The organism is Flavobacterium sp. XGLA_31, assembly GCF_051547105.1.
GTDB lineage: Bacteria > Bacteroidota > Bacteroidia > Flavobacteriales > Flavobacteriaceae > Flavobacterium.
Genome location: NZ_JBPTTM010000008.1, coordinates 1 through 115343 on the forward strand (window position 1 = coordinate 1; position 115343 = coordinate 115343).

The 115343-nt window shown below is 40.6% G+C and carries 104 protein-coding genes, 1 tRNA gene and 1 riboswitch (1 of these 106 running past the window's edge); of the genes, 38 read left to right on the forward strand and 67 right to left on the reverse strand.

Features of this window, described 5'->3' with window-relative positions:
- Positions 1 to 569: 569 nt before the first annotated feature.
- The 5 genes from ACSVH6_RS12140 to ACSVH6_RS12160 all read right to left on the reverse strand — a co-directional run bounded on the left by ACSVH6_RS12140 (position 570) and on the right by ACSVH6_RS12160 (position 7953).
- Positions 570 to 1463: a helix-turn-helix domain-containing protein gene (locus ACSVH6_RS12140; RefSeq protein WP_438078864.1), complete on the reverse strand. Its 894-nt coding sequence runs from the start codon at positions 1461 to 1463 to the stop codon at positions 570 to 572.
- Positions 1460 to 1873 carry a DUF1348 family protein gene (locus tag ACSVH6_RS12145; protein ID WP_438078866.1) on the reverse strand — a complete coding sequence of 138 codons (414 nt, stop codon included), beginning with the start codon at positions 1871 to 1873 and terminating at the stop codon, positions 1460 to 1462. The genes ACSVH6_RS12140 and ACSVH6_RS12145 overlap by 4 nt, the downstream gene beginning before the upstream one ends.
- A 68-nt stretch (positions 1874 to 1941) precedes the next feature.
- On the reverse strand, positions 1942 to 2481 hold the full coding sequence (locus ACSVH6_RS12150) for a carboxymuconolactone decarboxylase family protein (RefSeq protein WP_438078868.1): 540 nt from the start codon (positions 2479 to 2481) through the stop codon (positions 1942 to 1944).
- A 174-nt stretch (positions 2482 to 2655) separates the two neighbouring features.
- Positions 2656 to 6339, reverse strand: coding sequence for a phosphoribosylformylglycinamidine synthase (gene purL / locus ACSVH6_RS12155; RefSeq protein WP_438078870.1), 3684 nt, complete (start codon positions 6337 to 6339; stop codon positions 2656 to 2658).
- Between the two features lie 72 nt (positions 6340 to 6411).
- Positions 6412 to 7953 carry a hypothetical protein gene (locus tag ACSVH6_RS12160; protein WP_438078872.1) on the reverse strand — a complete coding sequence of 514 codons (1542 nt, stop codon included), beginning with the start codon at positions 7951 to 7953 and terminating at the stop codon, positions 6412 to 6414.
- A 254-nt stretch (positions 7954 to 8207) separates the two neighbouring features.
- Here ACSVH6_RS12160 and ACSVH6_RS12165 point away from each other — a divergent pair, with 254 nt between their 5' ends.
- From ACSVH6_RS12165 to ACSVH6_RS12180, 4 genes are all read left to right on the forward strand, one after another.
- On the forward strand, positions 8208 to 8630 hold the full coding sequence (locus tag ACSVH6_RS12165; RefSeq protein WP_438078874.1) for a PaaI family thioesterase: 423 nt from the start codon (positions 8208 to 8210) through the stop codon (positions 8628 to 8630).
- Positions 8631 to 9692, forward strand: coding sequence for a chorismate-binding protein (locus ACSVH6_RS12170; RefSeq protein ID WP_438078876.1), 1062 nt, complete (start codon positions 8631 to 8633; stop codon positions 9690 to 9692).
- Positions 9693 to 9726: 34 nt separating this feature from the next.
- Complete coding sequence (bshB1, locus tag ACSVH6_RS12175) at positions 9727 to 10443, forward strand: bacillithiol biosynthesis deacetylase BshB1 (protein WP_438078878.1); 717 nt, start codon at positions 9727 to 9729, stop codon at positions 10441 to 10443.
- 86 nt (positions 10444 to 10529) lie between these two features.
- Positions 10530 to 10605: transfer RNA gene (locus tag ACSVH6_RS12180), tRNA-His, on the forward strand.
- Positions 10606 to 10647: 42 nt separating this feature from the next.
- Here ACSVH6_RS12180 and ACSVH6_RS12185 read toward each other — a convergent pair.
- On the reverse strand, positions 10648 to 11682 hold the full coding sequence (locus ACSVH6_RS12185; protein WP_438078880.1) for a M28 family peptidase: 1035 nt from the start codon (positions 11680 to 11682) through the stop codon (positions 10648 to 10650).
- A gap of 2 nt (positions 11683 to 11684) precedes the next feature.
- A complete protein-coding gene (locus tag ACSVH6_RS12190; protein WP_438078882.1) occupies positions 11685 to 12743 on the reverse strand; it encodes a DUF3667 domain-containing protein in 1059 nt (352 codons plus the stop codon).
- Between the two features lie 72 nt (positions 12744 to 12815).
- Between ACSVH6_RS12190 and ACSVH6_RS12195 the strand changes: the two genes are divergently transcribed.
- The 3 genes from ACSVH6_RS12195 to ACSVH6_RS12205 are packed head-to-tail and all read left to right on the forward strand — an operon-like array spanning position 12816 to position 14731.
- A complete protein-coding gene (locus ACSVH6_RS12195; RefSeq protein ID WP_438078884.1) occupies positions 12816 to 13274 on the forward strand; it encodes a DUF1801 domain-containing protein in 459 nt (152 codons plus the stop codon).
- Positions 13271 to 13765, forward strand: coding sequence for a GNAT family N-acetyltransferase (locus ACSVH6_RS12200; RefSeq protein WP_438078886.1), 495 nt, complete (start codon positions 13271 to 13273; stop codon positions 13763 to 13765). Before ACSVH6_RS12195 ends, ACSVH6_RS12200 begins: the two co-directional genes overlap by 4 nt.
- A gap of 15 nt (positions 13766 to 13780) precedes the next feature.
- Entirely contained in the window at positions 13781 to 14731 is a 951-nt protein-coding gene (locus ACSVH6_RS12205; RefSeq protein WP_438079093.1) for an ion channel, read from the forward strand.
- A gap of 51 nt (positions 14732 to 14782) precedes the next feature.
- Here ACSVH6_RS12205 and ACSVH6_RS12210 read toward each other — a convergent pair whose 3' ends face one another.
- The 4 genes from ACSVH6_RS12210 to rmuC all read right to left on the reverse strand — a co-directional run bounded on the left by ACSVH6_RS12210 (position 14783) and on the right by rmuC (position 20497).
- On the reverse strand, positions 14783 to 16831 hold the full coding sequence (locus ACSVH6_RS12210; protein ID WP_438078888.1) for an FG-GAP-like repeat-containing protein: 2049 nt from the start codon (positions 16829 to 16831) through the stop codon (positions 14783 to 14785).
- 33 nt (positions 16832 to 16864) lie between these two features.
- Positions 16865 to 18331: an Ig-like domain-containing protein gene (locus tag ACSVH6_RS12215; RefSeq protein ID WP_438078890.1), complete on the reverse strand. Its 1467-nt coding sequence runs from the start codon at positions 18329 to 18331 to the stop codon at positions 16865 to 16867.
- Between the two features lie 305 nt (positions 18332 to 18636).
- Positions 18637 to 19182: an acyl-CoA thioesterase gene (locus ACSVH6_RS12220; RefSeq protein WP_438078892.1), complete on the reverse strand. Its 546-nt coding sequence runs from the start codon at positions 19180 to 19182 to the stop codon at positions 18637 to 18639.
- Positions 19175 to 20497, reverse strand: coding sequence for a DNA recombination protein RmuC (gene rmuC, locus ACSVH6_RS12225; RefSeq protein WP_438078894.1), 1323 nt, complete (start codon positions 20495 to 20497; stop codon positions 19175 to 19177). The genes ACSVH6_RS12220 and rmuC overlap by 8 nt, the downstream gene beginning before the upstream one ends.
- Before the next feature lie 141 nt (positions 20498 to 20638).
- Here rmuC and ACSVH6_RS12230 point away from each other — a divergent pair, with 141 nt between their 5' ends.
- The 4 genes from ACSVH6_RS12230 (at position 20639) to ACSVH6_RS12245 (ending at position 23543) form a co-directional block, all read left to right on the forward strand.
- Positions 20639 to 21583, forward strand: a complete 945-nt coding sequence (locus tag ACSVH6_RS12230) for a DUF4476 domain-containing protein (protein WP_438078896.1) — start codon at positions 20639 to 20641, stop codon at positions 21581 to 21583.
- Between the two features lie 65 nt (positions 21584 to 21648).
- The gene (locus ACSVH6_RS12235; RefSeq protein ID WP_438078898.1) at positions 21649 to 22224 is read left to right on the forward strand and encodes a pseudouridine synthase; all 576 of its coding nucleotides are present in this window, start codon (positions 21649 to 21651) and stop codon (positions 22222 to 22224) included.
- 22 nt (positions 22225 to 22246) lie between these two features.
- Positions 22247 to 22705: a tRNA (cytidine(34)-2'-O)-methyltransferase gene (locus tag ACSVH6_RS12240; protein ID WP_438078900.1), complete on the forward strand. Its 459-nt coding sequence runs from the start codon at positions 22247 to 22249 to the stop codon at positions 22703 to 22705.
- A 1-nt stretch (position 22706) separates the two neighbouring features.
- The gene (locus ACSVH6_RS12245; protein WP_438078902.1) at positions 22707 to 23543 is read left to right on the forward strand and encodes a hypothetical protein; all 837 of its coding nucleotides are present in this window, start codon (positions 22707 to 22709) and stop codon (positions 23541 to 23543) included.
- Here ACSVH6_RS12245 and ACSVH6_RS12250 read toward each other — a convergent pair.
- From ACSVH6_RS12250 to ACSVH6_RS12260, 3 genes are read right to left on the reverse strand one after another with little or no spacing between them, the layout of a single operon-like run.
- Positions 23540 to 24325 carry an ABC transporter ATP-binding protein gene (locus ACSVH6_RS12250; protein WP_438078904.1) on the reverse strand — a complete coding sequence of 262 codons (786 nt, stop codon included), beginning with the start codon at positions 24323 to 24325 and terminating at the stop codon, positions 23540 to 23542. The two genes, ACSVH6_RS12245 and ACSVH6_RS12250, sit on opposite strands and share 4 nt — an antisense overlap.
- 3 nt (positions 24326 to 24328) lie before the next feature.
- Positions 24329 to 25357, reverse strand: a complete 1029-nt coding sequence (locus tag ACSVH6_RS12255; protein WP_438078906.1) for an iron chelate uptake ABC transporter family permease subunit — start codon at positions 25355 to 25357, stop codon at positions 24329 to 24331.
- Positions 25358 to 26494, reverse strand: coding sequence for an ABC transporter substrate-binding protein (locus ACSVH6_RS12260; RefSeq protein WP_438078908.1), 1137 nt, complete (start codon positions 26492 to 26494; stop codon positions 25358 to 25360).
- A gap of 258 nt (positions 26495 to 26752) precedes the next feature.
- Positions 26753 to 26955, forward strand: a riboswitch (cobalamin riboswitch).
- A gap of 81 nt (positions 26956 to 27036) precedes the next feature.
- Between ACSVH6_RS12260 and ACSVH6_RS12265 the strand changes: the two genes are divergently transcribed.
- On the forward strand, positions 27037 to 28977 hold the full coding sequence (locus tag ACSVH6_RS12265; protein WP_438078910.1) for a TonB-dependent receptor plug domain-containing protein: 1941 nt from the start codon (positions 27037 to 27039) through the stop codon (positions 28975 to 28977).
- Between the two features lie 45 nt (positions 28978 to 29022).
- On the opposite strand, the gene ACSVH6_RS12270 is transcribed toward ACSVH6_RS12265, so the two are convergent.
- The 11 genes from ACSVH6_RS12270 to ACSVH6_RS12320 form a co-directional block, all read right to left on the reverse strand.
- On the reverse strand, positions 29023 to 29787 hold the full coding sequence (locus ACSVH6_RS12270; protein ID WP_438078912.1) for an alpha/beta fold hydrolase: 765 nt from the start codon (positions 29785 to 29787) through the stop codon (positions 29023 to 29025).
- 307 nt (positions 29788 to 30094) lie between these two features.
- Entirely contained in the window at positions 30095 to 30712 is a 618-nt protein-coding gene (locus ACSVH6_RS12275; protein ID WP_438078914.1) for a hypothetical protein, read from the reverse strand.
- A gap of 54 nt (positions 30713 to 30766) precedes the next feature.
- Positions 30767 to 31117, reverse strand: coding sequence for a hypothetical protein (locus ACSVH6_RS12280; RefSeq protein WP_438078916.1), 351 nt, complete (start codon positions 31115 to 31117; stop codon positions 30767 to 30769).
- 103 nt (positions 31118 to 31220) lie between these two features.
- A complete protein-coding gene (locus ACSVH6_RS12285) occupies positions 31221 to 32810 on the reverse strand; it encodes an MDR family MFS transporter (RefSeq protein ID WP_438078918.1) in 1590 nt (529 codons plus the stop codon).
- 33 nt (positions 32811 to 32843) lie between these two features.
- The gene (locus ACSVH6_RS12290) at positions 32844 to 33923 is read right to left on the reverse strand and encodes an HlyD family secretion protein (protein ID WP_438078920.1); all 1080 of its coding nucleotides are present in this window, start codon (positions 33921 to 33923) and stop codon (positions 32844 to 32846) included.
- 12 nt (positions 33924 to 33935) lie between these two features.
- Positions 33936 to 35270 (reverse strand): TolC family protein, encoded by a 1335-nt coding sequence (locus ACSVH6_RS12295; protein WP_438078922.1) that lies wholly within the window; start codon positions 35268 to 35270, stop codon positions 33936 to 33938.
- Between the two features lie 73 nt (positions 35271 to 35343).
- Positions 35344 to 35973 carry a TetR/AcrR family transcriptional regulator gene (locus tag ACSVH6_RS12300; RefSeq protein WP_438078924.1) on the reverse strand — a complete coding sequence of 210 codons (630 nt, stop codon included), beginning with the start codon at positions 35971 to 35973 and terminating at the stop codon, positions 35344 to 35346.
- Between the two features lie 181 nt (positions 35974 to 36154).
- Entirely contained in the window at positions 36155 to 36724 is a 570-nt protein-coding gene (locus ACSVH6_RS12305; RefSeq protein WP_438078926.1) for an anthranilate synthase component II, read from the reverse strand.
- A 105-nt stretch (positions 36725 to 36829) separates the two neighbouring features.
- Positions 36830 to 37399: a YceI family protein gene (locus tag ACSVH6_RS12310; protein WP_438078928.1), complete on the reverse strand. Its 570-nt coding sequence runs from the start codon at positions 37397 to 37399 to the stop codon at positions 36830 to 36832.
- A 25-nt stretch (positions 37400 to 37424) separates the two neighbouring features.
- A complete protein-coding gene (locus ACSVH6_RS12315; protein WP_438078930.1) occupies positions 37425 to 38057 on the reverse strand; it encodes an NAD(P)H-dependent oxidoreductase in 633 nt (210 codons plus the stop codon).
- Positions 38058 to 38072: 15 nt separating this feature from the next.
- Complete coding sequence (locus tag ACSVH6_RS12320) at positions 38073 to 38531, reverse strand: MarR family winged helix-turn-helix transcriptional regulator (RefSeq protein ID WP_438078932.1); 459 nt, start codon at positions 38529 to 38531, stop codon at positions 38073 to 38075.
- Positions 38532 to 38730: 199 nt separating this feature from the next.
- On the opposite strand from ACSVH6_RS12320, the gene ACSVH6_RS12325 reads away from it, so the two are divergent.
- Genes ACSVH6_RS12325 through ACSVH6_RS12335 form a run of 3 tightly spaced genes read left to right on the forward strand, consistent with a single transcriptional unit; the run spans position 38731 to position 41069 of the window.
- Entirely contained in the window at positions 38731 to 39048 is a 318-nt protein-coding gene (locus ACSVH6_RS12325; RefSeq protein WP_438078934.1) for a rhodanese-like domain-containing protein, read from the forward strand.
- A gap of 52 nt (positions 39049 to 39100) precedes the next feature.
- Entirely contained in the window at positions 39101 to 40405 is a 1305-nt protein-coding gene (locus ACSVH6_RS12330) for an NAD(P)/FAD-dependent oxidoreductase (RefSeq protein ID WP_438078936.1), read from the forward strand.
- A gap of 4 nt (positions 40406 to 40409) precedes the next feature.
- Positions 40410 to 41069 carry a M15 family metallopeptidase gene (locus ACSVH6_RS12335; protein WP_438078938.1) on the forward strand — a complete coding sequence of 220 codons (660 nt, stop codon included), beginning with the start codon at positions 40410 to 40412 and terminating at the stop codon, positions 41067 to 41069.
- Here the strand turns inward: ACSVH6_RS12335 and ACSVH6_RS12340 are convergent.
- From ACSVH6_RS12340 to tsaD, 6 genes are all read right to left on the reverse strand, one after another.
- Positions 41066 to 41635, reverse strand: coding sequence for a hypothetical protein (locus ACSVH6_RS12340; RefSeq protein WP_438078940.1), 570 nt, complete (start codon positions 41633 to 41635; stop codon positions 41066 to 41068). The two genes, ACSVH6_RS12335 and ACSVH6_RS12340, sit on opposite strands and share 4 nt — an antisense overlap.
- A 3-nt stretch (positions 41636 to 41638) precedes the next feature.
- Positions 41639 to 42820 (reverse strand): THUMP-like domain-containing protein, encoded by a 1182-nt coding sequence (locus tag ACSVH6_RS12345; RefSeq protein ID WP_438078942.1) that lies wholly within the window; start codon positions 42818 to 42820, stop codon positions 41639 to 41641.
- A gap of 82 nt (positions 42821 to 42902) precedes the next feature.
- Positions 42903 to 43859, reverse strand: coding sequence for a zinc metalloprotease (locus ACSVH6_RS12350; RefSeq protein WP_438078944.1), 957 nt, complete (start codon positions 43857 to 43859; stop codon positions 42903 to 42905).
- Positions 43860 to 44023: 164 nt separating this feature from the next.
- Positions 44024 to 44662 (reverse strand): DUF4159 domain-containing protein, encoded by a 639-nt coding sequence (locus tag ACSVH6_RS12355; protein ID WP_438078946.1) that lies wholly within the window; start codon positions 44660 to 44662, stop codon positions 44024 to 44026.
- A 12-nt stretch (positions 44663 to 44674) separates the two neighbouring features.
- Positions 44675 to 45382: a 16S rRNA (uracil(1498)-N(3))-methyltransferase gene (locus ACSVH6_RS12360; RefSeq protein WP_438078947.1), complete on the reverse strand. Its 708-nt coding sequence runs from the start codon at positions 45380 to 45382 to the stop codon at positions 44675 to 44677.
- A gap of 3 nt (positions 45383 to 45385) precedes the next feature.
- Positions 45386 to 46408 carry a tRNA (adenosine(37)-N6)-threonylcarbamoyltransferase complex transferase subunit TsaD gene (gene tsaD, locus ACSVH6_RS12365; protein WP_438078949.1) on the reverse strand — a complete coding sequence of 341 codons (1023 nt, stop codon included), beginning with the start codon at positions 46406 to 46408 and terminating at the stop codon, positions 45386 to 45388.
- 100 nt (positions 46409 to 46508) lie between these two features.
- Between tsaD and ACSVH6_RS12370 the strand changes: the two genes are divergently transcribed.
- The 5 genes from ACSVH6_RS12370 (at position 46509) to ACSVH6_RS12390 (ending at position 55171) form a co-directional block, all read left to right on the forward strand.
- Entirely contained in the window at positions 46509 to 51050 is a 4542-nt protein-coding gene (locus ACSVH6_RS12370; protein WP_438078951.1) for a translocation/assembly module TamB domain-containing protein, read from the forward strand.
- Between the two features lie 143 nt (positions 51051 to 51193).
- A complete protein-coding gene (gene pfkA, locus ACSVH6_RS12375) occupies positions 51194 to 52180 on the forward strand; it encodes a 6-phosphofructokinase (protein WP_438078952.1) in 987 nt (328 codons plus the stop codon).
- A 66-nt stretch (positions 52181 to 52246) separates the two neighbouring features.
- Positions 52247 to 53257 carry a type I glyceraldehyde-3-phosphate dehydrogenase gene (gene gap / locus ACSVH6_RS12380; RefSeq protein WP_438078954.1) on the forward strand — a complete coding sequence of 337 codons (1011 nt, stop codon included), beginning with the start codon at positions 52247 to 52249 and terminating at the stop codon, positions 53255 to 53257.
- Positions 53258 to 53368: 111 nt separating this feature from the next.
- The gene (locus ACSVH6_RS12385; protein WP_438078956.1) at positions 53369 to 54220 is read left to right on the forward strand and encodes an N-acetylglucosamine kinase; all 852 of its coding nucleotides are present in this window, start codon (positions 53369 to 53371) and stop codon (positions 54218 to 54220) included.
- 576 nt (positions 54221 to 54796) lie between these two features.
- Complete coding sequence (locus tag ACSVH6_RS12390; protein WP_438078958.1) at positions 54797 to 55171, forward strand: methylglyoxal synthase; 375 nt, start codon at positions 54797 to 54799, stop codon at positions 55169 to 55171.
- Positions 55172 to 55738: 567 nt separating this feature from the next.
- On the opposite strand, the gene ACSVH6_RS12395 is transcribed toward ACSVH6_RS12390, so the two are convergent.
- The 12 genes from ACSVH6_RS12395 to ACSVH6_RS12450 form a co-directional block, all read right to left on the reverse strand.
- Positions 55739 to 56518, reverse strand: a complete 780-nt coding sequence (locus tag ACSVH6_RS12395) for a hypothetical protein (RefSeq protein ID WP_438078960.1) — start codon at positions 56516 to 56518, stop codon at positions 55739 to 55741.
- A gap of 54 nt (positions 56519 to 56572) precedes the next feature.
- A complete protein-coding gene (locus ACSVH6_RS12400) occupies positions 56573 to 58063 on the reverse strand; it encodes an N-6 DNA methylase (RefSeq protein WP_438078962.1) in 1491 nt (496 codons plus the stop codon).
- Between the two features lie 2 nt (positions 58064 to 58065).
- A complete protein-coding gene (locus tag ACSVH6_RS12405) occupies positions 58066 to 58749 on the reverse strand; it encodes a hypothetical protein (protein ID WP_438078964.1) in 684 nt (227 codons plus the stop codon).
- The gene (locus ACSVH6_RS12410) at positions 58727 to 60268 is read right to left on the reverse strand and encodes an AAA family ATPase (protein ID WP_438078966.1); all 1542 of its coding nucleotides are present in this window, start codon (positions 60266 to 60268) and stop codon (positions 58727 to 58729) included. Before ACSVH6_RS12410 ends, ACSVH6_RS12405 begins: the two co-directional genes overlap by 23 nt.
- A 34-nt stretch (positions 60269 to 60302) precedes the next feature.
- The gene (locus ACSVH6_RS12415) at positions 60303 to 60803 is read right to left on the reverse strand and encodes a hypothetical protein (RefSeq protein WP_438078968.1); all 501 of its coding nucleotides are present in this window, start codon (positions 60801 to 60803) and stop codon (positions 60303 to 60305) included.
- A gap of 3 nt (positions 60804 to 60806) precedes the next feature.
- Positions 60807 to 61568 (reverse strand): DUF6946 family protein, encoded by a 762-nt coding sequence (locus ACSVH6_RS12420; protein WP_438078969.1) that lies wholly within the window; start codon positions 61566 to 61568, stop codon positions 60807 to 60809.
- 12 nt (positions 61569 to 61580) lie between these two features.
- Positions 61581 to 62840 (reverse strand): restriction endonuclease subunit S, encoded by a 1260-nt coding sequence (locus ACSVH6_RS12425; RefSeq protein ID WP_438078971.1) that lies wholly within the window; start codon positions 62838 to 62840, stop codon positions 61581 to 61583.
- Between the two features lie 60 nt (positions 62841 to 62900).
- A complete protein-coding gene (locus tag ACSVH6_RS12430) occupies positions 62901 to 63326 on the reverse strand; it encodes a hypothetical protein (protein WP_438078974.1) in 426 nt (141 codons plus the stop codon).
- Positions 63326 to 63997 carry a DUF433 domain-containing protein gene (locus tag ACSVH6_RS12435; protein ID WP_438078976.1) on the reverse strand — a complete coding sequence of 224 codons (672 nt, stop codon included), beginning with the start codon at positions 63995 to 63997 and terminating at the stop codon, positions 63326 to 63328. The genes ACSVH6_RS12430 and ACSVH6_RS12435 overlap by 1 nt, the downstream gene beginning before the upstream one ends.
- A gap of 35 nt (positions 63998 to 64032) precedes the next feature.
- Positions 64033 to 66855, reverse strand: a complete 2823-nt coding sequence (locus ACSVH6_RS12440; RefSeq protein ID WP_438078977.1) for a type I restriction endonuclease subunit R — start codon at positions 66853 to 66855, stop codon at positions 64033 to 64035.
- Positions 66856 to 66917: 62 nt separating this feature from the next.
- Positions 66918 to 68432, reverse strand: coding sequence for a hypothetical protein (locus ACSVH6_RS12445; protein WP_438078979.1), 1515 nt, complete (start codon positions 68430 to 68432; stop codon positions 66918 to 66920).
- Between the two features lie 427 nt (positions 68433 to 68859).
- Entirely contained in the window at positions 68860 to 69243 is a 384-nt protein-coding gene (locus tag ACSVH6_RS12450; protein WP_438078982.1) for an HU family DNA-binding protein, read from the reverse strand.
- Between the two features lie 494 nt (positions 69244 to 69737).
- Between ACSVH6_RS12450 and ACSVH6_RS12455 the strand changes: the two genes are divergently transcribed.
- Positions 69738 to 69926 carry a hypothetical protein gene (locus tag ACSVH6_RS12455; protein ID WP_438078984.1) on the forward strand — a complete coding sequence of 63 codons (189 nt, stop codon included), beginning with the start codon at positions 69738 to 69740 and terminating at the stop codon, positions 69924 to 69926.
- A gap of 147 nt (positions 69927 to 70073) precedes the next feature.
- A complete protein-coding gene (locus tag ACSVH6_RS12460) occupies positions 70074 to 70880 on the forward strand; it encodes a hypothetical protein (RefSeq protein ID WP_438078986.1) in 807 nt (268 codons plus the stop codon).
- Between the two features lie 97 nt (positions 70881 to 70977).
- Here the strand turns inward: ACSVH6_RS12460 and ACSVH6_RS12465 are convergent, their stop codons facing one another.
- On the reverse strand, positions 70978 to 71364 hold the full coding sequence (locus ACSVH6_RS12465) for a RidA family protein (RefSeq protein WP_438078987.1): 387 nt from the start codon (positions 71362 to 71364) through the stop codon (positions 70978 to 70980).
- Positions 71365 to 71430: 66 nt separating this feature from the next.
- Positions 71431 to 74097, reverse strand: coding sequence for a putative LPS assembly protein LptD (locus ACSVH6_RS12470; RefSeq protein ID WP_438078988.1), 2667 nt, complete (start codon positions 74095 to 74097; stop codon positions 71431 to 71433).
- Between the two features lie 133 nt (positions 74098 to 74230).
- On the opposite strand from ACSVH6_RS12470, the gene ACSVH6_RS12475 reads away from it, so the two are divergent.
- The 10 genes from ACSVH6_RS12475 to ACSVH6_RS12520 all read left to right on the forward strand — a co-directional run bounded on the left by ACSVH6_RS12475 (position 74231) and on the right by ACSVH6_RS12520 (position 86031).
- Complete coding sequence (locus tag ACSVH6_RS12475; RefSeq protein WP_438078990.1) at positions 74231 to 75421, forward strand: N-acetylmuramoyl-L-alanine amidase; 1191 nt, start codon at positions 74231 to 74233, stop codon at positions 75419 to 75421.
- 46 nt (positions 75422 to 75467) lie between these two features.
- Positions 75468 to 76661 (forward strand): N-acetylmuramoyl-L-alanine amidase, encoded by a 1194-nt coding sequence (locus ACSVH6_RS12480; protein WP_438079095.1) that lies wholly within the window; start codon positions 75468 to 75470, stop codon positions 76659 to 76661.
- 51 nt (positions 76662 to 76712) lie between these two features.
- Positions 76713 to 77684 (forward strand): MlaD family protein, encoded by a 972-nt coding sequence (locus tag ACSVH6_RS12485; protein WP_438078992.1) that lies wholly within the window; start codon positions 76713 to 76715, stop codon positions 77682 to 77684.
- 10 nt (positions 77685 to 77694) lie between these two features.
- Positions 77695 to 79002: a 4Fe-4S dicluster domain-containing protein gene (locus ACSVH6_RS12490; protein WP_438078994.1), complete on the forward strand. Its 1308-nt coding sequence runs from the start codon at positions 77695 to 77697 to the stop codon at positions 79000 to 79002.
- An 81-nt stretch (positions 79003 to 79083) separates the two neighbouring features.
- Positions 79084 to 79530, forward strand: coding sequence for an LNS2 domain-containing protein (locus tag ACSVH6_RS12495; RefSeq protein ID WP_438078995.1), 447 nt, complete (start codon positions 79084 to 79086; stop codon positions 79528 to 79530).
- Positions 79531 to 79616: 86 nt separating this feature from the next.
- Positions 79617 to 80408: a (Fe-S)-binding protein gene (locus ACSVH6_RS12500; RefSeq protein WP_438078997.1), complete on the forward strand. Its 792-nt coding sequence runs from the start codon at positions 79617 to 79619 to the stop codon at positions 80406 to 80408.
- A gap of 31 nt (positions 80409 to 80439) precedes the next feature.
- Entirely contained in the window at positions 80440 to 80922 is a 483-nt protein-coding gene (locus tag ACSVH6_RS12505; RefSeq protein ID WP_438078999.1) for an ABC transporter ATPase, read from the forward strand.
- A gap of 9 nt (positions 80923 to 80931) precedes the next feature.
- Positions 80932 to 83943 carry a glycoside hydrolase family 3 N-terminal domain-containing protein gene (locus tag ACSVH6_RS12510; protein WP_438079001.1) on the forward strand — a complete coding sequence of 1004 codons (3012 nt, stop codon included), beginning with the start codon at positions 80932 to 80934 and terminating at the stop codon, positions 83941 to 83943.
- Positions 83944 to 84451: 508 nt separating this feature from the next.
- Entirely contained in the window at positions 84452 to 85603 is a 1152-nt protein-coding gene (gene bshA / locus ACSVH6_RS12515; protein ID WP_438079003.1) for an N-acetyl-alpha-D-glucosaminyl L-malate synthase BshA, read from the forward strand.
- Positions 85600 to 86031 (forward strand): protease complex subunit PrcB family protein, encoded by a 432-nt coding sequence (locus ACSVH6_RS12520; protein WP_438079005.1) that lies wholly within the window; start codon positions 85600 to 85602, stop codon positions 86029 to 86031. Before bshA ends, ACSVH6_RS12520 begins: the two co-directional genes overlap by 4 nt.
- A gap of 50 nt (positions 86032 to 86081) precedes the next feature.
- Here the strand turns inward: ACSVH6_RS12520 and ACSVH6_RS12525 are convergent, their stop codons facing one another.
- Positions 86082 to 86582: a hypothetical protein gene (locus tag ACSVH6_RS12525; protein WP_438079006.1), complete on the reverse strand. Its 501-nt coding sequence runs from the start codon at positions 86580 to 86582 to the stop codon at positions 86082 to 86084.
- A 209-nt stretch (positions 86583 to 86791) separates the two neighbouring features.
- On the opposite strand from ACSVH6_RS12525, the gene aroC reads away from it, so the two are divergent.
- The 3 genes from aroC to ACSVH6_RS12540 all read left to right on the forward strand — a co-directional run bounded on the left by aroC (position 86792) and on the right by ACSVH6_RS12540 (position 90714).
- On the forward strand, positions 86792 to 87856 hold the full coding sequence (aroC, locus tag ACSVH6_RS12530) for a chorismate synthase (RefSeq protein ID WP_438079008.1): 1065 nt from the start codon (positions 86792 to 86794) through the stop codon (positions 87854 to 87856).
- On the forward strand, positions 87857 to 89116 hold the full coding sequence (locus ACSVH6_RS12535) for a dicarboxylate/amino acid:cation symporter (protein WP_438079010.1): 1260 nt from the start codon (positions 87857 to 87859) through the stop codon (positions 89114 to 89116).
- 65 nt (positions 89117 to 89181) lie between these two features.
- Complete coding sequence (locus tag ACSVH6_RS12540; RefSeq protein ID WP_438079012.1) at positions 89182 to 90714, forward strand: T9SS type A sorting domain-containing protein; 1533 nt, start codon at positions 89182 to 89184, stop codon at positions 90712 to 90714.
- Positions 90715 to 90754: 40 nt separating this feature from the next.
- Here ACSVH6_RS12540 and ACSVH6_RS12545 read toward each other — a convergent pair whose 3' ends face one another.
- The 3 genes from ACSVH6_RS12545 to ACSVH6_RS12555 form a co-directional block, all read right to left on the reverse strand.
- Positions 90755 to 90892 (reverse strand): hypothetical protein, encoded by a 138-nt coding sequence (locus tag ACSVH6_RS12545; protein WP_438079014.1) that lies wholly within the window; start codon positions 90890 to 90892, stop codon positions 90755 to 90757.
- Between the two features lie 62 nt (positions 90893 to 90954).
- The gene (locus tag ACSVH6_RS12550; RefSeq protein ID WP_438079016.1) at positions 90955 to 91377 is read right to left on the reverse strand and encodes a thiol-disulfide oxidoreductase DCC family protein; all 423 of its coding nucleotides are present in this window, start codon (positions 91375 to 91377) and stop codon (positions 90955 to 90957) included.
- Positions 91378 to 91382: 5 nt separating this feature from the next.
- A complete protein-coding gene (locus tag ACSVH6_RS12555) occupies positions 91383 to 93551 on the reverse strand; it encodes an endonuclease MutS2 (RefSeq protein ID WP_438079017.1) in 2169 nt (722 codons plus the stop codon).
- A gap of 84 nt (positions 93552 to 93635) precedes the next feature.
- On the opposite strand from ACSVH6_RS12555, the gene ACSVH6_RS12560 reads away from it, so the two are divergent.
- A complete protein-coding gene (locus ACSVH6_RS12560) occupies positions 93636 to 94301 on the forward strand; it encodes a uracil-DNA glycosylase (protein ID WP_438079019.1) in 666 nt (221 codons plus the stop codon).
- Between the two features lie 55 nt (positions 94302 to 94356).
- Here the strand turns inward: ACSVH6_RS12560 and ACSVH6_RS12565 are convergent, their stop codons facing one another.
- From ACSVH6_RS12565 to ACSVH6_RS12600, 8 genes are all read right to left on the reverse strand, one after another.
- Positions 94357 to 94947: a hypothetical protein gene (locus tag ACSVH6_RS12565; RefSeq protein WP_438079021.1), complete on the reverse strand. Its 591-nt coding sequence runs from the start codon at positions 94945 to 94947 to the stop codon at positions 94357 to 94359.
- Between the two features lie 10 nt (positions 94948 to 94957).
- Positions 94958 to 95527, reverse strand: a complete 570-nt coding sequence (locus tag ACSVH6_RS12570; RefSeq protein ID WP_438079023.1) for a hypothetical protein — start codon at positions 95525 to 95527, stop codon at positions 94958 to 94960.
- A 71-nt stretch (positions 95528 to 95598) separates the two neighbouring features.
- Positions 95599 to 96531 carry a transglutaminase gene (locus tag ACSVH6_RS12575; protein ID WP_438079025.1) on the reverse strand — a complete coding sequence of 311 codons (933 nt, stop codon included), beginning with the start codon at positions 96529 to 96531 and terminating at the stop codon, positions 95599 to 95601.
- Positions 96532 to 96548: 17 nt separating this feature from the next.
- Positions 96549 to 97400 carry a substrate-binding domain-containing protein gene (locus ACSVH6_RS12580; RefSeq protein WP_438079027.1) on the reverse strand — a complete coding sequence of 284 codons (852 nt, stop codon included), beginning with the start codon at positions 97398 to 97400 and terminating at the stop codon, positions 96549 to 96551.
- 6 nt (positions 97401 to 97406) lie between these two features.
- A complete protein-coding gene (locus ACSVH6_RS12585; RefSeq protein ID WP_438079029.1) occupies positions 97407 to 97940 on the reverse strand; it encodes a GNAT family N-acetyltransferase in 534 nt (177 codons plus the stop codon).
- A gap of 78 nt (positions 97941 to 98018) precedes the next feature.
- On the reverse strand, positions 98019 to 98885 hold the full coding sequence (locus tag ACSVH6_RS12590; protein ID WP_438079031.1) for a nucleoside phosphorylase: 867 nt from the start codon (positions 98883 to 98885) through the stop codon (positions 98019 to 98021).
- 67 nt (positions 98886 to 98952) lie between these two features.
- Complete coding sequence (locus ACSVH6_RS12595) at positions 98953 to 99285, reverse strand: translation initiation factor (RefSeq protein WP_438079033.1); 333 nt, start codon at positions 99283 to 99285, stop codon at positions 98953 to 98955.
- A 74-nt stretch (positions 99286 to 99359) separates the two neighbouring features.
- The gene (locus tag ACSVH6_RS12600) at positions 99360 to 100310 is read right to left on the reverse strand and encodes an isopenicillin N synthase family dioxygenase (RefSeq protein WP_438079035.1); all 951 of its coding nucleotides are present in this window, start codon (positions 100308 to 100310) and stop codon (positions 99360 to 99362) included.
- Positions 100311 to 101099: 789 nt separating this feature from the next.
- On the opposite strand from ACSVH6_RS12600, the gene ACSVH6_RS12605 reads away from it, so the two are divergent.
- Positions 101100 to 101825, forward strand: a complete 726-nt coding sequence (locus ACSVH6_RS12605) for a T9SS type A sorting domain-containing protein (protein ID WP_438079037.1) — start codon at positions 101100 to 101102, stop codon at positions 101823 to 101825.
- 162 nt (positions 101826 to 101987) lie between these two features.
- Positions 101988 to 103964: an alpha-ketoacid dehydrogenase subunit alpha/beta gene (locus ACSVH6_RS12610; protein WP_438079039.1), complete on the forward strand. Its 1977-nt coding sequence runs from the start codon at positions 101988 to 101990 to the stop codon at positions 103962 to 103964.
- 160 nt (positions 103965 to 104124) lie between these two features.
- Here the strand turns inward: ACSVH6_RS12610 and ACSVH6_RS12615 are convergent, their stop codons facing one another.
- From ACSVH6_RS12615 to ACSVH6_RS12660, 10 genes are all read right to left on the reverse strand, one after another.
- Positions 104125 to 104646, reverse strand: a complete 522-nt coding sequence (locus tag ACSVH6_RS12615) for a toxin-antitoxin system YwqK family antitoxin (protein WP_438079041.1) — start codon at positions 104644 to 104646, stop codon at positions 104125 to 104127.
- Between the two features lie 238 nt (positions 104647 to 104884).
- Positions 104885 to 105283 carry a response regulator gene (locus tag ACSVH6_RS12620; RefSeq protein WP_438079043.1) on the reverse strand — a complete coding sequence of 133 codons (399 nt, stop codon included), beginning with the start codon at positions 105281 to 105283 and terminating at the stop codon, positions 104885 to 104887.
- A complete protein-coding gene (locus ACSVH6_RS12625; RefSeq protein ID WP_438079045.1) occupies positions 105280 to 106785 on the reverse strand; it encodes a PAS domain-containing sensor histidine kinase in 1506 nt (501 codons plus the stop codon). Before ACSVH6_RS12625 ends, ACSVH6_RS12620 begins: the two co-directional genes overlap by 4 nt.
- A gap of 235 nt (positions 106786 to 107020) precedes the next feature.
- Positions 107021 to 108808, reverse strand: coding sequence for an acyl-CoA dehydrogenase family protein (locus ACSVH6_RS12630; RefSeq protein WP_438079048.1), 1788 nt, complete (start codon positions 108806 to 108808; stop codon positions 107021 to 107023).
- Positions 108809 to 108833: 25 nt separating this feature from the next.
- Positions 108834 to 110015 carry an acetyl-CoA C-acyltransferase gene (locus ACSVH6_RS12635; protein ID WP_438079050.1) on the reverse strand — a complete coding sequence of 394 codons (1182 nt, stop codon included), beginning with the start codon at positions 110013 to 110015 and terminating at the stop codon, positions 108834 to 108836.
- A 3-nt stretch (positions 110016 to 110018) separates the two neighbouring features.
- Positions 110019 to 112409 (reverse strand): 3-hydroxyacyl-CoA dehydrogenase NAD-binding domain-containing protein, encoded by a 2391-nt coding sequence (locus ACSVH6_RS12640; RefSeq protein WP_438079052.1) that lies wholly within the window; start codon positions 112407 to 112409, stop codon positions 110019 to 110021.
- 63 nt (positions 112410 to 112472) lie between these two features.
- Entirely contained in the window at positions 112473 to 112904 is a 432-nt protein-coding gene (locus ACSVH6_RS12645) for a MarR family winged helix-turn-helix transcriptional regulator (protein ID WP_438079054.1), read from the reverse strand.
- Between the two features lie 506 nt (positions 112905 to 113410).
- Positions 113411 to 113833 (reverse strand): hypothetical protein, encoded by a 423-nt coding sequence (locus ACSVH6_RS12650; RefSeq protein WP_438079056.1) that lies wholly within the window; start codon positions 113831 to 113833, stop codon positions 113411 to 113413.
- Between the two features lie 383 nt (positions 113834 to 114216).
- Positions 114217 to 114984 (reverse strand): DUF4382 domain-containing protein, encoded by a 768-nt coding sequence (locus tag ACSVH6_RS12655; RefSeq protein WP_438079058.1) that lies wholly within the window; start codon positions 114982 to 114984, stop codon positions 114217 to 114219.
- Between the two features lie 102 nt (positions 114985 to 115086).
- A protein-coding gene (locus ACSVH6_RS12660; RefSeq protein WP_438079060.1) for a hypothetical protein crosses the window boundary here: on the reverse strand, positions 115087 to 115343 show its 3' portion. 73 nt of this gene lie beyond the right edge of the window; 257 of the gene's 330 nt are visible here — the last part of the coding sequence; the start codon falls outside the window, past its right edge; its stop codon occupies positions 115087 to 115089.

The window sequence follows — 115343 nt, forward strand, 5'->3', positions numbered from 1 at the left end:
TAAAACCCTTCATCTAACGATGAGGGGTTTTTTGTTTATGTTTATTTGCGAGCTGAAGCTCGCGTACCTGCCAGCCGGCAGGAAGGCCTGAAGCCCACCGGGCTTTTATTCCGCTGTACTCCATACCGTTCTACCTTCGGTCTCGGGTCTCCTCCTACTATCAAATCCGAAGCACATTGGCGGCATACTTAAGGAATGTTTTGGGACGTATCAGCAAATTCAATAAAATGTTGGTTTTTTTTATCCGCTTGATCAAGATGGAATGGAAATCCCGTCAGGACCGGTTGTCTAAATTACCGCGGTGAAATAATAAAGTTACCGCGGTAATTTAACTGTTTTACCGCGGTAAATTGATTTACGCATCAGGAAAGGAGAAAAAATTAATAGGGAAGACTTTTAGTTTTGCTAGGGTGAATCTAAGTTTGGATGCAGGTTGGTTTTATGGAACAGCCATGCTCTTTAAGGTTAATTGCGTGAGGGATGGGAGAGGTTACCCTGCCTGCCGGCAGGCGTGTAGCCCGGACAGTCCGGCCTCGTTTTTTGGAACGAGGGCACGCCCAAAATATAAATTATATTCCGGTAAGCGGGGTTTGTTTGGCGAAACCTACCGTTTCCCGATACAATTGCGGAGAAACATCGGCATTGGTTTTGAAAAAACGACTGAAGTAATGTTCGTCATCATAGCCCAATTCATAAGCAATTTCTTTAACGGCCTTGTTGGTCAGGTATAATTCCCTTTTGGCCTCAATGATAATGCGCTCTGCAATTAAATCAGTCAGTGTTTTGTTGAAGTGGGTTTTGGTCAGCTTGGCCAGAGCCTTAGCCGAAATATTCAAGTGTTCGGCATAATGGCTGGGAGAATGCTTGGTTTTAAAATGTTCTTCTATTGCTTCTTTCAGGTTTTGCAAAATGATGGGTTCTTTGGTATTAGGTATAGCGGAAGTCTGCTCTTGTAATTGCTCTGTTTTAAGTCGGGAAGCCGTTATCAGTATGACTTTAAGATAGGAAACCAACAGTTCGTACTGAGCCAGCTCGTGGCGTTGCATCTCGTTTTTGATTTGGGTTATGATTAAATCAAAGGTTGCTGAGGCCGTTTCATCGATATGAGTGTAGGGAGGCTGATAGATGTTGTTAAACAAAACCCCGTTGCAGGACACTTCTTTTTGATGCATGTGAATGCAATAAAAATCAGGATGAAAATGAATGGCTATTCCTTCAAGCGGTTGGGCAGCGCAAATCATAAAAGGCTGATAAGGCGAAAAAGCCAACAATACATTTTCGTCAAAGTCATACTCTGAAAAATCAGCTTTTATTTTTCCCGTTCCTTTGGTTACCCAAATGAGAGAATAATAATTATTACGCTGCAAATGGTCAAAATGATTGTTGTCTTCAAAACTGAAAACCTTGAAGGCAAGGTTTCCGTTTTGAGGATTAGTTAGTGTCAGGGCTTGCGTGGAGCTCATAGTCTTCTGTCTTTTTCTTCTATTTCCAAATCGTTGATGCTGGCATACCGTTTTTGCATATAGCCGTTGGCATCAAATTCCCAGAGTTCATTGCCGTAACTTCGGTACCATTGCCCGGCGGCATCATGCCATTCGTATTCAAAACGAACCGCCATGCGATTTTCCCGAAATCCCCAAAGTTCTTTTTTGAGTTTGTACGCGAGTTCTTTTTTCCATTTTTGTGTAAGGAATTGTTTGACGGCTTCGCGGCCATTGATAAATTCGGTGCGGTTGCGCCATTCGGTATCGACGGTGTAGGCTAGGGCTACTTTTTCAGGGTCTTTGGTATTCCAAGCGTCTTCGGCAGCTTGTACTTTTTGCAGTGCCGTCTCCATAGTAAACGGAGGAAGCGGATGTCTTTGTGGTTCCATAAATCAAATGTACTAAAAAAGGCAGTTAGGAAGCGTTCGTAACTGCCCTTGATTGGTTTTACTAAGGCTTATAAAGTTGCAACAGCCGGAAAATCAACTTCTGTATTGGCCGTATTGTTGAAGTAGTTGGTCAAAATATTCAATGCCACGTGAGCCACCACTTCGGCAATTTCTCCATCAGTGATTCCGGCATTTTTAGCAGTAGTAACATCTTCGTCATTTACCTGACCATTTTTTGAGACCAAGGTTTTAGCCAATTTTAAAATGGCTTTTGTTTTGCTGTCTGCCGATTCACCGGCACGGGCCGCTTCTAAAACGGACAAGTCAGTTTTTAATAAATTTTCTCCGATAAACGTGTGGGCTGCTGTACAATACAAACAGTTGTTGCTTTCTGCCACAGCTAAAGCAATCAGCTCACCAGTGCGGTTGTTTAATTTTCCTTTGGACAAAGCACCGCTTAAATTCAGGTAGCCTTCGAGTACGGCATCTGAATTTCCCATGGTACGCATCATGTTAGGCACAATACCTAGTTTGCTTTGTACAGCGTTGAATAATTCTTTGGTTTTTCCTGTAGTGGTTTCCGGGTTTAAAGCTTGTAAACGTGTCATTTTTTTGTATTTTAAAGTTATGTCTTATTGACGGTACAAAGTTGGGCTGTTTTGTTTTGTCAAAAAATGGACGATTTACGCTTTGTAATGGACAATTTTTCTTTGCGTGAGGGACGGGATACGGGAGACGAGACGCTCACCAATAAAAAACTCCTCAAAAGAGGAGCTTCTTACTTATTTTGCTTGGTTTTCTATCCATTCCCGGGCATTGACAAAGGCTTCTATCCATGGGGATACTTCGTCTTTTTGTCCTCTGTCCGGGTAATGTGCCCAGTTCCAAGGAAAAGTAGAACGCTCAATGTGCGGCATCATAACTAAATGGCGTCCGGTTTTGTCACAAAGCATGGCGGTATTGTAATCAGAACCATTTGGATTGGCCGGATAGCCTTCGTAGGCATATTTGGCGACGATGTTATAGTGATGTTCTTCATAAGGCAATTTGAACTTGCCTTCACCATGCGAAACCCATACACCAAGTGTGGCTCCGGCTAAGGTTTTCAGCATGACCGAATGATTTTCTTGAACGGTTACCGAAGTGAATATACTTTCGTGTTTGTGGCTGTCGTTGTGATGCATTTTACCATGCACTTCGTGTTCCGGATTGATGACTTCTAATTCCATGAACAATTGACAACCGTTGCAAATTCCGACCGACAAAGTATCTTCTCTCAGGAAGAAATTCTTTAGGGCTTGGTTGGCTTTTTCATTGTATTTGAAAGCGCCGGCCCAACCTTTAGCAGAACCCAATACATCTGAATTAGAGAAACCACCCACGGCTCCGATGAACTGGATGTCTTCTAAGGTTTCGCGACCTGAAATCAAATCGGTCATGTGTACGTCTTTGACATCAAAACCGGCCAAGTACATGGCGTTGGCCATTTCACGTTCGGAATTACTTCCCTTTTCACGAATGATGGCTGCCTTCGGACGCGGTAGACTATGGTCGATAATTGGTTTTACACCGGTAAAATGGTTAGGAAATTGATACTGTAATGCCTGATGGCTGTAATTGTTAAAACGCTCTCGGGCTTTATCGTTTTTGGTTTGTTTTTGATCTAATAAGAACGAAGTTTCAAACCAGTCGTCTCTTAATGTTGGGATATCCAGAACTACATCCTGAATGCTTACTGTTGCTGAATTGACTACTTTTCCAATTTTGAAATATTCAATACCGGCTAAGGCTTTTTCAAATGTTGCATCGTCTTTTGCCTGAAGCACCAGTCCAATGTTCTCCGCAAATAAAATCTTTACTAAATCTTTTTCCGGCAAGGCATGAAAATTGATTTCTGCTCCCAAGTGGTTGTCGGCAAAACACATCTCCAATAGGGTAGTAATCAAACCACCGCTTCCGATGTCATGTCCGGCCAGGATTTGACGATTCTTGATTAAATCCTGAACAGCATTGAACGCTTTTTTAAAGAAAGTGGCATCTTTAATGGTTGGTGTGTCATTTCCGATTTTGTTCAACACTTGGGCAAACGAGCTCCCGCCCAGTTTGAAATCGTCTTGTGACAAATTGATATAATAAATAGAACCACCATTTTTTTGCAGCACCGGTTCGACCACTTTAGTAATATTGGAACAATTTCCGGCTGCTGATATAATTACCGTTCCGGGAGCAATGACTTCCTCATTCGGGTATTTTTGCTTCATCGAAAGGGAATCTTTTCCGGTCGGAATGTTGATGCCTAATTCGATAGCAAAATCAGAACAAGCCTGAACGGCTTCGTACAAACGCGCATCTTCGCCTTCATTTTTACAAGGCCACATCCAGTTGGCTGATAAAGAAACACTTTTCAGATTGTCTTTTAACGGTGCAAAAACAATATTGGATAAGGCTTCGGCAATGGCATTTCGACTACCGGCTTTCGGGTCGATTAAAGCGGAAATCGGCGCGTGACCTATAGAGGTGGCAATACCTTCTTTTCCATTATAATCCAACGCCATAACTCCCACATTGTTTAGCGGTAATTGTAGCGGACCAACGCATTGCTGCTTGGCGACTCTTCCACCCACACAACGGTCGACTTTATTGGTTAACCAGTCTTTGCAGGCTACAGCTTCCAGTTTTAAGACGTCTTTTAAATAGTCTTGTATGTATATAGCGGAATACTCTAAATCAGCATAATTTATATCAATGGTTTTATCCGCCATAATGGTTTTGGGCGAACTGCCGAACATATCTTCCAAAGCGAAATCCATAGGCTTAGCACCGGTAGTTTGGCTTTCAAAAGTAAACCGTTTGTTGGCGGTTACATCTCCTACTTGATACATCGGAGAACGCTCTCTGTCTGCAATACGTTGTAAGGTGTCAATATCATTTTGACCGATGACCAATCCCATTCGTTCTTGTGATTCGTTACCGATGATTTCCTTAGCCGAAAGGGTAGGGTCGCCCACAGGTAATTTGTCTAAATCAATCAAACCGCCGGTTTCTTCTACCAATTCGGAAAGACAGTTCAAATGCCCGCCTGCGCCGTGGTCGTGTATGGAAACTATTGGATTAGTATCACTTTCCACCAAACCGCGAATGGCATTAGCAGCTCTTTTTTGCATTTCGGGGTTGGAACGTTGTATGGCGTTTAGCTCTATTCCGGAACCAAAAGCACCGGTGTCGGCTGAAGAAACTGCAGCACCGCCCATTCCGATTCTATAATTTTCACCACCAAGGATAACGATTTTATCTCCGGCTGTCGGTTTCTTTTTGATCGATTGGTCAAGCTTGCCATAACCGATTCCACCGGCTTGCATGATGACTTTGTCGTAACCTAGCTTTCTATTAGTATTGGGCTCATTCTCAAATTCTGATTCTTCTTGGTGTTCAAAGGTAAGAACTGAACCGGTGATTAGCGGTTGGCCAAATTTGTTTCCGAAATCGGAAGCCCCATTTGAGGCTTTGATTAAAATATCCATCGGCGTTTGGTACAGCCATTTACGTTCGGCCACCCCTTTTTCCCAGTTTCTGTTTTGATTCAGACGGGAATAGGCCGTCATGTAAACGGCAGTTCCGGCCAGAGGCAAGGAACCTTGTCCGCCGGCCAGCCTATCTCGAATTTCACCACCCGAACCGGTTGCAGCACCATTAAAAGGCTCTACCGTAGTGGGGAAATTGTGGGTTTCGGCTTTTAGTGAAATAACCGAATCAAATTCTTGGGTTTCGTAAAAATCGGGTTTGTCGGCGCTTTTTGGGGCAAATTGCGTCACACGAGGCCCTTTTATAAAGGCCACATTATCTTTATACGCCGAAACGATATCGTTTGGGTTTTCGGCGGATGTTTTTTTGATGAGTTTGAATAGGGAAGTAGGTTTCTCTTCACCATCAATCACAAACGTACCGTTGAAGATTTTATGGCGGCAGTGTTCTGAGTTGACTTGGGAGAAACCAAATACTTCTGAATCGGTAAGTTTTCGGCCTATTTTCAGCGCCACACCATTCAAGTAATCAACTTCTTCTGCGCTGAGTGCCAAACCTTCCTGTTGATTGTAAGCGGCAATATCTTCGATTTCCAGTATCGGTTCGGGTTGGATATGAATAGCGTAAATATCTTGATTTAACTCCGTGTACTTTTGCGAAAGCATAGGGTCAAAATCGGTAAAGTCAGCTGGAACTTTCTGAAATTCCTCTATTCTGACGATGCCTTCTATCCCCATGTTTTGGGTGATTTCTACAGCATTAGTACTCCAAGGGGTAATCATAGCGGCGCGTGGACCAATAAAAAAATCCGTCAGGACGGATTTTTCTATTTTATGTGCGTTGCCAAAAAGCCAGTTTAATTTTGAGATGGTTTCTGCCGAAAGTTCGCTTTGCGCTTGTACGGCAAAAACAGTGGAACTTTCGTTTCCGAAGAAATGAATCATTGTGTTATTTTTAGTTGTTGTTGTAGTTGCAAATTTAGGCTAAAAAAACGAAAACAAAAATCCCTTTTCAAATTAATTAGCCGGTGGGAAAATAATATGTTGGTAAGCCCCGATATCGACTTTGCCATTGCCGTCAACCGTGCGGTCGGCATTGATGATGTCTTTGGTGATTCCCAAATCATTTCCAAACCCTTTGGCTACCGAATCATCACCAATCATTAATTTATTGTTGTAAATGTCCTTATAATCTAAATTTCCGGTTTTTATAATTTCCCCACTGGTTGTATCATATAAGAAAGCATATTGTGTCAAATCAGTGAAACTATTCGAATTAAACTTGATGTAGCATTTTGAGAACGAAGTGTTGAATGCAGCTCCGGTATCTCTGTTGAGGCGGAGCTCAATTTGGTTGGATCCCGAAATAATACAGTTTTTAAAATCGGCCTGTGTCAGAGGAAAAGGAACGGGATTACCGGCATCATCCTTGTAATAATTATCAACTAATACCGCTAATTGTGTGGAGCTCGACCAATTGTTATTAAAAGTACATTGTCTGAAGTCATAGGCACCTCCTAAAGTACAAGCCAAACTGAACTGGCCGGCTGAGTTAATAACCAAGTTTTCTCCTTTAATCATAGCGGTTTTAGCATAAATTCCCATATTGGCCGCATTATAAATTTGGGTGTTATTAATGGTCATATAATTGCCGTCGTTGTGGTCAATCAACAAACCTACAGTAGCGTTTTTGATGGTACAGTTGGTAATGCTATTATTGGTACTGCCATCAGTGAGCCAAATGGTGCCCCATTGTCCCGGGACGTCAGAGAAATCAGGTTCCAAACGATCACCTTCAATAATTACCTCGTGTTCCAAAGCCGCTGTTGTGGAAGGAGCTCCGTTTATTCTCAAGCTACCACCGGTGCCGACAATCAAACCGGAATCAGCGTGAAAATGGATACGTGCTCCGGCATGTATGTTGAGCGTCTTGCCGTTGGGGACAGCCGCATAACCGTATATGACATAAGGTTTGGTATTATTCCATTCGTATTCGTTCCCGTTTATGGGGTCGTTTTCATCCAGATAAAAACCGTAAATATTCTGGTCGCCTATCGGCAGTGTTTCGGTAGTTCCATCGTCAAATTTTTTAGGGAATAAGAAATAAGCATCCTGAATCAGGGTAACTAATTCCACTTTTTGATAATCCGTTTCGGTCCCAAATTTAATTTGATCGGTATATAAAAAATCGGTTGGATTGGCATCGGCCACATCGCTGGTTACTTCTATAAAAATAAACAAACTGTCTTTGGCCAAAAGCTCCACATCGTGGAAAATACGATTGTTGTCTCCCATCATACCGTCCACAGTCATACGGTATTTGGAGTTAGCCCCTTTACCCAATTGTATCGTTGGAATTTTAATATCGGTATCGGTTTTATTATACACTTTCAATGTGTAAGTACTGGAACCTATATTGGTAAACACGGTATCCAGATACACTGTGTCTTTGGAAAAAGACAAATCGCCTTTCTGACTGTTCACAAACACAAAATCCTGACGGCAAGAACTTACGGTGAGGGCTAAACCAACCAGAAAAAGAATAATAAAATTTCGCATCGATGTTATGATTTTTTACGTTGTACAGTTCGACCTAAAGGTCTTGGGTGGTAAATGTAGGTATTAATTTGAAAATTTGGAAATACGTTGTTTTGAAAATGATCTTTATCTATAACGTAAAAAAGTTGGTTTTAGTATCCACTATTTCGGGTAAGGACTGCTGTTTTGTTTTTAGTACTTCCAAATAAGTGCTATTTTTACATCCGAGTTTCGTCCTGTAGAGCAGGCAAACAGTATGAAGTAAAAAAAAAGCTATGTCATTTGATAAAGAAAAAATGCTCCAACTCTGTAACGACTGGAGTAAAAATACCTTAATGGAAACCTTGGAAATTGAATATATTGATGCGGGAGAAGACTTTCTAAAAGCCAAAATGCCGGTCAATCCCCGGGTCCATCAGCCAATGGGCTTGTTACACGGTGGTGCATCGGTGGCGTTGGCGGAGAGTGTGGGAAGTGCGGCTTCGCTGATGTTTATCAATCCCGAAAAACAGGAAGTACGGGGAATTGAAATTTCAGCCAACCATTTGAGGAGTAAGCGTGAAGGTTTTGTGTATTGCACGGCTAAAATTATTCACCAGGGGAGAAGTATCCACCTTTGGGAAATCAGGATTACCGACGAGAATGATAAGCTCGTTTCTCTTTGTAAAATGTCTAATATGGTTTTACCACGACGTTAAATGACTGATTTATTTCTAAAAGTTAGAACCCACCGCGAACAGGATTTACCCTTTGTTTTGTTCTGTAAACCCGATTCGGATCGGGTTGTCGGTCAGTTTCAAAAGAACGACCATTTGTATTTTCTGGAAAGCTTCGAAGAGAAAGGTTTTGTTTTTGCTCCTTTTGAAGCCGATACGATTCCGTTTCTTCCGGTGGAATTTTCGGATGTGTTGGTCGAAAAAACACATTTCCGGGATTTTGTTTTAGAGGAGAAAAAAATAAAGGATGTATTGGTAGGCAATGATTTCTTTGAAACTTTGGTAGAGAAAGGGGTAGAAGCAATACAGCAAGGCAACTTCTCCAAGGTGGTTCTTTCACGTAAGGAAGAAGTTGAGATGACTCTTTTTGATATTGAATTCATTTTTAAAAGAATGATTTCCAATTATCCTTCCGCCTTTAAATATTGTTTTTACCATCCTAAGATTGGACTTTGGCTGGGCGCTACACCCGAACAGTTTTTGCAAATCAACGGGAACGATATTAAAACGGTGGCATTAGCCGGTACGCAAGTTGCTGCACATGTCAATACGGTAGTCTGGGAGAACAAAGAAAAAGAGGAACAGCAATTTGTAACCGATTTTATAATGGAAAGCCTTTCTGATTTGGTAAAGGAAATTACCATCAGCAGCCCTTATACTGTAAAAGCCGGCAATTTGGTACACATAAAAACGGATATTTCGGCTAAATTGAAGTCAAAAAAACTGTTGAAAAACATCATTGAAACACTGCATCCCACTCCGGCTGTGTGTGGTTTGCCCAAACAGAAGGCCAAAGAGTTTATTCTGCAAAACGAAGGATATAAGCGGGAATATTATTCCGGTTTTTTAGGCGAACTGAATATTGATTTGGCCTCATTCCGAACACAGCAATCCGATTTGTTTGTGAATTTACGCTGCATGAAAATCAAATCAGCTACGGCTGAAATCTTTGTAGGTGGCGGCATTACCAAAGATAGTAATCCCAGAGCTGAATATATTGAGACCGTCAACAAATCGATGACGATGAAAAAGATAATTCAGTAAATAAGCGTATTTTTGCACCTTTAAAATGAAGAATATGAAACTGGATATATTAGCCTTTGGCGCCCATCCCGATGATGTGGAATTGGGTTGCAGCGGTACCATTGCCAAAGAAATTTCTTTAGGCAAAAAAGTAGGGATTATTGATTTGACCCGTGGAGAATTGGGAACCCGAGGTTCGGCGGAAATTCGCGATTCAGAAGCTGCACTTGCAGCGGCAGTTTTAGGCATCAGCGTGCGTGAAAACCTGAACATGCGCGATGGTTTTTTTGTAAATGATGAGGCACACCAAATGAAAGTAATACAAATGGTGCGTAAATACCGTCCGGAAATTGTATTGTGTAATGCCATTGACGACCGTCACATTGACCATGGTAAGGGCAGCAAACTGGTTTCGGATGCCTGTTTCCTTTCGGGATTACGACGCATTGAAACTTCTTTGGATGGGGAAGCCCAAGAAGCCTGGAGACCTAAAGTGGTATATCATTATTTGCAGTGGAAAAACATAGAACCTGATTTTGTGGTAGATATTTCGGCATTCATTGACAAGAAAAAGGAATCGATTTTGGCCTATGGCTCACAGTTTTATTCTGAAAACTCCAAAGAACCAATGACTCCAATTGCTACCAAAAACTTTTTGGACAGCATTCATTACCGTACGCAGGACTTTGGAAGATTAGTAGGAGTGGAATATGCCGAAGGCTTTACGGTAGAGAGATACGTGGCCGTCAGGAGCTTAGGAGATTTGATTTAAAAAAAGAAAAAAATCTTTGCAAAAGATAACTTTTGCATTATATTTGCACTCGCAAATGAAGCTGCGGCTTCACTTGTACAACAAATGGTGATTGTAGCTCAGTTGGTTAGAGCGTCGGATTGTGGTTCCGAAGGTCGGGGGTTCGAGACCCCTCATTCACCCAGAAAGCAAAAGCCTCCATTTCCGGAGGCTTTTTTTGTTTTATTAATCACTCTTATCAACCACTAATTTGTTTTCCCGATTGGCAATCTCCCAGGCAATGGCAAAACCGTATTGGGTTCGTTTGGTTAAGGCATCAAATTCTATTTTGCTGACTTCGTCTGTTGCTTTGTGGTAATCAGCGTGGGTTCCGTTAAACAAAAATACGGCAGGGATACCGTTTTTTCCGAAATTGTAATGGTCGGAACGGTAGTAAAAGCGATTGGGGTCTTTCTTGTCGTTGTATTTGTAATCCAGAGTGAGGTGAGTGTACTTTTGATTTACGTTTTCACAAATGGTGTACAAATCGGTTGACAGATAATCGGAGCCAATGACATATACATAATTGTTATTGTCATTGTGGAAATTGTCGCGTCGTCCAATCATGTCAATATTCACATCAGCCACAGTATTTTTCAATGGGAACAACGGGTTTTCCGAATAGAAGCGTGAGCCGTGTAGGCCGTGTTCTTCTCCGGTCATGTGCAGAATGAGAATCGAGCGTCTCGGCCCGTGTCCTTCGTTTTTTGCTTTTTGGAAGGCTTTGGCAATTTCCAGTATGGCTACTGTGCCTGAACCGTCGTCATCAGCACCGTTATAAACTTCTCCTTTTTTAATGCCTACATGATCGTAATGGGCAGAGATGACCACGATTTCATCCTTCTTATCTGTTCCTTCAATAAAGGCCCAGATATTTTCAGAATCGGCCAAATTTTCATTGTATTTGGCATTCAGATAGGCCGCCGGGATGTGCTGGTAATAATCTGTTGCTCCTGTAGGATAGCTGATGCCATATTTTTTATATTGCTCAATCAGGTAGCGTCCCGCTTTTTTCTGTCCGGGGCTTCCGGTATCTCGTCCTTCCATTTCATCGGAAGCGATAACCGTTAAGTTGGCTTTTAGACTTTCCTGTGAAATTGCTCCGATGTAATTGTTGATGTCAACCGGCTGTACTGTGGGTTTCGATTTTGGAGGCGCACAATGAATGGTTAGTAAAGATACCAGTAAGAGCGTTGTTATTTTGATATTGTTTGACTTCATAATTAGTGTAAGTTGATGAAGGTGTAAAACATAAAAACTAAAAGTAATACAAGCATAAGCACACTGTTGATAGTAAACAAAGCAATACTTTTTAAGAAAGATATAAAACGGGTTTCTCCGTAAAAACGATGGTGCGCCGGAAAAAAATAATACAGCATCCATCCCCAAACAGCTCCATTACCGATATAGGAAATAGCAGTGGTTAAGCTATTGTCTGGTAAACAGTTCATTAGCTTTGTAAAGAAAAAGAGCAGTAGAGAGGATAGCAGTAAGAACGAAAAATAATGCAGGGTAAAAATGCCATGGTCAAAATAATACCAGCGTTTTTTGCCGTGAAAGAGCCACAGCATAAAAGCAAAGAGTGGCATGTAAATGAACAAGGCTTTGGGGAAGTCATGCAATAGCTGCTCTACGAATTTTTCCATTAATTCCCGTCGGGAGTATTTGGCTTTTACAATCAGTGTCTTTTTAATAAGGCGGTATTCCCAATCGTCAAGTTTTTCATTGGCCGAGCCATACTTTTGAATGGAATCTAAAGCTCTCACATTTTTATAACCAAAATTCAGCAATCCTTCATTGGTTTCGGCATTGGTGAGATGCTTTTGTTTTTGTTGCTGCTCTTGGACTTTCATGAGGTCATCCAGTCTCCTCTTTTTGTTGGCGATAAGGCTGTCTTTGAGTATGCCGTTTTTGTCTTTTACCGGCATAACAACTGTTTCTTTCTCGTTGATAAACCCCTCTTCCTTATTTGGTACAGTTGTTATTAAAAAGAAGGTGACAAAACTGATAAAAATGTACAGTCGTACCGGAGCCAAATAGGAAAGACGTTTTCCTGACAGGTATTCTTTGGTAAGGGAAGCCGGTTTTAAATACAGGTTTTTAATCGTTTTCCAAAAGGCATTTTCATAATGCGTTAAGTCTTCAAAAAAATGGATGAAAAGATGGTGAAAGGTTTTGCGGGTATCGGTATTTTCCTGACCGCAGTGAGGGCAAAACCGTTCCTGCACCACATGCCTGCAATTCAGACAGGTTTTATCTTCTCTTAAAGGACTTTTGGACATAAGCTTGTAATAAAATTCGACATGTAAATCTATAAAATTATTTCTACTTTTGAAGAACAAATAATATACACTATGCAATCTAAAGCTTCAACGCCCGAAAATTACTTAGCCGAATTACCCGAAGACCGAAAAAAAGCGATGCACCAATTGCGGGATACGATTTTGTCCAATTTGCCCGAAGGTTTCAAAGAAGGGATGGGATATGGTATGCTGTGTTTTTCGGTACCCCATAGTATTTATCCCAACGGATACCACTGTGATCCGAAACTGCCGCTGCCTTTTATGAGTTTGGCATCGCAAAAAAACTTTTTGGCTTTGCACCATATGGGGATTTATGCCAGTAAAGAGTTGCTCGATTGGTTTGTAGCCGAGTATCCGAAGCATGCGAAATACAAATTAGATATGGGTAAGGGATGTATTCGTTTCAAAAAATTAGACGATATCCCGTATGACTTGATTGCGGAACTGACCCGAAAAATTACGGTTCAGGATTGGATTACCTTATATGAAAAAGCTTTTCAACGCAAATGATTTCGATTACACCCAATACCGACACTCAGTTTATTGCTGTTCGAAAAATTGCTCAGGAAGTTTGGCCGGTAGCCTACGGAGCTATTTTGAGTAAGGCACAATTGGAGTACATGATGGAAATGATGTACAGTATTACTTCGTTGCAACAGCAAGCCGCCAATCAGAAACATTTTATTTTGGCTCAGGAAGAGGAGGAAGTGCTTGGTTTTGCCTCTTATGAATTGAATTGTGAAGGAACAGTCAAAACAAAGATTCATAAGTTGTATGTTTTAACAACGACCCAAGGAAAAGGAATAGGAAAAATGCTCATGGATTACATTGAAAAAGAGGCCCGGTTGCAACATCAGGAAGCCTTATTTTTGAATGTCAACAAATACAATAAGGCTCAGGATTTCTATCGGAAAATTGGTTTTACAATAGCTTATGAAGAAGTAATCAACATTGGGCAGGGATACGTGATGGACGATTTTGTCATGGAAAAACCAATTTAAAACCACCAAATGCAGATGCAATTTCTCAAAAAAATAAACAGTAGAGCCAAGGCAGATGCCAATACAGGTTTTGGAACCAATGCAACCAGTTATGGCGGACGGTTTATCACCAAAAGTGGTAACGGAAATGTAAAAACAACCGGTATCGGACTGCTGGACAGCATCAGCTGGTACCATACCATGCTCAATATTCCGCGCTGGAAGTTCATGGTCATCATTATTGGATTTTATTTTTTGGTCAATTTTATCTTTGCCACCATTTATTTTGGTATCGGAGTTGAAAATCTCAACGGAGTTGTGGCCCAAACCGCAATGGATAAGTTCGGACAGGCTTTCTTTTTCAGTATTCAAACATTTACAACTGTTGGATACGGACATGTGAGTCCGAGCGGATTTTTGACCAGCTTTGTAGCAGCGGTAGAAGCTTTGTTCGGTTTGTTGAGTTTTGCTATTGCAACCGGTTTGTTTTACGGAAGATTCAGCAAACCAAAAGCCTTTATTCGTTTTTCGGAAAATGCGCTCATAGCTCCTTATGGTAAAGGTACTGCCCTGATGTTGCGGCTCACCCCATATAAAAACACCAATCTTACTGATGCGGAAGCCAAAATGACACTGGGGATGGTATTGGAAGAAAACGGGAAGCTGGTCAACAAGTTTTACAGTTTGGATTTGGAATTGGCCAAAGTCAATGCTTTAACACTCAGTTGGACCTTGGTGCACCCGATTACAGAAAACAGTCCGTTGTATAATTTTACCAGGGAAGATTTTGAAAATATTGACGGTGAGATTTTGGTGTTCCTCAAGGTATTTGATGATATGTTTAGTACTACGGTCGCTAAGCGTACATCCTATGCGTTTTCTGAAGTGGTTTACGGGGCCAAATTCGTTCCGATGTTTTCGCGGAGTAATAATAAAACCCTGCTTCATATTGATAAGCTGAACACCTTTGATAAGGTTAGTCTATAAAAAAAAAGTCCCGAAGAAATCGAGACTTTTTTATTAAGATAAAATAAGGTATTATTCTTTTATGAATTTTTGACTGTATCCTTTGTTTGAGGCATCTCTCAATACTAGGATGTAGCTTCCGGTAGCCAAATGATCCACCGCTACTGTATTGTTTACAATTTTAGATTCCGATACTCTTCTGCCGTTCAAATCGAATATCTCAGCAGTAAGTAATTCAGCACTACTATTCATAGTAAGGTTGATAGTGTTTTTAACCGGATTCGGATAAATGGTAAATGCAGTCGTGTTGTAAGAGTTGGTGCCCAAAGTGGAGCCTTCTATTACAGCAAGCATTTGATTCGGAGAAACATTGTGCAGAGTATCAACCACTCCCGAAGGCCATTTAATCACTACTTCGTCAATTGTAGTTGCCTGACCCAAACCAAAATGTGCGTTTAGTGATCCCATATATTTAAATCCTTCTCCGCTTCGGATATCACGGATTTGTTTACCCCAGCTACCATAAATCTCAATGCGGGCACCAATTCCGTTGCTGTTGCTTTGGATTCCGGTAAGAGCAACAGTTAACCAATGATTTCCATTGGGAACCGCATAACGAACCACATTGTTGTTTTGAATGTCTAAAAATCCGTCATTGTTTAAATCGGCTACGGCTCCAATGCTCATACCCGAATATACAATCGGAGCAAAAGTATTGTTCCCCTGGTTAAACATAATTTTTGACCCACCGCCAAGTACGTCAACCAGACCATCGTTATCAAAGTCATAAGCTACATTGTCAATATTGGTGGATGAATTCGTGTCCCAGCCTGATCCTGAAGTGATGTTTGTAAAGGCTAGGGTATTGCTGGTGTCAAAATTGTTTCTGAAGAATTTATGAGTACCCGCGCTGGCAGTAATGATAATATCCATGTCGCCATCGTTGTCGAAATCAGCAATAGCTGAAGACCATGTTTGAACCGGAGTAACGTCAATTCCTGCAGTGGCAGAAACATTGGTGTATACATTACCCCCGTCGTATCTGAATAATTGACAAGGAGGTCCTGAACATTTTGAAATGAAAACGTCTGTATCTCCGTCATTGTCAAAATCTGTAAACAAGGTTGAGTAGTTTCCTCCCTTATTGGCAACAGAACTTAAATTCATTGCTCCGGGAGTCGTGTTTGATTGGTAATACGTTAAATTACCGGCACCGTCGTTCAAATAGTATACGTTAGCATCAATATCGTGGCAAGAGAAAACGTCTAAATTACCATCCTTATTCAAGTCGGCAAAGTTGGTTCTTTGGCAAAAAATATAATCTGTTGGTGAAAAATTGGAATAAGCTGTTCCGCCGGCATTAGATGACCAAACCGAAAGACCGGAACCACTTCCTAAAACCAAATCGTTATAACCGTCTCTGTTATAATCTCCGGCTGCCATACTCCATCCGGGCATTTTGCTTGTCCCGGCTATTGCGTAATCGGCTACGGTAAAAGTACCTCCTGCACCCTGATAATGAATTCTTAAATTATTGCCGCTAACTCCTACAATATCATCAAGATGGTCACCATTCATGTCAACAGAACAAATGTTGTAAGTGCTGTTGATGGTCGAAATCGTCTGAGTAGTATAGTTGATAGGGGTTACCGGTGGAACCACTACAGCATTTTCAATTAATTGAAAAGTAAAGCCGTCTGAAGACCATTTGTTATCAAAAGCAATAATGTAGGTCATATTAGCCTGCACGTCAAAAGTAGCCACAGAAGAAAAATTCGATCCGGAATCATCATCTCCGGCCAAACAAGCCAACACATCGCAGGCACCGGTATACACATGAAAACGAGTGTCTACTCTCGGGGTATTCTGTGAAATATCAGTAGTAATGGTCACCGTGTGGTTGGCTGTTGGGGTATAGGCATACCATTCTCCTGCAGCTGGGTCCCCGGTATTGGTTCCTGAACCGTTGGGAGCACACATAACACCGGGCTCGGCACCGTTAATGGGACCAACAACATACAAACCTGCTGTAGTTATTGGCACAGCAGCAGCACAACTGTCTTGTGCTTTTGCCAATTGCATTACCAGGAGCAATGCAATAATCATAGTAATTTTTTTCATTTTTTATAGTTTATTGGTTTGATATTAAAATGGTTACGGACAACTTTGTAACGAGTTAATCCATTGTGCTATTAAGGCCACTCCTTCTTCATGAATCACAGTTCTGCCGTGCAGCGGCATTCGGTAAGCTTCATTCGTGGTATTAATACGATAGTACAGCATAGAACGGTTGATGTTTCCAGGTTTCACTATCGTACTCAGGGCAGGCGGAAAATCCTGCATATCGGCAGTACTGACACAAACCCCCATATTGGTTAATCCCTGACCGTTCGGAAGACCGGTTTCACTGAAAGCAAAACGCATAGGTCTGTAATCACAATGCCCGTTGGCGGCGTGACAATGAGAACAGTTAATGTCTAAATAGGAACGAACTCTTTTTTCTAAAGGTTTGGCGGCATCATTGTAATTTACGGTACTGTTGTCTTCACTAGGCAGACTGAAATTGTTTTCCAAATACCCTTTTTCAATCCATTTCAGAATCTGGTTTTTAGTTTCTGTACTACTGTAGGTATAATCAAAATTAAGGTTTTGCGGTTTGATACCGATAGGGATGTAGGTATCAACTTCTGTCCCTGATGAGACATCTTTGCTTTTGTGACAAATGGCACATTGTACTTCGGTTGGAATGCGGTATGTAGTGCTTTTAATGACATTGTTTTCATCTCTCCAGCTAATGTCTGTATAACTTCCGGCCAAGTCAAAGAAGGCTTCTGTCTGATCGGTATTCCATACATAATCGGCAAAAATCCAACGGTCAGCTCTTCGAATCATGATTCGGGTTTCAATAATACGGGTGGTATTGTTGGGCTGTACATTGTCGTAATAAAAAGTTTTAATCAGGGCAGCTCCCACCGGTAAATCAAATATCTTTCCATCAGCTGTATAAGTGCCTTTTGTTCCGGGTGGCATCCAGACAAATCTTTTTTTGTGGGCATAGTCCGTAAACAACGCCGAGGCCGGTGCATAAGGCAAAACGTTTAAAGATGGAATTTGATTTTTGAGATCTCCCACAAAAAAGTGATAATCGGATAATTTTGGATAAGGTACTTGTGTTAAATCCACTGTAGCTATGGGATCAGCATTGATGGTTACATGGGCTTCATTTGAAGTGTTTCCTTCAGCATCTTTCACGGTATAGGTAATTTGCGAAGGGTTGCCCACGAAATTAACTTCCGGAGTGAACGTCACGACTCCGGTAGTGGCATTTACGGTCCAGCTTCCTTCACCTGCTACGATTAATTGGTCCAATGTTCCGTTGCCATCGGTGTCTGTGGCATTTGCAGTAGTAATACTTACGGTAGTGGCTACTACGGCATCACCCGCAGTATCATTGTCTAAAACAGCGATAGTTACAGGAGCTGTTAAGGTACTGTTCACGGTGTCATCAGTCGCTACCGGTAAATTGTCAATGGGTACATAGTCATCATCGTTGTCGGAACAAGCTATGATGAAACTTAAAAAAAGAGCGGAAGCTGTAAGCAGTAGGTAATGTTTTTTCATAGTTTTATTAATCGCAACCAAAAATAATAAAATTTTTATAATATCCTATTAATTATAATGTTACTATTGGTTTTTGTTGATAAAAAATGTGAATTATCAGGTTGAATTCCCAAATTTATTGCGGATTTGCTAAGTCTCATAAAAAGAGGATGCTAGAAATTAATCAAAAAAATCTTAAATACCAAGCGACCTATAAATTCGGCTATAATTCGGTTTCAGGATATGTAGCATAACTGCTCTGAGACAACTGAAAATCAGTTGACCCTACTTCAAATAAAATCCTGTTTTGAAGACCTGAAAAAGTATCAGTCCGCCAATCGAATGCGGTAGGTTTTCAGTTTTGCAATGGCTTCTTTTGATTTGTAATCAAAAATTTCTTCGTGTTGGTTGCGTTCTTTCTTTAAACTGATTTGTTTGATGCCGTTACAAAAACGTCTGATTTCCTCATCGTCTGATAAGATCAATCCCGGAACCTCAATGTTATTTCCTTGATCATCTTTTGCAACCATCGTAAAATAGCTGGAATTGCAGTGTTTTATCTTACCGGTTTGAATATTCTCAGATTCCACACGAATACCAACAATCATTGAACTTTTGCCCACATAGTTTACACTGGCTTTCATGGTAACGAGTTCACCAACTTCTATGGGATTCAAAAAATCAACAGTATCCACTGAGGCGGTCACACAGTAATGTCCCGAGAATTTAGAAGCACAGGCAAAAGCAATTTGGTCCAGCAGTGACAAGATATAACCACCGTGAATTTTACCGCTGAAATTGGTGTGTGAGGGCAACATCAACTGCGAAATCGTAATTTGGGAAGAGTTTACGGGTTTAAACAAATCACTCATCTTTCTCGGCTCGGGTTAAGATATTATCAGGCAAAGCTTTCTTGGCTTTAGCGCCCATTTTTTTCAATTTTTCCACACTGGTGATGAGGTTGCCTTTTCCGTCAATCAACTTGTTCATAGCACCTTGGTACTCTGTTTTAGCCTCATCCATTTTTTTGCCGATTTTGACTAAATCTGATACAAAACCTTCAAATTTGTCATAAAGCGCTCCGGCCTGACGGGCAATTTCCAAAGCATTCTCCTGCTGTTTTTGATTGGTCCACATGCTGTCTATCGTTCTCAGTGTGGCCAAAAGGGTAGAAGGTGTCACAATTACAATATTTTTTTCAAAGGCTTTGTTATAAAGTGAGGTGTCTTCATTCAGGGCCAAGGCAAAAGCCGATTCAATTGGCACAAACAACAAGACAAAATCAGGGCTTTCCATTTGATACAAGTCGTGATAATTCTTTTCGCTCAACTGGTCCACATGACGCTTCAAAGCCATTACATGTTCTTTCAGATGCTGAGCCTTGATCTCATCGTCCTCTTCATTGATGTAGCGTTCATAGGCGGTTAGTGTTACTTTGGAATCGACAATCATTTTCTTGCCGTCGGGCAGATTAATCACCACATCGGGAAACACGCGGTTGCCTTCTTCAGTCACAAAACTCTGTTGCACTTCGTATTCGCGGCCTTTTTCCAAACCGGATTTTTCCAATACCCGTTCCAAAACCAATTCGCCCCAATTGCCTTGCATTTTACTGTCGCCTTTTAATGCTTTGGTCAGGTTCAGGGTTTCTTTACTCATTTGCTCGTTCATCTCCCGTAAGCCTAATATTTGCTGGCGTAAGGCAGCGTGGTAATCAATACTTTCCTTGTGTGTGTCTTCAACTTTCTTTTCAAAAAGCTGAATCTTATCCTGTAAAGGAGTCAGGATGTTTTTTAGATTTTCTTTGTTTTGCTCGGTAAACTTGGTGGTTTTTTCTTCAAGGATTTTGTTCGCCAGATTTTCAAATTCCTTAGTGAACTTTTCCTGAAGTTGTTCCACTTCTGCTTTTTGTTCTTTATTGCGCTCCCACAAATTCTCAAAATCAGTCTCTTTTTTGGACAATTGAATCGCCAAAGCTTCCTTCTCGGCACGAATCGTTTCGCGTTCCTGTACCGTTTGACTGATTTGAAGTTTGAGTTGCTCAATTTGTTGCAGCAAACCGTTTATTTTTTCTTCCAGTGAGGCTTTATCCGATTTGGAATTTGCTGCCAATAGGGTTTTACCAATATAAATTCCAATGGGTAAAGCGATAATAAAGGCAAGTATAATGAGTAAATTATCGTTCATAAATTTTTAAATATGCAGAGTCTAAATATACACAGATTTGTCCTAAAATGAATGGTCATGTCAAAATGTTTTTTAATTTGGCATCGTTTTTGAAAACACAGCAGAGTAAACTTGCTGTTAAACTATTTAATACCATTAATTATGATTAAAAAAATTACCCTTTCAGCTTTCCTATTTATAGCTGCTTTTTCTTTCGCACAAATTGGCCCGGTGGGACATTTAACCATTTTTTCGGAAGACGGAGATAAATTCACCTTGATTTTGAATGGTGAAGTAATCAACGATACACCTCAGACCAATCTGAGAGTAGAAGATTTAAACCAACCGTATTACAATGCCAAAATCAAATTTGCAGACCAATCCTTACAGGACATTTCTAAAAACAATTTGATGTTAACCGATGTCGATGGGGTGTTTTCAGATGTAACGTATAAGATTAAAAGAGACAAGAATAATAAAACTAAAATGAAACTGAATTATTATTCGTCGATACCGGTACAGCCTAATTTTATCCCGGCTTCTAATGTTCACGTGATTCATTACGGCCAGCCGGCACCGCCACCGGTGTCTGGTGGAGTTTCGCAAACTACTACAACGACAACCACACAAATGAATGGGGTAAACGTTGGGGTTGGCGTAAATGTCGGAGGGGTGAATATGGGTGTAACCATCAATGACAATATGGGAGGCGTAGGAGCCGTTACGCAAACGACCACCACTACAACCACCCATTCTTCTTCCTCTTCTTCAGGTCATCATCATGAGGAAGAACCGGTAAGAGGTTGTGGAGGGAAATACTGCATGTCTCCCGGGAATTTCAGCGCAGCCTTGGCGACCATTAAAAAACAAAGTTTTGAAGAAACTCAACTCAAAACAGCCATGCAAGTGGTAACAGCCAATTGCTTGAATGTAGATCAAATCATGCAGATTGCCAATACGTTCAGTTTTGAAGACAACAAATTGGAGTTTGCCAAGTTTGCCTATGATTACTGTACGGAACCAAGAAATTATTTTAAATTGAACGGTATTTTTTCATTCAGCAGCAATGTGGATGCGTTGTCTGATTACGTACAAAGCCGTCAGTAAAAAAACACTCAAATAATAAAAACAAAAGACTGTCCTAATCGGATGGTCTTTTTTATTTTTGCCCAATGACAGATTCACACAGCCATTTCATGATTCATAAACCGCATGGCTATTTAAGCCAATTCATTTATGAAAAAAAGCGACACAAAAAGTTGCTTGGAGAACTGTATGCCTTTCCCGAAGGAACGATGGCTATAGGTCGCTTGGATGAGGATTCGGAAGGCTTACTCTTACTGACTACCGACGGTATGATGAGCGAAATGGTGCGAAGTCAAACCGTCGAAAAAGAGTACTACGCCCAGGTTGACGGCATCATTACTCAGGAAGCGGTAGAACAAGTAAAACAAGGTGTCGAAATCGGGTTCAAAGGCATACGCTATACCACCAAACCCTGCGAAGCCCACATCATAACCGAACTTCCTGAATGCATAGGCGAGGGCAGAAGAATCCGCGATGAACGCCACGGACCCACCAGTTGGATTTCCATTACTTTAACCGAAGGCAAATTTCGTCAAGTGCGAAAAATGACGGCAGCTGTTGGATTCCCCACGCTGAGATTAATCAGAATCAGGGTAGGTACACTATCTTTGCAGCTTAAAGCCGGCGAAGTGGCAGAAGTCGAAAGCTTTTTTAACAAATAAAATCACAATTCCTAAATCCAACATGCTTAACATCGTTTTAGTAGAGCCCGAAATCCCCAATAATACCGGCAATATTGGTCGCTTATGTGTAGGAACCGAGAACAGATTGCATCTCATCAAACCCTATGGATTTGAAATTACCGACAAAAATCTCAAGCGTTCCGGACTCGATTATTGGGTACACCTCGACTGGAAAGAATACGACAATGTAGCACAATGGATAGCTCAACTCAGCGATAAGTCAAGAGTATTTCTGATGAGCTCTCATGCAGAAAAATCAATTTATGAAGCGGATTTTCAAGACGAAGATTGGCTGGTTTTTGGCAAAGAAAGCGTAGGATTGAACAAAGAAGTGTTAGACCAATTTGAAAATCACCTCACGATTCCCATGTCCAACTTAATCCGCAGTTATAATATTGCGAATTCGGTTGCGTTTGTGGTAGGTGAAGCTAAGCGACAGTTGTACTATAAAAAGAGCTGATATGAGAATGATGGTTACCGTAGAGGAAGCTATTTCAAAAGCAAGAAGAACCATTTTCTATCCAATGCTGCTGATTTTTTTGGGAGCTATTGTTGGGGCTATCATTTTGGTGGCTCAATATCATATTACTACATGGATTATTGCCATCGGCTTTGTTGTAGGTTTTGTGACCTCATGGGTGTATTGGAGTTTTGCTATTACGCACTGGCGCATTTGGGCTTTTGAAAATGTGAGGAATGTGCAAGAACTGAAACGCAAAGCTATTTTATACAACATAATCAAAGAAGACGGAACCTTTTCAAATCGAACTGAAATTCGCAGTCGGGCACAAAAACAAAAACTTCAGGATCTCGAAAGAAAATTTTCGGTTAAAGATATCTATCGCGATGATTTTAATATACCTAAAGAAACTCGGATCAAATCAGGTTATATAGGCAATGGTATAGTAGCCGGTACAGGCTTTTTAATGTTTGTGATGATTACTCGTCTTTTACTGGCAAGCGCCAATAAAATGGACTATAGGCTTTTGGTTCCATTACTGCTGGGAGGTTTGCTGTCGTTTTTTGGAGTAAAAGAATTACTCAGTAAAGAGCCTCGCCTTGTATTGAATGCTGAGGGCATAAAGTTGGCCAAAAAGAACTTGATGGAATGGCACCATATCACTAACGATTTTGTAGTGCCCCGACTAAAAATGGATACTATAAAGCATTATTTGATTTTTGATTACAAAGATAAACCGGTAGAATTGCTCATTTCCGGTTTGGAACTTCAGCCGAATGAGATTGAAAATCTATTGCGGGTGTATCGGATACGCTTCGAAAGGAACCATCCTGTTTAGCGGATGATAAACTTCCCTTTCTCTCCGTCAAAAACGATTGAGGCATCTTTGAAAAGAGTAGAAAAAATACCCTTCGAAATTAAATTGCAAGGTTGGTCCTGAACAACTTCTGTTTCGGTCATCACAATCATTTCGTCAGAGAGTTGTATTGCCAAATCGATATCGTGTGTTGAAAATAAAATGCATTTTCCCGTTTCCATGGATAGCTTTTTCAGGAGCTTAAACACCGAAACCTTGTGTAATAAGTCCAAATGCGTTGTGGGTTCATCCAATATAATCAAGGGGGTGTCTTGAGCCAAAGCTCTTGCTATCAGTACAATTTGAAGCTGTCCGTCGCTTATTTCGTGGTGTTTTTTGTTGAGCAAATGCTCAATATGGGTTAGTTCAACGGCTTGTGTGATTTTTTCATAATCAATTCCCGAGAGTTTTCCCAGCCAATTGGTGTAGGGTTGTCTGCCCAGAGCAATCAGTTCAAAAACAGTCAAGTTACTCGGAGGCAGTTTTTCGGTTAAAACCAAACTTAAATGCTGCGCCAAAGCAGTGCCTTCATACGAATGTATTTCTTTTTCGTTCAGCATGACCTTGCCGGCCAGGGGTTTCTGTATGCCGGTTAAGGTGCGAAGCAAAGTCGACTTTCCAATGCCGTTTCCGCCCACCAATGAAATTAATTGTCCTTGCTCTAATTTTAAATTCAAATTTTCAGCTATGGTGTTTTTACCCTTTTTGGAGTCATATCCAATGGTTAAATTTAAAGCCTGCAGTACGTTGGTTTGAGTGCTCATCTTTTACTGAATACTTTTCTTTTTAACAATTAACCAAATGACTACTGGTGCTCCTATGATTGATGTAATGGCATTAATGGGCAAAGTGAAATCAAATCCCGGCATTTGTGAAACCGTGTCGCAAAAAAGCATAATAACAGCACCTATAATCACTGTGCCAAAAAACAATAGTTTGTGATTACTCGTATGGAATAACAATTTGGACAAATGCGGAACGGCCAACCCCACAAATGCTATGGGGCCTGCAAAAGCGGTGATGCTTCCGGCCAAAATACTGGTGGCCAAAATAATGATATACCGTGTTCGCTGTATGTTCAACCCCATGCTTTTGGCGTAGTTTTCTCCGATCAATAAAGCATCTAAAGGTTTTAACGATGTAAGGCTTATCAACAATCCAAGGACAACACAAACGGTCAGTATGATAATATTTTGCCACGATAAATTACCAATGCTTCCCATCGACCAAAAAGTATATTTCTGTAACTGTTCAGCCGAACTGAAATAGGTAAACACGCTCACGATAGCTCCGGTAAAACTGCTGAACATCAATCCTACAATCAATATCGACATGGTGTCGCGCAGTCGTTGTGATACAATCAAAATCAGAAGTAAAACCAATAAACTTCCCAGACACGAAGCCAGTATGACGCCATAGGAAGACAACAAAAATTGCGAAAAAAAAGCGGGCAGCATGCCTGCTCCCAAAATCACAAAGGCGACTCCCAAACTGGAACCCGAACTTAGTCCCAACACATAAGGTCCGGCCAGCGGATTTCTGAAAAGCGTTTGCATTAATAAGCCACTTACCGAGAGGCCTATGCCTACTAATATGGCGGTAATAGCTTTGGGTAATCTGAAATTTACGATGATGTATTCCCAAGTGTCTTTTGAAGCCTCTCCTCCAAACAAACTTTTAAAAACTTCTTTAATGGGTATGGCTACCTGTCCTTCGGCAATATTCAACAGCATGGCTGCCAACAAGGTGAATGACAGCATCACAAAAAGAAAAGTATTTCGGTTTTGGGTTTTCAACTAGCGTAATTTTTCAAAGAAAAAAGGTTTGTAACTGGGTAGCAACTCGGGATGCAGAATTTTTACCAAATCTTTCAACACAATATCCGGACGGTTGGGAGCCAATTCATAATATAAAATGCCACCGGTTTTTCCTTTTCTGCCACTGAACGAATATACATTTTTATTTTGAAAAGCTTTGAATTGGCTGTAATGCGGATTTGCATCGGTCATTTCCTTCAGAGAAGAAAATTGTCCCGAAGTAATCCAAACATCTGCAAAAGAGGCTTTCTCAAATACGGTTTCAAACGACAATGACAAACTCCCTGTACCGGTAGTCTCCTGCCACAGATAACGGGCATTGGCTTCTTTCAACAATAAACTCCCCCAGCTCGTGCCGCGGGGCAAATACCAGCGGTCTTCAAACATGTCGCCCGCAAGTATAGTAGGAGTTGAGGTGGCTTGTTTGGCAATAGTAATGGTTTTCATATAGTCTCGGGCAATTTTGTCAAACAGCTCGTTGGCTTGTGATTGCTTGTCGTACAAAGCCCCGAAAAACTTAATCCATTCGGCCTTTCCCAGCGGAGTTTCTTCATTCCAGTCCCCGTTAAGCATCACCTTTAAACCGCTTTTTTGTAAATTGTCCAAAGTCGGATTGTTGTTGTCAATACCGTAACCGATAATTACATCGGGTTGCAAATCCAAAAGGACTTCCGTATTTAAACTCTGATTCATCCCCAGTTCTTTTACTTTCCCGGCCTCAATCCGGGCACGCACTTTTTCCGATGAAATGTAGTCTAAATGCGGAAACCCCACCAAAGTTTGGGTCACCCGCAGCATTTCCAATGAAGGAATATGTGTGGTCGAAGTGACCACTATGGATTGTATAGGAACCGGTATCGTCAGGTTTTGTTTTAAACTGTCAGGGACGATTCCGTTTTTTTCTTTCAGAATGTAAGTGTAGGTTTTAGTAGCCTTGGGCCACGGATTTTTAACGGTCACTACCGAGTATCCTTCATAGTGTACCAAAGAAAATCCCTTGGCATAGGTGATGGTGTTTTGATACGAGGCAACGGTTTTTTGGGACACTTCCTTTTTGCATCCGCTTAAGAATAAGGATAACAAAACAACCGCTATGACGTTACTGTAGGTTTTCATTAAAAAGTTTTTGCAAAAGTAGGAGATTGTTATTTAAAATTACCGTTTCGGTAACATTTGATGCAAAACCCGCTTTTCAGTTGTTGTATTTTTACATAAAAAAAGATGAGGGACAATTCCAATACTTTCATATACCTCGTGGGAGGCATCATACTACTGCATTTTTTAGTCGGATTCATTTGGTTGATTATCAAGTTCTCCAAGAAAAAAGAAAAATGATTTTTCAAACATCCTTTTGAAGCGTCAATTATTGCATTACCTTTGCACCCGAATTAAGGTTGTGATTTTGTTTTTTCAACATCGCATTAAAAGGGAATTTGGTGCAAAACCAAAGCTGTTCCCGCAACTGTAAGCTATCAAGCTTGTTGTTAACTCCAATACCATTGTCTCGTCACAAGACGGGATGAGAAGGTCAACAACAGGACGCAAGCCAGGAGACCTGCCTCATTCATTGAGTAACAAACTTTCGGGAAAAAAGGTTTGGGTATGGGTAAATTCTATGCTTTTCTCCCAGGATTATTAAATTAGTGTTGAACTAAAAAATGAAAAAAACAGTAAGAGCAGCGGCTGTATTGGCCTTGCTGAATACTTGTGCCTATGCACAGGTAAAAGATTCCGTTGCAGTGAATCAATTGAACGAAGTGGTTATTTCCGATACCAAATTTGCCCAAAGCAAAGAAAAATCCGGAAAAGTAATCGAAGTCATTACCGCCAAAGACTTAGCAAATAAAGTCGGCCAAAACTTAGCCAACGTCTTATCGCAGGTAGCCGGAGTTGAAATCAACGGCAACCAATCAGCCAACGGTAAAAACCTGGGCTACTACATCCGCGGAGGCAAAAACCGTCAGGTGCTCATCCTGATAGACGGAATCCCGGTAACCGATGCGTCCGGCATCAGTTTGGAATACGATTTACGTTTATTACCGGTAGAGCAAATTGAAAGAATTGAAGTCATGAAAGGCGCTGCCAGTACACTCTATGGTACCGGAGCCGCTACCGGTGTCATCAACATCACGCTAAAGAAAGCCGGTAAACAAACTCTGCAGGGCAACGCTTATGTCAACATAGGTTCAAACAATACCGCAGACAATCACAAATACAACGGGCACGATTTCAATCAAGGATTTTCAGTCAACGGCAGGTACCAAAAAGTCAACTTCTTTGCCGGACTGAACAGCACGGAGACCAAAGGAATGTCACAGATAGCCGGCGAAAACTACGAACCCGATAGTTTCTCCAGACAAAATATTTTAACCCGATTGGGCTATAATGTGACCGATAAACTTTCCTTGGATTTTTTTGGAAACTACGACAAAATCAGCAACAATTACGATCAGCCTTTTGACAATACCGGTTTTAACGATGTAACTTTAAATAAAACGGCTTCTGAACAGTTTCGCTTTGGTTTTGCTCCAAAATTCAAGTACAATAAAGGGGAGCTCAACATCAATTCGGGGTTTACCAAAATTAAGCGCGATTACAGCGAGTTCAACTCCTATACTTCGGGCACCGATTATTCGGTGTACGATTCCCGCAGTGCCACAGTGGATGCTTTCAATAAATACAAATTCAGCAAGGCGTTTTTTATCGTAACCGGAATCAATTTCCAGTTTCACGACATGGAAAGTCAAACGCCTTACAGTACCATCAATCGCGAAAGTACCCGCTTTAACATGGTTGACCCTTACCTGACTTTGGTTTATGACACGCCTTTCGGGCTCAATATTAATTTGGGTTCGCGTCTCAATATCCATAGTGAATATGGAAACCATACGGTGTACAACATCAATCCGTCGTACAACTTTGCAACAACTTTTCCGTTGAAAGTCTTGGCTTCCTATAGTACGGCTTACATTACGCCGAGTTTGTACCAATTGTATTCGGAGTATGGCAACACCAAACTGACTCCTGAGGAAAACACGACCATTGAGGCTGGTTTTGAAACAGCATTGTGGGATAAAAAATTAACAATCAATGCCGTTGGGTTCTATCGGGACCAAAAAGATTCTTTTGATTTTTACTGGGACAGCACCACCTTTCAGGGCTATTACATCAATATTGATGGGAAGAACAAAGCCAAAGGGGTAGAAACAGAGGTAACCCTGCAACTGTCAACAAAGCTGAAACTAAACGGGAACTATACCTTTACACAGGTAGACGAAGCCTTAGACCGCTTGATTCCGAAACATAAAGTCAATGCCGGTTTGGAGTATCAACCCACGAACAGAACTTTTTTCAATCTGAGTTACCAATATTTTGATGCCCGCAACGATGCTTTCTTTGACGGCAACACCTTTGGAACTACTCAGGCCAAATTAGACTCTTACCAATTGGTGAACGCCTTGGTAAAATATACCCTAATCAAAAACCGACTCACTGTTTTCGGTGCGGCTACTAATATTTTTAACAAAGACTTTACCGAAAACATTGGGTATTCCGCCCGAGGCAGAAATTTCAAAGTGGGGTTAAACATTATTCTATAATTAATTCTGAAGAAAAGGCTAACCGCAAGGTTAGCCTTTTTTGTTTTAGGAATGAGCTGTAATTTGAAGAATAAACGTGGCGGCTTGTTCCAAAACCGCTTCCGGGCTTTCCTTGTGTGGTGTATGGCCAATTCCGGGAAGCATCAGCGTTGCTGCTCTGCCTTGAACTTTGTTGAGAATACCTTCCACTTGCCGCATACTCCCATATTCGTCCGATTCTCCCTGAATAATAAGCGCCGGGCAGTGAATGGCCGGTAAAAAGTGTTCTATATTCCAATGGCTAAACGATGCGGTGGTCCAGGTTTTAGCCCAAGCCCAAAATAGTGCTTCGGTCTTTTCACCGTGGTATTTTTCTAATTTCTTTTTAAGGTCGGTAGTTTGGTAAAGTGCTATGGCATCCTTTATTCCGTTGACGGTTAGGTCTTCTACAAAAATGTGTGCCCCTTCGGTTAGGATTCCCAGAATCCGCTCAGGGTATTTTGCTGCCGCAATTAAAGCAATAGAACCGCCGTCACTATGGCCAAACAGTATGGCTTGCTCTACACGCCAAGCAGTGAGCAGTTCGTTTAACATGTCGGCTTCATGTTCGATGTAATAGTTGTCACGTTCGCTAGTAGAGAATTCACAGGATTTTCCGTAGCCCTGGCGGTCATAAATGAGGACATTGCAACGGGTCATTTCCCCAAGCTTCTCCGGAAAATCCCGCCACAAAGCAATACACCCCAATGAGTCGTGTAAAAAAATAAGGGTAGGTCTTCCGGGATAATGGTCAATACGGTGAACAGCTATTTCAGATAGGTCGGTAGGCATAGGGTGTGGTCTCAAAATTAGGACTTACGGGTCGCGGCTAGCCTCAATGGTGGTGTCGCGTCACGTTTTGTTGTAAATATAAATAAATTTTTCTGTTACAGGCCTCAAGGCACAGGCCGAACGGAGATAATGTGTGATTTGATACTTACTTACCACGCGATAAGATTGACTTTTTTGAACTTTGGGTTTTGCGCGGTAACTTGGAAATGCCCTTCGTCAAACTCAGGTCAGGCTCAGCTTAGCCCTTCGACAGGCTCAGGGTGACACGATGAGTGGGCTCAGGGTAAGCTCAGCACAGGGAGGCTCCTTAGTAGGTTGGGATGAGGTTGATTTCGGTTGTTTGATGGGTGAGGGTGGAGGTGCGGATTTGTTTGAGGCAGGTTCCTTTTTGGTCTTTGGCGAGGCAGGAGACGGTGACGTCATCCAGGAGGGTGTTGTTTTTGTCTTTGGTAATGATTTTGGTGAGGTCGCCGTTGGTGTAATAGAAGTATTGCGTGTGGAAGGTGGTGAAGTTGTCGACTATTTTGGCAATGGTGCCATCGGGGTTGTAGTGGTAAATGGCTTCGTTTTGCTTGTGTTGTTTTTGGGTGTAGCCACTGATGCGCTCGCGTTGGTGGGTTTTCCAGCGGTTTTTGTAATAGAGGGGTTCGCTATTAGGGGTGGTTTCTTTGATGAACCACATTTTCTTTTCGGTTTCCTGCAGGATGTTGCCGAGGGAGTCGACGGTTTTGGAATACTTGATGCGGCCGTTTGCGGTGAAGACCTGTTGTTTTTTATAGAGGAATGTTCTGTGGTTGTTGGTAATGCGGTAGGCTATCTCGGTAGTGGCTTTGATGCCGGCGGGGAGGAGGAGTTTCTTGGTGTCTTTTTTGCTGGTGCAGCTGAGGGTGGCGGTGAGGAGTGCGAGGAGAAGGAGTGTTTTCATGTGGTGGCGAGGGATTAGCGGGGGACAAAAAAAGCGCCTTGAGCGGCGCTTTCTTTATTTCATATAAATGTATTCTTCGTATTCCATATTGGTTTCGCGCGTGAGTTTGCGTTGGTCTCTGGCGAGCTCTCGCATGGCTTCGACGCCTTTTTTGGCACAGCGTTTTATTTTGCTGAGGCGGGAGGAGAAATCGGCCAGTTTCCTGGCATCCTCGGGGCTGAGCTTGGTTTTGATTTCATCGACAAAGGTGGAGAACTCGCGGACGACCTCTCGGTTTTCGTCGTAATCGGTTTTTAATTCGTCTAACAGTTCATCGATTTCTTTGCTGATTTCTTTGCAATGGTCTTCGCTTTTCTTGTGAAGCTCTTCGATGATTTTCTTCTCATTACTACCAAAAAGTCCCATGATAATTTGATTTAAAGTTGTTTTGTTTTGACGGGGTTAAATCAAATTTAAGAAATTGTTTCTAATCTTGGTGTAAATTGTTAATAACTTGTATGTTAGCACGTTAATGCATGGCTTCGCTGACGTCGACTTTGTTTTTTCCTTTTTTGATGAGCAGGATAAACGGTATGCAGACGAGGAACAGGATGCCTAAGCTGAGAAAGATATCCATGTAGGACAGGACGGTGCTTTGCTTGCTTACGCCGTAGTCGAGTACTTTGTAGGCTTTTTGCAGGGCGACGTCGGCGCTGAAACCTTTGTTCATGAAGCCGTGCTGCAGGGCGTTGAGGCGCTGCTGTACGTTGACCTTAGTGGCATCAAGATTGGCAATAAGGTTGACGCGGTGCTCCTGCCCAAAACGGGCAATGAAGGTGGTGATGATGGCGATTCCGAAGGAACCTCCTAACTGACGCATCATACCGGTGAAGGCTGCTCCTTCGCCAATGCTTTTTCCTTTGAGGGCCGACAGTGACAGGGTGGTGATGGGTACGAAGAGTAGTCCTAAGCCCAACCCACGGACGATGAGCGGCCAGAACATGTGTTCGGTTCCGGTATCGGGGGTCATGATGTTGTGCATCCAGTAGGTGAAGATGAAGAACATGAGGAATCCGCCCGAAACGAGATAGGTTTGCGGGACTCCTCTTTGAATCATTCGCCCGATGATGGGCATCATTACCGCCACGGTGAGGGAGCTGGGGATGAGCAGCAAACCGGCATCAGTAGCCGTCCAACCCAGAATGGACTGGGTGTAGATGGGGATGATGAAGGTGGTGCCATATAACCCGAATCCCATGATGAAGCTGAGTACGACTCCGATTCGCAGATTAGTGTCTTTGAGTACTTTGAGGTTGACAATGGGGTGCTTGTAGGTGAGTTGTCGCCAAACGAAGAAAAACAATCCTACGAAACTGAGAATGGAGAGCCCTGTGATGACATCGTCATTGAACCAGTCGTCCTGTTGGCCGTGTTCGAGTACGTACTGCAGGGAGCCGATGAAGGCGGTGAGGAGTACGATGCCGAGCCAGTCGACCTGATTGGCTTTTAGTTTTTCGCCGTATTTAGGGCTACGCACAAAAGACAGGGTGAGCATGGTGGCGATGATACCGATAGGGATGTTGATGTAAAAAATGTAGGGCCAGGAGAAGTTGTCTACCAGGTAGCCTCCCAGAGGCGGCCCAAGGGTAGGTCCAACGATAACTCCCATACCGTAGATGGCCTGAGCCATTCCGCGTTTTTCGAGCGGATAGCTTTCGGTGATGATGGTTTGAGCGGTTACTAATAATGCTCCGCCGCCGAGCCCCTGAATGAACCGGAAGACTACCAGTTCCCAGATTCCATTGGCGTTACCACACATGAACGAGGATACGGTAAAGATGACGATGGAAGCGGCAAAGTAGTTGCGACGTCCAAACTGCTGCGATAACCAGCTGGTCATGGGGATGACGATTACGTTGGCAATGGCGTAAGCGGTGATGACCCAAGCCACATCTGTAAGGGTGGCACCAAGGCTTCCCTTCATGTCATTGAGGGCTACGTTGACGATGGTTGTATCGACTATTTCGAGCAGGGCACAAAGCACGGCGGTAATCGTGATGATGACCCTGCGAAAGCCGTATTCTACTAAGTCTTCCTGAACTACGGGTGCTTTAGCCATTTTGGTTTGTATTAAAGTTCATTTTGGTTTGTATTATTTCAAAATCACATCAACGTCAACGTTCATTCCTGAACGTAGGAGTTGCAATTTATCGGCTGCGTTGTTTTGGGTGAAACTGATTTTCACCGGTAGCCGTTGTACGGTTTTTACAAAGTTTCCGCTGGCATTATCGGGAGGCAAAAGGGAGAATTTAGAACCTGTGGCAGGGGAGAACGAGGTTACTTCGCCTTCGAACTCGGTGCCGGGAAAGGCATCAATTTTCAGTTTTACTTTTTGGCCTTCGCGCATTTTGTCTAACTGGGTTTCTTTGAAGTTGGCAATGACCCAAGTCTCGTTGTTGTTTACGATGTAAAACAAGGATTGTCCCGGTTGTACCAATTGACCCGGTTGGATGTCAACGGCAGAAACCTGTCCGTCAACCGAAGCGGTTACGACGGTGTAGCTCAAATTGAGATTGGCGGCGTCAAGAGCGGCTTGTGCTTTTTTGACATTGGCGGCGGCTACCTGTACTTGTTTGCTGCTTACGGTGGTGCGTGCTGCCGCTACATTTTTTTGGAATGCAGAGGCTTTTTGCTGGTCTTGTAAAATGGCTAACTGGCTTTGGGCTTCCTGCTTGGCGGCTTCTGCCTGCTCGTATTGTTGCTTGGTAATGGAATGGTTTTTATAGAGGTTGCTGTAGCGTTCAAAGTCATTGGAGGCTCTTCGCAAACGGATTTTAGCTGTTTCAATGCTTCCTTTAGCTGACTGCACGTTGGCATCTGATACAGAAACGTTAGCTTGTGAGGTTCCGATATCGGCTTTGGCTACTTCGAGGCTGTTTTCGGCAGCGGCTAAATTGGCTTTGGCTTCTTCGACTTTCACGATGTAATCGCTGTTGTCAATGACGAAAAGGGTGTCGCCTTTTTTAACCCGGTCGTTGTCTTTGACTAAAACCTTGGTAATGTATCCGCCTACACGAGGGATGATGGGATTCATTTTTTTGGCCACCTGTGCGTCATCGGTTGTTTCGTGAGAAAGGGAGTGGATGTATTTGTATCCGCCGTAGCTTAAGCCCACTACAGCGAAAGCGATGAATATGAGGGTGAATTTTTTATTTGTTCTTTTATTTTCCATGATGTTGACAATTTAGTTTTGAGTGATGTTTAAGGATGAGGTTAGTGTTCCGGTGGCAAATTGTAATTCGTAGTATTTTTGAGCGACATCGGCTTTAGCAAGCGCCTGATTGATTTTGGATTGTAACTGTTGGTAGTCAGCTTCCAATAAATCGTTGGTATCGGCGAGGCTGTTGTCGTATTTGTCTTTTACGATGCGGTAGTTTTCAGTGGCCTGCTCTACGGCTTTTTCGTAAACGGCGCTTTGTTTGAGCGACAGTTCATAGTTTTGTTTGGCCTGAAATACTTCTTCTTTGATTTGGTCGTTCCTATCGGACAACTCGATTTCGGTTTCTTTGGCACGGCTTTGCGCCAGTTTTACCTGTTTGCCGTTTTTGAAGATGTTGGAGAGGTCGTATGATACGCCTACACCTACATTCATGGCATTGGTTACGGTTAAAACATTATTCAAATCGAAGGCAATGTAGCCGCCGGAAAGCGAAAGCGAAGGGTAGTAGCCTGCTTTGGCGATTTTGATTCCGGTTTCTGCTGCCTGTTTTTTGAACTCTAAAGACTTTAAATCATTTCTTTCACCTGAGGCATTCAAATTGCTGTTAGCGAGCATGTCTCTTTTTACCGCTTCGATGTCAATTTCAATCTGCGTGTTTTCAGGGAGCTTTAACAAGGTAGTCAGTTTGTAGTTGGCAATGGCGGTGTTCTTTTTGGCATTATCTAACGACAATTGTACGTTGGATTGCTGGAGTTGCGCTTTGAGTAAATCGTTGCGGGCGATGAGGCCGTTTTCTTCCATGGCGGTGAAGTCCTTTACGCGTTGGTCAGCTGTTTTGAGGTTGTCCTCAATGAGTGCCGTCATTTGCTGTGCTTTGAAAAGATTGGCAAACAGTTCTACGACTTCAAGCCCGATTTGCTCTTTAGCGTGCTTCTCAGAGAAGGTTTCCGCTTCGTATAGGCTCTTAGATGCTTTAATGCTATTGGTGAGCTTAAAACCGTTAAAAACCGGCATAGAGGCGTTGACCTGTCCGAGCATCAACTGATCAACCTTAAGCGGAGCAGAGGAGCCGGAGGACGAGCCGCTGTCTGAATTTGACTTCAGGTTAGAGTCGACATGGGCGCTTGAGAGGCGCATGTACTGTCCGGACGCTTTTAAACTCGGGTACTGATTGTTTTTCATATTGTCTAGTTCCAGTTTGGAAGTTTCGACTTTGGTTTTGGCCAAAGACGCCGCATCACTGTTGGCTACTGCAATAGCCACCGCTTCTTTGAGGGTGAGCCGTTTTGTTACTTGTGCCTCGTTTTTGGCAAAGGCCAAAAGGAAGAAGGCGAGGAGTACCATTTTGTTAATTTTCATCTGTTTTATATGTTGTTTTTTGTTTGTCATTTGTCATTACTTCGTCAAATTGCATGTGTCTTCCGGTTTGAGGTTAAGTGCCCGGGTCATAGACTAAGAGTGCTTTTATCGTCTTCTGGATATGCTGAGTGAGTGTTGTAGCAATGTAATGGTTGTATTCTTCTTCGGAGTTTATCCCGAGGATTTTCAGATACAACGGTTTGTTCATGTGGAACTGGAAATAGGTCCCCATAATGATGGGCGGAAGCAGGTCGACATTGATGTCCTTTTGAAAGTCGCCGCTGTCCTGACCTTCTTTGATGATGTTTTTGAAGGTTTCCAAGTTGCTTTTTTTCATTTCGGTGAAGCTGTCAAAGTTGAGTTCTCTTTTTTTGGTTGAAAACTCAAAGTGAAGAATTTGATAGATGCAGCGGTTTTTGTTGATGCGGCTGATGTATAATTCTATCAGTTTGTCAACCTTTTCGAAAGGGGGGATGTTTTCGTTGTATAAACTTTCCAATTGCAGACGCATGTCGGCAATTCGATTCACTACCAGACTCTCCAACATTTTTTCTTTAGAACCAAAATAATAGGATATCATGGCAATGTTGATGTTGGCTTTTTTGGCAATGTCCCTAACCGATGTTCCGTCAAAACCTTCTTCGGCGAATAGCTGTTCGGCTACCTGAAGAATTTCTATTTGTTTTTCGTTAAATTCAGTCATGATGGTATTCTTTGTAAATCGGGTACAAAGTTAAACGTTTGTTTAAATTAAACGTTTGTTTAAATTGAATTTAACATTTATTTAATGTAAAAAGGCAGTATAGATAATTTCTATTGTGTTTTGTTAGATTATTTTAAATCAATTATTTGATTTGTTTTATGTAAAGTAATTTATCGATTTTTTAATTGTCGAGCCAATTTTTTAAAATGGCTTTTCCGAAGGGTGTTAAGATGCTTTCGGGGTGAAATTGGATGCCTTTGACATCGAAGATTTGGTGTCGAACGGACATGATATAGCCGTTTTCGTTTACAGCGGTGATGCGTAAATCGGGAGAAAGGGATTCTTTGTCAATTATCCAGGAATGGTAGTGTCCGGCTTCGAATTCTGCCGGGATATTGTGGTATAAAGGTTCTGAGTTGTCTGTTATTGTAACTTTAGATGTTATTCCGTGAAGTGGTGATTTTAAGTTTATTAAATAAGAATTAAAAACTTCAGCTATGGCCTGATGCCCTAAACAGATGCCCAGTATGCTTTTGGTAGGTGCATAGGTTTTGATTACTTGTTTGAGCAGACCGGCTTCGTCGGGTATTCCAGGGCCGGGAGAGAGTAAAATTTTGTCAAAAGCGGCTAAATCCTCCAGTTCCAATTCGTCATTTCGATATACCGTAACGTGTATATTTAACGCTTCGAGGTAATGAACGAGGTTGAATGTAAAGCTGTCGTAGTTGTCAATGACGGCTATTTTTTTCATGCGGATGACGGTTTGTGAGGTACAAAGATGAGCTAAATTTTTGACACAAAAAAACCCCGGAATTTGACTTCCGAGGTTCGTATGTTCATAGCAATTATTCCCAAATTAGAATTGTAATGCTACGTTTAGAGTGAAATCATCGTTGATGGTTTTGTCGCCTAAGTTGTCAAAAAAGCTTCCTGAACCGTATTTGATACCGTATTTGGTTCTGTTGATTTTGATATCATTGGCAGTAGCTGTGTTTCCTTTTACAGTTAAATCAAAAGTTACCGGATTGGTAATTCCTTTGATGGTTAAATCACCGGTTACTGTGTATACACCGTTTCCTTTGTCGGCAATTTTTTTGAATACCAAAGTGGAAGTTTTGAATTTTTCGGTTCCGAAGAAATCGTCAGATTTCAAGTGCCCGTCTAATTTTCCTTTCCAATCCCCTGTTAAATCAGTGCTGGTCATGGTAGTCATGTTTACGGTAAAGTTACCTCCGGCCACTTTTTTGTTTTTGAATATTAAAACACCTTCCTGAAAGTCAACAGTTCCGGTGTGCTCACCAGTTACTTTTTTACCCACCCAGGTAATGGTGCTTTTTTCAGCGTTGATTTTCTTGGTTTGTGCGGTAGCTACTGTTGTTCCGAAAGCTACTAATAAGGCCACGGCCATTGTTTTTAAAGTCTTCATTTTTGTTAATTGTTTTAGTTATTGATTATAAATTTATAAATAATTCTTCTTCTGATTTACGTACTTTAACATAGTGTTGGGTAGCATCTTCTTTGTGTCTGTACCCTATGGTTGCTACTAAGGAGGCGTTCAAACCGAGTTCGGTAAGTCCCAGAATTTCATTGAATTTTTCAGGTTCAAAACCTTCCATAGGCGTTACGTCTATGTTTAGTTCGGCCGCTGCATTCAGCAAGTTGCCCAATGCTAAATAGGTTTGTTTTGAAGTCCAGATGTTTCTGTTTTCTACCGGTAGTGTTGAAATTTTTGATTTCATAAAATCACTGTATCCTTGTAGGGAATCGGTTGGTAATCCTCGGGTTGCTGCCACATTGTTGATGTGATTATCAATTTGAGTATCTCCAAAATTGGTAATGTTGGCGAATACCAGCAGGTGTGACGCCTCTACTATTTGTGACTGACCCCAAGCTGCCGGTTGTAATTGGGCTCTTAATTCGGGGTTTTCTACAAATAGCACTTTGTAGGGTTGTAAACCATAAGAAGAGGCACTCAAGCGAATGGCTTCTTTCAGGATCTGCATATCTTCATCGGATACTTTTTTGGTAGCATCAAATTTTTTTGTGGCATAACGCCAATTGGCGTTTTTTATAAAATTGCTCATAGCGTAGTATTTAAATTAATTAATGTTTCTGTATTTTTCTAATAGTGTGTTCAAATGTTGTAATTCTTCCGGGCTTAAATTGGCCGCAAAAAACTGTTCGTGCTCCGTCACTTTGGGATCCAATTCGTTTAAAATATCTAAACCTTTAGGAGTAATTAAAACTTCGATTTTGCGACGGTTATCCGGGCATACTTTTCGGGTTACCAAATCTTTAAGCAGCAATTTGTCAATCAATCGGGTAGTGTTGCTGTTTTTGGCTAACATTCTTTCCTGTATGACGCACATATTGGCAGGATTTCCTTTTTGGCCGCGCAGAATTCTTAAAACATTGTATTGTTCTCCGGATAAGTCGTAAGGTTTTATCAATTCATTGAATTTATCACCAATGACATTTTGCGTGTACATGATGTTCAGGATTACTTTTTTAGCGTCATCCATGGGTACATTCGATTTTATTACGTCTTCAATTTTCATAATTACCTGTACAATATTTGTAGGTACAAATGTAGTGAATTTTTTATTTGTATATACAAACGTTGTGTTATTTTTTTGTTAATTTTATTTTAATGATGCAAGTATAGGCGGGACAGAATGAAGATGCGACCAATGAAGTCGGTCATTTTGTTTTTCTCTTTCCTGTAAATGAAATACATTTGTTTTTTAAAATTATACTATGGATTTATCACAACAAGATTGGGCTGACCAATTGAAAGCCGATACCAATGCCGTTGTACTGGACGTCAGAACGGAAGATGAATGCAGTGAAGGGATGATACCCAATGCTATTAACATTGACATTTATAAAGGGCAGGGTTTTATTTATGCCGTAGAGGAATTAGACAAGGCCAAGAATTATTATGTGTATTGCCGGGCCGGAAGTCGCAGCGCTCAGGCCTGTCACATCATGAATCAATTGGGATTTGATCATACGTATAACCTTGAAGGAGGTTTTATGCAATGGAAAGGCGAGGTTGATTTTCCTAAAGAATAGAACATTTTGGCGTAAGGCTTTGTAACTTTGTGGGAATTAACAAATTTCCCAAATGAATATTCCCAACAGTCCTCTGAAAAGAGTGGTCATTATCGGTGGTGGATTTGCCGGCATTGCTTTAGCCAAAAAACTCAGAAATAAAAACCTTCAGGTAGTGCTTATTGACAAGCACAATTACCATACTTTTCAACCGTTACTCTATCAGGTGGCAACGGGTGGATTGGAAGCGGGCTCTATCGCTTACCCCATCCGTAAAGTCATTCAAGAATACAAAGATTTTTACTTTCGGCTCACTTCTGTGAAAGAAATTGACACTGAGGCTCAGAAAGTCATTTCTGAAATAGGGGATTTGTATTATGATTATTTGGTCATTGCCACCGGCTCTAAAACCAACTATTTCGGCAATAAGGAAATCGAACGGAATTCCATGTCGATGAAAACCATTCCGCAGTCGCTCAACATCCGCAGTTTGATTTTGGAAAACTTTGAGCAGGCGGTATTGACAAAGGATGTAAATGAAAGCAATGCGCTGACCAATTTTGTTTTGGTAGGAGCAGGGCCAACCGGAGTTGAGCTGGCGGGCGCTTTGGCCGAAATGAAAAAAGCCATCCTTCAGAAAGATTATCCCGATTTGGATATCTCCAAAATGCAAATCAATTTGATTCAAAGCGGCGACCGGGTTTTGGACACTATGAGTACGCAATCATCAATTGCTGCAGAGCGTTTTCTGTTGAGTTTGGGTGTGCAGGTGTGGAAGAATGTGCGGGTGACCAATTACGACGGAAGAACCGTTACGACTGATTCTGATTTAACCTTTGAAACAGCTACGGTTATTTGGACCGCCGGTGTTCAAGGCGCGGGAATAGCAGGACTGAAAGCCGATGCGTTGGTAGAAAGAGTGGCCCGAATTCGGGTAAATGAATTCAATCAGGTGAAAGGGTACCACAATATTTTTGCGATAGGCGATATTGCTTCTATGGAAACCGAAAAGTATCCGCACGGACACCCTATGATGGCACAACCAGCCCTGCAACAAGGTGCTTTACTGGGTGATAATTTGGTAAAATTAATTAACGGACGCCCCATGAAACCTTTTGAATACAATGATAAGGGTTCGATGGCAACCATAGGTAGGAATCTGGCGGTGGTAGACTTGCCGCATTATCATTTTAATGGTGTTTTTGCTTGGTTTGTCTGGATGTTTGTGCACTTGTTTTCGCTTATAGGTTTTAAAAATAAAGCGGTAGTTTTTCTTAATTGGGTTTACAATTACATTCGGTTTGATCGTGAGGGCAGACTCATAGTGCGTCCCTACAAGAAGAAAAGTTTTATTACTTTTACCAGTGATGAGATTTAAAACCATGAAAAAAATATTTTCACTTTTAGTGTTGTTCACTTTATTTTCCTGCAAGTCTACTTATCTGGATTCGAAAAAATCTCCGGTGCTGCTTGATATTTCTAAAGAGAAAGACGAAAATGCATTTGTCAACCTCAAGAATTACAGTTCTGGTTTTGGATTTGATATGAAATATGCCACAGCGGACAATTTTCTGAAAGAGAAAGTATATCCTTGTGACGAGTGTTTTCTGCGGGTGAAAACCATCAAGGCTTTACTTGAAGCGAATGAGGCCTTTTTGCAAAAGGGATACCACATCAAACTTTACGATTGCTATCGCCCTTTGGCCATTCAAAAAAAGATGTGGAAAATTGTACCTGATGCTAATTTTGTGGCCAATCCCAAGAAAGGGTCTATTCACAATAAAGGCGGTGCGGTTGATATTACCCTGGTAGATTCCCTGGGGGTGGAATTGAATATGGGAACAACGTTTGATTTTTTCGGCCCTGAAGCGAGTCACAATTACCAAAACCTTTCCGAAGAAATTCTCAATAATCGGAAATTCCTGAAAGAAATTATGCTGCAACATCATTTCCAATCCTTTGATTCGGAATGGTGGCATTACAATTTAGAAAACAGCAAAAGCGACAAAGTTTCTAATTTGAAATGGAAGTGTCAGAACTAATTCTCAATGCACTTTAAATTCTCAATGAAGTACTTTTCGGGCTCGTATTGTTTTTGATCCAATTCGGAAACAAACATTGTTTTAAAAGGATAATCAATCGTTTCTCCTGAATATTTTATTCGCATAAAAGTCACCGGTGACAGCTTCAACTCTTCATAGTTTTCTTTGGTAAATAAAAAGGTGCCTACCAAAATTCGGTTGTTGCTGTTTTTTTCGTCACGCACTAAAGTACCGCAAGTGTCCGCTCCAGAATAAATCAGCATCACGATTTTGCCATTATTCAATTGCAGGTAAATTTTGGAGCCGGCATCAAGGCAGTTGGCTTTTATAAAATCATTGCTTTTTTGCAAGGATTGCATTTCTACAGCCAAAACACCATTTGTATTTGAAAGAGAAAAGAAAATGTTGGTTGAGTTTCCGGCAAAACTGCGCTCAAAAATCATTTGTTGTTTGGTCGTTTTATACGTGCCTAAACTGTCCGAAACATTGACGTCAATTTCACAAGGCTTTTGGGCAAATGCACCGACTGTTGCGGCAAGACATAAAACAAAAAACAGTTTCTTCATGGTCTATTTTAATTTGGTGCAAAGTAAAACTATTTTCTCATTATTTGCGTTAGTGGTAAAAAAACAATATGAGTTGCCGCCGTCTTTGATTTTCCATTTTTTGCGAATGGTTTCTACTGAGTCCGGGAAGTTTCGGGTGGTTATATTTGCTTTTTGGTTTTCGAGTTTTGATTTCATTTCGCTTTTTGTGTAGCCGATGTTTTGGCTGATTTCAAAGATACGTCCCGGAAAATCAATCAAACTGTTTGAGGTGTATAAATGAGAATGTTGGTGGAGTTTGTTTAAACCAAATTGTGTTGCCACCACATCAAATCCTCCCGATTTCATGATAGCGGCATTGGGCTCATATAAATATTTTTGGGGCAAATCATAGGCAGGCACAACCGGTTGATTTAGTTCGAAGCCAAATAGTTCAGCAGTTTCTTTCTGTAAGTTAGCCGTCACGATTTGAATAGGCCCGACGTGGTTTTGTTTTAAAATCCACAGCAATTCCTTGACTTCATTCTCAACAGCAATTATGTGAATGGCCGTGACATTTCGGAGTTCGGATAAACCGGCAGCAATGTCAAGAATAGGGGCCGTTTTAATCATGATATTAGGAGCAAAGTCAAAATAAAAATCCAACAAATCGGGAACATTTGGCAAGCAGTCTTTGAGCATAAACACTTTGCCTTTGGCCTCATTTCTGCGGGAGGGATCGATGTAAATCCAATCAAATTTTTGGTTTAACTCTTGTAGAATTTCAGAGCTGTCTCCTGTATAGCATTCAACGTTGTTTGTTTTAAGCGGTATCCAATTTTGCTTGACCAATGCCGATAATTCGGAGTTGATTTCACAATGAACCACTTTTTTCACTTGCTCAGCAAAATAATAATCATCTACTCCAAACCCACCGGTTAAGTCTATCAGTCGGTCACCTGAAACTAATTGCGCTTTATATGCAGCTGTTCTTTCCGAAGAGGTTTGTTCGAGTGAAATTTTTGATGGGTATATGATGTTTTCGGCAGCAAACCAGGTTGGGAGTTTTAATTTTGCCTTTTGCTTGGCTGCCAGTTGATTCAGTACTGCAATCCAATCGGCTTCCGGAAATTTGCTTTTTTGCAAAGCCAATGCCGATACGTCTGACGTTACATTAGCATTGATAAAATCCTGAATGTCTTTATCGAGTAAAGATTTTTTCGACATGGAACGTTTTTTTGGTAATTGCAAGTATAAAAAAAACCTGCCATAAGGAGCAGGTTTTTCAACAAAAAAATATAATTAGATATTATGGCTGTGCAAATGAGAATCGAGGACCACCGGAAAGGAAGATGGCATCAATTCTGGCTTTTTGACCTAAAGAGAACATGTACATCGCTCTGTCATCAGTATAATCCATGTAATTCATGGTCATTTCTACCGGGGTCCCGGTACAAGTACTGTAGTGAGGGTAAGTTGGAGCTCCGTAGTTTGCCGCGTTGTGCGACGGAGTGTCAGCTACCAAATCATTTCCACAGGTAGCATCGCCCCAAATGTGACGCAGGTTAAGCCAGTGTCCTACTTCGTGAGTAGCGGTTCTTCCTAAGTTGTATGGGTAACTTGAACCTGAATTGCTGGTCACTCCAAAATATTTAGGGTCAATTACGACACCATCCGTAGCTGCAGCTCCGCCCGGGAATTGAGCATATCCCAAGATTCCGCCACCGATAGTACCTACCCACAGATTCAACTTAGTAGTTGGGCTCGTAGGATCAAGTCCTCCTTGTTTTGTTTTTTTGATGGCGTCGCGAGTACCCCAAGAAGATTTTGTAGTTGCTTTACGAATCACCTGATCCAATACAAATGAAATTCCCACATTGGCTTTAACTCCGGAGAATAATGCCGGAACCTGATTGAAATCGGTGTTTAAAGCGTTAAAATCTTTGTTCAAGACATCAATTTGTGATTGTATTTGTGTTAGCGATATATTTTCTGCCGCAGTTCTGTACAATACATTAACTACTACCGGAATTTCGATGTGACCGTTTACCATCTTATTTGCTAAGCGGGCATTTTCGGTAAAATCTTCAATTTGCGCCATTTTTGCTGCCAATCCCGGATTTTCCTGAAGCTGTCTTTCTAAAACTTCTTGCGAAGCACAACTTCTTTTAGCTGTAGTTGTATTTTGATTTTCGATAGTGTTTTCTTCCTTTTGACAAGAAAACAGCATTAACAATGTTGCTAATGATAAGCAGACTTTTTTCATTATAAATTGCTTTTTTGGTTAATTAATTAAAGCAATTTTAAGAAATATTGTCTTATGTTGAAAGAATATCAACCTTACTTTTCAACAAATCGATGAACAGCAGTTGATTTTAGATATTTTAAAAGCAAATGGCTAAAAAAGAGAGAATTGCGCTATAGCAATACTTAGTTCTTAAAGATGTAATTCAGAATGTTGGCGCCCATTTTTAGCGCTTTTTCTCTCACATCTTTGGGATCGTTGTGTACTTCCGGATCTTCCCAGCCATCTCCCAAATCGCATTCGTAAGTGTACAACAGCACCAAACGGTTGTCTATAAAGATTCCAAAAGCTTGGGGTCGTTTACCATCGTGTTCATGGATTTTGGGCAATCCGTTGGCAAATACATTGGGTTTCTGAAAAATAGGATGATTGGCCGGTATTTCAACCAAATCGTTATTGGGAAAAATGCGTTTGATTTCTCTGCGGATGTATTGATCCATCCCATAATTGTCATCTGCATGGAGAAATCCGCCCGACATCAGATAGTTTCTCAGGTTGACAATTTCGGCATCACTGAACACCACATTACCGTGTCCGGTCATGTGCACAAACGGATAGGCAAAAATATCAGGGCTACCCGGTTCTACCGTGGCCGGTTTGGGTTTGATATTCGTATTAATCGTTTGATTCGCGTATTTGATTAAGTTGGGTAATGATGTCGGATTGGCATACCAATCACCACCACCATTGTATTTCAGCAAAGCTATTTCCTGGGAAAATCCCAGCGATGTGGTCAACAAAAAAAGGACTATTATTTTTTTCATAAAAAGAACTCGTTACGCTTCATTCATAAATACCACACTGTGACAAGCTACAACGGCAGCTGTTTCTGTGCGCAGTCTCGTGTTGCCCAAAGATACCGGAATAAAATTATTTTCAAGGGCCAGTTGAATTTCTTTTCCCGAAAAATCGCCTTCGGGGCCAATGAGAATAGTAACATCTTCGTTGATCTTCAGCTCGTTTTTTAATGATTTTTTATCCGTTTCCTCACAATGTGCAATGAACAATTGTCCGGAGGTTGTTTTTTTAATGAACTCTTTATAGGCAATCGGCTCGTTTAATTTGGGTAAATAGTAATGCAGTGACTGCTTCATGGCCGATTCTATTATTTTCTGAAATCGATCGGTTTTGATTACCTTTCTTTCGGAATGCTCACAAATAATCGGCGTGATTTCCTGTATGCCTATTTCGGTAGCTTTTTCCAGAAACCATTCATACCGCTCGTTCATTTTGGTAGGCGCGACTGCCAAATGCAAGCGGAACCGGGGTGCTTCCTGTTTTTCAAAAGCATTGATTTTGACCGTGCATTTGGTATCCGAAGCAATCGTGATTTCGGTGGTAAATAAAAATCCCAAGCCGTTAGTCACGTGCAGTACATCGCCTTCTTTTTTGCGCAATACTTTAATAATGTGTTTACTCTCTTCTTTGTCAAACACAAAGGAAGCCGCATCTTTGGAAATGATTGGGTTGTAAAATAGTTGCATCGCTTAAAACTCAATTCGGGCCTTGGAAACCACATGGGTATCCGAAAATTTATCGTGTAAAAACTTCTGATAGCCTACAATTCCTATCATGGCGGCATTATCGGTAGTGTATTCAAATTTTGGGATAAAGGTTTTCCAACCGTATTTGCCTTCGGCCTCTTTTAAGGTTTGCCGTATGCCTGAATTAGCAGAAACACCACCGCCAATAGCAATTTGCGTGATGCCGGTTTCAGCCACGGCTAATTTCAATTTATCCATCAAAATTTCAATGATGGTATGCTGTACCGAAGCACAGATGTCGGCTTTGTTCTCTTCCACAAAGTTGGGATGCTCCAAAGTGTTTTTCTGAATAAAATACAAAATCTGGGTTTTCAATCCGGAAAAGCTGAAATCCAATCCGTCAACTTTGGGTTTGGTAAACGGGTATTTTTTAGGGTTGCCTGCTGCAGCAAACTGGTCAATCAGCGGTCCGCCCGGGTAGGGAAGTCCCATGATTTTAGCCGTTTTGTCAAAGGCTTCGCCCACCGCATCATCGGTAGTTTCTCCGATGATTTCCATGTTGAAAAAATGGTTGACTTTAACAATCTGGGTATGTCCTCCCGAAATAGTCAATGCCAGGAAAGGAAATACTGGTTTGTCATATCCTTCCTCATCAATAAAGTGGGCCAGGATGTGGGCATGCATATGGTTTACAGCAATCAAAGGAATATCGAGAGCCATTGCCATGGATTTCGCAAAAGAGGAACCTACCAAAAGCGATCCCATCAGACCGGGACCTTGGGTAAAGGCTATAGCGGACAGCTGTTCTTTGGTTACATTGGCTTTCTTCAGGGCCACATCAATCACCGGAACAATGTTCTGCTGGTGTGCTCTCGAAGCCAATTCGGGAACTACGCCGCCGTATTCTTCGTGTATGTTTTGCCGGGCTACTACATTTGAAAGCACCTTATCATTGCGTAATACCGCAGCAGCAGTGTCATCACATGAACTTTCGATAGCCAAAATAAAAACTTCTTCCGGATGCATAAAAGGCACAATTTTTGGTTTATATTTGACAGTCCATCAAAGGAAATCAAATGCAAATATAGTTGCAAAGGTAATTTTCTTTCCCAAGTCAACAGAATAATTGGAAAAAATTAAAACAAATAGCGGTTTTAAAAAATTTCGAAAAATCCTTTTTCGTTCTATTATTGGACTGATTCTCTTTTTATTATTGGTCAGCATTGCTTTGTCTTTGCCGGTAGTGCAAACTAAAATTGCCCGTTATGCTACGGACAGCATCAATGAGGAATACGGCGTTAATATCAATATCGACGAGGTGGCCGTAACGCTATTCGGAGGAGTAAAACTCAAAAAAGTATTGATTCTCGACCACCATCAGGACACCCTCATTTACTCCCAGCGCATTAAAACCAGTATTTTGGATTTGGATAAACTCATCAATGGGAAGTTGCTTTTCGGTGATTTGCGTTTGGATAAATTTTATCTGCAAATCAAAAATTACAAAGGAGAAAAGCATACCAATCTGGATTTGTTTGTAGACGCTTTTGACGACGGAAAGAAGGCCAGCGGTAAGTTTTTGATGACTTCCAAAAATGTGTATCTCACCGACAGCCGCTTTGTGATGCTGGATTACAACAGGGCCAATCCCAAAGATGTCGACTTTACCCGATTGGACGCCCATTTGGAAAACTTCAAAATCAAAGGGCCCAATGTAAATGCCAATATTACCAAGATGGCTTTCAAAGACCACCGGGGCGTATATATTGAGAACCTGATGGCTGATTTTGGATACACCAAACACGATATCAAATTAAATAAACTGGAAGTAACCACCAAAGAATCATTCCTGAAAGGAAACGTGACTTTGCTTTACAACAAAGACAACCACGATTTCAGCGATTTTAACAATAGGGTGAAGTTTGATGTAAAACTCGACAGCGCTTCCTTGTCTTCCAACGATATCCGTCATTTTTACAAAGAATTAGGCAAGAATCAAAAATTCTATCTGAACTCCAAAATCAAAGGAACACTCAATAATTTTTACGCCACTCATTTGTATTTACAAGACCGTAAAAACTCCCTGATTATTGGTGATGTCAATTTTAAAAATCTCTTTCCTCGGGCACCCGGCGATTTCTACATGAAAGGAAATTTCAATAAAATATCCTCTAATTATGATAATCTGACCAAGTTACTGCCAAACATTTTAGGCAAAAAACTGCCGACTTCTTTGGCCAAACTGGGGCAATTCAATTATACCGGAAATGTAGAAGTCACCCAAAAGTACATCAACACCGATTTTGTCATGAATACGGCACTCGGTATTGTGGAATCGGATTTGAAAATGTCCAACATCGACAATATTGACAACGCACAATACGCCGGAAATGTAATCCTTGACAACTTTGATGTGGGGGCGATGATTAACGACAAATCCATCGGAAAAGTCAGTCTGAATCTCGATGTGGAAGGTAAAGGATTTACTCAAAAATACCTTAATACCTCTTTCGTAGGGGATGTTTCCAAAGTATATTACAATGGCTATAACTACACTAAAATTATTGTAGACGGTAGTTTCAAAGAGCCTATTTTTAAAGGGAAGTTTTATATCAACGACCCTAATCTTTATATGGATTTTGACGGAACGGTCGACTTGTCCAAAAAAGAAAACATCTACGATTTCCATTCCAAAATTGATTACGCCAATCTGGTAAGACTGAATTTCATAAAAGACTCTATAGCCGTATTCAGAGGCGACATTGTAGTGAAAGCCAACGGCAATTCGTTTGATAATTTAAAGGGCGATTTGGTATTGAGCAACGCAGCCTACCAAAATAAAAAGGATCAATATTTCTTAGATTACCTCAATGTGACGTCACGGTTTGATGCCAATGGAGAGCGTGCGATTACCATTAGTTCGCCCGATGCCATTGAAGGGTCGGTGGTAGGACGCTACAAGTTCAACCAGTTGCAGAAAATGATTGAGAATTCTTTGGGTAGTTTTTATGCCAATTACAGACAAAACAAAGTCTTGCCCAATCAGTATCTCAAATTTGATTTTGCCCTCCACAGCAAGATTATTGAAATCTTTAACCCCGATATTTCATTGGCACCTAACACCGTTTTAAAAGGGAACATCAGTTCGGAAACCAAAAACTTCAGTCTTGATTTCAGCTCTCCTCAGGTCACGGCCTATAAGAATACGTTTGACAAAATTCTGGTGCAGATTGACAACAAAAATCCATTGTATAATGCCTATGTACAAATGGACTCCATCAAAACCAAACATTATAAAGTTCGTGATTTCAGTATGATTAACACGTTTTCTAATGATACGTTGCACTTCAGAACTGAATTTAAAGGCGGTAAACACGGGAATGACTTCTACAATCTGAATTTCTATCATACCATTAATAACGAAAATAAAAACGTAGTTGGATTCAATAAGTCTGAGCTGCAGTTCAAAGATTACCTGTGGTTTTTGAATGAAAATGAAAATCCGGAAAACAATAAAATCGTCTTTGATAAAAAGCTCAGCAATTTCAATTTTAATGATCTGACGCTTTCGCACGGCAATCAGAAAATGAATTTTATAGGAACCTGGAACGGCAAACGGGACAAAGATTTGGAACTTGTTTTTGACAATGTCAACCTGAATAAGGTCACGCCCGATGTGGAGAAGTTCCGCTTTGACGGAAACCTGAACGGGAAAGTCAATTTAAAACAAAGCAACTCTATTTTTCAACCTACTTCCACCTTGCGGATTGACAGCCTGAAAGTGAACGATATCGCTTTGGGTAAAATGAATCTCGATATACAGGGCGATGAAACCTTCAGTAAATTCCATTTGAATTCCAATTTGGAGAATCAAAATCTGGAAGCGTTTAATGCCAGAGGTGATATAGAAGTGGTTGCCAATGAAACTTTTGTGGATGTCGATTTAAATTTTGACCGATTCAATCTGGGGGTTTTAGGTAAAATCGGGGGAGATGTTATTACCAACATTCGAGGGTTTGCCTCCGGGAATGCCAGAATTGACGGCAACATCAATGATTTGGATTACAACGGAAGACTTTTTGTGAATGATGCCGGTTTGACCATACCGTACCTCAATGCCGATTATAAATTTGACAACAATTCCATAGTGGATGTCACCGAAAATAAATTCATCATCAGAGAAACCAATATTACCGATACCAAATTTAACACGCAGGGAACCCTTGCCGGATACATCAAACACAAACAGTTTGGCGATTGGCAGCTGGATTTAGAAGTCAATTCCAAACGACTCCTGGCGTTGAATACCAAGGATTCGGAAGATGCGGCGTATTACGGTACCGCCTTCATGAACGGTACGGCTTCTGTTAAAGGGCCTACGAGTGGATTGATGATACGGGTTAACGCAGAATCGGCTAAGGGAACGGATATCAAGATTCCGATTAATGATGCCGAAGCCGTGGAAGAGAGCGGCTATTTACACTTTCTGACTCCGGAAGAAAAAAAGAAAAAAGCCAAAGAGAATTTTGTTCAAACCAAAAATTACAACGGTCTTGAGCTGGACTTCAATTTTGAAATCACCGAGATTGCCAATATAGAAGTGATCCTCAACCGCGAGTCCGGGCACGGTATGCGTGGGAAAGGAAACGGAACGCTGTTGTTCAAAATCAATACACTGGGCAAGTTTGAAATGTGGGGAGATTTCTCAGTAGTTTCCGGAACCTATAATTTCAAATACGGCGGCCTCATCAACAAAGAGTTCACCGTTAAAAAAGGAGGCTCCATTGTATGGACCGGTGACCCGATGTCGGCGACACTCAATTTGGAAGCGGTGTATAAAACGTCGGCTAATCCGGCCGTCTTGATTGACAATGCATCGTTTAATAAAAAGGTAGATGTTGAGGTGGTCATTGGCGTAAAAGGAAATTTAGCCAGCCCTGAACCCGACTTCAATATTAATTTCCCAACAGTAGCCAGTACGCTGAAATCGGAAATTCAAACCAAACTCGACGACAAAGACAAGCGCCAGACCCAAGCCTTATCTCTTTTGTCTTCCAATACTTTCCTGAGTTCGGAAGGGGTTAGCAATTCGCAACCGAGTAACCTTATTTTTGAAAAAGCCGGTAGTTTGTTTCAGGATATTTTTTCAGGAGATAACGATAAAATTTCCGTGGCTCCTGAGTATGTCGCAGCCGACAGAACGCCTAATCAGCAAACAGACGGGCGATTCGGGGTATCGCTGACGTCAAAAATCAACGACCGCATAACGGTAAACGGAAAGGTGGGCGTACCGGTTGGCGGTATTAATGAGTCAACCGTAGTCGGTGATGTAGAAGTGCAATACCGGGTGAATGAGGACGGAACACTCAATCTCAGAGTATTCAATAAAGAAAATGACATCACCTATATAGGACAGGGAATCGGGTATACGCAGGGACTGGGGATTTCCTATGAAGTCGATTTTGATACTTTTAAAGAGCTGGTCAATAAAATTTTCAAAAAAGCCAAATTGGACAGAGCTCCTAAAAAGACAACCGATATACATGATTCTGAGTTCAAAGACGACGGCTATAATTTTGTAGATAAAAAGAAGGCGGATAAAAACGACGATAAAAAAGAATCTACAGAACCTACTCCAAATAAAGAAGCCATTCCTGGGGAAGATTAACCCTTGAAAACCACTTCAGTCTTTCCGTAAATCAAAAACTTATCAACGAAAACGATTGAATTGCCTCTATTTTATTAATAGTTTAATAATACGGGTGCAATAATGCTTCTTCTTTGCTAATTTTACTTTTTAATACTTAAAAAATGTCAAAAAGCATAAAAAAAATAGGCGTACTGACTTCAGGAGGGGACTCCCCGGGAATGAACGCTGCCATTCGTGCCGTGGTAAGGACATGTGCTTATCACAATATAGAATGCATCGGGATTTACCGAGGTTACCAGGGAATGATAGAAGGCGATTTTAAAGAAATGGGTCCCCGCAGTGTGAACAACATTGTAAACAAAGGCGGTACCATTCTGAAATCGGCCCGCTCTAAAGAGTTCATGACAGCAGAAGGCCGTAAAAAAGCCCACCAAAATCTCACCAATGCCGGTGTAGATGCATTGGTAGTTATCGGAGGTGACGGTTCCTTTACCGGTGCCGAGGTTTTCAACAACGAATACGATTTCCCGGTGATGGGTATTCCGGGAACTATTGATAACGATATTTTCGGAACGAGCCATACGTTGGGTTACGATACTGCCCTGAATACGGTAGTGGACGCCATTGACAAAATTCGCGATACTGCCAGTTCCCATAACCGTTTGTTCTTTGTTGAGGTGATGGGAAGAGATGCCGGTCATATTGCCCTCAATGCCGGAATTGGTGCCGGAGCAGAAGAGATTTTAATTCCCGAAGAAGATTTAGGTTTGGAACGACTCCTGGAATCCCTTAAGAAAAGTAAAGCTTCCGGAAAATCATCCAGTATCGTAGTCATAGCCGAAGGCGATAAAATAGGAAAGAATGTCTTTGAATTAAAAGACTATGTCGATGAGAATTTACCGGAATACGATGTGCGGGTTTCCGTTTTGGGACACATGCAGCGCGGTGGGGCTCCTTCTTGTTTTGACAGGGTACTGGCAGCCCGTTTGGGTGTCAAAGCCGTGGAGTCTTTACTCGAAGGAAAATCCAATTTTATGGTCGGCTTGATGGCAGATAAAGTAGTCCTTACCCCATTGGAACAAGCCATCAAAGGAAGCTTCGAAATCGACAGGGAGTTGCTGAGAGTATCCGATATCATGTCAACATAAAAAAGATATTGGGTGTAGCAATAACCATCACTGAATCCTCAAATAATAAATTAATAATAAAAGAAAATGTCAAAAGTAAAATTAGGAATTAACGGTTTCGGAAGAATCGGAAGAATTGTATTCAGAGAAACCATGAACCGAGATAATGTAGAAGTAGTAGCCATCAACGATTTATTAGAAGTAGAGCATTTGGCTTACTTATTAAAATATGATTCTGTACACGGCCGTTTCAACGGAAAAGTAGAAGTAAAAGACGGAAAGTTATATGTAAACGATCGTTACATCAGAGTAACGGCCGAAAGAGACCCCAAACTGATTCAATGGGACGATGCCGCTGTTGCTGTTGATGTGGTGGCAGAATGTACCGGAATTTTTACCACTATAGATACCGCAAAAGCGCATATTGAAGGAGGCGCCAAAAAAGTAATCATTTCAGCCCCTTCTGCCGATGCGCCTATGTTTGTGATGGGGGTCAACCATCACGAAGCCAAAGCCACCGATACGGTAGTTTCCAATGCCTCTTGTACCACCAACTGTTTGGCTCCATTGGCCAAAGTAATCCATGATCATTTCGGAATTGTGGAAGGTTTAATGACCACTGTTCATGCTACTACGTCTACGCAAATGACTGCGGACGGACCTTCCAAAAAAGACTGGAGAGGCGGACGAGCTGCCAGCGTAAACATCATTCCGTCTACAACAGGAGCCGCCAAAGCCGTAGGCAAAGTAATCCCGAGCCTGAACGGAAAACTGACCGGAATGTCATTCCGTGTGCCTACAGTGGATGTATCCGTAGTAGATTTAACCGTGAAATTAGCCAAAGAAACCACCTATGATGAAATCATGGCCGTATTGAAAAAAGCTTCAGAAAATGAAATGAAAGGCATCCTCGGATTTACCGAAGACGATGTGGTTTCTCAGGATTTCGTAGGCGATTCCAGAACTTCAATTGTAGATGCCAAAGCCGGAATCGGACTGAACTCCACCTTCTTCAAATTGGTTTCCTGGTACGATAACGAATACGGCTATTCCAGCAAATTAATTGATTTGTCAGTACATATTGCCGGATTGAAATAAATTAAAAAAGACAATAGATAATAGACAAAGAGACGATAGACAAGTTTTAACCATTAAGGTCAATGCTCTCTTTGTCTATTCGCTATCCGTCTAAAAATAACAACACTACACATGAAATTACTCGTAGATAGTGGTTCTACCAAAGCCGATTGGATTGCCATTGATGATAACGGAAAAGTGCTTTTCACCACACAAACCCTGGGGTTAAACCCCGAAGTCTTAGACAAAGAAACCATTATTGCCCGTTTGGACGATAAGTTTGATATTGAACATAATAAAGATAAAGCCACTCATTTGTTCTTCTACGGCGCCGGTTGCGGAACCGACCGCATGAAAAACTTCCTGACACAGGTGTTTGAAGAATACTTTACCCATGCAGTGGTTACGGTACATGAAGATACCTATGCAGCAGTATATGCCACCACCCCTAAAGACGAAGCGGCCATTGTCTGCATTCTGGGGACCGGTTCCAACTGCAGTTATTTTGACGGCAAAGTGCTGCATCAAAAAGTACAATCTCTGGGCTATATCGCTATGGACGACTGTTCCGGAAATCGTTTCGGACGCCATTTGATTCGCGGGTATTACTTTGGCAAAATGCCGGCGGATCTGGCCAAAGAATTTGAGGAAGAGTACAACGTAGACCCCGATTATATCAAGCACAACCTCTACAAGGAGCCCAATCCGAATGCCTATTTGGCCACCTTTGCCAAGTTCATCATCAAGCACAAAGACAATCCCTTCTGCCGCGAACTCATCCGCTTTGAAATGGAAGAGTTTGTCGAGAACTACATCAAACAGTTTGACAATTACAAAGAAGTTCCTGTGCATTTCATAGGGTCTATTGCCTTTTATTTGGTGGATGAATTAAGAGAAGTGCTCCACCGACACGGCATCACCTTAGGCAATGTATTGCGTCGCCCGATAGACGGTTTGATTGCGTACCATGTTTTAAATAAATAGTTTATAAGAAGCCGGCAATAAGCCGGCTTTTTTATTATGTTCTTTTTTCTCTTGATAGAAAAAAGAACCAAAAAAGATCAAGCCTCTATAGTCTTAGCTTGAAAATCATCCTCAAAGCTCACGTTGTGACCCAAGCCGCTCGCTTTGCTCGTCTATGAGGGTCGCTTTGGTTTCGCTTTTTCGGGATTTTCTATGCTAATGCTATTAGGGCGGGTTTCCGAACACGTTAAATTGAAATCACTTCTTTTAAAACATTAGCAAAGCGAAGCTTTGCAACCTTTTGCGCAGTGTAGCTTTTAAAATCCGTTAAGAAACATCGAATCCTTGTAGGTGTTTTAGGATTTTAAAAGCGGTCCCGATTTATCGGGAACACCTTTGCAAAAGTGCCCTTTCTTTTGGTTCGTTTTCTTTTGGCAAGCAAAAAAAATGAACAATAAAGAATTAAAAACAATATTATATTTGTAAAAACATCACTATGGAAATAGCAATCATTGCACATGTTTGAGATTAAGAGGAGGACTGCCGGTGGCAGTCCGGCAATAGCAACAGTTCTACAGGAAATAAAATAACAAGTAAATGGAAATAGCAATTATAGCACATGACGGCAAAAAAGCCGACATGGTTCAGTTCATCAATAAGAACAAACACATCCTCGAAAAAGAAAACATCAAACTCATAGCTACCGGAACCACTGGGGGCAAGGTAGAAGCGGTAGGCATCAAGGTCAAAAAGATGCTCTCAGGCCCTCAGGGAGGCGATGCCCAAATAGCCGCTCGGGTAGCCGAAGGCAAAACCAAAATGGTGCTGTTTTTCAAAGACCCAAACTCCAGCCATCCCCACGAACCCGATATCAACATGCTCATCCGCATCTGCGACGTGCACAATGTGCCACTGGCCACCAATGAAGCCACCGCACAGTTGTTGTTGCTGGGATTGGATGAGGTAAGGTAATTGCTTTAAAATACAAAATCCAATCCAAAACGCCACGGTCACCCTGAGCTCCTTTAAACAAAACGCCAAACAAAGGGTCTTCGACAGGCTCAGACTGACAAGGGCAGGTTTAATGGTAAGTTGTTTACATGATGAGGTATTGCTTTTAGAACATAAATCCAATCCAAAACGCCACGGTCACCCTGAGCTTCTTTCTACAAAATACAATCAGTAATTCATTGTCACCCTGAGCCTGTCGAAGGGCTCCTTTAAACAAAACGACAAACTAAGGGTCTTCGACAGGCTCAGACTGACAAGGGCAGGTTTAATGGTAAGTTGTTTACATGATGAGGTATTGCTTTTAGAACATAAAACCCGATTAATAATTCATTGTCACCCTGAGCTTGTCGAAGGGAAGGGCTCCTTTAAACAAAACGGCAAACAATGGGTCTTCGACAGGCTCAGACGGACAAGGGTAGGCTTAATGGTAAGTCGTTTAAATGATGAGGTATTGCTTTTAGAACACAAAACCCGATTAATAATTCAATGTCACCCTGAGCTTGTCGAAGGGCCCCATTACCCAAACGCCTAAACTTTCAAATCAGCAAAGTCATCATAAAAAGCCAAATTGCGGTGATGCTTTGTGTTCACCTCTCTTTGATAACTTATATCCGTCAGTATTCGGGAAACGGACAATACTTCAAGCGGGGGACAGGAATAGAGATACGCTTCCAGCGCATCCCAGGTGTATTCCATTTCGTCTCCTTGACCAACGCCTTTCAAGTGAGTACATTGGTCATTTACATAATAGGCTTTGGAGCCACCCAACGCCAGCGTAACAGTCATTATTTTTTTGCGGAATTTTTCCAAATAATCTTCATCATAGTGATGGCTATTTCCCTGCATCTCATCGGTAAAATCCCACCATCGGGAATAGTAACACCAATCATTGCTGACCACCTCTTTATAAATGGTCAAACTGCTGCTGCTTTCGAGGCCTATAACAGCCGTGAGTTCATATGCTACGGTAAAAATGTACTCTCGTTGTTGCTCAGGGGTGGCACTGGGGTTGTACCACAAATAGTCCTCCCGTTCAAAAAGGGCCTCTCCGTATTTTTGATACAAAGCCTTCACCTGAAATCGTTCATCGGTAAGTTGGTAATGCCAACCCGAACCTTCTTTTCGCACCTTACCGAGCACGACATACCCTTCCTCCATGTCCAGCCCCAGCAATTGATTGTGCTCTGCAAAAGCATAGTAGCCATACTCTACATTAATGTGCAACCGCTCTGCCAAATCCATAGCCAGACGCTCCAAACTGGAAAGATCTAAGGTATGCCGATTGAGTATGGAGATATCACATCCCATGAGATAAATAGTAAATTAGAATTCTTTTGGCTGTGGCAATAGGGATTAGCTTTATTATTTCAATCCAGATAAAATTGCTCTGAAAGCCTCCAAGCCCGATTCAATATTCTCAATAATATCTTCTGCCAACTCATCCGGGTCGGGGAGGTTGTCTAAATCTGCCAGTGATTTGTCTTTTAGCCAAGTGATATCTAAACTCGTTTTGTCACGTGCGATGATTTCCTCATAGCCAAACTTGCGCCAACGTCCTTCGGGATTCGTTTCCGCATGATAGGTTTCTGTTCGTTTGTGACGGTTTTCCGGATTATACAATTGGATAAAATCCCTAAGGTCTTCCAACTTCAGCGGATTCTTCTTCAAGGTATGGTGTATGTTGGTACGGTAATCGTATACCCAAACTTCTTTCGTCCACGGGTCTTTGCTCGATGGCTTGCCGTCAAAGAACAGCACATTCGCTTTCACTCCGTTGGCATAAAAGATACCGGTAGGCAAACGCAATATGGTGTGCAGGTCAGTCGTTTCTAATAATTTCTTGCGCACCGTTTCGCCCACACCGCCTTCAAACAATACATTATCAGGTAATACAACTGCTGCTTGTCCTGTGGTTTTGAGCATGGTGCGGATGTGCTGCACAAAGTTCAACTGCTTGTTGCTCGTGGTCACCCAAAAGTCCTGACGGTTATAGGTCAGGTCTTCTTTTTCCTGTTCGCCTTCGGCATTGGTAAAGGTCATGCTGCTCTTTTTACCAAAAGGCGGATTGGCCAAGATATAATCATAGCGAGTTCCCGAATCCGTAATCAACGAATCATTCGGTGAAATAAAGTTATCCGAATCAATATCGCCGATGTTGTGCAGGAATAAATTCATTAAAGCCAAACGACGTGTACTCGCAACGATTTCATTCCCAAAGAAGGTTTCATATTTCAGGAACTTAGCCGCTTCTTTGTCTAAACTTCGGTTGGCGACAATCCAGTCGTAGGCCGCTAAAAAGAAACCACCCGTGCCACAAGCCGGGTCGGCAATGGTTTTCATGGGCTCGGGGCGAAGGCACTCTACCATCGCTTTGATAAGCGGGCGAGGGGTAAAGTACTGTCCGGCACCGCTCTTGGTGTCTTCAGCATTTTTCTCTAAGATGCCTTCGTAAATATCCCCTTTGTCTTTAACGCCCATCAATATCCAATTCTCGGCATTGATTAAGGCGATAAGCTTGTACAACTTGGCAGGATCTTGTATTTTGTTCTGACTCTTGACAAAAATTTGCCCCAAGATACCTTTTTCTTTGGCCAACTCGCGAAGCATGTTGTTGTAATGCAACTCCAACTCACTCCCGCTTTTACTGAGTAATGAATCCCAGGCAAATTCACTTGGGATAGGCATCTTTCTGTTATGCGGGGGCTTGGTATATTCATCTGCCATTTTCAAGAACAGCAAATAGGTTAACTGTTCTAAGTAGTCACCATAACCCACACCATCGTCTCTAAGGGTTTGGCAAAAGGCCCAGACTTTAGATACTATAGAGGATGCATTTGTGTTTTCTTTGCTCATTTTTATTGATTATTTTTTTTGCGCTGAATCATGTGATTTATTGCTCTTTGAATATGAACATGTTCTACGGAGTCTACTGCTACTTCTTTCAATCTCTGAGTTAATCTTTTCATTGTGCTTGAGCCCCACAAAATTTGTTCTTCTACATTATTAATTATTACATCGTGTCTATATAGGTGACAATGCTTGTATGTTGCAGGTCCTTTTGTTCCTGGTATTCCTCTCAAAAAAATTCCCTTAAATATTTCAAAATGGTCAGACCAATTGTCGAAATGAGGATTAAAAATATTAAAGTCATCGGAAATATTTGGAAAAACGTTTGTTGCCGGGTTAGTTAAAGTTGAATTAGCATTTTTCAATCTATTACAGGGCTCACAGGTTACAATTAGATTTTTAGGAATAAACATCCATTTTACTTTTTCATTTTGAGAAACCACATGGTCCAAATCTTCCCAATATGCATCAGTCCTTAACTTTGCTCTACAATATGCACATCTCCTTATTTGACCGAAGTAATGACTTTGTTTCAGATTTATTTTATAATCTACATAAACTTTGTTTCTCTTAGTCCAATAAGTATCATCAATAGTTATATCGTTGATTATTAAAATTTCATCAACGGATGGTATATATGTCTTATTTATCAGTGTGTAGCGATATCGATTATTCAGATTGATTAGAAACATACTCTTTAACGATTGTGTTATATACTACTTTTAAAGGGTCATTGTCCGATAGGCTGCTTAATTTGTCTATCCCTAACTCGTAAAATTTATCACGAATACTTCTTTCATCGCTATCCTGATCAGATATATAATCGAGAAGCTCACCAAGTTTATCAGCCACAAAATAATTTCTTGAGGTATTTACTTTAAATACTTTTAGCAATATTTCTTCGGCAGACCATCCAAAAGTATTCAAATCTTTAGGTAAATCAACTTTTTCAATTTTATCTTTAATATCCCTTCTTAAACCTATAATCTTGGAATGTCTACCATCTAAATCTGATGCAAAAAAGTGAGAGTGTGAAGTTATCAGAAAATGGCAATTTTGGTATTCTTTAAAGAGCTCTTTTAAAAATGAAACGTACCTCATTTGCCAATTAGGGTGCAGGCTAATCTCTGGTTCATCAATTAGTATCAAACTATTTGGTTGGATGGAAGCATAGATTCCAATAAAACTGGTTAATATGTGATATTCTCCCGAACTAATATCATTTACTCCTAAATTAGTTCCTTGCTTGCTTAAGCTCAACTCTGGATAAGATATTAAATCTAAAGAATTCAGATGATTTAATAATATATAATAATTTTTAGGTAGATTTTGATTAATAATATCAAATGATAAATTACCATTGAAGTTTTCTCTAATATAATTTATCAATTCAATTATTTGAAGTTTTAATTCTGAATTATTCTTTATGTGATTGTGATAATATCTAACTCCAAATGGAATAAATTCAGAATCTTTTCTATTTGAGAATCCTTTCTGAGGATCATTAAAATTATTAAATAGTCTATCGAATTTTTCGGCATTCAATGGTTGATTAAAAAAATAATTCTTATATCTTAACTTATAATTAATTCTGAAGTTATTTTCGTAATTTAAAAATTGAAGTAACGATTTGATTTTATTTATAATTATGGCTTCATCATGATTTAAATTCATAAAAATTAAATCTAATGTTCTCTTGATATAGCTTTTAGTTCCTGCTATACTAGGTGTTTTAATACTTCTAACACCGAGATATCTGTAAAAGTCTTCATAATTGTTTTTGACAGTGAATTTATCATTAATTAAGAGCGAAGAAACTAATATAGTTTCTGGTAAAATTAACTTTTCAGGAGAAATTTCTTCACTGCTTTGGTATACGGTTGTTTTAGTTCTCTTGATTTTTTCTTTTTCTATAAAAAAATTACTAACAATAAAATCTGCTGAATTTATGTTAAACGTAATTTCAAATAATCTATGATAATTAGCTAGTTCACTTTTTTCTTTGATATCTTTTAGGTGAATGAAGATTTCAGCTATTTCTTTTAATAGATAACTCTTTCCAGTTCCATTTGGACCTATTATTAAGGATGTATATGGAGCATTAACAATCGCCTCATTTTTAAAATCATTTTCATCAGTAAAACTGACTTCAAATGATTCTCCAAAAATTGGATGTTTTTTTAATACGGTTTTTTTAAGATTAAATTTCATAAGATCATTAAGTAACAATAACATATCATTTCTTTTAAACTATTTTTTTATTAAATATCTTATCTAATATCCCCTCCGCAATCTCCTTAGCGCCAGCACAATTACTAAAATGTATCTCATTTTGAAACTTCGGCCAATAGCCATGCTTGTTTCTGATTAAATACACCAACTCTCCTTCAATAGCCTCTATAAAATCTCTCTTATCATCATATTCGGCACTAAATGTAGCCACTGCAACGTTTAAACTTCTTTGTGGATTATCTATTTTATGTAACCATTTGTACCCTTTATATCCGCCTCTGGCTTTCCCTTTTATAATGTAATGATTAAACGAACTACAACTTCTTTGAAATCTTGTTTTGATGGAAGTATTCGCCTCACCAACATAAAGCAATTCATTGTTATGATAAACAATATACAACTTACGTCTTTCTTTTTGTAGAGCTGCCCCAGTGCTTGGAGATAAAATGGTTTTACACCCAGCGTTCTCAGCATCTAAAATATTCAAATGGTATGTTTCAAAAATGTATTTCATGAGTTAAATATTTATCCCATACTTCCCAATCCACAAATCAATATCACTAGACAAATACTCATTATTGGTTGCTATTCTAAAAGGACCTAAAACCTCATTATTTTCAATCTTTGCATCTTCTGATTTGGTAAAGACCTTCAAAAAACGATTGAAGGCTTCTTTGTTTGTAATGTGTTTGGAGTTCTCTTTTTCTACAAACGTTTGCACCAAGAAAAAAGCGCTTTTGGCATCTTGCTTTTTAGCTTCGGCTATTGTTCCGGCAACTGCGGTTAATAATTGATACATTAATTCATCTTGATTATCATTTTCTTCTCCAAATAGAGCTACTCGTAATTCTTTAATTCTTTCTAATGCTTTTGACTTGTTGTTTTTGTCTTTTGCTTTCTTAGCCGCTTCTTTTGTTTTTTCAAGATTATCTCCAAAAGGCTCATCAGCTTTTGATTCAATTGATATTACAACATTATCGTTATCCACATTTTTTGCCAGTATCAACAAATCATGATTTCTTCCTTCACCTTTATAGGCATCAAACTTGGTAACATATTCCGGTGAGCATAGTTCATAATTTAAATGTTTATCTTTTAAAATATCTATGAAGGGTTGCGGAATAGTATGTACCCAATGCTTAGCTGTTTCTTTAGCACTTCGACCGTCTTTCCATTGTTTCTCTTTTCCTTTAGGTGGGCATTTATAAAACCATTCATGAATAGTCTCTATTTTATCACATGGGTTTAGGTTTTTACATCGAATCATTTGGTCTATCATAATCTTTTATTTTTAAACCAACTCCCCACTAAACGCCTTCTTCAAAATACTCTGCCGCAACGCCTCGGCTTGTTGCAAGCTTTGTGCAATACTTTCCTCAATTTTATCAGCCACACTCAAACGACTTTCGATTTCATGGACGATAAGATGTTGTTCTTCAAAATGAGCCAATGGAATATTTACTTTTTCTAAAATGTCAACATTAATATTTTTTTGAGCTGTTGCTGGTGCTAATTCTTCTAATTTTTGTTTAAATGAAATAAAGAAATAATTCAAATATTTATTAAATAAAACATCTTTTTTTGAAAGCAACCCCACAACGCTATCTGGAAAGCAAGCATCAAAATCTAATATTGCTGTTTCTCCGATATTTGCAGCAATTGTTATACATAATGTTCCCTTAGGCCAAAGTTGACTTTGTGCTAATCCCATTTCGCTATATGTTTGAGAGTATCTTTTTATGTAACCACCATTTGCGTTTCTAATATCTCCAGTTTGTATAAAAGGATAATTCCCACCATATAATTCAGGGGCATTTCTTGGGCGATGCTTTGACTTGCCTCTTTTTATTTCACAGACCTCTTTCAAATCAACTATTTTCCACCCCTCCGGCAACTCACCATCCTTAACATGCTCATTCGTTAACTTCCCCTCAAAAGCCCATTTTAAAACGCTTTGTCGGTAGGTTTTGAGCCGTAGCTGTGCAGTTTTTAAATCGGCGATGCCTTGGTCCAACTCACTAAAGAGTTCTTCTATTTTGGTAACGATGGCTTGTTGGGTTTCGAGAGGAGGAAGAGGAAATGGAATTTCTTCAATTTCAGATTTTCTGACAGATGGAACTGTAGTTGCTTTTGAATAATCTTCTAATTTAACTGTATTAAAGAAATGATATAAATATAAATCATCACAAACATTTTCGATTGCTTTTAATCCCATAGCATTATTATCGACAATACCTGAGGTTTTGATAATCCCTCTTCTGTTGAGTTTTAAACCTTCACCTATTTTGGCAAAAACAACGGTATTGGTAGGATAAGGCTTTGCTTTTAATTTTAGTAATATCGTTTCATCAATAAAATTATCACATGAAACTAAATTTCTATTTCCTGCTTTTACATTTTTAGAAATATCTCCTACTTTATAAAATGGATACTCACCATTTTTATTTCCTTGAAAATCTTTTGGGAAGCCATATCCTTGATAGAACTTTACTACTTTGGAAAGTTCGACCCAGTTCCAATCCTTTGGTAATTTGGTATTCTCTTTTGTCATTAATATTGGAATATGGAATTGGTTAGTGAATTAAAATTTTAGTAATGAAATGGATTTGAATTATTCCATTTTCTCAAATTTGGTTCTGGAGGTTCCTCTGAAGGCAAAAGGAGTATTGTTTTTCTTAATGATTCTTTTAATATCTTCCCATTCAGAAATTAGTTTTTTAACTAAATCCCAATAGGAAAAGCCACCAGTTGAAGGAGGGTTAAGAAATAAGATACCCACACCACTTTCTAGATATAATTCACGTTGGTGTTTTTGAGATTGTATTCTGAAATCTTGTGTGATAACAATTCCTTTTTTAGCTCCCACTTTTGGTATCCAATCTTCATCTTGGGTACCTTCACCAAAAACATCTTTTATGGCAAGGACTTCTATTTCTATACCATCTTTAGCATTTTGAGGCTGCTGCAAAGTATGCAACCCATGAGCCAATTGGCGCGGCATATTTTCATCGATGTAAATAGTGTACTTCTTTCCCATTAAGCAGCATTTTGATGGAATAATATGGCGTCTTTAACCGCCGTTTCCGTGATTTCATAGACGGAGGCAATAAAGGAAATAGGTTCTTCAGCCAAATACATTCGGTAGATAGCCTCTGATTGAATACTAGTGCCATCCAAAACGGGTTGACCAAATTTGCGATGGGGGTCACAAACAATCACGTGTTCTTTTCCTAATGGCCAAAAACGGGAAGCCAACATTTCATTATCAAAATCTAAATTCTTAAAGAACATTTTAATAACATCTAAATTGAATTGTTTACTACCATCAAGCGTAATATGAACACCATCAATTTTCAGAAATATACGCAAACCATCTGTGGATATATTATCAAGCACTTCTTTTTTAGCAAAAGGGAAGTGCGTTTTAAAATGTGCTCCCATTTCCTGATGCGCTTTCAATACTGCTTTGGTTGGTACTCCGGCTTCAGTAAATTGCATCATCACATAAAACTCAATCAATGTATGAAAACCTACAGCACGATTATTCCCAACCGACCAAGAGTATTGTTGCTCATAAACTTTTCCAAGCTCTCCATCCCAATATTTCGTAATCCATCGGTTTACCTTATAATAAGGCACACGAAGGATTTGTGCAATTTCCTGCGTAGTGAAAATACCATTGCCCAACTGTAGATGATTTTCGAACATTTCTAAATTTAAAGTTGATACAAAATTATACTTTTTTAAGCCGCTAACACTTCATTTAACTCTTTTATAATTGCATCAGTTTGCTCGCCAAACAGGGCCCACATTTTACTCAAACCGCCTTCCGCATTAAACGGCGGTAAATCAAAATCGTCTTTCTCCACACAAAAACTGTTGGCCACATAGTCTTTCATCATCCGCAGCCATTGCATTTGGGGTTCGGTAAACTTAGTCCCGGCACCGGCTTGTTTTTTAAACGCCCACTCCTGAAACTTAATATCCACCGTCTTATCATAGCCTGTCAGCCATTCGTCCAGTCCCACTACTTTGCGCAATAAAGACACTAACAACACCAATTCCTGTTTGGGTTTTTCACTTCTGGGCATTCTTTGTATCAGTTTGCCTTCGGCTGCGGTATCTTCCTCGGTAGCATACGCATCCCAAAGTTGGCTGAGGTGCAGCGTTGGTTTTTCGGCCAACAGTAAGTCGTACAAATCTTTGATCATTGTATAGGTCAGGCTCCGGTGGCGGTAGTCCTGCGCATAAAAGATTTGCAGCGCGATAATCTCGTCTTTGTGTAGGGCTATCCAATCCTTGAACTCCCTAATCAGTGCCGTAGCCGCTTCGGCATGGTCTTTTACCCAGCCTATTTTGGTTACGGTATCAATATTGACGGTATCTATAATCTGGTCGTACTTTTTGCGGATATCCACAATAAACTCTCGTAAGTCGGGATTGTGAAACACGGCTACAGCCTGTTCAATTAAAGCTTGATGCGCCTCGGTTATGGCTTGCTCTATGGCAACAGGAGGGTGGCCGGCCATGCCTCTTTTAACATTGGAAGCTTGGCTTTCCAATACGTCCGGGTCATAGGCGTATAACAATTGTTTCACCACCTGATTAATGGTCAGTCCATTGGCTTTTTCGCTAAAGAGTTGCTTGTCCTTGTCTTTGAGTTGTTGGTCTAAGCGTATCAATCGGTTCGCCAAAGTGGTCAGCATGTCTTCACTGGTATTGCCCATCGCCACACTGTTCAGCACATCTTTCAGCGAAATGCCCGGGAGTTTCTCCAAAGGGCGGCTATCTGTTTTTTGCGATTGCTCCACACCAATGGCGTCAATAATCACAAAATGGTCTTTGCTGTACTTCGCGGTGGGAGTGCCTTTGGCTTTGAGTTCCTCTACGCTGCAGGTGCGTGTACCACGCCCTTTCATTTGCTCGTAATAGGAACGGCTTTTCACATCGCGCATAAAAAGCAACACTTCCAAAGGACGTATGTCAGTACCCGTAGCAATCATGTCTACAGTTACGGCGATACGCGGGTAATAGTCGTTGCGAAACTGCTGCAACACGCTTTTAGGGTCTTCGTCGGAACGGTAGGTAATCTTTTTGCAAAACTTGTTTTCTTCGCCAAATTCCTCCCGTACAATATCGATAATATCTTCGGCATGGCTGTCGGTCTTGGCAAATATCAATAGTTTGGGTACTTCAAAGTTCCCTTGACTGTCCATGCGGTCGGGAAACATCATGGGCAGGTTTTCTTTGGTTGCTCGTATGATGGTGCGTATCGTACTCGGGTTGACGATGTCTTTATCCAATTGTTTACCGCTATAGACTTCATCTTCATCCAAGGCTTCCCAAAACTTTTTACGGGTGAGGCGCTCTCGTTTGTCCACTTGTTCGCCCATCTTAATGATGTTGCCGTTTTTAGTAATCTCGGTTTCGATGGTAAACACATTATAGGGCACCAATACACCGTCAATCACCGCTTTCTCATAACCGTAATCGGAGACTAAGTTTTGGTTAAAATACCCAAAAGTGCGGTTGTCAGGCGTGGCAGTCAACCCAATCTGAAACACATCAAAATAGTCCAATACTTGTTTCCACAAGTTGTAAATACTGCGGTGGCACTCGTCAATCACGACAAAGTCAAAAAACTCTATCGGCACCTTTTCATTATAGCCTACCGGTATGGCTTCCTTGGGTTCAAAGCGGGTCTCATTAGGGTTTTCCTCTTCAAGACTTTCGTCCAGTTCGGTTTCTTTTAATATAGAGTACATCCGTTGTATAGTGCTGATATATACCTGACTGTCATTCGGAATAAACGAACTGTTCAATCGGGTAACTCCATACAACTCCGTAAACAAACGATTGTCTTCCTGAGCAGTATAGGCTCGAAATTCCCCCTCGGCTTGTTCGCCTAAGTTTTTCGTGTCCACCAAAAACAAAATCCGTTTGGCTTTGGCATATTTCAGTAATCGGTATACAAACGTGATAGCCGTAAACGTTTTCCCCGAACCCGTAGCCATTTGGATTAGGGCTTTGGGACGTTGGTCTTTAAAGGATTGCTCCAGATTGGTTATGGCGATAACTTGACAATCGCGCAAACCCTCAGTGGGTAGGGCAGGGAGGTCGTGCAAACGCGCCCGCAAGGTTTTGGGTTGGCTCAACCATTGCACAAAGGTTTCCGGTCGATGAAAGGTAAAGACATTACGCGAACGGGGTTTCGGGTCGCGGTAGTCAGTAAAGCGGGTGACCTCTCCGGTGCTTTCATATACAAACGGAAGTGGGTCATTGTTGAGCAACCGCAGTTTGGCATTGGCATATTGGGAAGATTGGTCTTCAACGGTAGTCAGGCGAACGCCTTCTTCTTCTCGTTTGGCCTCAATAATCCCCACTGGCTTCTTATCCACAAACAACACATAATCCGCCGGACCAATATCGGTTTGGTATTCCCGTATGGCAATCCCCAAACCCGCGGCCAAGTTGAATTTCTTCTTATCTTGAATAACCCAACCACAGGCCATAAGCTGCCTGTCGATGTTGTCTCGAGCAATTTGTTCAGGGTTTTGGTTGATCATGATAAGGGTTAGTTCATGTCAAACATACTAATTTATTCTTACAAAAGCAATATTCATGACTTCTAATCTCTGGAGATATTAATAGGTAATCCTACTTTAAGTCCAAAATTCATATCATCATCAGGATGCACATTTAGGTTTTGTCGGCTCATAAACAGTTGAACCGCTACAATGTTCTTTTTATCCTTTGATTTTAAGTTGATGAGTATGCCTGTTTCAAGAGGGTAGGCTTCGTCTTGTAAGAGTGCGTTATTTTTTGAGTACCCAATCTTTCCGTATAATCCGGCCACTGCAACAGGGCAGAAATAAGTTTCAAGGTTGATGCTGTTAAAAAAACCATACTGGTAAGACCTTCCCTCTTTATTGAGATACCCAGTTTTGGTTTTTACTACTTCTATTGGTATACCGTTTGAATTTTCTGTAGATGTGGTGTAACGGTAATCGTTTTTGTCATATTCGGTAAAATTATTAGCTCTTCCAATGGCTCCCAGTAATCTTATCATGTAAAATGCTCTGCTTTTAAATAAACGAATATGATTTATACTAAAATTTACGCCATACAGGTCACTTCGCACTTCCTCAAAGCGATCTTTAAAACCAATCGTTGTTAATGGACTGGAGTTGTAAATGTCAAATCCTTGTCTTTCGTAATAAGGGCTAATTCCCATATAATTACTTCTTTCTCCTGTCCAGTACTTTTTGAAAGTGGCTATTTCAAGACTGTTGTTTTCAGTACAGTATTTTTCCAGTTTGCTGTAGGCTGCCTGATAATCCTTTAAGAATTTTTCTATTTTAAAATTATCATAAACATTATACGTATCCACATTGTTTTTATTGTTGTCCAAAATCTGATAGGTGTCTTTAGTCTCTTTTTGTAATGCAGCTAAAAGAGCATCAAAATCCACAAGTTCTCCTTTTTTATAATACTGTTTCAGCATTTTAAAAAGTCTATCTTTATTCTCTTTAACGTCATAGTTGTCGGGATTGTAATCGTAGTTACTGGTGTGGATTTTGTCTAGTAATGCGCGTTGTTTTTCAAATTTTTTATCACTTATGGGTACATATGGGAATTTTAATTTTTTCATGATAACCTCATACTCCATTATTTTATAATAAATACTGTCTGCCAAAGCCATGGTCTGTATTTTATTTTGAAACATGGCACGTCTTGAATCGATTTCCTCCGGATTGTCTGCATTCAATATCTTGTAGAATTTAGTATTCCATGGAAGATTAAAAAAGAAATTAAGTGTTAGATTTCCTTTTTTACTTCCATCACTCTCATCAAACACAAACGCACCGTTATCAATGGCAAATTTTCCGTCCAAGGTCATTATGAAACGTTCTTTACTAAGGAGTTTTCCACTAAGATTGAGCTCTGAAGTCGATTCTTTATATTCATAGCTGAGCCCTTGTTTTACGTTATCTTCACCTAAAACCATAAAATTAAGGTTGCCAATCACCAAGGAATCAAATGCGGTGGTGCTCAAAGGACTGGTGATAGTTTGATTCTTTTGACCATAGAGATTTAAATAAAATAAAAAGAATAAATAATAAAGTAATACTCGCGTTCTCATACCTATATAATTTAAAATTAGACAATACAATGCAGCACCTGCTAAGCCCTGTGGGCAAAGAGGAAATAAAAATGGAGTAAATGGGGAGGTGTTTCTAATACTCTGAAAAAGAGCTACTTCGAAGTTAGGTGAAAATGGTAGAAAAACCATTTTTGGGCTGATTTTAATCGTTAAAAGTCAAAAAAATGCGATTAAGTGCAGTTTGAGTCCGGAAATGGTACTTCAGACGGACCGTTCGGTGCCTTTTTGGATAAAGCTCCGCATCTTCGTGTTCAAAGCTCCGCATCTTCGTGTTCAAAGCTCCGCATCTTTGCGTTCAAAGCTCCGCATCTTTGCAAGCCATTTGGAACAAAAAAAGGTAAAAAAAAGCCCCGGGATGAACCCGGGGCTTCAAGGAAGTGTGGCCTGGCCGAAGAAGAGTTTGAGTTTACGGTAATTTCTCGTACTTAGCCGTCTGTAGGAAATCGCGAAGGCGTTCGCCCGGACGGAAGTTGATGCGGTTATTGATAATCGCTTGACTCGTTACTTCTTCTTCCGTAGCCATGCCTTCAGAGCTAAGCCCTACCTGAAAGCTTCCTAAACGACCCAATTTCACGATGCGGCCTTCTTCCAACTCGCTAATGATGTTGAGTTCCAACGAAACCAACACGGCATAGCAATCGGCTTCGGTGACGGTACACTGAATCGAAATGATTTTGGCTAATTTGTTCAAATCGGTTTTTCCATAGCCCACTGCGTTGGCATAGAATTTTGCGGGTGCCAAAAGATCCTGAGGATTCTTTTTCGACACAACTTTAAATTTTACTGACATGGTTTTATAATTTTAAATTAATACTGATAAACCATAAATCAAGAGCCGAGCCAAATTTTCGTGCCAAGGTCACAAAACGTCACAAAACGTCACTTTTCGACGCTTTTTGCCGGAAATCGTCACTTTTTACCGGTCCCCCATCGGGCAGCAACCACGTCCTTCGCCAACAGCAGCGAACAACAATAGAAGACCCATTGGGTTTTTACCGCTTCCGGAAGGCAGTTTCATTGCGGCTAGATTGCGGCTAGAGTGCCGCTAGATTGCCGCTAGAGTGCCATCATAGTGCCACAAGGGTACCTTCAGAGTGCCATAAGGGAGTAAGATAGTGCCATAAACCCTTTGGGAGAGATGGGGTACAAAGGCATAGGGATTTAGACTAAAAGTCAGATAAATAAGAAGAATGGCACACAATTTGTGAGGGAACAATAACACCAATCCCATAAAGCATAAAATCATGTAAGCAAACAGGAATACGAACTAATAATCAACCCATCATGAATCGAATCTGCATCTACACCAAAGACATTCAGGTAATTACCGGTAAAAGTGAACGGGTATGCCGGCAAATCCTCAAACAAATCAGACGCTTCAAAAACAAAGACGAAAACCAACTCTTAACCGTATACGACCTTTGTGAATATTTGGGAGTCGAACTCCAGAGCATCATCCATCTCATCCGCTGAGTCCCCCCTCCGCATTCGATAACCGGGCAGCCTGCCCTCGGGGCTCCCGAAAAGAAAATACCTCCCGAAATTAGAATTACCGACAGTAAGCGTGTTTTGATATTAAAATAATGAGTAGGTTTGTTCCTAAACTAATCCATTACAGATATGAAATTCAGATCCATGTACCTGTTGCTGTCAGCCGTAACGCTTACCGTAACAATCATCGGCTGTAGCAGTAGCGACGGCGGAAGTAGCGACAATGCCAATTGCGATGAGTTGGCCGGTATCCACATTTTACCGTTAGCTCCGGTCTATATCGGCGCCGAAATCACCCTCAATGCCACTCCTTCAGATAATGTGGTGTACCATTGGACCGGTCCGTTAGGTTGGGAAGCGTATAACGGTGGCTTGCCCGGCATCAATACTTCGGCTACGGTTACCGGTGAAGCCAAAATAAAACATTCGGGTTGGTACTATTTGCAGGCTTCGGTAGAAGGCTGCGAAGACCGTATAGACAGTGTGTATGTTGATGTAAAACTGAATCAGGGGGTTCCCACCTGCAGTTTAATCGATAACAAAGCCACCTTCAATACCAATGTGACTTTGGGCAATCAAACATTCTATGGCAGCTATTACAATGCCAACGGAGTAGGAGGAGGCTATGAAGTGACAGCCAACAGCTCTAATGGGGATATGTACCTGTATTTCCCTTCGTATTGGCAAACCCATCCTTTGGCAGACGGAATTTACTATACAACCGACGACAACAGCTCCAATATAGATACCGTTGACCGGGTTTACCTTTGGGATGTGAACGGAAACATCAGTTGGCATGCCACAGCGGGTTATCCGGTTTACGTCAGTCACGTAGCCGGTAAAATCCGTATCGCGTTCTGCAGCATACCGTTCTCAGGCAGTTTTAATGGGAACCCGTATACCGCAACCATCAATTGCCAAATTACGCAGCCGTAAGAAGTGCCCACCGGAATTCACTGAAGGGCTTACCCCAATAACAAAAAACCTCTCGTGTTCGAATACGAGAGGTTTTTTTATAAGAAAGGAAGCAGGCTTACTTTACCGCTACCATCGAAATTTCTACATTCACTCCTTTAGGCAAACCGGCTACTTGTACCGTCTCGCGGGCCGGAGCAGTTTGCTCGTCAAAATAACGGCCATACACACTGTTGATGCGCGCAAAATTCCCCATATCCATGATGAAGATGGTTGTTTTAACCACGTGTTCAAAAGTCATATCCGCCGCGGCCAGTACCGCTTTCATGTTTTCCATCACTTGTTGGGTCTCGGTTTCAATATCGTCCAGCACCAGTTCCATCGTCACCGGATCCAAGGCAATTTGCCCTGAGGTATAAAGCGTGTTGCCGATTAAAACCGCTTGATTGTACGGCCCGATAGGAGCCGGAGCTTTGTCTGTAAAGATAATTTTCTTTGTATTCATAATAATTCAAATTCAAAATTCAACATTCGTTGTTCAACATTCATCATTCAACATTCCCCATCACAATTATCTCAACGTTCTATCCGGTTGGTTGCGTTTATCCCACTTGATATCGCTCAGCACTCCGGATTTGATTCCGATAAAGAAACTCCAATAGGTATTCGTCCCAAAAGGCACCCAACTGAAGTCCATACGCCAGCTGTCCAAGTCGCGCTCAAAACGAAACTGGGTAAAGGTAACTCCTTTTTGTACCATATCGTATCCTGTAGATACGCCTATCTTCCATTTGGGCGTCAGGTCGGTATTCATGGAAATCATCAGCGAGTTTCCGGTAATTTTCTTTTCCCGTTTGTTGTTGGAGTAGGTCAGGGAGTAGGCCAAATTCATGTCAAAAGGCAGCTTGTATTTAAAGAACTCGGTCGCTTTTTCGCCCGTTTCTTCGTCTTCTTTAAACTGACTGTCCTGTCGGTTGCTCAGATCGGTATTCGTCCCGAATAAGTCATCGGTTCGTCCGCCGTTTCTCTTGCCTTGTTGGTTTTCTTTGTCTTTGCTGTCGCCTTCTCCACTTTTAAAGGCATAGTTCAGCGTCATGTTGGCACTGGTCATTCTGAAAAGACTGCCGCCGTTGTCAATGTTCCAGGTGTTGATGCGTTGTCCCGCATTGTTGATGGCATACGGGTCTAAAGTGGCCGCAAAGTTCACATTCATTTTCTGCTTGAAAAGCTGTGTTCCCCCGCTCACACGCATAGGTGACCATCGAAGGGAATCGGCGGTAATATCGTAACTGGTGGAGAAGTTCAGGTTGTTCAGCAACATCACTTTTTTGGCTTCGGTTTTCGTCGAGTCCTTATCGGTTACTTTGGCTTCAAACGTGTTGCTCAAGCTAAACCCGATGTTGTTGGACATGTTCTTGCCCGGTGCCCCGAAAATACCGCCGTCAAAACGGGTGTATTCCTTAATCATGGTGCCGCTTCCGTCAGCATCATAGGTGTCGTAGTATTTAGAAAAACTCGGGGTATAGCTGTAGGATATATTCGGACGGACTACGTGACGGATGGCCTGTATCTTTTTATTTTCACCAAAATTAAACGTTCCGTAAATCGTGGTACCCAAACCGGCAGAGAAGGAATAAGTTCGGAAAGCATCAAAACCGGGCACTTCCACATCCACCACTTTGTTTTGCGAATCGCTGAATTGCTTGCGGATGGTTTTGAAATACCACACTTCATTATAGTTGATGGAACTGGTGGCACTGAAAAACTTAAATACTTTAAAGTTGGTCGACAACGGTATACTGTGTTGAAAACCCAACTTGGCATCGCGGAACATTTGCGGTTTAAAGAAAAGCGAATCTTTGGTTGCTATTCGGTTTTCTGCTTTTAAGTTGTATTGCAGGTTGATGTTTTTCACCAGTCCTTTTTTAACCCCATCCTTCGGAGCAAACGGATACATGCGGTCTACACTGAACTGCAGGGTAGGCAGGGTCATGTTGATTTCTTCGGTATTGGTGTTTTGGGAATGCGTGGCCGTCAGCGACAAGTTCATCTGCGGCACCGTATTGAAGGTTTTGGAATAGGAAATAGAGGAACTCAGCGTGTTGTTAAGGGTAGACCCTATATTCATCTGATTGATGGATTGCCGGTAGTATTTACTCGTTCCCAAATTGACCGAAGCCGAAAATCGGGAATTCGGATTGGATTTTGCGTCTTTGGTATGGGTCCACTGGATGTTGTAAATACTGGTTTTCGCGTAGTCGGGATAGCCGCGCTCACTGGTGATGAGGTTTTCAAAACGAACATTGACATTTCCGTTGAACTTATACCGCTTGGCATACGACGATTGGAAACGCATGGCATAACTGCCGTTAGTGTAATAATCGCCCAACACCGCTAAGTCATAGTTGTCGCTCAGGGCAAAATAATACCCTCCGTTCTGCAACGAAAAGCCACGGGTGTTACTGTCGTTATAACTCGGAATAATCAAACCGGAACGGCTCTTTTCACTCATCGGGAAAAAGGCAAACGGCAAAGCAATAGGCGTAGGCACATCGGCAATTACCATATTGGTAAGCCCTACTACTACTTTTTTTCCGGGAACCAGTTTCACTCTGCTCGCCTGAAAGTAGTATTCGGGATTGTCAATGTCTTTGGCGGTTGTGAAACGGGCTCTTTTCATAAAGTAAACCGAATCGTTTTCTTTTTTGGTCACTTCCGCTTTGATGTGCATTTCGCCTTGTTCGGTACGGGAGTTCCACACCAATGCTTTTTTGGTTTTGTAATTGAACCGGATGGAATCGGGTTCTACCACCTGACTTCCTTGTTTGAATACCGGTGACTGTGTATACACTCCGGCAGAGTCTTTTATCCTACCGGCATAGACTTCGTTTTTTTGATAATCAAAAACAATAATCCCCGATTTCAATTCGATATCCTGATAGTAGAGTTCCGCTTTGTCGTAGAGGGTGACCAGCTTTTTCTTTTGGTCTATTTTGGCGTATTTGTCGGCTTTGTATTTGACTTTACCATCTAAAAAAGTTTTCTTTTTTTTGAGGCTGTCCAGTTTGATGGTGTCTTGCTTTTTTTCGGCTGTTTCGGGGGTGGTTGTCTTAGGGGTGGTTTGGTTCTTAGCCGGGAAAGTCTCTTTCTTTTTAGCCAGGTCCTGTGAATATATTTTGACGTTCCCGAGTGTTAGGAAAATTGTTAAAAAAACGATATAAAATAAGTTTCTTTGCAAAGGTTTAATGCTATTTTTGTAGAAATATGGCCCGATTTTTGACGTGGCAAACTTAAACATTATTTCGGTCAAAAATAAAGAAATATTGGATTTATAACCGTGCGGTTTTAATTAAAATTAACTTTTAAAGTCAATGGAATTCACAAAAAATATAAAATGGCGGCTTGCCACACTGGCATTTTGGAGTGTTTTATTGGTGTCCGGTCAGGCCAAGAGCAATAAGTTTACGATTGTTTTGGATGCCGGTCACGGCGGAAAAGACCCCGGAAATTCCTATCACGGTTACGTTGAGAAGGATATCGCGTTAAAAACCACCCTGAAAGTAGGGGAGTTTTTAGAGAAAGAAAAGGATTTTGAAGTGGTGTTCACCCGCAAATCGGATGTGTTTATTGAGTTGGTCAACCGCCCTAAGGTGGCGAATAAAATCAACGCCAATTTGTTTGTGTCCATCCATTGCAATTCGGTGAAAAACTTTGAGCCCGAAGGAACAGAGACTTTTGTGATGGGACTTTCCCGAAGCAATATGAATTTGGAAGTGGCCAAAAATGAAAACTCGGTAATCTTATTGGAAGATAACTATAAGAAGACCTATGAAGGGTTTAATCCCAACAATCCGGAATCTTTAATCGGATTAAAAATCATGCAGGAGGAAAATCTGTACAACAGTATCAATTTGGCCTCTCATGTACAGGAAAATTTTACCAACAACCTGAACCGAAAAACCAGAGGAGTGAAACAACAGCCGCTTTGGGTGTTGGATGCGGCCTCTATGCCGGGGGTGCTCATTGAGTTAGGTTTTTTATCCAACAAGGAAGAAGGAGAGTTCCTGAATTCCGACGAAGGACAAACCAAAATGGCGCGTCAGATTGCCAATGCGATTATCAGTTACAAAAGAAGTTATTTCAACGAATCGGGCCCCGACAGTGAAAGAATTGCAGAAAAGGAAACCAAAAACCAGGACAAGGAAACTAAAGCAGCTGAAAAAGAGGTGAAAGTAGCGGAGAAAACTGTGGATAGAAATGACAAGCCGCAGTCCAAAGACAGCGACAGCAGTAAGGTGGTCAAAACAACCGTTGCCTCAAACGTTGAAGCCAAAACCGAATTATACAAAGTGCAGCTTTTTGCCAGTTCAAAGAAAAGAGATCCGAGTTCTAAAGAGTTTAAAGGACTCAAAGAGATTTCGTTTACTTTTGAAAATAATTTGTACCGTTACTATTACGGTGCTTCTTCGGATATGGAAGAGGCTAAAAAAATGCAGAACGAAGCTAAAAACCGCGGGTTTTCCAACGCCTTTATTGTTACCTTTGCAGCCGGAAAAAGCTAAGTTGTCCTAAATTAATAAAAATTATATTTTGAAATTCATAAAACCGATGAGAGTAGTTGCTGTAGCTGTTTGTGCTATTGTATTCTTGATTTCCGGCCCGGTCTCGGCGCAGTCGGGAAAATTTAAAGTAACCTTAGATGCCGGACACGGGGACCACGATTATGGTGCGGTGTACAATGGGCATATTGAAAAGAATATCACTTTGGCGGTAGTGCTCAAAGTGGGCAGAATACTGGAAAAGAACTCCGGGGTAGAAGTTATTTACACCCGTAAAACGGATCAGTTTATTGATTTGGTGGAACGAGCCAATATTGCCAATCGGGCGGATTCCGATATTTTCGTGTCAATTCACTGCAATGCCAATAAAAACTCGGCTGCCGACGGTTCTGAAACCTATGTGATGGGTATGTCGAAAAACGCTTCCAACCTCGAAGCGGCCAAACGAGAGAATGCCGTAATTACCCTCGAAAAAGATTACAAGCAAAAGTATGAAGGATACGATCCCAAATCACCTGAATCCCTTGCCGGTTTAGTGATGGCCCAGGAACTGTATCTGGATCAGAGTATTGCCCTAGCCGGTAAAATTCAAAATCATTTCATTGACGAGTTAGATAAAAAAAGCCGTGGCGTAAAGCAAGCACCTTATATGGTATTACACAAAGCGTACATGCCCAGAGTGTTAATTGAAATGGGCTTTATATCCAATCCGGCTGAAGGGGAAAAACTCGACTCGGAAGAAGGGCAGCAGGAAGTGGCACAAGCCATTGCCAATGCCATTATGAGTTATAAAAAGGAGTATTTTGGCACCGATAAAAACGACACCGCTGAAAAACCTTCTGAAATGATGGGTAAAGACAAAAGCTATAAGCCAACAGATACTGTAGCGGTAGCACCAAAACCGACTCCTAAAACCACCGAGCCGAAAAAGCCGGAAATCAAAAAACCGGAACCGGCAGCAGTGCCAAAACCGGAGGCTGTCGGAGGAGCGGCTATCTTTAAGGTACAACTTTCCGCCAGTGGCAAACAGTTGGATCCCACTCCGTCTAATTTCAAAGGATTGAGCAATATATCGGTTGCCTCAGAAGGCGCACTGTATAAGTACATGTATGGCAGTACCCCGAGTTATGAGGAAGCCAAAAGATTATTAGCAGAAGCCAAGGCAAAAGGGTATCCGTCGGCTTTCATCATCGCCTTCAAAGGAGGAAAAAAAGTTTCGGTTCAGGAAGCATTAAAGCAATAATAATAAGGAGTTATAGGATTTTATTTTAACTTTGCCAAAAAACAAACAGCATTGAAAATTACGAGAGAAATTAAGACCGCGATATTAGTTATTGCTTCGATTTTATTGTTCATTTGGGGATATAGTTTTTTAAAAGGGAAAGATTTGCTATCCAACTACAAAACGTTTTATGTGCAATACGATAACGTAGAGGGACTCCAAAATTCGGCACCGATTACCATAAACGGACTGACTGTTGGGAAAATCACCAAAATCAGTTTTTTGAATGATTCCGGAAAAATCCAAGTTGAACTGCAGATTAAATCCGATTTTCCTTTTTCTAAATCCAGCGTGGCATCTATCTACGAGCCGGGCTTAATTGGCGGAAAGCAGATTATGATTACGCCTAATTTTGAGGATAAATCAGTAGCAGCATCCGGAGATATTTTAAAGGGAGATGTGAAACCGGGATTGACTTCTTTAGTAGCAGAACGATTGACTCCTTTACAGGAAAAAGTAGAGAAAATGGTGGTTTCCGCTGATGCACTTCTGAAAAATGTGAATTCGGTATTGGACTCAAAAACCAAAGAGAACCTGAAAAGCAGTATTGCTAATCTGGATGCTACTTTGGCTGAATTCAAAGTAACTGCCGCTACTGCGAATCAAATGTTAGCCGAGAATAAAAACAAAATCAACAACACCATGACCAATATGGATAAAGCATCGGCCAACTTTAGTAAGGTATCCGATTCTTTAGCCAAAATCAATATTGGAAAAACGGTGAAAAGCTTAGAAAAAACATTAGCCAGTGTAGATAAAATAATGGATGATGTACAGTCAGGAAAAGGAACTTTAGGCAAACTGGCCAAAGATGAAACCCTCTATAATAATTTTGCTAAAACCTCCAAAGAACTGGAATTACTGCTGCAGGATTTGCGTTTGAATCCTACCCGCTATGTAAATGTTTCCTTGTTCGGAAAGAAAAACAAACCCTATAAAGCACCAACCGAAGCAGAAGCCGCCGGAACTGCTGTCAAAAAGTAAAACACAAGCCATGATGTATATCGACAACATACTCTTTGCTATCCTTCTCCTTGCGGGAATAGGCTATTTTGCTAACAATGTAAAAAAACTGAAACGCAACATCAATTTAGGTCACGATGTCAATCGCACCGATAATCCGTCAGCCCGATGGAAAAACATGGCCATGATTGCCTTAGGTCAATCCAAAATGGTCAAAAGACCGGTGGCCGGATTCCTGCACATCATCGTGTACGCGGGGTTCATCATTATCAATTTGGAAGTGCTTGAAATCATCATTGACGGGATTTTCGGAACGCATCGCGTGTTCTCGGGATTGGGTGGATTCTACGGCTTTCTCATTGGTTCGTTTGAAATCTTAGCGGTTTTGGTTTTGGTGGCTGTTGTCGTGTTTTGGATTCGAAGAAACATCATCAAACTGAAACGATTTGCCAGCTCCGATTTAAAAGGCGCTCCGAAAAAAGATGCCGATACCATTTTGTATTTTGAAATGGTATTGATGTCCTTGTTCTTAATCATGAATGCCACCGATTTGCATTTTCAGGCAATGAATTCCGGCAATGTTATTTCACAATACATCAATCCATGGTTTTCGTCATTGGATGTGGCTCAAGTTGAAGCCATCGAAGTAACAGCCTGGTGGTTGCACATCATCGGGATTTTAATCTTCCTGAACTATTTGTACTATTCCAAACATTTACACATTTTACTGGCTTTCCCCAATACCTATTTTGCCGATTTGAACGCCAAAGGCAAATTCGATAACTTGGAAAGTGTGACCAAAGAAGTGAAACTGATGATGGATCCCAATGCCGATCCGTTTGCAGCACAACCGGCTGATGCCGATGCAGCCCCGGCTAAGTTTGGTGCTTCGGATGTGCAGGATTTGAATTGGGTACAGTTGTTAAATGCCTATACCTGTACCGAGTGCGGACGTTGTACTTCGTCCTGTCCGGCCAATCAAACAGGCAAAAAATTATCGCCGCGTAAAATCATGATGGATACGCGCGACCGTCTGGAAGAAGTAGGTAAAAATATCGATGCCAACAAAGGCGTATTTGTGCCGGATAATAAATCCTTGTTAAACGATTACATCACCGCAGAAGAGTTGTGGGCCTGTACATCGTGTAACGCTTGTGTGGAAGAGTGTCCGGTAAACATCAGCCCGTTATCGATTATTATGGACATGAGACGTTATTTGGTGATGGAACAAAGTGCCGCACCTCAGTCGTTAAATGCCATGATGACCAACATTGAAAACAATGGGGCCCCGTGGCAATACAACCAAATGGACCGATTAAACTGGAAAGACGAAAATTAAGATACCAATCAGATGAATTCTCATATTTGTGAGGCGTGAGAATTTGTTGAATGAATTTGAAAAACGATAAAAAGTAACAAAATGAAAGCGGAAGACATTGACAAAACCTTGCAAACAGTAACCCAAAACGGGCAACATTTAAGCCCGATTTTACCGGAAGGAATTAAGAACTATCTTATCGACATCGATGGAACAGTTTGCGATGACATTCCTAACGAAGAACCTGAAAGAATGTTGACGGCCGAAGTGTACCCTGATGCGCTGGCCACGTTGAACAAATGGTATGACGAGGGTCACATTATATTCTTCTTTACTTCGCGCACCGAAGCTCACAGAGAATATACGGAGATTTGGCTTAAAAAGCACGGTTTCAAATACCACGGAATCCTGTTTGGAAAACCACGCGGCGGCAACTACCACTGGATTGACAACCACTTGGTAAAAGCCACACGTTACAGAGGGAAATTCACGGATTTGGTAGAAAAAGAAGTAACGATTCAGGTGTTCGATGACGAGCACCACGAGTAGAGATGACTTGTGGATTTGGTTATTTGTTTTTTTGAATATTCAAAACAAATAACCGGATAAACAAATAACCGCATAAACATAAAAAGATGTCAGAAGTATTACATGTGCCTACCATGGCAGAAATGATGGCTCAAGGCAAACAACCCGAAGTATTGTTTTGGGTAGGTTGTGCCGGAAGCTTTGACGACAGAGCTAAAAAAATTACCAAAGCATTTGTTCGCATATTAAATCGGGCCAATGTGGAGTTTGCTGTTCTCGGAACCGAAGAAAGCTGTACAGGCGATCCGGCGAAGAGAGCCGGAAATGAATTCTTGTTTCAAATGCAGGCCATGATGAACATCGAGGTGTTGAATGCCTATGAAGCCAAGAAAATTGTAACCGCCTGTCCGCATTGTTTCAATACTTTAAAAAATGAATACCCGGAATTGGGTGGTGTGTACGAAGTGGTGCATCATACTGAGTTCCTGAAACAACTTTTAGATTCAGGCAGATTAACCATCGAAGGAGGACAATTCAAAGGGAAACGAATCACGTTTCATGACCCTTGTTACTTAGGGCGTGCCAATAATGTGTACGAAGCCCCAAGAGATTTAATCCAAAAATTGGATGCCGAGTTGGTTGAAATGAAACGATCCCGTGCCAACGGTTTATGCTGTGGTGCCGGTGGTGCCCAGATGTTCAAAGAACCTGAAAACGGAAACAAAGACATCAACGTTGAAAGAACCGAAGACGCTTTGGAAACCCAACCCGAAATCATCGCAGCCGGTTGTCCGTTCTGCAACACCATGATGACCGACGGAATAAAAGCCAAAGAAAAAGAAGGCCAGATAAAAGTATTGGACGTAGCCGAACTCATTGCCAACGCCCAAGATTTATAATTTACAATTCACCATTAATACGACACGTTTCATGTACGTTCCCTTTGAAAATTTACCCGAAGAATCCCGGATTTGGATTTACCAATCCAACCGCAAATTTTCGGATGACGAGATGGCTGAAATTGAGAATGATTTAAAAACATTCCTCGAAAACTGGTCGGCACACGGAACCGGTTTGGAAGCTTCTTATCTCTTAAAATACAACCGCTTCATTATCCTGGCAGTCAATCAGGAAGTGCAGCAGGCCACCGGTTGTTCTATTGATACATCGGTGTCTTTCATCCAAAGTTTGGAACAAAAATACCAAGTGGATTTGTTAGATAAAATGAATGTTACCTTCAAAAACGGGGAACACATCGCGCACAAATCATTGCTCGATTTCAAACGCATGGCAAAAGAAAAAGCGGTTACCGCCAACACTATTGTCTTCAATAATCTGGTCAATACCATCGAAGAATTTAACGAAAACTGGGAAGTCCCTGCAGGCGAAAGCTGGCACAGTCGTTTCTTTTAATCCGTGTCCATGAAAAGGCTTTTATCCAGTATAGGTATATGCGCGGCATTGCTGTTTTTGGTGACCAATTGTGCGTCAACCAAAAACAAAGCAGTCAATACGCCTATAGCTTTGGGTAAGGCCGGAATTGCCGAAGACGAAGAAATCTACATCCCGCATTTAAAATCCGAACGCAAAAACTTTTTCCCCGATACCAATGCCGAAACCCGTTGGGTAGACAGCATTTACAACAAAATGACTTTTGATGAAAAAGTGGGCCAGCTCTTTATGGTGGCCGCCTATTCTAATAAAGATACCGTGCATACCAATGCCATCGAGAAACTTGTACGCAATTATAAAATAGGAGGGTTGATTTTCTTCCAGGGCGGACCGATGCGTCAGGTGAAGCTGACGAACAAATACCAAGCCATGTCCAAAGTGCCTTTGTTTATCGGTATTGATGCCGAATGGGGACTCAGCATGCGTTTGGACTCTACCTTCCGCTATCCGTTCAACATGACACTGGGCGCTATCAAAGATTTGAAATTGATAGAAAAAGTGGGAACCAGCATGGCAAAGGAAAGCAAAAGAATGGGAGTGCATTTTAATTTTGCGCCCGTTTTAGATATCAATACCAATCCCAAAAACCCAATCATCGGTTACCGCTCTTTTGGCGAAAATAAAGTGAGTGTTACCGAGCATGCCATCGCTTTGATGAATGGAGCGCAAGGACAAGGCATTTTCTCTACCGGAAAACATTTCCCCGGCCATGGTGACACGGCCACTGATTCCCACAGCACCTTGCCAGTGGTAAACGCCTCGCTCGACCATCTGGAAAAGGTAGAATTGTATCCTTACAAACGCATGTTCGACGAAGGGTTGGTCTCTGTTATGGTGGCCCACTTGAATGTGCCGAGTTTAGAACCCCGCGAAGGCTACCCAACTTCCATCTCACACCACGTAGTAACAGATGTGTTGAAAGGAGAGTTAGGTTTTGACGGCCTTATTTTTACCGATGCCCTCAATATGAAAGGCGCCAGTAATTTTAAAAAGCCGGGCGATATTGACTTAGAAGCCTTCTTGGCCGGAAACGACATCCTGCTTTTTGCTGAAGATGTACCGCTGGCTGTTGAAAAACTCTGTGTGGCCTATCAGGACAGCTTGATTACGGAAGACCGAATTGCTGAATCCGTGAAAAAGATTTTACGCTACAAATTCAAAGCGGGACTCAACAAATACAAACCCGTTGACAGCAATAACCTGACAGCCGATTTGAATTCGTTTGACAATGATGCCCTCAAGTATGAGTTGTATGAAAATGCCGTGACCGTAGCCAAGAATGAAGAAAACATTCTCCCGATTAAAGACCTTAGCCAAAAGATAGCCTATGTTAAATTAGGAGATGATTCCAACAGTGCATTCGTTACCACTTTAAAAAAATACACCGAAGTTACCGAAGTGGCAGATGCCAATGTAGACTCACTGGCACTTAAGCTAAAAGACTTTGATATCGTAATTATCGGCTACCACAAATCAGATAAAACCTGGTGGAAAGCTCCCGAACTTACCTATGGCGAGTTGTTGATTATCGACAAACTGGCCTCCGAAAAGAAAGTGATTCTGGATTGTTTTGCCAAACCGTATGCCATTTCCAACTGTCTGACCTTCGACAAAATGAAAGCCGTGGTGGTGTCTTATCAAAACAATGAGGTGGCTCAGGAAGTGTCAGCCGAATTGCTCTTTGGGGCAATTGAAGCCAAAGGAAAACTCCCGGTTTCGATTAACGGTACTTTCAAAGTAGGTGACGGAGAATCTACGGAAAAACTCAACCGCTTAGGTTTTGCAGCTCCCGAAAATGTGGGCATGAGCTCTGAAAAACTAAAACAAATCGAAGTCTATGCTAAAAAAGCCATCGACAACATGATGGCACCGGGCATGCAGATTTTGGTAGCCCGTAAAGGTAAAGTGATTTACCAAAAATCATTCGGAAACCAAACCTACGGAGGCAACGATAAAGTCAAGAATTCCGATTTGTACGATGTGGCTTCGTTAACCAAAATGGTAGCGACCCTGCCCAATGTGATGCAGGTATACGACAAGAAAAAAGTAAACCTGGAAACGACTTTAGGCGAAATGCTGCCTCAGTTCAAAGGATCCAACAAACAACAAATCACCTTCAAAGAACTCTTGTCGCATTATGGCAGAATGCAGGCTTGGATTCCGTTTTACAAAGCCACTTTGGATTCCGCAGGAATGCCGATGGACAAATACTATAAAAAAGTATACACCCAAGGCTTTACCAAAAGAGTCTCTGACAGTCTCTTCCTTCGCGATGATTACCATGATACCATCATGAAAAAAATCATCAACAGCCCGTTGATTGATAAAAAAGAATACCGCTACAGCGATTTTACCTTTATCATCCTCAAACAATACTTAGAAAAAGTTACCGGCAAACACTTAGACGAGTTGGCCTATGATAATTTCTACAAAAGTCTGGGAATGAACTATACCGGTTACAATCCGTTGAAAAGGTTTGATAAAGCGGTCATTGTCCCTACCGAGATTGATACCTATTTCCGTCACACTACTGTGCAGGGCTATGTCCATGATATGGAAGCCGCCATGGAAGACGGAGTAGGAGGACACGCCGGGATCTTCTCCAATGCGATGGATATTGCCAAAATAATGCAGCTCTACCTCCAAAAAGGCAACTACGGAGGACAGCAATATTTCTCTGAAGCCACCTTTACCGATTTCAATACCTGCTGGTATTGTACCGAAGGCAACCGTCGTGGCCTTGGCTTTGACAAACCCCAATTGGGCAAAGAAGGGCCTACCTGCGGCTGTGTTTCCATGTCCAGTTTCGGGCATACCGGTTTCACCGGAACCATGGCGTGGGCAGACCCAACTACAGATATAGTGTATGTGTTTTTATCCAACCGTACCTATCCGGATTCCAATTTGCCCAACAAGCTCTCTAAAGAAAACATACGCGAAGACATCCAAAAAGTCATTCAGGAAGCAATCATCCAAAAGTAAGCATCGCTTTTACACCTCAATTCCCATGGATATTCAGGCAGTGACTCAAAGCAAGTCCTAAACCGACATGAGTAACGCCTAAACTAACATGAGCAACGGCTAAACTCGCATGAGTAACGGCTAAACTGGTATGAGTAACGGCTAAACTTGTTTGAGTAATGACTAAACTAACATGAGTAATGCCTAAACTTGCATGAGTAACGCCTAAACTTGCATGAGTAATGCCTAAACTGATATGAGTAACGCCTAAACTTACATGAGTAACCGCTAAACAAGCATGAGTTACCCCTGAAAGAACCTCCCGTTCCTAAGGAGCTCCTACCATATTTAACGAATAATTATAAAATCACTTACTTAATTTCCGTAAATTCGTTGCACTAAAACCATACTATGAAAATAGCCATTGTTTGCTATCCTACTTTTGGCGATTTGAGAATAAGAGGAGGAAGCCCGGTGGGCTTCAGGTACGCGAGCTTCAGCTCGCTTTTTAATAATAACAAAAAATAATATGAAAATAGCCATTGTTTGCTATCCTACTTTTGGAGGGAGCGGTGTTGTTGCTACTGAGTTAGGACTGGAACTGGCCCACCGCGGCCACGAAATTCATTTCATTACCTATCGTCAGCCCGTGCGCTTGGCCTTGCTCAACTCGAATGTGCACTATCATGAAGTAAACGTTCCCGAATATCCCTTGTTTCATTATCAACCCTACGAATTGGCACTGTCCAGTAAGTTAGTTGATACCGTTAAGCTCTATAAAATTGATTTGTTGCACGTGCACTACGCCATTCCTCATGCCTATGCAGGGTATATGGCCAAGCAAATGCTCAAAGACGAAGGGATTTACATTCCTATGGTCACCACCCTTCACGGTACCGATATTACCTTGGTAGGAAACCATCCGTTTTACAAACCGGCCGTAAATTTCAGCATCAATAAGTCCGATATCGTCACTTCAGTGTCACAAAGCCTCAAAGAGGATACCTATAATCTGTTCAATATCAAAAAGGAAATCCATGTCATTCCCAATTTTATTGAGTTAGATAAAATCCGAAACGAAAAACTCATTTCTTGCCAGCGCTCTGTGATGGCTAAAAAGGAAGAACGCATCGTGACCCACATCAGTAACTTCCGTAAAGTCAAACGCATCCCCGATATTATCAAGATATTCTATAAAATCCAACAAAATATCCCGGCCAAACTCATGATGGTAGGCGATGGCCCCGAAAAGGAAAAAGCAGAACAATTGTGCTACGAGCTTGGCATTCAGGATAAAGTCATCTTCTTCGGAAACAGTAACGAAATTGACCAAATTCTCTCGTATTCTGATTTGTTCCTGCTCCCGTCCGAAACAGAGAGCTTTGGTTTGGCTGCATTGGAAGCCATGGCGTGGAGTGTACCGGTCATCTCCAGTAATTCAGGCGGTCTCCCCGAAGTAAACTTTGACGGTGTCTCCGGTTACCTGAGCAATGTAGGCGATGTAGACAGTATGGCGGCCAATGCACTGAAAATCCTTTCGGATGATGCCACACTCGCCGAGTTCAGAACCCGCGCGTTGAGCGTAGCAAAGCAGTTTGATATCAAAAATATTCTGCCGCTTTACGAAGAGTTGTATCTTCAGGCCATTAACGAATCCAAAGAAATTCAGAAACTGTCATGACAAAAAAAGCAATAGCCCTGCTGGGACTGGTACTGTTTTTATATGCCTGTTCTACAAATAAAAACGCTGCCAACAAACCGTTGTACGAAGTATTAATCGTAAATAACGATGGGGGAGCCAACATCAAATTCTATGAAGTCCTGACCGAACCCAAAGAAATCATGATGTTGTTGGGCGATGAAACCCTGAAAAAGAAAATAAAAAAAGACGATACCACCAAGAGCAGCTTTGTCATCCTCAATGCCGGTCCTACCAAAGAAAGTTACAACCGCATTAAGATAGAAAAGGTAATCGAAACCGCTACTGAAATTGAAGTGTACATCAAAGACACTCAAAAGAATACCCCGATAGATCTCTCAGACGAAAACACCTTGTTTCCCTATACTATTTTAAAAATTAATTCCAAAAAACCAATCGTCTTCAAATAAAAAAATCCCGTCTTACTAAGACGGGATTTTCATTTATAAGGGTCATCAGATTAAAATCGGTAACGAATCCCTAAGGCAATATCCGGACCGAAATTATCTTCTCTGAATTGATTATCTCCACTGTTGTTTAAGTAGAACTCAGGTCTGAAGTCTAACGATAATTGTATTGGTGCTTCGGCAAAATTATATTCAATCCCTATATCACCCGCAGCCAAGATGATAGAACCGTTTTCACTCACACCGGCATAATCATATCTCCAGCTCCCGATACCGGCACCAACACCCGCATACCAATTAAAGCCTTTGTCAATGTCCCATACCCATTGGTATAAACCTACCAACTTCATGGCATCCACATGCTTGCTGTTACGCCAACCTAAATCAAATTCTAATCGGTTGTTTTTAGACAAACCGCGTTGGTAAGAGATCTCGCCTCCAAAACCATCGTTGTCTCCTAAACGCAATCCTAATGCATTCTTCGAAATGTCTTGTGCTTGTGTTGCCGCTGCTACTCCCAGTAACATAAAGGCACTTAGAATTAATTTTTTCATTGTTCTTGTTTTTAATTTTTGTTTTTAAATGTTTTAAAATTGAATTTGTAGTAACAATTTTATAAAAACAAAGTTAGGCCATTAACCCAATACTGATTTATATAATTTTTGTTAAAGTTTACAAAGTTTCAATTTTGCCCCAAAAAATAAGTGTGTTTCAAATTTCGGTAAATAATTTCAAAAAACTATATTTGTTTAAAACAAAAATTATGGCCGGAAACAGCTACGGAACACTTTTTAAACTCACTACTTTCGGGGAGTCACACGGCGAAGCTTTGGGAGGTATTATTGATGGCTGTCCTCCCGGGATACTTTTAGATACTTTGGCAATTCAAAAAGAAATGCAACGTCGCAAACCGGGCCAGTCCGCTATTGTAACCCAGCGCAAAGAAGAGGATGAAGTGCAATTCCTTTCCGGAATCTTTGAGGGTAAAACTACCGGTACCCCAATCGGCTTCATCATCCCCAATACCAATCAGAAATCAGACGATTACTCCCATATCAAGGATTCTTACCGTCCCAGTCATGCCGATTATGTATATGAAAAAAAGTATGGCATTCGTGATTATCGGGGAGGTGGCCGAAGCTCTGCCCGTGAAACGGCCTGCAGGGTAGTAGCCGGAGCAATTGCCAAACAGATCTTATCCGATATTAAAATCAATGCATTTGTTTCCTCGGTGGGAGAGATATTTATAGATAAACCTTACCAGGCTTTAGATTTTTCATTGACCGAAACCAATGCAGTACGTTGCCCGGATGTTGCTACTGCCGAAAAAATGGAAGACTATATTAAAGAAATCCGCAAGCAGGGTGATACAGTTGGGGGTACAGTAACTTGTGTCCTCCAAAATGTCCCTATAGGTTTAGGCGAACCCGTTTTTGATAAATTGCATGCCGAATTAGGGAAAGCCATGCTGTCTATCAATGCCGTGAAAGGGTTTGAATTGGGAAGTGGTTTTTGCGGGGCCAAGATGAAAGGCAGTGAACACAATGACTTATTCAATGAAGATGGTACCACTAAAACCAATCTGTCGGGAGGAATTCAAGGTGGAATTTCCAATGGAATGGATATTTATTTCAGGGTAGCTTTCAAACCCGTGGCTACTTTAATTCAAAAACAAGAAGTACTGACCAATCAAAACACCTTAATAGAGCAACAGGGTAAAGGGCGTCATGACCCTTGTGTGGTGCCAAGAGCGGTCCCTATAGTGGAAGCCATGGCAGCCATAGTGCTGGCCGATTTTTATTTACTAAACAAAACCTATCAAAAATAAATGAGTACAACTCCAGAAGTTCAACAGAAATCTTTTTTTTCCAACCTTACCGTTCAGATTTTAATTGCCATGATTACCGGAGCGTTGTTGGGTATTTTGATACACAACAACTATATTCCGGATGAAGCAAAAAGTTTCAGTGACAAAATTAAAATGCTGGCAACTGTTTTTATCCGGTTAGTGCAAATGATTATATCGCCATTGGTATTTACAACCTTAGTGGTAGGAATTGCAAAACTGGGCGATATCAAAGCGGTTGGACGAATAGGAGGGAAAGCTTTGGGTTGGTTTTTCTCAGCTTCTTTCGTGTCCTTATTAATAGGACTGTTTTGGGTGAATACATTACAGCCGGGAGTAGGATTAAAACTGGGAAATGTTGACATGACCGCAGCAACCGAAGTCACAACAAAAACCGAAGGATTCTCAGCACAAAACTTTGTTGAACATATCATTCCCAAAAGTATCGTGGAAGCCATGGCTTCTAATGAAATACTACAGATTGTCATTTTTTCTATATTCTTCGGATTAGCTGCTGCGTCTATAGGAGCTAATGCCAAACCGGTGGTCAATGCTTTGGACAAAACCTCTCACATTATTCTTAAAATGGTAAATTATGTGATGAAGTTTGCTCCTATTGGGGTTTTTGGTGCTATAGCGGGAGTATTTGCAATTAAAGATGTAAACGATTTATTAGTAACCTATGCCAAATTCTTCAGCTCTTTTCTGGTGGGAATAAGTACACTTTGGTTGTTTTTGTTTTTGATAGGATATGTCTTCCTCAAAAATCACTTGTTTATTTTACTCAAAAGAATAGTCAGTCCATTGGTAATTGCTTTTGGAACGACCAGTAGCGAAGCTGTTTTTCCCAAACTTACGGAGGAGTTAGAGCGATTTGGTATCAAAGACAAGATAGTGTCATTTATGTTACCATTGGGATATTCTTTCAATTTAGACGGGAGCATGATGTATATGACTTTTGCCAGTATTTTTATTGCTCAGGTCTATGGGGTGTATCTGGATACCGGCACACAAATGACCATGTTGTTGGTGCTGATGTTAACCAGCAAAGGAATAGCCGGCGTGCCCAGAGCTAGTTTAGTAGTAGTGGCAGCTACTTGCGGGATGTTTAAGATACCGGTGGAAGGTATTGCCTTGATACTGCCTATTGACCATTTTTGTGATATGTTCAGAAGCGCTACCAATGTTTTAGGGAACGCTTTAGCAACGTCTGTGGTGGGCAAATGGGAAAAAGATAGTTAAAATTGCATGTTATTTAAAATACTTTTTTAAATTTGTTCGATAAAAACTTTAATTAACGAAAATTTATGAAAAAACTTTTACTTTCATGTTTATTATTTGCTGTAGGCAGTGGTGCCTTTGCACAAGGTAGTTGTGCTACAGCAGTTAATATTACTGCAAATGGAACTTTTACTGCTGGTACTGTAAATGGTACTTATTCAAATCCTTGTTTGGGTGGTACTACTACTTCTACTGGAGCAGCAATCAAAGCCAGATGGTGGAAATATACCCCAACTGCTAATGGAGAAATTACAGTTACTTCTGATTTAGCGGCTAACCCTATTGCAACAACTGACACAAGGTTGTCAATTTTAAAAGCAGGTACAACTACTGCTTGTACTGGTATGACTTGTGTGGATTACAATGATGATGTTGATGCAACACCAGGTGTTGACAACTACAGATCTACTGTTACTGTTCCTGTTGCTGCAGGTACTACTTATTTTATTGAGTGGGATAATTACTGGGCATCTACCTCATTTACATTCCAATTTACGTTTACAGCAGCTTCATGTATCAGACCGGGTGCTTTAGATTTTTATCGTCCGGATAGTTACACAACTACAAGTGCCAGTTTGTATTGGAATAATGCAATTGGTTCACCGGCTTCATACGATATCGATTGGAGTACAAACTTTACAGATGCTGAAGGAACAGGAACGATTGTAAATGTACCTGCCGGTACAACAACTTACACTCAAGGTGATATCTCAGGTTTACCGGAGTCTTTAAACTTCAGATATTTTGTTAGATCTAACTGTGGAGCTACGCAAAGTGCTTGGCAAGGTCCTTATTATGGGTACTTAGCTGTAACGCTTCCGTATTCTAATGATTTCGAAAATGCAGATAATAACTATACAGATGGTTTTATCGGTTTCTCCAGAACTTCTACAGACGATACTGCTACACCTCCAATTTACGGTGATGGTGATACAGGTAACTTTTTGTATACTTTTAACAGTACAACTGCTGACTCAGACAAATGGGGTTATTCAAGAGCAATATCTTTAGCTGCCGGTGAAGTAGTGACTATTAATTTCAAAACCAGATTATGGGCTCCGGATCCGGATGCAGTTTCTGAAATGACATTGGATGTGACTGTTGGTGATGCGCAATCAACTACAGCTCAAACTACAGTTTTAAATTCAATCGCTACTAGTGATGATACAGCTTATACTGATCAGACAGCTGAATTTACAGCTCCTGCTGATGGAGTTTATTATTTTGGTTTCCATAATAATTCAGTAGCGGGTGCTACTCAAACCTACATGTTTATAGATACTTTAGATATTTCTTCTGTATTATCTACTAACAGCTTTATCTCATCTAAATTAAGAGTATATCCTAACCCATCTTCAAACCTTGTAAATATTTCTAATGATGTTAATGCTACTATTAACTCAGTTGAAATGACAGATTTGAACGGAAGAGTTGTTAAATCTCTTAATGTAAATGCTACTAATGGTCAAGTTTCTATTGCTGATTTAGCAACTGGAATCTACATGATGAAAATCAAAACAGACCAAGGAACAGCAGTTAAGAAAATTGTTAAAGAATAATTTATAAGATTCTTTAAAATAGAAAAACGACTAAGGAAACTTAGTCGTTTTTTTTGTTCTTACTATTCATCATTAAAAGAATCGTACTCACAAGGGCTATAATTACCAATGCAAAAACACCAATCATAATGAAAGCCCCATTCCCCCATGAATAGGCAGCAATGTTTAAAAAAGTCATAGTGAAAATATTAAAGTTTACTCAAAGCTACTTTGATTAAACCACATTTTGTATGATAATTGTCATGCGAGAAATTTCGTTGCCGAGTCAGGCGCCGGAATCATGCAAGACTCTTTTTTCCCATACCAGTTATAACGGTTTTTGGCAACATAATCATAAAGCCAATTGGAAATAAATTTTGGGAGCAACAATAGGATTCTTAGTATTTTAAAGTAATAATGCAATTCACTTAGTATTCGGATTACAGCTTCTGTTTTTAAATAATAGGCTTTTGCGGGTTCATAGAGAACCAAGGAATCAATATTCAGTTCAGAAATACCGATATGAGTTGTTATTTTATGGCCCAAGTCGGATTGTAACGGAACAAACCTGAAAATATCTTTTTTGTCGCGCTTGATAATCAATTGCACAGATGTATTGCACAGATTGCAGACTCCGTCAAACAGTATTATTTTTTTGTCTTTAGGAATGTCTTCAATTTCCATTTTGTTTATTTTGCCTGAACAAATTCCAACTCTTCCAGATTTACTTTTGAAGTGAAAACACCATAGTTAACAATCGCTTTGTTTTTCTCGATTTTGTCTATGGTTCCAACGGATTTTCCTTCTATCATTCGGACACGGTCACCAATTTTCAAAATTACTTTCGGTTTTTCTGCTTCGGCTTTTTGTGCTTTTATTTTCTTTTCTTTTTTTACTTTTCTTATTTCCTCTACTTTGACCTTGACCTCTTCAATCACTTTCTTTTGAATGATTTTCTTTTCTTTTTTCTCTTTAACCGTTGCTTTTTTACGTTTCGAATTTTCAATTTCAACCATTTTCAGGAATTCTCCAATTAAAGCTTTCTTGTCTTTATTGTTAAAATATTTTTCAGAAAGATCGTCCATTTTTTGTCCGATATAAATTAAACGCTGATTGGCATCATACAACTCCTGATAGCGTTCCAGCTTCTCCTGAATTTTAGAATTGATGGTTTCCATCTTTTTACTTTCTTCTCGTGCCTTGCTTTCCTCTTCTTTGAGATTTAAGGATGTTTTCTCCAGTTTGGAGCGCTCTTTTTGTAATGTGGCAATGGTTTTGTCAAAACGTACTTTACCGCCTTCTATTTTCTTCTTGGCACGATTAATCAAGCCATAGGGAATTCCGTTTTTCTGTGCTACTTCAAACGTAAAAGAACTTCCCGCTTGACCTAATACCAATTTGTACATGGGCTCTAATGATTTTTCATCAAAGAGCATGTTTGCATTTGAAGCAAACGGTAGTTCATTGGCTAAAATTTTTAAATTGGAATAATGAGTTGTGATAATCCCAAAAGCTTCCCGATGATAAAATTCTTCTAAAAATGTTTCAGCCAAAGCTCCACCCAGTTCAGGGTCTGAACCTGTTCCGAACTCATCAATCAGAAAGAGTGTTTTGGCATTGCATTTTTTCAAGAAATAATTCATGTTCTTCAAACGGTAGCTATAGGTGCTCAAATGATTTTCAATCGATTGGTTGTCGCCAATGTCAGTTAGGATGCGGTCAAATAAAAACGTTTCGCTTCTTTCATGAACCGGAATTAAAATACCGCACTGTAACATGAGTTGTAACAGTCCGACCGTTTTTAGTGAAATGGTTTTACCACCGGCATTGGGTCCCGAAATCACTATAATTCTACTTTGATTGTGTAGTTCGATTGTTTGCGGAAAGGTTTTTTCTTTTTTCTCCAAATTGCTTAGAAACAAAATAGGATGGAAGGCTTCCCTGAAATACAGTCGTTTTTCTTCAGTAATATTCGGTAAAACAGCATTGATTTTATAGGCATATTTGGCTTTAGCTGCTATAACATCCACATCGCTTAAGAATTCCTGATATTGCATTAAAAGCTCAAAATAAGGACGTATGATATTTGATAATCTTTTGAGTATCTTGGTGATTTCCTCTCGCTCTTCATATTCCAAATTGCTAAGTTCTCTCGAGTAACGCAAGGTAGCTTCGGGCTCAATATAGGCAATGCTTCCTGTTTTGGAACTGCCCAAAATGGAACCTTTTACTTTTCTGCGGTACATGGCTAATACAGCTAAAACCCTTCGGTTATCTACAATACTCTCTTTGATTTCATCTAAATAGCCAAGCGAGTTATACTGACTCAACGCTTGCCCGAAACTTTGATTGACTTTCCCTCGAACCAAGTTCATCTCACGCCGAATATCTGCTAACTCGGGTGATGCATTGTCTTTGATTTCACCATACTTGTCAACAATTTCATCAATTTTTTGGATGATGAATTTAGTGTATTCAACTTGTGATGCTCTTTCATTTAAAGTGGGATAATAGTCTTGAAATTTTTTAAGAAACAACAACAATACATTTACTGTTTCAGAAAGCGTGGCTATTTTCCGGAAACTTCCCACCTCCAGAAAACTGTCTTCTATTGCCAGAAACTTCAAATCATTTGTCAGATTGTCAAATCCGTGATTGGGTAACGCATTATTATTAGTGAAAGAAGATAAATATTCAGAGGTCTGCAACAAGGCTTTCATCAAAGTTTCCTTGTCTTTAAATGGAACAATTTCTCCCGCTTTTTGTTTTCCGATTTCAGTGGTACATCGCTCTGAAATGGTTTGTAAAACGGTCTTAAATTCTAAATCCTGTAGGGTTTTATCAGTAATCGAAATCATTAAATCATTGTCTTTGCCTCAAAGTTACAAAGGATAGAATCCATATTGCAACAGAAAACAGTATTTTTGATAAAATTTTATGTTATGCTTATTAAAATACATCCTTCTTGGTATGACAAGCTTTCTGCTGAATTTGAAAAGCCTTATTTTGAACGATTGACCACCTTTGTAAAAAACGAATATGCCACCCGAAAATGTTATCCAAAAGGGAGTCAGATTTTTTCAGCATTTGATCATTGTCCGTTTGAAAAGCTAAAGGTGGTGATTATCGGACAAGATCCATATCACGGTTTCGGACAAGCCAACGGATTGTGTTTTTCGGTAAATGACGGGATTCCTTTTCCGCCTTCTTTAATCAATATTTTTAAAGAAATTGAAACCGATTTGAATAAACCTTTTCCAAAAACCGGAAATTTAGAACGCTGGGCAGATCAAGGCGTTTTATTGCTCAATGCTACTTTAACTGTCAGAGAAAGTGAAGCCGGCAGTCATCAAAATCAAGGATGGGAAACTTTTACAGATGCAGTCATCGAAAAAATATCAAATGAGAAACAAAACGTAGTCTTCTTGCTTTGGGGAGGATTTGCCAAAAAGAAAGGTGCTAAAATCGACCGCAATAACCACCATATTTTAGAAACCGGTCATCCTTCTCCGTTGAGTGCCAATAGGGGATTGTGGTTTGGGAATCGCCACTTTAGTAAAACGAATACTTATCTTAAAAGCATTGGTAAAGAAGAGATTAGTTGGTAACCAAAATCCATTGCAAGTACAATGGATTTTTGTTTTTTTGGTCAAAGGTGATTTTTTAATTCACAACAAAATTATAATATCCGCCGTTGTCAAGTCCCGTCATGGCTGAATTGATGTTTAGGACTAATCGGGTGTTAGGGCTTTCGGAGCGTAGTTCAACACTGTTGACAGAGTCACTGTTGTAACCAAAACTCATTCGGTAGGTTCCGGCATTCAACAAAGGGAATCCCACTCGGTATTCATAGGTTTCATTTGTGGTATTGTATTCACAAACACCAAAAATGTAAACACCATCGTTTTGTGCATTGCCTTTTTCAATATGCAATTGATTGTCGTTTACATGAACCACTTCCCAATTCAGTGCATCAATTTGCTTTTCAATTACATAAGAAAAGGTAAATTCAGTTGCGCCCGTGGTTTGAAAAACATCTAAAGGGTTGGTTTGTCCCACCTCAGTAATCAAACGCGGAATATTAACAGTAACATACAAATCTTCATTAACAGTATAATTTGAAGAATGAGGGTCAATTGTAACCAAGGCACTTGTGTCAACAAATACGTTGTTGTAAAATCCGTCATCATTGGTATCGCAACCGAATATGAATAACGATATTGCTATTAGCGTGATATATTGTAGTTTTTTCATAGTCTAATTATTAAAATCGGTACCCTAAATTAATTCCCACTCTCGAAATCACATCCGGGCTTTTGTCTTTATTGGTCAGGTTTGAACCAAATCCAACGATGAATTCCAAAGCAATACAATCTTTAAAATACATTTTGTAACCTAATGCTCCACCTAAAGCAAAATCAGTATACTTTGATTTTAAAGTGGTGTAGTATCCTACACCGTTTCCATCTTGTAAACGAATGATTTCTTTAGAGTCACCTCCGTTGTAGGATCCGAAAATTTCAGCAAAATAATAGCGAGCTTTACTTTTGGACAAAGCATATCTGACATAGGGATTGAATTCGAATTTAGGGACATTGTTACGATACCCGTTGTCAAAATCGTCATTTAGTTTTTGGCTGTTGGAAAAATTTACGTTGAAACCGGCGGAAAAATCGTTGCCTAAAAATCGTTCATAACTCAAACTGGCCTTTGCCGAAACGATAGCAGAAAGAACATCTACCCGAAATTCATTTTTTTTACCGGCAATGATGCTGTTTTCCTGTGCCTGAGAGGCCAATGAAAAGAACAGTATGAGGCTAAATAATTTTTTCATCTAATGAGATTTTAATTTCAAACGAATATACTAAATAAAACTTTTACGAAAAGGAAATGCGGTTGAAGAAATTAATCCAAAGTCAAGGCACCAAGAATTTCCTCATGCATGAACGGACCACCGGGATAACGGGCTGTATAATCTAAGTTGAGCCAAATTTTGCCACGTTCGTCAATGTGATAATGGATGGTTTTACCTTTACTTTCTTCGGGGAAGAGTATTTTCTTTATCACATAATTCATCCGCTCCAAATCTTTTTTGGTCCCTATATAAATTTCCGGATAGATGTGTCCTTTCGTATGAATTAAACGAGGCGTAGCTCCGATGGACTTAATACAAGCGGCCATAAAAACGGAATGATCATCACAATCGCCCGAGAGATAACGCAATGATTCACTGGCTTTAGCAATATAATCATGCCCTTTAGGGTCACTTACATAATTCCATCGGCTGTTAATTTCTTTAAAAACGGCAAACGATTGCAGTATAGTCCAGTCTTCATCAAACCCTTTGATGTGTTTAAAGTGCTTATGGATGGCCATGATGGCAAAGTCTCTGATTTTCGGATTTTGATATTCAACTGCATCGATGATTTTTCCTTTATTCGGGAATGGCAATAATTTCGTAATGATAATATCTTGCGGATATGGATCATCATTCATGGTATACATCATTGAGCGATAATCTTCAAAAACGCTGGCAAATCCGTATTTGCCGGAGAGTGTGCCATAGGCCAGCATAATGAGATAGAGGATTACCGAAATTAGTGTTATCCTTCTCATGGCTCTCAAAATGAGTTGAATGGCAATGAGAATGATCACGAATAAAATAATACGATCGAGGTGAATGGGCCAGTCGAATGAAATAAAATTGTGATGTGCAATAATAAAAATGGGGATGGTAATCAGTATATTCAGCAAAAAAATGATAATCATGTCCCACGGACTTTTTATCCTGAACTTTTCTCTAAGTTGCTGATAAGTAAGATTCCCGATTTTTATCATGGTGCTGATAATAAAAGCTAAACGGCTTTCACTAGTTCAGCAAAAGTACCTTTTTTATCAATAATTTTGAGGTCAAACAATTGATTTTGAATTTTGTTTAACACTTTTTCTTCCAAGGGTTTTTGGGACCATTTTGTCAAGGATAGCCACTCCCGAATGTCTTCCTGTTTTTGGTAGTACTTGGAGGCTAAAGTCCGGTCGATACTTGGAATATCTTTAAACTCAGTTGTAGTACTGTTGATGATTTCCAATAATAACGCTAAACTTTGTCTGTTGTTCTCCAAAAACTCGTTACGCACAGCGATTACAAAACAAGGCCACGGAGTAGGGCAGTCCGCAATTCTCCGAAAAACTCCTTTATCAACTAATGGTTTAGTCATGAAGCGTTCCCACATAAAATAATCGGCTGTACCATTAGTCAAAGCGTCAACGGCCCCGTCAATAGTGTTTACAATTTCAAATTGTAGTTTTTCGGTATTCCAATTTTGATTTTGAGCATTCACATAGGCCATCAAATGGGAGCCGGAGCCATAACGGGATATGGCCGTTTTGGTGTGCTCTAAATCAGATAAAGAATTGTAAGCTGAACCGGCAGCTACGTGAATTCCCCATATCAACGGGCTTTCTACATAAACCTGCAGTATGGAACTGGGGTTGCCATTGACAATATCCTTTACGATTCCTTCGGTCAGAATTACCGCCAAATCTGTTTCGCCTTCTTTGAGCATTTGGCACATTTTTCCGGTTCCTTCCGGCACATCGGTCCACTGAACGTCGAGTCCTACTGATTCAAACTCTCCGTTTTCCATGCACAAATGCCAAGGGAGGTTAAAATGTTCCGGCACTCCGGCAATTTTTATAGTTTTCATGATGAATTATAAATTCGGATTGTTCATTTGCCACCACTGCCAATATGCGCCGTCTTGATCTAAATATTTTTCCATAAAAGTCATGCCCGATTTTTGCAGGATATGATTGGACGCTCCGTTTTCGCTATGTGTATAAGCATTCATTACTTCAATTTTCATTTGGTTAAAGCCATAATCAAGCCACATAGCTGTGGCTTCGGTTGCATAGCCTTTACCCCAAAATTTTTCGTCCAGACGATACCCGTAATCAAAGAAATTGGTGTTTCCGTTTTCTGTGTGATCGTGTACAAACTTAATTCCTGTCCAGCCAATGAATTCTCCGGTTTCTTTCAGAATGGTAGCAAAACGGCCTATATGGTTTCTTTCGTATTGGCTTTGCACGTATTCAATTACTTTTAGCGTTTCTTCAATTTCCAACGATGGTTTTTGCCAAAGGTATTTGTGCACATTGGGATTGCTGTCCATAGCAAACATGGCGTCTGCATCAGAAAGTTCCAATGGACGATAAAGAAGTCTTTTGGTTTCAAGTTGTATTTTCATGTGGTTGTTTTTTAGCCCCGATTGTAGTGAAAATCCTCGAAGAGATTGTAACGAAAAGCGGGAAATAGCTCCTGAAAATTATTCGGCTAATTTGTCTAAAGCGTAGGCAATCAAGGCGTCAACAGCTTTATAAGGATCTTCGCTGAAGGTTCCTGTAGCGCGGTTGGCAATGATGGCGTTTAGCGACAAACAGTTATGGCCCAATAGTTTTCCCAAACCATAAATGGCTCCTGTTTCCATTTCAAGATTGGTCATTTTAATGCCTTCAAATTCAAAAGCATCCATTTTGCTGTTTAATTCAGGGTCCTGAATGTCAAGTCGTAATACGCGGCCTTGCGGTCCGTAAAACCCTCCGGCGGTCCCGGTAAATCCTTTGAAGATTTTATCGCTCTCCAACCTTTTTTCTAATGTTTCTGAGCAGGAAATCACATAGGGTTTTCCTTTTCTCATATCCCAATTGGTTTGTGCAATAAAAGCATCCTCCATAGCGGTTTCGGTAATATCGTCAATCAGGTAGGAGCGAAGCATATTGTCTAAGCCTAAGCCGTATTTGCTCATTACCATACTGTCACAAGGGATATCGGCTTGTAAGGAGCCTGAAGTTCCTATGCGGACAATATTCAGAGATGTCAGGTTTTGTTTTGGTTTGCGTGTTTCTAAATCGATGTTCACCAATGCGTCTAATTCGTTCATGACAATGTCAATGTTATCCGGTCCGATACCGGTTGACATCACGGTCATTTTTTTGCCTTTGAAATATCCGGTTTGGGTTTTGAATTCGCGTTTTTGGGTTGAGAATTCAATGCTGTCAAAGAATTGCGTGATTTTTTCTACCCTGTTTTGGTCACCAACAAATATAATGTCGTGAGCAACATGTTCCGGTTTTAGGTTTAAGTGGTATACACTGCCGTCCGGATTTAAGATTAATTCTGAAGATTGTATCATTTGATATTATGCTTATGAGCTTGTATTTTTTTAATGAGAATTCTGTTTTGTTTTTTTATGTTTGAAATTAACCGCCAACCCGTTTGGTTTTGAACCCTTTATCCTGAAGCAATTTCATTATTTTGTCGCGATAATCCCCTTGTATGATGATAGCGCCTTCTTTGAAAGTTCCACCTACGCTGAGTTTTGTTTTGATTTCTTTGGCTAATATTTTAAAGTCTTCATCACTACCTTCATAGCCTTCAATGATGGTCGTGGCTTTGCCTTTTCTTTTTTCATATTTACAAATCATGGGTTCTTTTTGGATAAAAAGTTCATGGTTTACTTCCTCTTTTTCTTCCGGCTCGTTTGATGATTGATGCTCCGGAAAAAGTTTTTTTAGTTGTTCCTGTAAGTCCATTGTAATTGTTGAAAAATCAAAAAAGACATCAAGTGTAAAACTCAATGTCTTTATTAAAATTATTGAATTAACCTTTACTTTTTAAGTCCCAGTTCTACCAGTCTTTCATCAAGATATTCTCCTGCAGTAATGTCTTCAAATCCTTTCGGATGATCAGCATCGATACATTTTTCTAAACAGTTCAATGGCATATCGCTTACGGGATGCATAAAGAAAGGAATAGAAAAACGGGAAGTTCCCCATAATTCTCTTGGCGGATTCACCACTTGGTGAATAGTAGATTTCAATTTATTATTGGTATGGCGCGATAACATATCTCCAACATTTATCATCAACTCATCCGGTTGTGCCATAGCATCAATCCAGTCTCCATTGTGGTTTTGTACTTGCAGTCCTTTACCTTGCGCTCCCATCAACAATGTAATCAAGTTGATGTCTCCGTGAGCTGCCGCACGAACTGCGCCATCTTTAGGTTCATCAGTGATAGGAGGGTAGTGAATGGGTCTTAAGATACTGTTACCGTCTTTGATATAATTATCAAAATAAAATTCATCTAAACCGATGTAAAGCGCTAACGCTCTTAATACATAAACTCCGGTTTTCTCCAGCATGCGGTAGGCTTCTTTACCCACTTCGTTGAAGTGTGGTAATTCTGTTACAGTTACATTATCCGGATATTCATGAGCGTATTTTGAACCTTCACTCACATACTGTCCGAAATGCCAAAACTCCTTCAAGTCACCAGCAGAGCGGCCTTTGGCATGTTCTTTTCCGAAGGATACATAACCGCGCTGTCCACCGATTCCGGGAATTTCATACTTGGCTTTGGTTTCCAATGGGAGGTTGAAAAAGTTGCGTACCTCTTGGTACAAGTCTTCAACCAACTTGTCATCTAAAAAATGACCTTTTAGTGCCACGAAGCCGATGTCTTCGTAAGCTTTTCCGATTTCATTTACAAATTTTTGTTTACGTGCCGGATCATCCGACAGGAAATCACGTAAGTCAACACTTGGAATTTGTTGCATACTACTAAAACTTTTTGTTAATAACTTAAGTTGGAAAAACGCCAACCATAACTACAAATGTAGCGATTTTTTATTTAGATTTTTTCAAAGTTATTAACAAAGCTTCGGTTTTCTTTTTGGATTTTAAGTTCTTTTTTCATCGCATTCACTCGGAGTGCTTTTGATTTAAATTCAATATCCAGAGCATTGTCTTGCGTGGAGTATGCGTTCTACGGTTTTTATTCCTTTATCCTTTTCCAATACTCTTTGTGCATGCTCCAACACTCTGTCTGTATGCTTCAACACTCTGTCTGTATGCTTCAACACTCAGTCGTCATGTTCCAACACTCAGTCGTTATGCTTCAACACTCAGTCGTCATGTTCCAACACTCCACCGTCATGGTTCAACACTCTGCCGTCATGGTTCAACACTCAGTCGTCATGCTCTAACACTCCATCGTCATGGTTCAACACTCCGTCAGGATGCTCCAACACGCTCCCAGGTTGCGTATTCTCTTTTTGTAAGTTCTTTATTGAGCGATGGTTTCTACGAAATAACATAAAATGTTTGGTGAAAACCGGCATTTCAAGATTCAGCTAAGGTTTTATGGTGAATTATACATTGCAAACGACGTGTAGCCTTTTGAATTGCAGTGCTTTGTTTTTGTCGGAGCGTGTGTTTTTCGGATTTGCAGGATTTCCGGTTTCGTGATAGTTGCAAGAATAATGCATTTAGGGCGTTAAAAAAAATAGAAATTCATAAGATTTTAGTATTTTTGAGATTACTATTAACCCCCAAAACTCATTCCTATGAAAAAAATTTACTTTACTTTTTTATTGTTCACCGGTTTTATGATGGCACAGCCGGGTAATCTCTGTACCGACCCTATTGTAATTACAACATTGCCTTACAGCACGACCGATAATACGGGCAATTACGGAGATAATTATGACCCGCCAACAGCCACCCCAATTTCATGTGGGGCAGGAACCTCGGGTAATTATTATCTTGGAGGGAATGATGTTATTTATTCGTATACTCCCTCAGCCAATGGCACCGTTACGATACAGATGCCTTCTTCACCGGGATGGACAGGTCTTTTTGTTTTTACCAGTTGTTCGGACATTGGTTCCCCTCCTTATGCTTGTAATTGCAGTTCCTCAGCCGGAACCCGAAGCATTAATAATATGGCTGTAACTGCAGGACAAACCTATTATATTGTAATTTCATCATGGCCAAGTCCGCAGACGATTGCCTATACGTTGAATATTACAGACACTACTTTGTCAAATAATGAGGTAAGTAGCCCGAAAAATGTGACCCTTTATCCTAATCCGGTAAAAAATATTCTTTATCTTGACTATCCGGAAATTGACATTATTAATGCAAACATTATTAATGTTAACGGACAGTGTTTGAATGTTAAACTCAATGAAAATCAAATTAATGTTGAGAATCTGTCTGCCGGTTTTTATATACTGGACCTGACCACATCTGAAGGAGTACACTACCATAAAAACTTTATTAAGCACTAGGTGTTTTTCAGCGCTAAAGAATTCCAACCCATATTGAATTTTTCATTATGGGTTTTTTTATTGTCGGTGAGAATCACTTTTAACGAAAAACTGTAAGTTCTTTGTCTGAAGACTAAACACTTTTTAGTACTTTTGGGCGACTTTTTAATACAGCAAACTAACATGAATTTCGATAGAAAAGAATTGTCTAATACCCAATTATTAGATTTATATAAAAGACTGCTTAAGCCCAGGCTCATAGAAGAAAAAATGCTAATCCTGTTGCGTCAGGGGAAAGTTTCCAAATGGTTTTCAGGGATTGGTCAGGAAGCCATCTCTGTAGGTATCACGGCTGCTTTAGATAAGGATGAGTACATTTTGCCGATGCACCGAAATTTGGGAGTATTTACAGGAAGAGATATTCCGCTGCATCGTTTGTTTTCACAATGGCAAGGAAAGAAAACCGGATTTACTAAAGGACGTGACCGTTCGTTTCATTTTGGTACTCAAGAGTTCAAAATTATAGGAATGATTTCGCATCTGGGACCTCAAATGGGTGTTGCAGATGGAATTGCTTTGGCGAATAAGCTGAAAAAGAACGGTAAAGTTACTGCGGTTTTTACCGGTGAAGGAGCTACCAGTGAAGGGGATTTTCACGAAGCACTGAATATTGCTTCGGTTTGGGATTTGCCTGTTTTGTTTGTTATTGAAAATAACGGATATGGTTTGTCTACCCCGACCAATGAACAATATCGATGTGAAAATCTGGCTGACAGAGGTGTTGGATACGGTATGGAGAGTCACATTATAGACGGGAACAACATTTTGGAAGTTTATACCAAAATTGCGGAACTCAAAGCTTCGATGATTGATCATCCGAGACCAATACTTTTGGAGTTCAAAACTTTCCGAATGCGCGGGCATGAAGAGGCGAGCGGAACAAAATATGTACCTCAGGAATTGATGGACATGTGGGCGATTAAGGATCCGATTTCAAATTATAAAGAATATCTTCTGAGTATTAGTGTGCTTTCAGAGGAAGAAGATGAAAAACTCAAAGCGGTCATCAAGGCAGAAATTGATGAGCATTGGGCGATTACTCAAGCGGAACCAGAAGTGGTGGCTGATTTGCAGGAAGAGTTGAATGACATGTACAAACCTTACGATTTTGAGGCTGTTAGTCCGGGAGATTCGGTAGAAAATATTCGTGTGGTGGATGCCATTTCTAACGCATTGCGTCAGTCTATGGAGCGTCATGACAACCTTGTTATTATGGGTCAGGACATTGCAGAATATGGAGGGGCTTTTAAGATTACCGATGGTTTTGTATCGCAATTCGGCAAAGAAAGAGTACGCAATACACCAATTTGCGAAAGTGCTGTAGTTTCAGCAGGGATGGGGTTGTCTATTAACGGGCACAAGGCAGTGGTTGAAATGCAGTTTGCTGATTTTGTATCGACAGGTTTTAACCCTATTGTAAATTTATTAGCCAAATCACATTACAGATGGTTGGAAAATGCCGATGTGGTCGTGCGTATGCCTTGCGGTGGCGGAACACAAGCTGGGCCGTTTCATTCGCAAACTAACGAAGCCTGGTTTACTAAAACTCCGGGATTGAAAGTGGTTTATCCGGCTTTTCCTTATGATGCGAAAGGGTTATTGAACACTGCTATTAATGATCCGAATCCGGTAATGTATTTTGAGCACAAACAATTGTACCGTTCGGTTTATCAAGATGTGCCATCAGATTATTATACCATTCCGTTTGGGAAAGCCTCTTTAGTTAAAGAAGGGAATCAGGTTACTGTTATTTCTTTTGGTGCGGGTGTTCATTGGGCCTTAGAGACATTGTCTAAACATGAAGGCATCAGTGCTGATGTAATTGATTTAAGAAGTTTGCAACCACTGGATACCGAAACTATTTTTGCGTCTGTCAAAAAAACCAATAAGGTAATTATTCTTCAGGAAGATTCTTTGTTTGGCGGTATTGCCAGTGATATTTCAGCCATGATTATGGAGCATTGTTTTGAGTATCTTGATGCTCCGGTGAGAAGGGTAGGTAGTCTTGAAACGGCTATACCGTTTGTGAAAGCATTGGAAGATCAGTATTTGCCTAAAGAACGTTTTGAACAAACATTGTTGGAGCTTTTAGAATATTAAAGTTATCCAGTTTTAAATTATCAGAGGCACGCTATGACGTGCCTTTTTTCGTTTGCAAAACAATAAAAAAAACCACTTATACAAGTGGTTTTAAATTAATTAACTTTATTAAAAACTTCAACGATTATTTAATCCTATCGCCTTTTTCATTTCTGATTATTTAGCGGTTGGCTACGGCTTTAGTCAGCGGAGTTTTTGTTTTTACGGGTTTGTCCAATTTTACCCCATTACTCCAATATTCTTTCCCGAAAATCGAACCGTCTTTATTTTTTATAATGAAGGTTCCGTCTTTTTTGTCTTTGCGAAACTCTCCTTGCACATATACTTTTGTATTGTCATAATACTCAATATAAGGTCCCTCTTTAATATTATTTTTATAGTTTATAACGTAATTTACATTACCATTTTCAAAATAATACGTTCTTTTTCCGTCCAACTGAGTGTCATACAAATCAGTACTGTACGAAATCAGATGATTTTTGTTAGTCGATTTAAAATAATAGACATGGATGTACTTGTCTTTAATGATGTATGGCCTGATTTTATACAAATCTGCCTTTTCTTTTGTAGTCACTTTATAATCGCAATCATACCAAATCGTATCAACCGAAGCGGTATATTTTGTTTTGCCGATAATTAAAGTGGAAAAGAAAAAAAGAATTAGGGTAGCTACTTTTTTCATATTGCAGGTTATTTGAGACTGATTGGTATTACGAAGCTACTAAATTTTATTAACAATTGCATTGAAAATGTTAATAAACTGTGTTTTAATGTAGTAATTATACTAACAACGACATGTTTTTACAGCAAAAATAATATTTTTCTTACTATTATTTTTTAGGATTTAGAAAAAAATAAACAACCTGAATTATAGATTAATTATTGAAATTTAGATTTAATTGTGAATTTTTCCTTTGAATCTATAGATTCATGACCAATTCAGTAAATTTGTCTTTGGTCACCGGTTTGATTATAAAATCAGAAACAGCGCTGATGCTTTTGGCTCTGGTAATGTCATAAGGCGATATAGAGGAAGAGCAAATGTAGATGACTATTTTCTGTGCAACAGGAGAGTTCATATTGACAAATTCGTCCAGAAATTGCCAACCGTCCATAATCGGCATTGACAAATCGAGAAAAATAATTTCAGGAAGCAGGTATGCTGAATTTAAATTGGCTTTCAGATATTCCAGGGCATCCAAACCATTATTAAAGACTTTCACTTCTTTAACCCGATTGGTTTTCTCAATAATTTTTTTAGTGATGTACACAAAGGTTTCGTCGTCATCTACCAGGGCTAAAATTTCTATGGTTTTCATATGATTTGGTTGTTAAGTTTAATATAAAAAGTAGTTCCTACATTCGGACTGCTTTCCACCCATATTCTGCCTCCCATAGCTTCTACTTGTGTTTTGGTCATAAAGAGTCCGAAACCACGGGCATCCGGATGTTTGTGAAAGACTTTACGGATTTTGAAAATATTGTCTTTATGAAGGTTTAAATCAATGCCTAAACCATTATCCTGAATAGACAATAAGATGCCTCCTTCGTCCCGCCGGGATGTTATTTTTAGTGCTAAATCCCTGTCCGGGGATTTGTATTTCAGTGCATTGCTTACCATGTTGGTGAATATGCTGTCAGCATAACGTTGGGGATAAAACAAGGAGGGTGCCTCCTCAAAATTGACTTCTAATTGCGTATTGTATGCATGAATTTGAGTATCAAATCCAATTAAAACCCTATCCAATGTCTCTTGTAAATTCACTTCACTGGACTCTATAGCCAAATCTTGTCTCACCTGAAGCGATTCTACCAATTCATCTAAAATACCATTAAGATGATTGACAACCGGTTTAATTTTACTTAATACTTCGGCTTTTTCCTCTTCGTCATCGCTGCTTTCGGTATAGTCTAACAGCATTGAAATATTGACCAAAGGTGCTCTTAAGTTGTGGGAAACAATATTGCAAAAATCAACCAATTGTTTGTTTTGATGCTCTGCATTGATGAGCATTTTGGCTATTTTTTCTTCCCCTTTTTTGCGCTCGGTAATATCAGAGCGTATGGCTACATATTGATAAGGTTTTCCTTGTTCGTTCAGAAAAGGAACTATGGTGGTATCTACCCAATACGGGGTTCCGTCTTTTGCTTTGTTTTTTAATTCTCCCTTCCATACTTTTCCGTTGGCTATGGTTTTCCATAGTTCTTGGATATATTCTTTGGAATGATAATTGGAGTTAATGATACGGTGATCCTGGCCTAGTAGTTCTTCCCTGCTGTATTTGGATATTTTACAAAAGTTATCGTTTACATGTGTAATAATTCCTTTTTGATTGGTTATAGCTACTATTGAAGATTCATCTAGGGCATATTTATAATCGGAGATCTCTTTGATTTTTTTTAAAAGTTCTTCTTCTCCTTTTTTACGTTCGGTAATATCTGAACGAATGGCAACATACTGATAGGGTTTACCTTGTTCGTTTAAAAAAGGGACTATAGTGGTATCTACCCAATAGGGTGTTCCGTCTTTCGCTCTGTTTTTTAATTCTCCTTTCCATACGCGACCGTTGGCTATGGTGGTCCAAAGTTCTTTGATAAACGGTTTGGGATGATGACCTGAATTAATAATTCGGTGATCACTTCCTAATAATTCCTCTCTACTGTATTTTGAAATTTTACAAAAGTTATCATTAACATGTGTAATGATTCCCTTTTGATTTGTAATGGCAATTATACAGGATTCATCGAGCGCATATTTGTAGTCGGATATTTCCTTTATCCGCTTTAATAATTCTTCCTCTTCTTTTTCTTTTGAAATCATACCAATCAGGTTAAAGTCTTCTGATTAAAAACGATTAATTAATATTTTGCGAGGGGGTAGCGCAGCGGTATTTATTCCAAAAATAAGAAAATATTATCAAAACTAATTATTAAAAATGTTAAAAAACAGATGTGATTCAATAAGTTAAGCAACTAAGAATTTACTATAAAAGTGTTTAAACAAAAAACCATCTGCTTTGGCAGATGGTTTTTCAAACAATTAACTAAACTAAAATTTAGAAACAATAACTATTTTCCGCTACGAGTTTAGTGGTAATAGTTTCCCGTAATCCTACTATATTAGGCATATTTGTATATTTTGTAAATCGTCGTAGTCCCATGAGCATCATGCGTTGTTCATCGCCATCGGCAAAAGAAATAATACTTTCTTTTCCTTTCAGGGTCACCACGTCAACGGCTTTGTAAAGGTATAATTTAGCCATGGCAATTTGCTCTTTGACGTTTTCGTCTCCTTGTTTTTTGGCCATTTTCTCGGTTCTCAGCAGGGTGCTCTCAGCGATATAAATTTCAATCAGCATATCCGCAGCAGCAGTTAAGAGTTGTTGATGCGCATCTAAATCCATACCGTATTTTTGAACTGCAGCACCGGCCACCATTAGAAATGCTTTTTTTAGTTTGGCTACCATTTCTTTTTCTTCTGAAAATAATTCTGAATAATCAGGAGTGTCAAATGACGGAATGCCCATCAGTTCTTCCTGAACTTTCATAGCCGGACCTAATAAGTCGACATGACCCTTCATGGCTTTTTTGATAAGCATTCCTACAGAGAGCATGCGGTTGATTTCGTTAGTGCCTTCGTAAATACGAGCAATGCGTGCATCACGCCAAGCACTTTCCATTGGGGTGTCTTCAGAAAAGCCCATACCGCCATAAATCTGAATTCCTTCATCGGCACAATTTTGTACATCTTCCGATACAGCTACTTTCAAAATAGAGCATTCTATAGCAAATTCTTCCACTCCTTTTAATTCCGCTTCCTGGTGTGTTGCTCCTTCCGCTTCCCGCAACTTAATACGGGTTTCAATATCTTTGGCGGCACGGTAAGTGGCACTTTCTCCGGCATAAGCAGAGGTGGCCATTTCGGCCAATTTGTAACGGATAGCGCCAAAACTGGATATAGGAGTGTTGAACTGAATTCGTTCATTGGCATAATGCACCGCATTGGTTGTTACCCGACGCTGTGCGTCCAAACAGGCTGCTGCTAACTTGATGCGTCCCACGTTCAGAGCATTCATGGCAATTTTAAAACCTTCGCCTCTTCCGGCCAACATGTTTTCTACAGGAACTTTAGTTTCGTTAAAGAAGACCTGACGGGTAGAGGATGCTCTGATGCCCAGCTTATGCTCTTCTTCATTCATCGTAATTCCATTATTTGGGTCGTTTTCTACAATAAAACCAGTGATGTTTTTATCGTCTTCAATACGGGCAAATACGATAAACAAAGAACAAAACCCGGCATTGGAAATCCACATTTTGCCTCCGGTAATGCTATAGTATTTACCATCTGCTGAAAGTACTGCTTTGGTTTTTCCGGAGTTGGCATCAGAACCTGCTCCCGGTTCAGTTAAACAATAGGCTCCAAACCATTCACCGGAAGCCAATTTGGGAACATACTTCTGTTTCTGCTCTTCCGTACCATATAAGGTTATCGGCATAGTTCCAATTCCGGTATGAGCACCAAAAGCTGTTGAGAACGAGCCGGTAGCTCCTGATATATAATCACAAACCAGACAGGTATCTACGAAACCCATTCCCATACCACCGTAAGCTTCAGGGACAGCTACGCTCAGGAAGCCCATTTCGCCTGCCTTTTTCATAACCTCTTCAGTAAAAGCATAATCTTTGCTTTCAAAACGAATTTTGTTAGGCCAAATTTCTTTATCGACGAATTCCTTCACGCTGTCGCGCATCATGATTTGTTCTTCGCTGAAGTCCTCAGGGGTGAAGATATCTTCGCATTTGGTTTCTTTAACCAGAAATTGTCCTCCTCTTGTAATTTCCATTGCTTTTATTTTTATAGTTGGTTGATTATAGTAATTCGTAAACTCCTGCGGCTCCTTGACCGGTTCCCACACACATGGAAACTATGCCGTATTTATCGCCTCGTCTTTTCATTTCGTCAAATAACTGAACGGAAAGTTTTGCTCCGGTACAGCCCAGCGGATGTCCGAGCGCAATGGCCCCTCCGTTGACGTTTACAATATCGGGGTTAAGCCCCAGTTCGCGTATCACTGCCAAAGATTGGGAAGCGAAAGCTTCATTTAATTCAATAAGATTAATATCGTTTAGCTTTAAACCGGCTTGATTCAGCGCTTTGGGAATCGCTTTTACCGGACCTATCCCCATAATGCGGGGTTCTACACCGGCTGCGGCATAACTCACCATACGAGCAATAGGTGTAAGATTGAGTTCTTTTACCATGGTTTCACTCATGACTAGAACAAAGGCAGCGCCGTCACTCATTTGCGAAGAGTTTCCTGCTGTCACACTGCCGTCAGCAGCGAATACCGGTTTCAGTTTGTTTAGAACTTCTTTGTTTGTGTCTGCTCTTGGGCCTTCGTCTTTGGCGACCGTATAGGTTTTGGTTTCTTTTTTACCCTTTTCGTTAACAAAGGTTTGTTCTATAGTAATGGGTACGATTTGCTTATCAAACTTCCCTTCGGTTTGCGCTTTGATGGCTTTTAAATGCGAGTTTAATGCAAATTCATCCTGATCTTCCCGATTTACATTGAATTGCTTGGCCACAGCTTCAGCTGTTAGTCCCATGCCCCAGTAATAATCTTCGTGTCCTTCTTTGGCTACGGTATAATCCGGAGTAGGCTTGTAACCGCCCATCGGAATGAAGCTCATGCTTTCGGCACCACCTGCAATGATGCAGTCGGCCATCCCGTTTTGTATTTTAGCCGTAGCCATGGCTATGGTTTCCAATCCGGAAGCGCAATATCGGTTCACGGTAACACCCGGAACATCAGTTACTTTTAATCCCATTAAGGAAATCAATCGGGCCACATTTAGTCCTTGTTCCGCTTCGGGCATTGCATTCCCAACCATAACGTCATCAATGCGGGTTTTATCAAAATCGGGCAATTCATTCATCATGAATTGAATGGTTTCAGCGGCCAGTTCGTCGGGTCTTTTAAATCGGTATACACCTTTCGGAGCTTTCCCTACAGCGGTTCGGTAGGCTTTTACAATATATGCAGTTTTCATAGTTTAGTTTCTTAATGGTTTACCTTTAGTAAGCATAAACTGGATTCTTTCTAATGTTTTTCTTTCGGTACACAAACTCAGAAAAGCTTCCCGTTCCAAGTCTAGTAAATATTGTTCGCTCACTAATGTTGGTTCAGACAAATCACCACCAGCCATTACATAGGCTAATTTGTTGGCAATTTTTTTGTCATGTTCTGAAATATAGTGACCGGCTTCCATTTGGTTGGTACCTACAAGGAACATTCCGAGTGCTTGCTTACCCAGCACTTTGACATCTGTTCTTCGGATGGGTTGTGTGTAACCCGCTTCGGCCATTAGTAAAGCGTGTTTTTTGGCTTCGGCTATCTGACGGTCTTTATTGACTATAACGATGTCTTTGCCTTTTTGCAGTACACCGGTGTCAAAAGCTTCATAAGCTGAAGTGGATACTTTGGCCATGGCCACAGTTAAGAAATATTCTTGTAGCACGTTCAATTCCACATCGTTTTTACGGAAGAGGTCGGATGCGCGAAGAGCCATTTCTTTAGAGCCGCCACCTCCGGGTATCACACCAACACCAAATTCCACTAAACCAATGTAGCTCTCGGCTGCAGCAACCACTTTATCGGCATGCATGGTCATCTCGCAACCTCCGCCTAAAGTCATGCCATGAGGCGCTACAATTACGGGAATAGCCGAATAGCGCACCCGCATCATCGTGTCCTGAAACATTTTGATTGCCATATTCAATTCGTCGTATTCCTGTTCAACCGCCATCATGAAAATCATTCCGATATTGGCACCGACAGAAAAATTGGCACCTTGATTTCCTATGACTAATCCGTTATATTCTTTTTCGGCTAAGTCAATGGCTTTATTGATTCCGGCTAAAACGTCACCGCCAATGGTGTTCATTTTGGACTGAAATTCTAAGTTTAAAATACCGTCTCCTAAGTCATGAATTACTGTTCCGCTATTGCTCCATACTTTTTTACTTTCACGTATGTTGTTAAGAATGATGAAGCTGTCTTGTCCCGGTACTTTGGTTTGTGTCTTGGTTTGAATGTTGTAATAGTATGAAGCGCCTTCTTTCACGGTGTAGAAGCTGGTGCTGCCGGAGGCAAACATTTCTTTAACCCAGGCTGCAGGTTGAAGTCCTTCGGCTTCCATCAGTTCGATTCCTTTCGCAACACCTATGGCATCCCATATTTCAAACGGACCATTTTCCCAGCCGAATCCCGCCTTCATCGCATCATCTATTTTATAAAATTCATTAGTGATTTCAGGGACTCTGTTGGAACAGTAAGCAAACATAGCTGAAAAGTTCTTTCTGTAGAAGTCACCTGCCTTGTCTTTGCCTTTGACCAATATTCTGAATCGGTCAATAGGTTTATCAATGGTTTTTGTCAGTTCCAGAGTAGCAAAAGCCGCTTTTTTGGCCGGACGGTATTCCATAGTGTTTAAGTCTAAAGACAAAATGTCTTTGTCTACTTTTTTGTAGAATCCCTGGCCGGTTTTGCTGCCCAGCCATTTATTTTCCATCATTTTGGAGATAAAATCCGGGAGCTTGAATAGGTCGTGGGCTTCGTCATTAGGGCAGCCTTCATACAAACCGTTGGCTACATGAACTAAAGTGTCCAGCCCCACTACGTCTACAGTGCGGAAGGTAGCTGATTTAGGACGGCCAATGACAGGGCCAGTCAGTTTATCGACTTCCTCAATGGTTAATCCCATTTCTTTTACCAAATGAAAGAGACTCTGAATTCCGAAAATCCCGATGCGGTTCCCAATAAAGGCAGGAGTATCTTTAGCTACTACTGATGTTTTTCCCAGGTATTGTGAGCCGTAATTTGTTAAAAAATCTAATACTTCGGTTGCCGTTTGAGGGCCCGGAATGATTTCAAACAGTTTCAGATATCGGGCAGGGTTGAAGAAATGGGTTCCGCAAAAATGCTTTTGGAAATCTTCACTTCTCCCTTCGCTCATGAACTGTATCGGAATCCCCGAAGTATTAGAGGTAACCAAGGTGCCTGGTTTACGGTAGGTGTCTATTTGTTCAAACACCAGTTTTTTGATGTCCAAACGCTCTACGACTACTTCAACGATCCAGTCGCAAAGAGCTATTTTGTTCATATCATCCGTGGTGTTTCCTGTGGTGATGCGGGAAGCAAACTTCTGACTGTAAATAGGTGAGGGGTTAGACTTCAGCGCATTCGCTAAATGGTCGTTCACGATACGATTTCGAACTGCTTTACTCTCCAGCGTCAGTCCTTTTTTTTCTTCGGCTTCCGTCAGGGTATTTGGTGCTATGTCGAGTAATAATACCTCTACACCAATATTGGCAAAATGGCAGGCAATTCCGGAACCCATGATTCCCGAACCGACAACGGCCACTTTTTTAATAATTCGTTTCATTTATATTATTTTAAATTATAAATCTTGAATTCTATGTTGGGAATGAATTTCTTAAAAGTTCTTTTAAAAAATCTTCTTCTCACTGATTAACTCATTAATTATTTCGGTCACTTCAATAAAGTGCTGCATTTTTTCTTCGGATACATTTTTACGTACGGCTTCGTTGAATTTGAGTACCGTATTTTTAGACAGTTCTCTCTTTTCTTTTCCCAAATCGGTTAGGTAGATTAACACACCGCGTCCGTCTTCGGGGTTTTTCTTTCTGATGATGAGTCCTTTTTCTTCTAATGTTTTCAGGGTGCGGGTAAGGCTGGTGGCTTCCATGCCCATCCGGGCACTTACTTTGGTGGAAGGCGTGCCTTCTTCTTTGTCGATGCTTAATAAGGCAAACCCAATGGCCATTGAGCCTTCAAACTTAGACCCCTCCTCGTTATACATACGGGCAACCGCTTGCCAGGTTGCGCGTAGGATGTAATCAATGGTTTTATCTTTCATACCTAAACTTTATGAAAACCAAAGATACAAAATAAATATTATGCACGCATACTAATTATGTTAAATTTTCGGTGGTTTACCTGATTAAAAGAAAATAACAGGGTGTGAACAGAGATTAAAGGGGTACCGGAATGCAGTTGTGCCTCCTACAGGGGCTTCAACATCTTGCGGAGGTGCTGTGAAGGTCAGTTGGGGCGGGAGAACTATCAGTGCAGGTGCAAAAACTATCAGTGCAGGTGCAAAAACTATCAGTGTAGGTGCGAAAACTATCAGTGCAGGTGCGAAAACTATCAGGCAAGGTGGGAGAACTATCAGTGCAGGTATAAAAACTATCAAGCGAGGTGGGAAAACTATCAGTGTAGGTGCGAAAACTATCAGTGCAGGTGCGAAAACTATCAGTGCAGGTGGGAAAACTATCAGTGCAGGTGGGAAAACTATCGGTTATGGTGGGAGAACTATCAATTTTTATTTGTTTTTAAGAGCAGTTCTTTGTTAGCGGTATTGCGTCATTCCATAATTAATGGAAATTGAATTTTAACTGATGTTATAACTCCGTTTTCCATTTTCAATTTTTTGCGTGAACTTATTGCTTTCCCAGGAATGTAGATTCCGGACATTTGAACATTTTTTCCGTCATACTTTTTGACTGTAGTTAAAGTACTCTGCTCGATTAAAAACATAAAAGCAACAGATTTTTTGAGGTTGTTTTTTTTTAAGTCTTCTTCTGAAAAAAAAATTCTGCTCATTTGTTTCTCAAATTTTACATAACCATACACAACAATATGCTTTTTTTCATATTTGTTAGATTGCTCAATTAATTCTTCTAATGAGATTTCAATTGGTTTCTCGATTTTTGTTTCTGTATTTTGTGCGCTACAATGAATAGTACCAAAAAAGAACAAAGCTATAATAGAAATAATTTGTTTCATTCGTGAGATGTTTTCGAGTATTACCGCTTATTAATAAATACACACAAGTTTAGGCAACATTTTTTAGTTGTACAATTTAATTTGGGGTTTGTTTATGGGAGGGGATAAAAAGACAATCAATCCGACGATTACTTTTGGAAACCAGGTAATTATCGGATTGATTGGGTGTACTATTGTTTTGAGGCAAACAGCACTTTTTTTGATTTTGAAATAGAAAAGAGACTGTACCGTGACCGGTAAACTAACCCTAAGTGGACATCATCAAGGGCTTGTTTTGATTCTTGAGGACAATACATTTTGCCGGTGAAGATGTCTTACCAAATCGATTCGGACAATCTCTTTTCAACATTCAAGAACAAAAATTATTATGGTTACGACTGGTGTTAAAAGGCGATGACGCCTAAATCAGTTGAGGTTCCTGCGGTTACTGTTACGTTGGTCTGAATGACCGGTAATAAAGGCAGCTCAGGGGTAATGGTTACCGTATAAACTCCGGGAGGTACTCCTGTAATTTTAAAGTCACCGTTGGCATCTACATTTGAAGTAAATTCAATGTTGGAAACCGAAACAGCACTGACCATGGCTAAAGTTCCTACAGGGGTGATGCTACCTTCAATATTTCCCGAGGTGGCTGTGACAACCGTTCTCAATACCGGTTTTAAGATGAAGTTTCCGTTGCCGGTGGCTACGATAGAGGAATTGGCGTCAAAATCAATCAGCACAGTGTTTTCGATATCAGCATCCAATGTTTGGTTGACCAATAGTTTCAAGCCGGACTGTTGTGCGCTTGGGGTGCTGAGCGGATAAGAAACGCCATCTAAAACCACACTGTTGTTGGTTCCTAATATCAATCGGATTTGGCTTACGGTAGCGCTATTTAGTGTGCTGGTGGCAATCAGGGTGTCGGCTCCATTGGTAAAATCCAACAAATTGTAAACTCCGGCATTGGTGTTTAAGGTAACGGATTGACCGTTCGATCCAATAACTTCAACACTTTGAATATCTACATTTACCTCACTGTAAGGTCCGGGAGCGTCAGTCATACGTACTTTGTAAGTATAGCTATCAGAAGAGGAGCTATCACTGCTGCACGAATACAGCGTAATTGCGAATGCCGAAACGGCTGCGAACATTAAGACTATCTTTTTCATTTTAAAAGTATTTTAGTTATTATTTATTTGTATTACAAAGTTCACTAAACTGTCCTGTTGTTTTATTACATAATTTTTGAATTATGTTTCAAGATTGACAGGTTACAAAAGTAAAATCAACAATAAGATGATGATGATAATGGCGCCTACTGAAAGGTAAACACCACCTCCCATGGTTCTTAATTCTCCTTTGATGGCTTTTACTTCTTTGCGAAGAGCCTTTTTCTCTGCCCGAGGCATGTCTGATTTATCCATAGCCTTGATTTCGTCTAAACGATGCAGTAATTGTTCGGCTCTTGCTTTTTCTGCTGCAGTAGTGGTAACTGTCGGTTCCGTTGGGTTGGCATTTGTGGCGGTAT

What these genes read in the sequence shown, in the direction of transcription:
- ACSVH6_RS12640 (WP_438079052.1), bottom strand. Translation starts at nt 112,409, where the DNA reads ATGAAACGAATTATTAAAAAAGTGGCCGTTGTCGGTTCGGGAATCATG.
- ACSVH6_RS12240 (WP_438078900.1), top strand. Translation starts at nt 22,247, where the DNA reads ATGCTTAACATCGTTTTAGTAGAGCCCGAAATCCCCAATAATACCGGC.
- bshB1 (WP_438078878.1), top strand. Translation starts at nt 9,727, where the DNA reads ATGAAACTGGATATATTAGCCTTTGGCGCCCATCCCGATGATGTGGAA.
- ACSVH6_RS12545 (WP_438079014.1), bottom strand. Translation starts at nt 90,892, where the DNA reads ATGACTTTTTTAAACATTGCTGCCTATTCATGGGGGAATGGGGCTTTC.
- ACSVH6_RS12550 (WP_438079016.1), bottom strand. Translation starts at nt 91,377, where the DNA reads ATGGAAATTGAAGACATTCCTAAAGACAAAAAAATAATACTGTTTGAC.
- ACSVH6_RS12140 (WP_438078864.1), bottom strand. Translation starts at nt 1,463, where the DNA reads ATGAGCTCCACGCAAGCCCTGACACTAACTAATCCTCAAAACGGAAAC.
- ACSVH6_RS12385 (WP_438078956.1), top strand. Translation starts at nt 53,369, where the DNA reads ATGAAATTACTCGTAGATAGTGGTTCTACCAAAGCCGATTGGATTGCC.
- ACSVH6_RS12565 (WP_438079021.1), bottom strand. Translation starts at nt 94,947, where the DNA reads ATGAAAAAACTACAATATATCACGCTAATAGCAATATCGTTATTCATA.
- ACSVH6_RS12345 (WP_438078942.1), bottom strand. Translation starts at nt 42,820, where the DNA reads ATGTCGAAAAAATCTTTACTCGATAAAGACATTCAGGATTTTATCAAT.
- ACSVH6_RS12325 (WP_438078934.1), top strand. Translation starts at nt 38,731, where the DNA reads ATGGATTTATCACAACAAGATTGGGCTGACCAATTGAAAGCCGATACC.
- ACSVH6_RS12200 (WP_438078886.1), top strand. Translation starts at nt 13,271, where the DNA reads ATGATTTCGATTACACCCAATACCGACACTCAGTTTATTGCTGTTCGA.
- ACSVH6_RS12465 (WP_438078987.1), bottom strand. Translation starts at nt 71,364, where the DNA reads ATGAATACAAAGAAAATTATCTTTACAGACAAAGCTCCGGCTCCTATC.
- tsaD (WP_438078949.1), bottom strand. Translation starts at nt 46,408, where the DNA reads ATGCATCCGGAAGAAGTTTTTATTTTGGCTATCGAAAGTTCATGTGAT.
- ACSVH6_RS12480 (WP_438079095.1), top strand. Translation starts at nt 75,468, where the DNA reads ATGAGAGTAGTTGCTGTAGCTGTTTGTGCTATTGTATTCTTGATTTCC.
- ACSVH6_RS12405 (WP_438078964.1), bottom strand. Translation starts at nt 58,749, where the DNA reads ATGTTTCTAATCAATCTGAATAATCGATATCGCTACACACTGATAAAT.
- ACSVH6_RS12275 (WP_438078914.1), bottom strand. Translation starts at nt 30,712, where the DNA reads ATGAAAACACTCCTTCTCCTCGCACTCCTCACCGCCACCCTCAGCTGC.
- ACSVH6_RS12360 (WP_438078947.1), bottom strand. Translation starts at nt 45,382, where the DNA reads ATGCAACTATTTTACAACCCAATCATTTCCAAAGATGCGGCTTCCTTT.
- ACSVH6_RS12230 (WP_438078896.1), top strand. Translation starts at nt 20,639, where the DNA reads ATGATTAAAAAAATTACCCTTTCAGCTTTCCTATTTATAGCTGCTTTT.
- ACSVH6_RS12450 (WP_438078982.1), bottom strand. Translation starts at nt 69,243, where the DNA reads ATGTCAGTAAAATTTAAAGTTGTGTCGAAAAAGAATCCTCAGGATCTT.
- ACSVH6_RS12315 (WP_438078930.1), bottom strand. Translation starts at nt 38,057, where the DNA reads ATGAGCAATTTTATAAAAAACGCCAATTGGCGTTATGCCACAAAAAAA.
- ACSVH6_RS12650 (WP_438079056.1), bottom strand. Translation starts at nt 113,833, where the DNA reads ATGAAACAAATTATTTCTATTATAGCTTTGTTCTTTTTTGGTACTATT.
- ACSVH6_RS12625 (WP_438079045.1), bottom strand. Translation starts at nt 106,785, where the DNA reads ATGATTTCAAAAGAAAAAGAAGAGGAAGAATTATTAAAGCGGATAAAG.
- ACSVH6_RS12210 (WP_438078888.1), bottom strand. Translation starts at nt 16,831, where the DNA reads ATGAAAAAAATTACTATGATTATTGCATTGCTCCTGGTAATGCAATTG.
- ACSVH6_RS12310 (WP_438078928.1), bottom strand. Translation starts at nt 37,399, where the DNA reads ATGAAGACTTTAAAAACAATGGCCGTGGCCTTATTAGTAGCTTTCGGA.
- ACSVH6_RS12160 (WP_438078872.1), bottom strand. Translation starts at nt 7,953, where the DNA reads ATGCGAAATTTTATTATTCTTTTTCTGGTTGGTTTAGCCCTCACCGTA.
- ACSVH6_RS12620 (WP_438079043.1), bottom strand. Translation starts at nt 105,283, where the DNA reads ATGAAAACCATAGAAATTTTAGCCCTGGTAGATGACGACGAAACCTTT.
- ACSVH6_RS12460 (WP_438078986.1), top strand. Translation starts at nt 70,074, where the DNA reads ATGAAATTCAGATCCATGTACCTGTTGCTGTCAGCCGTAACGCTTACC.
- ACSVH6_RS12400 (WP_438078962.1), bottom strand. Translation starts at nt 58,063, where the DNA reads ATGAGCAAAGAAAACACAAATGCATCCTCTATAGTATCTAAAGTCTGG.
- ACSVH6_RS12260 (WP_438078908.1), bottom strand. Translation starts at nt 26,494, where the DNA reads ATGAAAACCTACAGTAACGTCATAGCGGTTGTTTTGTTATCCTTATTC.
- ACSVH6_RS12340 (WP_438078940.1), bottom strand. Translation starts at nt 41,635, where the DNA reads ATGAAGAAACTGTTTTTTGTTTTATGTCTTGCCGCAACAGTCGGTGCA.
- ACSVH6_RS12540 (WP_438079012.1), top strand. Translation starts at nt 89,182, where the DNA reads ATGAAAAAACTTTTACTTTCATGTTTATTATTTGCTGTAGGCAGTGGT.
- ACSVH6_RS12165 (WP_438078874.1), top strand. Translation starts at nt 8,208, where the DNA reads ATGTCATTTGATAAAGAAAAAATGCTCCAACTCTGTAACGACTGGAGT.
- ACSVH6_RS12250 (WP_438078904.1), bottom strand. Translation starts at nt 24,325, where the DNA reads ATGAGCACTCAAACCAACGTACTGCAGGCTTTAAATTTAACCATTGGA.
- ACSVH6_RS12500 (WP_438078997.1), top strand. Translation starts at nt 79,617, where the DNA reads ATGTCAGAAGTATTACATGTGCCTACCATGGCAGAAATGATGGCTCAA.
- ACSVH6_RS12555 (WP_438079017.1), bottom strand. Translation starts at nt 93,551, where the DNA reads ATGATTTCGATTACTGATAAAACCCTACAGGATTTAGAATTTAAGACC.
- ACSVH6_RS12590 (WP_438079031.1), bottom strand. Translation starts at nt 98,885, where the DNA reads ATGATACAATCTTCAGAATTAATCTTAAATCCGGACGGCAGTGTATAC.
- ACSVH6_RS12305 (WP_438078926.1), bottom strand. Translation starts at nt 36,724, where the DNA reads ATGAAAAAAATAGCCGTCATTGACAACTACGACAGCTTTACATTCAAC.
- ACSVH6_RS12570 (WP_438079023.1), bottom strand. Translation starts at nt 95,527, where the DNA reads ATGAAAAAATTATTTAGCCTCATACTGTTCTTTTCATTGGCCTCTCAG.
- ACSVH6_RS12415 (WP_438078968.1), bottom strand. Translation starts at nt 60,803, where the DNA reads ATGAAATACATTTTTGAAACATACCATTTGAATATTTTAGATGCTGAG.
- ACSVH6_RS12350 (WP_438078944.1), bottom strand. Translation starts at nt 43,859, where the DNA reads ATGAAAAAAGTCTGCTTATCATTAGCAACATTGTTAATGCTGTTTTCT.
- purL (WP_438078870.1), bottom strand. Translation starts at nt 6,339, where the DNA reads ATGATTCATTTCTTCGGAAACGAAAGTTCCACTGTTTTTGCCGTACAA.
- ACSVH6_RS12335 (WP_438078938.1), top strand. Translation starts at nt 40,410, where the DNA reads ATGAAAAAAATATTTTCACTTTTAGTGTTGTTCACTTTATTTTCCTGC.
- ACSVH6_RS12495 (WP_438078995.1), top strand. Translation starts at nt 79,084, where the DNA reads ATGAAAGCGGAAGACATTGACAAAACCTTGCAAACAGTAACCCAAAAC.
- ACSVH6_RS12560 (WP_438079019.1), top strand. Translation starts at nt 93,636, where the DNA reads ATGCTTATTAAAATACATCCTTCTTGGTATGACAAGCTTTCTGCTGAA.
- ACSVH6_RS12605 (WP_438079037.1), top strand. Translation starts at nt 101,100, where the DNA reads ATGAAAAAAATTTACTTTACTTTTTTATTGTTCACCGGTTTTATGATG.
- ACSVH6_RS12220 (WP_438078892.1), bottom strand. Translation starts at nt 19,182, where the DNA reads ATGAGTGATTTGTTTAAACCCGTAAACTCTTCCCAAATTACGATTTCG.
- ACSVH6_RS12635 (WP_438079050.1), bottom strand. Translation starts at nt 110,015, where the DNA reads ATGAAAACTGCATATATTGTAAAAGCCTACCGAACCGCTGTAGGGAAA.
- ACSVH6_RS12320 (WP_438078932.1), bottom strand. Translation starts at nt 38,531, where the DNA reads ATGAAAATTGAAGACGTAATAAAATCGAATGTACCCATGGATGACGCT.
- ACSVH6_RS12295 (WP_438078922.1), bottom strand. Translation starts at nt 35,270, where the DNA reads ATGAAAATTAACAAAATGGTACTCCTCGCCTTCTTCCTTTTGGCCTTT.
- ACSVH6_RS12170 (WP_438078876.1), top strand. Translation starts at nt 8,631, where the DNA reads ATGACTGATTTATTTCTAAAAGTTAGAACCCACCGCGAACAGGATTTA.
- ACSVH6_RS12265 (WP_438078910.1), top strand. Translation starts at nt 27,037, where the DNA reads ATGAAAAAAACAGTAAGAGCAGCGGCTGTATTGGCCTTGCTGAATACT.
- ACSVH6_RS12395 (WP_438078960.1), bottom strand. Translation starts at nt 56,518, where the DNA reads ATGGGATGTGATATCTCCATACTCAATCGGCATACCTTAGATCTTTCC.
- ACSVH6_RS12280 (WP_438078916.1), bottom strand. Translation starts at nt 31,117, where the DNA reads ATGGGACTTTTTGGTAGTAATGAGAAGAAAATCATCGAAGAGCTTCAC.
- ACSVH6_RS12490 (WP_438078994.1), top strand. Translation starts at nt 77,695, where the DNA reads ATGATGTATATCGACAACATACTCTTTGCTATCCTTCTCCTTGCGGGA.
- ACSVH6_RS12410 (WP_438078966.1), bottom strand. Translation starts at nt 60,268, where the DNA reads ATGAAATTTAATCTTAAAAAAACCGTATTAAAAAAACATCCAATTTTT.
- ACSVH6_RS12610 (WP_438079039.1), top strand. Translation starts at nt 101,988, where the DNA reads ATGAATTTCGATAGAAAAGAATTGTCTAATACCCAATTATTAGATTTA.
- ACSVH6_RS12645 (WP_438079054.1), bottom strand. Translation starts at nt 112,904, where the DNA reads ATGAAAGATAAAACCATTGATTACATCCTACGCGCAACCTGGCAAGCG.
- ACSVH6_RS12445 (WP_438078979.1), bottom strand. Translation starts at nt 68,432, where the DNA reads ATGAGAACGCGAGTATTACTTTATTATTTATTCTTTTTATTTTATTTA.
- ACSVH6_RS12420 (WP_438078969.1), bottom strand. Translation starts at nt 61,568, where the DNA reads ATGATAGACCAAATGATTCGATGTAAAAACCTAAACCCATGTGATAAA.
- ACSVH6_RS12245 (WP_438078902.1), top strand. Translation starts at nt 22,707, where the DNA reads ATGAGAATGATGGTTACCGTAGAGGAAGCTATTTCAAAAGCAAGAAGA.
- ACSVH6_RS12575 (WP_438079025.1), bottom strand. Translation starts at nt 96,531, where the DNA reads ATGATAAAAATCGGGAATCTTACTTATCAGCAACTTAGAGAAAAGTTC.
- ACSVH6_RS12580 (WP_438079027.1), bottom strand. Translation starts at nt 97,400, where the DNA reads ATGAAAACTATAAAAATTGCCGGAGTGCCGGAACATTTTAACCTCCCT.
- bshA (WP_438079003.1), top strand. Translation starts at nt 84,452, where the DNA reads ATGAAAATAGCCATTGTTTGCTATCCTACTTTTGGAGGGAGCGGTGTT.
- ACSVH6_RS12440 (WP_438078977.1), bottom strand. Translation starts at nt 66,855, where the DNA reads ATGATCAACCAAAACCCTGAACAAATTGCTCGAGACAACATCGACAGG.
- ACSVH6_RS12525 (WP_438079006.1), bottom strand. Translation starts at nt 86,582, where the DNA reads ATGAAAAAATTAATTCTAAGTGCCTTTATGTTACTGGGAGTAGCAGCG.
- gap (WP_438078954.1), top strand. Translation starts at nt 52,247, where the DNA reads ATGTCAAAAGTAAAATTAGGAATTAACGGTTTCGGAAGAATCGGAAGA.
- ACSVH6_RS12425 (WP_438078971.1), bottom strand. Translation starts at nt 62,840, where the DNA reads ATGACAAAAGAGAATACCAAATTACCAAAGGATTGGAACTGGGTCGAA.
- ACSVH6_RS12435 (WP_438078976.1), bottom strand. Translation starts at nt 63,997, where the DNA reads ATGTTCGAAAATCATCTACAGTTGGGCAATGGTATTTTCACTACGCAG.
- ACSVH6_RS12195 (WP_438078884.1), top strand. Translation starts at nt 12,816, where the DNA reads ATGCAATCTAAAGCTTCAACGCCCGAAAATTACTTAGCCGAATTACCC.
- ACSVH6_RS12585 (WP_438079029.1), bottom strand. Translation starts at nt 97,940, where the DNA reads ATGAAAATACAACTTGAAACCAAAAGACTTCTTTATCGTCCATTGGAA.
- ACSVH6_RS12430 (WP_438078974.1), bottom strand. Translation starts at nt 63,326, where the DNA reads ATGGGAAAGAAGTACACTATTTACATCGATGAAAATATGCCGCGCCAA.
- ACSVH6_RS12535 (WP_438079010.1), top strand. Translation starts at nt 87,857, where the DNA reads ATGAGTACAACTCCAGAAGTTCAACAGAAATCTTTTTTTTCCAACCTT.
- ACSVH6_RS12290 (WP_438078920.1), bottom strand. Translation starts at nt 33,923, where the DNA reads ATGGAAAATAAAAGAACAAATAAAAAATTCACCCTCATATTCATCGCT.
- ACSVH6_RS12655 (WP_438079058.1), bottom strand. Translation starts at nt 114,984, where the DNA reads ATGAAAAAGATAGTCTTAATGTTCGCAGCCGTTTCGGCATTCGCAATT.
- ACSVH6_RS12595 (WP_438079033.1), bottom strand. Translation starts at nt 99,285, where the DNA reads ATGGACTTACAGGAACAACTAAAAAAACTTTTTCCGGAGCATCAATCA.
- ACSVH6_RS12185 (WP_438078880.1), bottom strand. Translation starts at nt 11,682, where the DNA reads ATGAAGTCAAACAATATCAAAATAACAACGCTCTTACTGGTATCTTTA.
- ACSVH6_RS12215 (WP_438078890.1), bottom strand. Translation starts at nt 18,331, where the DNA reads ATGAAAAAACATTACCTACTGCTTACAGCTTCCGCTCTTTTTTTAAGT.
- ACSVH6_RS12475 (WP_438078990.1), top strand. Translation starts at nt 74,231, where the DNA reads ATGGAATTCACAAAAAATATAAAATGGCGGCTTGCCACACTGGCATTT.
- ACSVH6_RS12355 (WP_438078946.1), bottom strand. Translation starts at nt 44,662, where the DNA reads ATGAAAAAAATAATAGTCCTTTTTTTGTTGACCACATCGCTGGGATTT.
- ACSVH6_RS12330 (WP_438078936.1), top strand. Translation starts at nt 39,101, where the DNA reads ATGAATATTCCCAACAGTCCTCTGAAAAGAGTGGTCATTATCGGTGGT.
- ACSVH6_RS12390 (WP_438078958.1), top strand. Translation starts at nt 54,797, where the DNA reads ATGGAAATAGCAATTATAGCACATGACGGCAAAAAAGCCGACATGGTT.
- ACSVH6_RS12270 (WP_438078912.1), bottom strand. Translation starts at nt 29,787, where the DNA reads ATGCCTACCGACCTATCTGAAATAGCTGTTCACCGTATTGACCATTAT.
- ACSVH6_RS12630 (WP_438079048.1), bottom strand. Translation starts at nt 108,808, where the DNA reads ATGGAAATTACAAGAGGAGGACAATTTCTGGTTAAAGAAACCAAATGC.
- aroC (WP_438079008.1), top strand. Translation starts at nt 86,792, where the DNA reads ATGGCCGGAAACAGCTACGGAACACTTTTTAAACTCACTACTTTCGGG.
- ACSVH6_RS12205 (WP_438079093.1), top strand. Translation starts at nt 13,781, where the DNA reads ATGCAATTTCTCAAAAAAATAAACAGTAGAGCCAAGGCAGATGCCAAT.
- ACSVH6_RS12285 (WP_438078918.1), bottom strand. Translation starts at nt 32,810, where the DNA reads ATGGCTAAAGCACCCGTAGTTCAGGAAGACTTAGTAGAATACGGCTTT.
- rmuC (WP_438078894.1), bottom strand. Translation starts at nt 20,497, where the DNA reads ATGAACGATAATTTACTCATTATACTTGCCTTTATTATCGCTTTACCC.
- ACSVH6_RS12520 (WP_438079005.1), top strand. Translation starts at nt 85,600, where the DNA reads ATGACAAAAAAAGCAATAGCCCTGCTGGGACTGGTACTGTTTTTATAT.
- ACSVH6_RS12150 (WP_438078868.1), bottom strand. Translation starts at nt 2,481, where the DNA reads ATGACACGTTTACAAGCTTTAAACCCGGAAACCACTACAGGAAAAACC.
- ACSVH6_RS12300 (WP_438078924.1), bottom strand. Translation starts at nt 35,973, where the DNA reads ATGACTGAATTTAACGAAAAACAAATAGAAATTCTTCAGGTAGCCGAA.
- ACSVH6_RS12600 (WP_438079035.1), bottom strand. Translation starts at nt 100,310, where the DNA reads ATGCAACAAATTCCAAGTGTTGACTTACGTGATTTCCTGTCGGATGAT.
- ACSVH6_RS12190 (WP_438078882.1), bottom strand. Translation starts at nt 12,743, where the DNA reads ATGTCCAAAAGTCCTTTAAGAGAAGATAAAACCTGTCTGAATTGCAGG.
- ACSVH6_RS12455 (WP_438078984.1), top strand. Translation starts at nt 69,738, where the DNA reads ATGAATCGAATCTGCATCTACACCAAAGACATTCAGGTAATTACCGGT.
- ACSVH6_RS12145 (WP_438078866.1), bottom strand. Translation starts at nt 1,873, where the DNA reads ATGGAACCACAAAGACATCCGCTTCCTCCGTTTACTATGGAGACGGCA.
- pfkA (WP_438078952.1), top strand. Translation starts at nt 51,194, where the DNA reads ATGTCAAAAAGCATAAAAAAAATAGGCGTACTGACTTCAGGAGGGGAC.
- ACSVH6_RS12615 (WP_438079041.1), bottom strand. Translation starts at nt 104,646, where the DNA reads ATGAAAAAAGTAGCTACCCTAATTCTTTTTTTCTTTTCCACTTTAATT.
- ACSVH6_RS12235 (WP_438078898.1), top strand. Translation starts at nt 21,649, where the DNA reads ATGACAGATTCACACAGCCATTTCATGATTCATAAACCGCATGGCTAT.
- ACSVH6_RS12510 (WP_438079001.1), top strand. Translation starts at nt 80,932, where the DNA reads ATGAAAAGGCTTTTATCCAGTATAGGTATATGCGCGGCATTGCTGTTT.
- ACSVH6_RS12505 (WP_438078999.1), top strand. Translation starts at nt 80,440, where the DNA reads ATGTACGTTCCCTTTGAAAATTTACCCGAAGAATCCCGGATTTGGATT.